Origin of the sequence: Metabacillus kandeliae, assembly GCF_021166585.1 — a bacterium.
Lineage (GTDB): Bacteria > Bacillota > Bacilli > Bacillales > Bacillaceae > Metabacillus_B > Metabacillus_B kandeliae.
Genome location: NZ_JAJOZE010000004.1, coordinates 1 through 114,069 on the forward strand (window position 1 = coordinate 1; position 114,069 = coordinate 114,069).

General features: G+C 45.1%; 109 protein-coding genes and 1 riboswitch. Of the genes, 64 read left to right on the top strand and 45 right to left on the bottom strand.

The features are described 5' to 3' along the window. Positions 1-20 precede the first annotated feature (20 nt). On the bottom strand, positions 21-1,397 hold the full coding sequence (gene pdxR / locus LRR81_RS11045; RefSeq protein WP_231789434.1) for a MocR-like pyridoxine biosynthesis transcription factor PdxR: 1,377 nt from the start codon (positions 1,395-1,397) through the stop codon (positions 21-23). Between the two features lie 90 nt (positions 1,398-1,487). Between pdxR and LRR81_RS11050 the strand changes: the two genes are divergently transcribed. Both LRR81_RS11050 and LRR81_RS11055 read left to right on the top strand, forming a co-directional pair. Further along, entirely contained in the window at positions 1,488-1,916 is a 429-nt protein-coding gene (locus LRR81_RS11050; protein WP_231789435.1) for a GNAT family N-acetyltransferase, read from the top strand. Between the two features lie 155 nt (positions 1,917-2,071). After that, on the top strand, positions 2,072-4,408 hold the full coding sequence (locus LRR81_RS11055; RefSeq protein WP_231789436.1) for a 5'-nucleotidase C-terminal domain-containing protein: 2,337 nt from the start codon (positions 2,072-2,074) through the stop codon (positions 4,406-4,408). Between the two features lie 37 nt (positions 4,409-4,445). Here LRR81_RS11055 and LRR81_RS11060 read toward each other — a convergent pair whose 3' ends face one another. Further along, complete coding sequence (locus tag LRR81_RS11060; protein WP_231789437.1) at positions 4,446-4,901, bottom strand: GNAT family N-acetyltransferase; 456 nt, start codon at positions 4,899-4,901, stop codon at positions 4,446-4,448. A 108-nt stretch (positions 4,902-5,009) separates the two neighbouring features. Further along, positions 5,010-6,647, bottom strand: coding sequence for an APC family permease (locus tag LRR81_RS11065; protein WP_231789438.1), 1,638 nt, complete (start codon positions 6,645-6,647; stop codon positions 5,010-5,012). Positions 6,648-6,951: 304 nt separating this feature from the next. On the opposite strand from LRR81_RS11065, the gene LRR81_RS11070 reads away from it, so the two are divergent. The 7 genes from LRR81_RS11070 (at position 6,952) to LRR81_RS11100 (ending at position 12,237) form a co-directional block, all read left to right on the top strand. After that, positions 6,952-7,803: an alpha/beta fold hydrolase gene (locus LRR81_RS11070; protein WP_231789439.1), complete on the top strand. Its 852-nt coding sequence runs from the start codon at positions 6,952-6,954 to the stop codon at positions 7,801-7,803. 144 nt (positions 7,804-7,947) lie between these two features. Beyond that, the gene (locus tag LRR81_RS11075; RefSeq protein ID WP_231789440.1) at positions 7,948-8,427 is read left to right on the top strand and encodes a hypothetical protein; all 480 of its coding nucleotides are present in this window, start codon (positions 7,948-7,950) and stop codon (positions 8,425-8,427) included. A 226-nt stretch (positions 8,428-8,653) separates the two neighbouring features. Further along, positions 8,654-8,749, top strand: coding sequence for a YhdX family protein (locus tag LRR81_RS11080; RefSeq protein WP_231789441.1), 96 nt, complete (start codon positions 8,654-8,656; stop codon positions 8,747-8,749). Positions 8,750-8,896: 147 nt separating this feature from the next. After that, positions 8,897-9,571, top strand: a complete 675-nt coding sequence (locus LRR81_RS11085; protein WP_231789442.1) for an O-methyltransferase — start codon at positions 8,897-8,899, stop codon at positions 9,569-9,571. 108 nt (positions 9,572-9,679) lie between these two features. After that, the gene (locus LRR81_RS11090) at positions 9,680-10,774 is read left to right on the top strand and encodes a mechanosensitive ion channel family protein (RefSeq protein ID WP_231789443.1); all 1,095 of its coding nucleotides are present in this window, start codon (positions 9,680-9,682) and stop codon (positions 10,772-10,774) included. A gap of 69 nt (positions 10,775-10,843) precedes the next feature. Beyond that, positions 10,844-11,566, top strand: a complete 723-nt coding sequence (locus tag LRR81_RS11095) for an NAD-dependent protein deacylase (protein WP_231789725.1) — start codon at positions 10,844-10,846, stop codon at positions 11,564-11,566. Between the two features lie 77 nt (positions 11,567-11,643). After that, a complete protein-coding gene (locus LRR81_RS11100) occupies positions 11,644-12,237 on the top strand; it encodes a YitT family protein (protein WP_231789444.1) in 594 nt (197 codons plus the stop codon). Here the strand turns inward: LRR81_RS11100 and LRR81_RS11105 are convergent, their stop codons facing one another. Then, positions 12,238-12,897, bottom strand: coding sequence for a DUF4396 domain-containing protein (locus tag LRR81_RS11105; RefSeq protein ID WP_231789445.1), 660 nt, complete (start codon positions 12,895-12,897; stop codon positions 12,238-12,240). A gap of 125 nt (positions 12,898-13,022) precedes the next feature. On the opposite strand from LRR81_RS11105, the gene LRR81_RS11110 reads away from it, so the two are divergent. After that, positions 13,023-13,682: a DUF421 domain-containing protein gene (locus LRR81_RS11110; RefSeq protein WP_231789446.1), complete on the top strand. Its 660-nt coding sequence runs from the start codon at positions 13,023-13,025 to the stop codon at positions 13,680-13,682. Positions 13,683-13,739: 57 nt separating this feature from the next. On the opposite strand, the gene LRR81_RS11115 is transcribed toward LRR81_RS11110, so the two are convergent. The 4 genes from LRR81_RS11115 to LRR81_RS11130 form a co-directional block, all read right to left on the bottom strand. After that, entirely contained in the window at positions 13,740-14,618 is an 879-nt protein-coding gene (locus LRR81_RS11115) for a polysaccharide deacetylase family protein (protein ID WP_231789447.1), read from the bottom strand. 199 nt (positions 14,619-14,817) lie between these two features. After that, on the bottom strand, positions 14,818-15,543 hold the full coding sequence (locus LRR81_RS11120; RefSeq protein WP_231789448.1) for an anti-sigma factor: 726 nt from the start codon (positions 15,541-15,543) through the stop codon (positions 14,818-14,820). Further along, a complete protein-coding gene (locus LRR81_RS11125; RefSeq protein WP_231789449.1) occupies positions 15,533-16,102 on the bottom strand; it encodes an RNA polymerase sigma factor in 570 nt (189 codons plus the stop codon). The genes LRR81_RS11120 and LRR81_RS11125 overlap by 11 nt, the downstream gene beginning before the upstream one ends. A 645-nt stretch (positions 16,103-16,747) precedes the next feature. After that, positions 16,748-17,032 carry a DUF5316 domain-containing protein gene (locus LRR81_RS11130; RefSeq protein ID WP_231789450.1) on the bottom strand — a complete coding sequence of 95 codons (285 nt, stop codon included), beginning with the start codon at positions 17,030-17,032 and terminating at the stop codon, positions 16,748-16,750. 295 nt (positions 17,033-17,327) lie between these two features. Between LRR81_RS11130 and murQ the strand changes: the two genes are divergently transcribed. From murQ to LRR81_RS21345, 8 genes are all read left to right on the top strand, one after another. Beyond that, the gene (murQ, locus tag LRR81_RS11135; protein WP_231789451.1) at positions 17,328-18,236 is read left to right on the top strand and encodes an N-acetylmuramic acid 6-phosphate etherase; all 909 of its coding nucleotides are present in this window, start codon (positions 17,328-17,330) and stop codon (positions 18,234-18,236) included. Positions 18,237-18,248: 12 nt separating this feature from the next. Further along, a complete protein-coding gene (locus tag LRR81_RS11140; RefSeq protein WP_231789452.1) occupies positions 18,249-19,103 on the top strand; it encodes a MurR/RpiR family transcriptional regulator in 855 nt (284 codons plus the stop codon). A gap of 21 nt (positions 19,104-19,124) precedes the next feature. After that, a complete protein-coding gene (locus LRR81_RS11145; RefSeq protein WP_231789453.1) occupies positions 19,125-20,489 on the top strand; it encodes a PTS transporter subunit EIIC in 1,365 nt (454 codons plus the stop codon). Further along, positions 20,486-21,511, top strand: coding sequence for a MupG family TIM beta-alpha barrel fold protein (locus tag LRR81_RS11150; RefSeq protein ID WP_231789454.1), 1,026 nt, complete (start codon positions 20,486-20,488; stop codon positions 21,509-21,511). The genes LRR81_RS11145 and LRR81_RS11150 overlap by 4 nt, the downstream gene beginning before the upstream one ends. 394 nt (positions 21,512-21,905) lie before the next feature. Beyond that, complete coding sequence (pbp4b, locus tag LRR81_RS11155) at positions 21,906-23,156, top strand: penicillin binding protein PBP4B (protein WP_408631601.1); 1,251 nt, start codon at positions 21,906-21,908, stop codon at positions 23,154-23,156. An 18-nt stretch (positions 23,157-23,174) separates the two neighbouring features. Further along, entirely contained in the window at positions 23,175-25,109 is a 1,935-nt protein-coding gene (locus tag LRR81_RS11160; RefSeq protein ID WP_231789455.1) for a glycoside hydrolase family 3 protein, read from the top strand. Positions 25,110-25,121: 12 nt separating this feature from the next. Next, a complete protein-coding gene (locus LRR81_RS11165) occupies positions 25,122-26,357 on the top strand; it encodes an exo-beta-N-acetylmuramidase NamZ family protein (protein WP_231789456.1) in 1,236 nt (411 codons plus the stop codon). Between the two features lie 177 nt (positions 26,358-26,534). Next, positions 26,535-28,076: a methyl-accepting chemotaxis protein gene (locus tag LRR81_RS21345; protein ID WP_231789457.1), complete on the top strand. Its 1,542-nt coding sequence runs from the start codon at positions 26,535-26,537 to the stop codon at positions 28,074-28,076. Positions 28,077-28,453: 377 nt separating this feature from the next. Here LRR81_RS21345 and LRR81_RS11175 read toward each other — a convergent pair whose 3' ends face one another. Then, on the bottom strand, positions 28,454-28,948 hold the full coding sequence (locus tag LRR81_RS11175; protein WP_231789458.1) for a GNAT family N-acetyltransferase: 495 nt from the start codon (positions 28,946-28,948) through the stop codon (positions 28,454-28,456). A 123-nt stretch (positions 28,949-29,071) separates the two neighbouring features. Between LRR81_RS11175 and LRR81_RS11180 the strand changes: the two genes are divergently transcribed. Together LRR81_RS11180 and LRR81_RS21255 are read left to right on the top strand one after the other, a co-directional pair. After that, positions 29,072-29,752, top strand: coding sequence for a TerC family protein (locus LRR81_RS11180; RefSeq protein ID WP_231789459.1), 681 nt, complete (start codon positions 29,072-29,074; stop codon positions 29,750-29,752). A gap of 71 nt (positions 29,753-29,823) precedes the next feature. After that, positions 29,824-29,955 carry a hypothetical protein gene (locus LRR81_RS21255; RefSeq protein WP_269448618.1) on the top strand — a complete coding sequence of 44 codons (132 nt, stop codon included), beginning with the start codon at positions 29,824-29,826 and terminating at the stop codon, positions 29,953-29,955. Between the two features lie 47 nt (positions 29,956-30,002). On the opposite strand, the gene LRR81_RS11185 is transcribed toward LRR81_RS21255, so the two are convergent. Beyond that, complete coding sequence (locus tag LRR81_RS11185; RefSeq protein WP_231789460.1) at positions 30,003-31,052, bottom strand: ribonucleotide-diphosphate reductase subunit beta; 1,050 nt, start codon at positions 31,050-31,052, stop codon at positions 30,003-30,005. A 16-nt stretch (positions 31,053-31,068) separates the two neighbouring features. Further along, entirely contained in the window at positions 31,069-33,321 is a 2,253-nt protein-coding gene (locus LRR81_RS11190) for a ribonucleoside-diphosphate reductase subunit alpha (protein ID WP_408631602.1), read from the bottom strand. A 355-nt stretch (positions 33,322-33,676) separates the two neighbouring features. After that, positions 33,677-33,853, bottom strand: a riboswitch (cobalamin riboswitch). Between the two features lie 136 nt (positions 33,854-33,989). Here LRR81_RS11190 and dat point away from each other — a divergent pair. Continuing rightward, positions 33,990-34,823 (top strand): D-amino-acid transaminase, encoded by an 834-nt coding sequence (gene dat, locus LRR81_RS11195; protein WP_231789462.1) that lies wholly within the window; start codon positions 33,990-33,992, stop codon positions 34,821-34,823. A 164-nt stretch (positions 34,824-34,987) separates the two neighbouring features. Here the strand turns inward: dat and LRR81_RS11200 are convergent, their stop codons facing one another. From LRR81_RS11200 to LRR81_RS11210, 3 genes are all read right to left on the bottom strand, one after another. Next, positions 34,988-35,785: a hypothetical protein gene (locus LRR81_RS11200; protein WP_231789463.1), complete on the bottom strand. Its 798-nt coding sequence runs from the start codon at positions 35,783-35,785 to the stop codon at positions 34,988-34,990. Positions 35,786-36,194: 409 nt separating this feature from the next. Further along, a complete protein-coding gene (locus tag LRR81_RS11205) occupies positions 36,195-37,496 on the bottom strand; it encodes a globin-coupled sensor protein (RefSeq protein ID WP_231789464.1) in 1,302 nt (433 codons plus the stop codon). A gap of 753 nt (positions 37,497-38,249) precedes the next feature. After that, positions 38,250-38,771 (bottom strand): universal stress protein, encoded by a 522-nt coding sequence (locus LRR81_RS11210; RefSeq protein ID WP_231789465.1) that lies wholly within the window; start codon positions 38,769-38,771, stop codon positions 38,250-38,252. Between the two features lie 207 nt (positions 38,772-38,978). On the opposite strand from LRR81_RS11210, the gene LRR81_RS11215 reads away from it, so the two are divergent. After that, positions 38,979-41,102: a transglycosylase domain-containing protein gene (locus LRR81_RS11215; protein ID WP_408631600.1), complete on the top strand. Its 2,124-nt coding sequence runs from the start codon at positions 38,979-38,981 to the stop codon at positions 41,100-41,102. Positions 41,103-41,139: 37 nt separating this feature from the next. Here LRR81_RS11215 and LRR81_RS11220 read toward each other — a convergent pair whose 3' ends face one another. Further along, positions 41,140-41,394: a CPCC family cysteine-rich protein gene (locus tag LRR81_RS11220; RefSeq protein ID WP_231789467.1), complete on the bottom strand. Its 255-nt coding sequence runs from the start codon at positions 41,392-41,394 to the stop codon at positions 41,140-41,142. A gap of 260 nt (positions 41,395-41,654) precedes the next feature. Continuing rightward, positions 41,655-41,942 carry a hypothetical protein gene (locus LRR81_RS11225; RefSeq protein WP_231789468.1) on the bottom strand — a complete coding sequence of 96 codons (288 nt, stop codon included), beginning with the start codon at positions 41,940-41,942 and terminating at the stop codon, positions 41,655-41,657. Between the two features lie 694 nt (positions 41,943-42,636). Here LRR81_RS11225 and LRR81_RS11230 point away from each other — a divergent pair. From LRR81_RS11230 to LRR81_RS11255, 6 genes are all read left to right on the top strand, one after another. Beyond that, a complete protein-coding gene (locus tag LRR81_RS11230; protein ID WP_231789469.1) occupies positions 42,637-44,388 on the top strand; it encodes an ABC transporter ATP-binding protein in 1,752 nt (583 codons plus the stop codon). Beyond that, positions 44,385-46,406 (top strand): ABC transporter ATP-binding protein, encoded by a 2,022-nt coding sequence (locus LRR81_RS11235; RefSeq protein ID WP_231789470.1) that lies wholly within the window; start codon positions 44,385-44,387, stop codon positions 46,404-46,406. The genes LRR81_RS11230 and LRR81_RS11235 overlap by 4 nt, the downstream gene beginning before the upstream one ends. 366 nt (positions 46,407-46,772) lie before the next feature. Continuing rightward, positions 46,773-47,366, top strand: a complete 594-nt coding sequence (locus LRR81_RS11240) for a TetR/AcrR family transcriptional regulator (protein WP_231789471.1) — start codon at positions 46,773-46,775, stop codon at positions 47,364-47,366. Between the two features lie 101 nt (positions 47,367-47,467). Further along, the gene (locus LRR81_RS11245) at positions 47,468-48,304 is read left to right on the top strand and encodes a DUF4097 family beta strand repeat-containing protein (protein WP_231789472.1); all 837 of its coding nucleotides are present in this window, start codon (positions 47,468-47,470) and stop codon (positions 48,302-48,304) included. Between the two features lie 77 nt (positions 48,305-48,381). Next, a complete protein-coding gene (locus tag LRR81_RS11250; RefSeq protein WP_231789473.1) occupies positions 48,382-49,041 on the top strand; it encodes a hypothetical protein in 660 nt (219 codons plus the stop codon). A gap of 152 nt (positions 49,042-49,193) precedes the next feature. Continuing rightward, complete coding sequence (locus tag LRR81_RS11255; protein WP_231789474.1) at positions 49,194-50,357, top strand: glycosyltransferase family 4 protein; 1,164 nt, start codon at positions 49,194-49,196, stop codon at positions 50,355-50,357. A gap of 3 nt (positions 50,358-50,360) precedes the next feature. On the opposite strand, the gene LRR81_RS11260 is transcribed toward LRR81_RS11255, so the two are convergent. The 4 genes from LRR81_RS11260 to LRR81_RS11275 all read right to left on the bottom strand — a co-directional run bounded on the left by LRR81_RS11260 (position 50,361) and on the right by LRR81_RS11275 (position 53,295). Then, positions 50,361-50,570 (bottom strand): hypothetical protein, encoded by a 210-nt coding sequence (locus LRR81_RS11260; protein WP_231789475.1) that lies wholly within the window; start codon positions 50,568-50,570, stop codon positions 50,361-50,363. 67 nt (positions 50,571-50,637) lie between these two features. Beyond that, a complete protein-coding gene (locus LRR81_RS11265) occupies positions 50,638-52,134 on the bottom strand; it encodes a M1 family metallopeptidase (RefSeq protein ID WP_231789476.1) in 1,497 nt (498 codons plus the stop codon). A gap of 214 nt (positions 52,135-52,348) precedes the next feature. After that, positions 52,349-52,972, bottom strand: coding sequence for an NAD(P)-dependent oxidoreductase (locus LRR81_RS11270; RefSeq protein ID WP_231789477.1), 624 nt, complete (start codon positions 52,970-52,972; stop codon positions 52,349-52,351). Between the two features lie 113 nt (positions 52,973-53,085). Continuing rightward, complete coding sequence (locus tag LRR81_RS11275) at positions 53,086-53,295, bottom strand: alpha/beta-type small acid-soluble spore protein (protein ID WP_231789478.1); 210 nt, start codon at positions 53,293-53,295, stop codon at positions 53,086-53,088. A 254-nt stretch (positions 53,296-53,549) separates the two neighbouring features. On the opposite strand from LRR81_RS11275, the gene LRR81_RS11280 reads away from it, so the two are divergent. Next, a complete protein-coding gene (locus LRR81_RS11280) occupies positions 53,550-53,792 on the top strand; it encodes a hypothetical protein (RefSeq protein ID WP_231789479.1) in 243 nt (80 codons plus the stop codon). A gap of 333 nt (positions 53,793-54,125) precedes the next feature. Here the strand turns inward: LRR81_RS11280 and LRR81_RS11285 are convergent, their stop codons facing one another. The 8 genes from LRR81_RS11285 to LRR81_RS11320 all read right to left on the bottom strand — a co-directional run bounded on the left by LRR81_RS11285 (position 54,126) and on the right by LRR81_RS11320 (position 61,700). Beyond that, positions 54,126-55,250, bottom strand: coding sequence for an ABC transporter ATP-binding protein (locus LRR81_RS11285; protein ID WP_231789480.1), 1,125 nt, complete (start codon positions 55,248-55,250; stop codon positions 54,126-54,128). Positions 55,251-55,388: 138 nt separating this feature from the next. Beyond that, positions 55,389-56,270: a helix-turn-helix domain-containing protein gene (locus LRR81_RS11290; RefSeq protein ID WP_231789481.1), complete on the bottom strand. Its 882-nt coding sequence runs from the start codon at positions 56,268-56,270 to the stop codon at positions 55,389-55,391. An 88-nt stretch (positions 56,271-56,358) separates the two neighbouring features. After that, positions 56,359-56,535, bottom strand: coding sequence for a hypothetical protein (locus tag LRR81_RS11295; protein ID WP_231789482.1), 177 nt, complete (start codon positions 56,533-56,535; stop codon positions 56,359-56,361). 46 nt (positions 56,536-56,581) lie between these two features. Then, positions 56,582-56,791 carry a YheE family protein gene (locus tag LRR81_RS11300; RefSeq protein ID WP_231789483.1) on the bottom strand — a complete coding sequence of 70 codons (210 nt, stop codon included), beginning with the start codon at positions 56,789-56,791 and terminating at the stop codon, positions 56,582-56,584. A gap of 31 nt (positions 56,792-56,822) precedes the next feature. After that, positions 56,823-57,899 (bottom strand): YheC/YheD family endospore coat-associated protein, encoded by a 1,077-nt coding sequence (locus LRR81_RS11305; protein WP_231789484.1) that lies wholly within the window; start codon positions 57,897-57,899, stop codon positions 56,823-56,825. Beyond that, positions 57,896-59,251 carry a YheC/YheD family endospore coat-associated protein gene (locus LRR81_RS11310; protein WP_231789485.1) on the bottom strand — a complete coding sequence of 452 codons (1,356 nt, stop codon included), beginning with the start codon at positions 59,249-59,251 and terminating at the stop codon, positions 57,896-57,898. Before LRR81_RS11310 ends, LRR81_RS11305 begins: the two co-directional genes overlap by 4 nt. Beyond that, a complete protein-coding gene (locus LRR81_RS11315; protein ID WP_231789486.1) occupies positions 59,248-60,342 on the bottom strand; it encodes a YheC/YheD family endospore coat-associated protein in 1,095 nt (364 codons plus the stop codon). The genes LRR81_RS11310 and LRR81_RS11315 overlap by 4 nt, the downstream gene beginning before the upstream one ends. Before the next feature lie 5 nt (positions 60,343-60,347). Then, on the bottom strand, positions 60,348-61,700 hold the full coding sequence (locus LRR81_RS11320) for a YheC/YheD family endospore coat-associated protein (RefSeq protein ID WP_231789487.1): 1,353 nt from the start codon (positions 61,698-61,700) through the stop codon (positions 60,348-60,350). Positions 61,701-61,877: 177 nt separating this feature from the next. On the opposite strand from LRR81_RS11320, the gene LRR81_RS11325 reads away from it, so the two are divergent. Beyond that, positions 61,878-62,231 carry a YlbF family regulator gene (locus LRR81_RS11325; protein ID WP_231789488.1) on the top strand — a complete coding sequence of 118 codons (354 nt, stop codon included), beginning with the start codon at positions 61,878-61,880 and terminating at the stop codon, positions 62,229-62,231. A 901-nt stretch (positions 62,232-63,132) separates the two neighbouring features. Beyond that, the gene (locus LRR81_RS11330) at positions 63,133-63,996 is read left to right on the top strand and encodes a Cof-type HAD-IIB family hydrolase (RefSeq protein WP_231789489.1); all 864 of its coding nucleotides are present in this window, start codon (positions 63,133-63,135) and stop codon (positions 63,994-63,996) included. A gap of 7 nt (positions 63,997-64,003) precedes the next feature. Here LRR81_RS11330 and LRR81_RS11335 read toward each other — a convergent pair whose 3' ends face one another. Continuing rightward, positions 64,004-64,717, bottom strand: a complete 714-nt coding sequence (locus LRR81_RS11335; RefSeq protein ID WP_231789490.1) for a YwaF family protein — start codon at positions 64,715-64,717, stop codon at positions 64,004-64,006. Between the two features lie 140 nt (positions 64,718-64,857). Here LRR81_RS11335 and LRR81_RS11340 point away from each other — a divergent pair, with 140 nt between their 5' ends. The 3 genes from LRR81_RS11340 to LRR81_RS11350 are packed head-to-tail and all read left to right on the top strand — an operon-like array spanning position 64,858 to position 67,658. Beyond that, positions 64,858-66,363 (top strand): coproporphyrinogen III oxidase, encoded by a 1,506-nt coding sequence (locus LRR81_RS11340; RefSeq protein ID WP_231789491.1) that lies wholly within the window; start codon positions 64,858-64,860, stop codon positions 66,361-66,363. Between the two features lie 31 nt (positions 66,364-66,394). Further along, a complete protein-coding gene (gene fosB, locus LRR81_RS11345) occupies positions 66,395-66,814 on the top strand; it encodes a metallothiol transferase FosB (RefSeq protein WP_231789492.1) in 420 nt (139 codons plus the stop codon). A 49-nt stretch (positions 66,815-66,863) separates the two neighbouring features. Then, complete coding sequence (locus LRR81_RS11350; protein ID WP_231789493.1) at positions 66,864-67,658, top strand: enoyl-CoA hydratase; 795 nt, start codon at positions 66,864-66,866, stop codon at positions 67,656-67,658. 584 nt (positions 67,659-68,242) lie between these two features. Here LRR81_RS11350 and LRR81_RS11355 read toward each other — a convergent pair. Next, positions 68,243-68,428, bottom strand: a complete 186-nt coding sequence (locus LRR81_RS11355) for a YhzD family protein (protein ID WP_231789494.1) — start codon at positions 68,426-68,428, stop codon at positions 68,243-68,245. 161 nt (positions 68,429-68,589) lie between these two features. On the opposite strand from LRR81_RS11355, the gene LRR81_RS11360 reads away from it, so the two are divergent. Next, complete coding sequence (locus tag LRR81_RS11360; RefSeq protein WP_231789495.1) at positions 68,590-69,489, top strand: ABC transporter ATP-binding protein; 900 nt, start codon at positions 68,590-68,592, stop codon at positions 69,487-69,489. Continuing rightward, a complete protein-coding gene (locus LRR81_RS11365) occupies positions 69,482-70,732 on the top strand; it encodes an ABC transporter permease (RefSeq protein WP_231789496.1) in 1,251 nt (416 codons plus the stop codon). Before LRR81_RS11360 ends, LRR81_RS11365 begins: the two co-directional genes overlap by 8 nt. Positions 70,733-70,766: 34 nt before the next feature. Here LRR81_RS11365 and LRR81_RS11370 read toward each other — a convergent pair whose 3' ends face one another. Beyond that, positions 70,767-71,066 carry a DUF3889 domain-containing protein gene (locus tag LRR81_RS11370; protein ID WP_231789497.1) on the bottom strand — a complete coding sequence of 100 codons (300 nt, stop codon included), beginning with the start codon at positions 71,064-71,066 and terminating at the stop codon, positions 70,767-70,769. Positions 71,067-71,157: 91 nt separating this feature from the next. Between LRR81_RS11370 and LRR81_RS11375 the strand changes: the two genes are divergently transcribed. The 4 genes from LRR81_RS11375 (at position 71,158) to LRR81_RS11390 (ending at position 76,782) form a co-directional block, all read left to right on the top strand. Further along, on the top strand, positions 71,158-72,429 hold the full coding sequence (locus tag LRR81_RS11375) for a DNA repair exonuclease (protein WP_231789498.1): 1,272 nt from the start codon (positions 71,158-71,160) through the stop codon (positions 72,427-72,429). Further along, complete coding sequence (locus LRR81_RS11380) at positions 72,426-75,455, top strand: AAA family ATPase (RefSeq protein ID WP_231789499.1); 3,030 nt, start codon at positions 72,426-72,428, stop codon at positions 75,453-75,455. Before LRR81_RS11375 ends, LRR81_RS11380 begins: the two co-directional genes overlap by 4 nt. 80 nt (positions 75,456-75,535) lie before the next feature. Continuing rightward, positions 75,536-76,483, top strand: a complete 948-nt coding sequence (gene yhaM / locus LRR81_RS11385; RefSeq protein ID WP_231789500.1) for a 3'-5' exoribonuclease YhaM — start codon at positions 75,536-75,538, stop codon at positions 76,481-76,483. A 101-nt stretch (positions 76,484-76,584) separates the two neighbouring features. After that, positions 76,585-76,782 (top strand): sporulation YhaL family protein, encoded by a 198-nt coding sequence (locus LRR81_RS11390; protein ID WP_231789501.1) that lies wholly within the window; start codon positions 76,585-76,587, stop codon positions 76,780-76,782. Between the two features lie 38 nt (positions 76,783-76,820). Here the strand turns inward: LRR81_RS11390 and LRR81_RS11395 are convergent, their stop codons facing one another. Next, the gene (locus tag LRR81_RS11395) at positions 76,821-77,711 is read right to left on the bottom strand and encodes a peptidylprolyl isomerase (protein WP_231789502.1); all 891 of its coding nucleotides are present in this window, start codon (positions 77,709-77,711) and stop codon (positions 76,821-76,823) included. 178 nt (positions 77,712-77,889) lie between these two features. Here LRR81_RS11395 and LRR81_RS11400 point away from each other — a divergent pair, with 178 nt between their 5' ends. Next, complete coding sequence (locus LRR81_RS11400; RefSeq protein WP_231789727.1) at positions 77,890-77,976, top strand: YjcZ family sporulation protein; 87 nt, start codon at positions 77,890-77,892, stop codon at positions 77,974-77,976. A 197-nt stretch (positions 77,977-78,173) separates the two neighbouring features. Continuing rightward, a complete protein-coding gene (locus LRR81_RS11405; RefSeq protein ID WP_231789728.1) occupies positions 78,174-78,260 on the top strand; it encodes a YjcZ family sporulation protein in 87 nt (28 codons plus the stop codon). Positions 78,261-78,314: 54 nt separating this feature from the next. On the opposite strand, the gene LRR81_RS11410 is transcribed toward LRR81_RS11405, so the two are convergent. The 3 genes from LRR81_RS11410 to LRR81_RS11420 all read right to left on the bottom strand — a co-directional run bounded on the left by LRR81_RS11410 (position 78,315) and on the right by LRR81_RS11420 (position 79,860). Continuing rightward, complete coding sequence (locus tag LRR81_RS11410) at positions 78,315-78,494, bottom strand: hypothetical protein (RefSeq protein ID WP_231789503.1); 180 nt, start codon at positions 78,492-78,494, stop codon at positions 78,315-78,317. A gap of 120 nt (positions 78,495-78,614) precedes the next feature. Further along, positions 78,615-79,205: an HTH-type transcriptional regulator Hpr gene (locus LRR81_RS11415; RefSeq protein WP_231789504.1), complete on the bottom strand. Its 591-nt coding sequence runs from the start codon at positions 79,203-79,205 to the stop codon at positions 78,615-78,617. Between the two features lie 298 nt (positions 79,206-79,503). Then, positions 79,504-79,860 carry a YtxH domain-containing protein gene (locus LRR81_RS11420; protein ID WP_231789505.1) on the bottom strand — a complete coding sequence of 119 codons (357 nt, stop codon included), beginning with the start codon at positions 79,858-79,860 and terminating at the stop codon, positions 79,504-79,506. Between the two features lie 156 nt (positions 79,861-80,016). Here LRR81_RS11420 and LRR81_RS11425 point away from each other — a divergent pair, with 156 nt between their 5' ends. Beyond that, positions 80,017-80,208 carry a hypothetical protein gene (locus tag LRR81_RS11425; RefSeq protein ID WP_231789506.1) on the top strand — a complete coding sequence of 64 codons (192 nt, stop codon included), beginning with the start codon at positions 80,017-80,019 and terminating at the stop codon, positions 80,206-80,208. Between the two features lie 117 nt (positions 80,209-80,325). On the opposite strand, the gene LRR81_RS11430 is transcribed toward LRR81_RS11425, so the two are convergent. The 4 genes from LRR81_RS11430 to yfcC all read right to left on the bottom strand — a co-directional run bounded on the left by LRR81_RS11430 (position 80,326) and on the right by yfcC (position 85,212). Continuing rightward, the gene (locus tag LRR81_RS11430; protein WP_231789507.1) at positions 80,326-80,847 is read right to left on the bottom strand and encodes a tryptophan transporter; all 522 of its coding nucleotides are present in this window, start codon (positions 80,845-80,847) and stop codon (positions 80,326-80,328) included. Positions 80,848-80,999: 152 nt separating this feature from the next. Next, positions 81,000-82,076, bottom strand: a complete 1,077-nt coding sequence (gene serC, locus LRR81_RS11435; protein WP_231789508.1) for a 3-phosphoserine/phosphohydroxythreonine transaminase — start codon at positions 82,074-82,076, stop codon at positions 81,000-81,002. A gap of 442 nt (positions 82,077-82,518) precedes the next feature. Beyond that, complete coding sequence (gene iadA, locus LRR81_RS11440; protein ID WP_231789509.1) at positions 82,519-83,691, bottom strand: beta-aspartyl-peptidase; 1,173 nt, start codon at positions 83,689-83,691, stop codon at positions 82,519-82,521. Positions 83,692-83,703: 12 nt separating this feature from the next. Continuing rightward, positions 83,704-85,212, bottom strand: a complete 1,509-nt coding sequence (yfcC, locus tag LRR81_RS11445; RefSeq protein ID WP_231789510.1) for a putative basic amino acid antiporter YfcC — start codon at positions 85,210-85,212, stop codon at positions 83,704-83,706. Positions 85,213-85,440: 228 nt separating this feature from the next. Between yfcC and LRR81_RS11450 the strand changes: the two genes are divergently transcribed. Further along, on the top strand, positions 85,441-85,887 hold the full coding sequence (locus tag LRR81_RS11450; RefSeq protein ID WP_231789511.1) for a VOC family protein: 447 nt from the start codon (positions 85,441-85,443) through the stop codon (positions 85,885-85,887). Between the two features lie 59 nt (positions 85,888-85,946). On the opposite strand, the gene LRR81_RS11455 is transcribed toward LRR81_RS11450, so the two are convergent. Beyond that, entirely contained in the window at positions 85,947-86,363 is a 417-nt protein-coding gene (locus LRR81_RS11455; RefSeq protein WP_231789512.1) for an HIT family protein, read from the bottom strand. 466 nt (positions 86,364-86,829) lie between these two features. On the opposite strand from LRR81_RS11455, the gene LRR81_RS11460 reads away from it, so the two are divergent. From LRR81_RS11460 to LRR81_RS11470, 3 genes are read left to right on the top strand one after another with little or no spacing between them, the layout of a single operon-like run. Then, complete coding sequence (locus LRR81_RS11460) at positions 86,830-87,570, top strand: ABC transporter ATP-binding protein (RefSeq protein ID WP_231789513.1); 741 nt, start codon at positions 86,830-86,832, stop codon at positions 87,568-87,570. Continuing rightward, positions 87,563-88,768 carry an ABC transporter permease gene (locus LRR81_RS11465; RefSeq protein ID WP_231789514.1) on the top strand — a complete coding sequence of 402 codons (1,206 nt, stop codon included), beginning with the start codon at positions 87,563-87,565 and terminating at the stop codon, positions 88,766-88,768. Before LRR81_RS11460 ends, LRR81_RS11465 begins: the two co-directional genes overlap by 8 nt. Positions 88,769-88,795: 27 nt before the next feature. After that, positions 88,796-89,497, top strand: coding sequence for an EcsC family protein (locus tag LRR81_RS11470; protein WP_231789515.1), 702 nt, complete (start codon positions 88,796-88,798; stop codon positions 89,495-89,497). Positions 89,498-89,575: 78 nt separating this feature from the next. Here the strand turns inward: LRR81_RS11470 and LRR81_RS11475 are convergent, their stop codons facing one another. Continuing rightward, positions 89,576-90,079, bottom strand: coding sequence for an antibiotic biosynthesis monooxygenase family protein (locus LRR81_RS11475; protein ID WP_231789516.1), 504 nt, complete (start codon positions 90,077-90,079; stop codon positions 89,576-89,578). A gap of 105 nt (positions 90,080-90,184) precedes the next feature. Here LRR81_RS11475 and LRR81_RS11480 point away from each other — a divergent pair, with 105 nt between their 5' ends. The 6 genes from LRR81_RS11480 to LRR81_RS11505 all read left to right on the top strand — a co-directional run bounded on the left by LRR81_RS11480 (position 90,185) and on the right by LRR81_RS11505 (position 99,109). Further along, on the top strand, positions 90,185-92,299 hold the full coding sequence (locus tag LRR81_RS11480) for a transglycosylase domain-containing protein (protein ID WP_231789517.1): 2,115 nt from the start codon (positions 90,185-90,187) through the stop codon (positions 92,297-92,299). A 581-nt stretch (positions 92,300-92,880) separates the two neighbouring features. Next, complete coding sequence (hemE, locus tag LRR81_RS11485) at positions 92,881-93,930, top strand: uroporphyrinogen decarboxylase (protein ID WP_231789518.1); 1,050 nt, start codon at positions 92,881-92,883, stop codon at positions 93,928-93,930. 110 nt (positions 93,931-94,040) lie between these two features. Next, on the top strand, positions 94,041-94,973 hold the full coding sequence (gene hemH, locus LRR81_RS11490) for a ferrochelatase (protein ID WP_231789519.1): 933 nt from the start codon (positions 94,041-94,043) through the stop codon (positions 94,971-94,973). Positions 94,974-94,996: 23 nt separating this feature from the next. Further along, positions 94,997-96,400, top strand: coding sequence for a protoporphyrinogen oxidase (gene hemY, locus LRR81_RS11495; RefSeq protein ID WP_231789520.1), 1,404 nt, complete (start codon positions 94,997-94,999; stop codon positions 96,398-96,400). Between the two features lie 212 nt (positions 96,401-96,612). After that, positions 96,613-97,626, top strand: a complete 1,014-nt coding sequence (locus tag LRR81_RS11500) for a LacI family DNA-binding transcriptional regulator (RefSeq protein ID WP_231789521.1) — start codon at positions 96,613-96,615, stop codon at positions 97,624-97,626. Positions 97,627-97,777: 151 nt separating this feature from the next. Then, positions 97,778-99,109 carry an LPXTG cell wall anchor domain-containing protein gene (locus LRR81_RS11505; RefSeq protein WP_231789522.1) on the top strand — a complete coding sequence of 444 codons (1,332 nt, stop codon included), beginning with the start codon at positions 97,778-97,780 and terminating at the stop codon, positions 99,107-99,109. An 88-nt stretch (positions 99,110-99,197) separates the two neighbouring features. Here the strand turns inward: LRR81_RS11505 and yhfH are convergent, their stop codons facing one another. Further along, a complete protein-coding gene (yhfH, locus tag LRR81_RS11510) occupies positions 99,198-99,332 on the bottom strand; it encodes a protein YhfH (RefSeq protein WP_231789523.1) in 135 nt (44 codons plus the stop codon). Positions 99,333-99,481: 149 nt separating this feature from the next. On the opposite strand from yhfH, the gene LRR81_RS11515 reads away from it, so the two are divergent. From LRR81_RS11515 to aceA, 10 genes are all read left to right on the top strand, one after another. Then, positions 99,482-100,219 carry an MBL fold metallo-hydrolase gene (locus LRR81_RS11515; protein ID WP_231789524.1) on the top strand — a complete coding sequence of 246 codons (738 nt, stop codon included), beginning with the start codon at positions 99,482-99,484 and terminating at the stop codon, positions 100,217-100,219. A gap of 12 nt (positions 100,220-100,231) precedes the next feature. Further along, positions 100,232-101,221, top strand: a complete 990-nt coding sequence (locus LRR81_RS11520) for a lipoate--protein ligase (RefSeq protein ID WP_231789525.1) — start codon at positions 100,232-100,234, stop codon at positions 101,219-101,221. Between the two features lie 550 nt (positions 101,222-101,771). Continuing rightward, the gene (locus tag LRR81_RS11525; protein ID WP_231789526.1) at positions 101,772-103,493 is read left to right on the top strand and encodes a pyruvate oxidase; all 1,722 of its coding nucleotides are present in this window, start codon (positions 101,772-101,774) and stop codon (positions 103,491-103,493) included. Positions 103,494-103,714: 221 nt separating this feature from the next. Further along, complete coding sequence (locus LRR81_RS11530; protein WP_231789527.1) at positions 103,715-105,271, top strand: fatty acid--CoA ligase family protein; 1,557 nt, start codon at positions 103,715-103,717, stop codon at positions 105,269-105,271. A gap of 13 nt (positions 105,272-105,284) precedes the next feature. Beyond that, positions 105,285-106,061 carry an enoyl-CoA hydratase-related protein gene (locus LRR81_RS11535; RefSeq protein ID WP_231789528.1) on the top strand — a complete coding sequence of 259 codons (777 nt, stop codon included), beginning with the start codon at positions 105,285-105,287 and terminating at the stop codon, positions 106,059-106,061. A 179-nt stretch (positions 106,062-106,240) separates the two neighbouring features. Next, complete coding sequence (locus tag LRR81_RS11540; RefSeq protein ID WP_231789729.1) at positions 106,241-106,939, top strand: AzlC family ABC transporter permease; 699 nt, start codon at positions 106,241-106,243, stop codon at positions 106,937-106,939. After that, positions 106,936-107,241 (top strand): AzlD domain-containing protein, encoded by a 306-nt coding sequence (locus tag LRR81_RS11545; protein WP_231789529.1) that lies wholly within the window; start codon positions 106,936-106,938, stop codon positions 107,239-107,241. The genes LRR81_RS11540 and LRR81_RS11545 overlap by 4 nt, the downstream gene beginning before the upstream one ends. Before the next feature lie 64 nt (positions 107,242-107,305). After that, entirely contained in the window at positions 107,306-108,559 is a 1,254-nt protein-coding gene (locus LRR81_RS11550) for a M48 family metallopeptidase (protein ID WP_231789530.1), read from the top strand. 129 nt (positions 108,560-108,688) lie between these two features. Further along, positions 108,689-110,281 (top strand): malate synthase A, encoded by a 1,593-nt coding sequence (aceB, locus tag LRR81_RS11555; RefSeq protein WP_331716337.1) that lies wholly within the window; start codon positions 108,689-108,691, stop codon positions 110,279-110,281. A gap of 28 nt (positions 110,282-110,309) precedes the next feature. Beyond that, positions 110,310-111,584 carry an isocitrate lyase gene (gene aceA, locus LRR81_RS11560; protein ID WP_231789531.1) on the top strand — a complete coding sequence of 425 codons (1,275 nt, stop codon included), beginning with the start codon at positions 110,310-110,312 and terminating at the stop codon, positions 111,582-111,584. 54 nt (positions 111,585-111,638) lie between these two features. Here the strand turns inward: aceA and LRR81_RS11565 are convergent, their stop codons facing one another. The 3 genes from LRR81_RS11565 to LRR81_RS11575 all read right to left on the bottom strand — a co-directional run bounded on the left by LRR81_RS11565 (position 111,639) and on the right by LRR81_RS11575 (position 113,032). Further along, positions 111,639-111,920, bottom strand: a complete 282-nt coding sequence (locus LRR81_RS11565; RefSeq protein WP_231789532.1) for a hypothetical protein — start codon at positions 111,918-111,920, stop codon at positions 111,639-111,641. A gap of 57 nt (positions 111,921-111,977) precedes the next feature. Next, on the bottom strand, positions 111,978-112,661 hold the full coding sequence (locus tag LRR81_RS11570; RefSeq protein ID WP_231789533.1) for a hypothetical protein: 684 nt from the start codon (positions 112,659-112,661) through the stop codon (positions 111,978-111,980). A 137-nt stretch (positions 112,662-112,798) separates the two neighbouring features. Beyond that, positions 112,799-113,032 (bottom strand): IDEAL domain-containing protein, encoded by a 234-nt coding sequence (locus LRR81_RS11575; RefSeq protein ID WP_231789534.1) that lies wholly within the window; start codon positions 113,030-113,032, stop codon positions 112,799-112,801. A 350-nt stretch (positions 113,033-113,382) separates the two neighbouring features. Between LRR81_RS11575 and LRR81_RS11580 the strand changes: the two genes are divergently transcribed. After that, positions 113,383-113,943, top strand: coding sequence for a GNAT family N-acetyltransferase (locus LRR81_RS11580; RefSeq protein WP_231789535.1), 561 nt, complete (start codon positions 113,383-113,385; stop codon positions 113,941-113,943). Positions 113,944-114,069: the final 126 nt, after the last annotated feature.

Sequence of the window (114,069 nt, forward strand, 5' to 3'; positions counted from 1 at the left end):
GTTTTAGCAAATGGTCCTTTTTAATACCAGGCGTCCTTCAGCAAAAGGATGCCCTCTTCAATTTCTTCTGCAGAAAGCCTGCCGAAGCCAAGCAGAAGCAGCGGGGCCCCTTCATACGGGGTGTGATGATAAAGGGAAACAGGAAAAACGGCCACACCTTTTTGTTTTGCCCTCATAATGCATTCCTGCTCGCTAAGGCCGTTCCCGACAGCTGCAATGATATGAAGCCCTGATTTCTCTCCGATAACCGCTGTTTCCGGAAGGTGCCTTGCCATTGCGGAAAGCAGGACACTTCTTTTTTTACGGTAATGGGTCCTCATCCGGTTCAAATGCCGCTCCCATGCACCGCTTGCCATAAATCCGGCAAGGGCGATTTGATCCAGCCGCGACACGGTTTGCTTATAGGCGATTGCCAGCTGATCGAGAGCAGGCAGCAGATTTTCCGGAAGGATCATGAAGCTGATTCGCAGAGAGGGGAGAAGGGATTTTGAAAAAGTGCCCATGTAAATTACTTTTCCGCCTTCATCGAGCCCCTGCAGAGCCGGAATGGGCTTTCCTTCATAGCGGTATTCCCCGTCATAATCGTCTTCAATGATATAGCGATCTTCTCCTTCGTAGGCCCAGTTCAGCAGCTCAATTCTTCTCGCAGCAGGCATGATCATGCCGAGCGGAAACTGGTGGGAAGGCGTGATGTAAACCGCAGAGGCATCGGTTTTGGCAAGTATGTCTGTCCGTAATCCTGCTTCATCGAGCGGGATATAGCAGAGGTCGTTTTTTAAAATTTCATTCATTCTGTGGTAGCCTGGATTTTCCATCGCATAGGTGCGTTTTCCGAGAAGAATGGTGAGCCTTTCCATTAATACCTGGGTTCCGGCACCAACGAAAATTTGCTCCGGCCTGCATTTGACCCCTCTGGCATGATATAAATGCTTCACAATTTCCTGTGCGAGTTCAGGCTCCGCTTTTCCATTGCCAGAATGATAAAGATCTTCTCTAGAAAGAGCATGCAAATAGTTCTTCCGCCAGTCTTTCACAGGAAAAAGACTGGCGTCAATCGTTTGATCAAAGGTGATCAGTTTTTTCTCCTGGACAGGCTCACTTTTTAAAGGAGATGCTTCAGCGGTTTCTTCAAACAAAAAGGTTTTTTCTGCGGCAAGAGTATACCAGCCTTTTCTCGGCACTGCTTCAATATATCCCTCTGCTGCAAGCTGCTGATAACCGGCATCAACGGTATTAATGCTGACGCCAAGCGATGCAGCAAGCTTTCTTTTGGACGGAAGCCTTGTGCCTGGAGAAAGCTTTCCGTTTAATGAATCATTTTTCAGCTTTTCATAAATTTGCAGATATAGAGGCTTTTCCTTCTGAAATTCAATGGTCAAATCAAGCAGCCTGATCATCCTTTCTAATTTCTGGTACCTTTCATTTTATCAAAACTGGTTCTTTTAGAAATACCAATAACATTGTATTTTCAAATGGGAGGCGATTTTATGAAGAAAATAGAACATTTAGCAACCGAAAAAGAATGGCTGGAGGCGTTTGGGGTACTTCAGCAGCTGCGCCCGCATTTAACAGAGGAAACGTTTCTTGAATTGGTCCGGCTAGCAGAGGAAAAAGAGGGGTACAGGATTTCTGTGCTGAGAGCTGACGGGAAAATCGTCAGCGTGATTGGCTATATGCCGATGATTACCCTCTATTACGGGCGGTTTATCTGGGTCTGTGATTTGGTAACAGATGCTGATGAAAGATCGAAGGGATACGGGGAAGAACTGCTTGCTGCGATAGAAGAAGGAGCTAAAGCCGAGGGCTATGATGGAATCGCTTTAAGCTCCGGGCTGCAGCGCAAGGATGCCCACCGTTTTTATGAAGAAAAGATGAACTTTGAAAAAGCGAGCTATGCTTTTAAAAAGAATTTTTAGTGATAGACAAATTTAACTCAAATTTTTACAATCTTTACAAAAAAGATAATATTTTTACAAGCTTTTTATAGTGCTTCCGTCCATTTTCCGATAGACTTTTAGTAGGCACTGGCTAAATTGCCAGTTTACTAGGTTAAATGGAGGAGAAAAATAGAATGAACAATAAGATCAAAACCGTTTTATCTCTAACACTTGCGGCTTCTGTCATTCCTGCAGCAGCTCCTGCGCATGCAGCAGAAAAGAATACTCCGGAAGAGCTCGTACATATTGCTGAAGCACAAGTAAGATCTCTTGCTCCTTATAACAACTCCATGACATTGTCAAAAAATTTTCTGCAGGAATATCATTTAACACAGTCTGCTATTGCAAACGCTAAAAAAGCGCTGCCGAATGTAAAAAATGCCAGGCAAAAGCGTCTCCTCGGCGACCGGATTGAAAAGGCCGAAATGGCCGTTCTCCGTACAGCAAGAGTAATTGACGCATTGAAATACGGAGAAGCACTATTAAAAGATACAAGCAGCTTTATCGCTCTGATCAGCAAAAAAGAAAAAGCTGACGAAGAGCTTCACAACTGGTATGACAAAATCCGCACTGAGCGCCGTGCCTATGAAAAAATTGTCGGCAAGGTTTCCGGCTCTGATTCCCGCAAAGCATTCGGTTTAAAATATATTGTGCCTGCAAAGCTTGCAGAAGAGATGATGGCCTATCCGCTCACACGCTATGATTTAAATGTGAAAGCTCTGGCTGCCATTGCAGCTGATAAGCCTGAAGTGGCTAGAAAACTAGTAGATACCATTACGAAGATGGAAGAAAAAGGGGATATCGTCAAAGCTGCCCTTCTGAAATTATATCCAAACAATAAGGCAGTTCAGCAGCAGATCAGCATTATTGAAGGCAAAATCGAAGCTGAACTGGCTCTTGTCAAACAATCTATTATGGAGGCACTTAAGCCGAAGAGCAATTTCAATCTTGAGGTGCTGCATACAAATGATACACACGCCCACATTGATAACATTGCAAGAAGAATTACGGCTATTAAAGAAATGAGAGCGAAAGCGGAAAATTCCCTCTTGCTTGATGCGGGGGACGTTTTTTCAGGCACGCTTTACTTTAACGAGTTTAAAGGACAGGCTGATCTTGAATTTATGAATATGATCGGCTATGATGCCATGACATTCGGCAATCATGAGTTTGATCTTGGCACAGCGCCTCTTTCAAGCTTTGTTAAAAACGCAAAATTCCCGTTTGTCAGTGCGAACGTTGATTTTACAAAAGACGCCAATATGAAGGGTCTGGTCGGCGGCACTGCAGCAACTGCAGCACCTAAAGACGGCAATGTGTATCCTTCCATCATTAAAGAAATGAACGGCGAAAAAGTGGGTATTTTCGGTCTGACAACAGCAGAAACTGAAACGATTTCAAGCCCTGGAAAAGATGTAGCCTTTAATGATTATATTGAAAGAGCGAAAAAATCCGTTGAACAGCTGAAGGCACAGGGCGTTAACAAAATTATCGCGCTGACGCATATTGGCTATCAGGACGGCGGCGGTGACAACGATGTAACCCTTGCCAAAGAAGTAGATGGCATCGATATTATTGTCGGCGGCCACTCCCACACAGTGCTTAGCACTCCAACAGTTGATACAACTGGTGCTGAACCTACTGTTATTGTGCAGACTGGGCAATACAGCGACAACCTCGGAACACTGAACGTTGAATTTGATCCAAGCGGAAAAGTGATTAAGAATGAAGGCAAGCTGATCAACCTCAATGAAAAGTCCGGCGACAGCTATGCAATCAAAGCAGATGATGAAGCGCAAAAAATTCTTGATACCAAATACAAGCCAGTAATCGATGCAAAACAAAAAGAGGTTGTGGCATCAACAGACGTTGCCCTCAACGGAGCAAGAGCTGACGTACGCACAAAAGAAACAAACCTCGGCAACCTGATCACGGACGGCATGCTGTCAAAAGCCAAAACGATTAATCCGAACACAGTGATCGCCCTGCAAAACGGCGGCGGCATCCGCGAGTCCATTAACAGCGGCGATGTCACAATGGGTGAAATTCTGACGGTTATGCCTTTCGGAAACGCCCTTGCGATTATGAAACTTTCAGGAGAAGAAATCAAAGCAGCTCTTGAGCACAGTGTAGAAGCTGTTCCGACAGAAGCTGGAGCGTTCCTGCAAGTATCCGGCATGCGTTTCAGCTATGACAGCACAAAGCCGGCAGGACAGAGAGTTGTGAAAGTGGAAGTGAAAGAAGACGGCAAAACGTTCACAACGCTAGATCCAGCCAAACAGTATTTTGTTGCAACAAACACCTTTACAGCTGCGGGCGGAGACAATTACCCAATGTTTAAAAAGGCGTACGATGAAGGACGCGTCAGCGAGCCTGGTTTCGTAGACTGGGAGAATTTCAGAGACTACCTGAAAGCAAACCCTGGCCTCAAGCCTGAAGTAGAAGGCCGCATTACAGACGTTTCAAAATAATGAACGAAGGGATAGGCCGACATGGCCTATCCCTTTTTTAAAGCTCCAATGTCATATAAACACTGTTAGGATCCTCTCGATAATCTGCAAAGGGCCCGCAAAGCTGAAATCCGGCTGAAGCGTACAAGCGTCTTGCAGGTTCAAAGGCTGCCATGGAACCTGTTTCAAGGCTCAAACGGCGATACCCCCGATTCCTTGCTTCAGCTATTATATGAAACAAAAGAGCTCTTGCGGTTCCTTTTCTAACATGACGGGCAGCCGTTCTCATCGATTTGACTTCCCCATGATGAGAATCCAGTTCCTTTAAAGCACCGCATCCAAGGAGCTCATTTTCCTCCCAGGCACTCCATACGGTGATATTCGGCTTTTTCAGTGCTTCTAATCCAAGCGCATGGATGCTTTCCACAGGGGAATGGAGCGTCATGCTGTGGAGGTGCTCTTTGATTAAGGAGAGTATTTCAGGACCTGTCAGGGGATCTATTTTTATTTTCATAATTCACCTCAGGAAATAGTGTAGTGAGTAAGGGGATTTTTAACAATGAAACAGTCAGGTTATCTTACAAAAAAAGACCCGAGTGGGAAACCCGGATCTAATACTCATTTATAAACTTTGCGCTTTTCCATTCTCTTTCTTCAACTCTTCATCATGCTCCTTGAGCCTGCGGTTGACTTCCTCTCCGTCCTTCAGATAAGAAGTGGCGTGGCCGCTTTTTAGCGCCCAGGCGTAAAAACCGAGAGAGACGAGCGTGATGAGAAGCATGTCCCAGCCGAAGTGAATGAGATTATGGCCGCCGAATTTTTCGCTGCCTCCCCATGAGATCAGCATCATGACGAGGAGATAGCAGACCATCCAAACTCCCGCTTTGAAGTTCCGTTTAAATCCGGCAAATTTGTCTCTTGCCTGATAGTAGAAATAAACCGGTAGTCCAACCAAAATAATGATCAGCACCTGTCCTGTCAGCGGCCAGCGCGCCCAGTAAAGAGTGAGCGATGCAAAAATGAATCCCAGCGGCGCAATAATGCTGAGCCCTTTTACTTTGGTCGGCCTGTATAAGTGGCCGGCTGTTTTTCTAAGAGTCATAACAGTCACGGGCCCTGTGATATAAGAGATAAGTGTGGCTACAGAGATAACTTCTGCAAGAGAACCCCAGCCTCTGAAGACAAACAGGAAGATGAAACAGACAGCAAGGTTTAAGAACATAGCTCCGCGCGGCACTTTAAAGATCGGGTGAAGCTTTCCGAAGGCCTTTGGCATATACCCGTTCTTTTCCATGCCGTAAATCATTCGTGCCGTTGTCGCTGTATAGGTTGTGCCAGTGCCTGATGGTGAGACAAAGGCATCAAGATACAAAAGGATCATCAGCCAGTTAATGCCGAGCGCCATGGCAAGGTCGGCAAATGGGGAACTGAAGCTTAAAGACTCCCAGCCCTTTGCGACGTCTTTCGGATCGACTGCTCCGATAAAAGCCACCTGCAGCAGCACATAAATGATCGTGGCAGCGAGCACAGAGCCGATTACGGCAATCGGAATGCTTTTTGCCGGATTTTTCGCTTCTCCCGCCATATTGATCGGACTTTGGAAGCCGTTATAGGCAAAAATAATACCCGAAGTCGCTACAGCGGTCAAAACGCCGGACCAGCCGTACGGAGCAAAACCGCCGTCAGCATGCGAGAAGTTCCCGCCGTGCCAGCCGACAGCAATCAAAGCAATAATCGTGGAACCAGGTATGATAATTTTAAAAACTGTGATTAGTGTATTGGCTTTTGAAAAAATGCTGACAGCCCAGAAATTAAGCAAAAAGTAAATAATAACAAGAACGGCTGCCGCAAAAAGTCCAGGCAATGTCAGCGATTCGCCGCTCACAAGGTTTTTGGCCCATTTTGCCCATTCCCATGGCCAGGAGCTCATGTACTGAATGGAAGCGATGGCTTCCACCGGTATCACGGATACAATGGCAATCCAGTTGGCCCATGCAGCAAGAAAGCCGACAAACGAACCGTGCGAATATTGTGTGTACTTGACCATGCCGCCTGCTTCAGGAAACATGGAGCCAAGCTCTGTATAGGTTAAAGCAATCGTTAAAATAACTACCATCCCGATGACCCAGGCGAAAATAGCAGCCGGGCCGGCGATCTTAGCCGCTTTCCAGGCACCAAAAAGCCATCCCGAACCAATAATGGATCCGAGACCCGTCATCGTCAGGGCAATGTAGCCCATATTGCGATGCATTTTCTCCACAATCCCGCACTCCCCTTAGACAAAAGATTAAGAATATTTACAACCTACTTGAAAAACAGAAGAATTACAAGGCGTTATTGCTTTTCTTAAATAATAAGTTAGAACTGTAACCGTTTTGTAATGCCTGCTGTTTTCCTATTTCCTACTTATTCCCCGTTCCTAAAAACATAAACTAGGTATTGTGGAATATTTTTCCGGATGAATTATTTTGTTTATGAAGCGTTCCTATGTTTTGCAATTTGTTTTTTTCTCAAGCTACTATTAGAAGAGACTCATAAAGTCAAAGAAGGGAAAAGGGGATTGGATGAATCAGCTGAAAAGCGAAAATATTCATGTGAACGGTATTGATCTTCATTATGTTCATGGAGGGGAAGGCGAACTGCTGCTCTTTCTCCACGGGTTTCCGGATTTTTGGTATATATGGCGCCATCAGCTTCCTGTGTTCTCGAAATCCTGGCATGCTGTCGCACCTGATTTAAGAGGCTACAATCTTTCGGATAAGCCGGAAAAGCAGGAAGACTATAAAATGAAGGTTCTTGTAGAAGACATCAGGCAGCTGATTGTAGGACTTGGCTATGAAAAATGCACGCTTGTCGGGCATGACTGGGGCGGCGCCGTTGCCTGGGCGTTTGCTTATAAGCACCCTGAATATTTGGACAAGCTGATTATTTTCAATGCGCCGCACCCCGTTACGTTTGCAAGAGAGCTTGCAGAAAACAGTGAACAAAGAAAAGCGAGCGAGTATATAAAAGAATTTCAAAAAGAAGGCGCTGCTGCGAGGCTTATGGAAGACGATTACAACGTGCTGGATCAAATGATTCTCAAGCATGGCAAAGAAAAAGGCTATTTCACAGAAGATGATGCGGCCAAGTACAAGGAATCCTGGAGAAACGGATCAATGGAAGGAATGCTTTCCTATTATAAAAACATCAAACAGGCCGGCACGGTTATTCACACCCTTCTTCATTCCCTAGAAGTGCCAGTACTTGTGATATGGGGGATGAAGGATCCTGCCCTTCTTTCTGGAAATTTGAAAGGACTTGAAAACCATGTCAAGGACCTCCAGATTAGGAAAGTGGAGGATGCTTACCATTCACCTCAGCAGGAGAAGCCAAATGAAGTGAATGCTGCAATAGAGGCTTTTTTAAGAAAGTAAACATGCCGTCTGGCCGATTTGGCCAGACGGCTTTTAGTAAAAAAGGAAATCGCTTGCAATTAACTTTCCATAAAAAGAAGATTAACCGGCAGATATACGTGGAAAAAACCAAAGAAATACAGAATTAAAGGAGTATTATCACCGATGTTTACACTTAAAGATATTCCAACCTTTTTCTGGTCATTTTTTTTGGTGCTGCCGCTTGTTTCCATTATTCATCAGCTCGGCCACACATTTTTTGTGCTGATTTTCGGCGGCAAGGGCAGTCTTGACCTTGGCAGAGGAAGGGTTCTTTTCAGCATAGGCTTTTTTAAGCTTAGAAAGCTTTATTTTCTAGATTCTTTTTGTGATTACAGAGACTTGAAGGTTGATAACAAGCTTACGCACGCTCTGGTTTATTTAGGCGGCACGTTTTTTAATCTTCTCACGGTCTTTATATTGAATACCTTAATTGCCGAAGGGATTCTTCCGCCGAATCTTTTTTTCTATCAGTTTGCTTATTTTTCCGTTTACTTTGTCTTTTTCGCCCTTTTGCCTGTGCATTATGGGAAAGGACATCCATCAGACGGAAAGGCATTGATTGAATTAATCAAATATGGCACGAAAAATGATTTGATTGACTAACAGTCTGGACATTTAAAATGTGCAGGCTTTTTTAAGGTTTCATTCGCTGCATTTTTATGGCCAGCATTCAACATTCATCAAGAAAACCTCAATTCTATAGGGTTTCGACAATAAGACCAAAGGTTGGCGGCATGCTTGTCCACATCATTCGTCAAAAAATTGGGTCTTAGGATTTATTTACTTAATATTCAGAAATCTTTATGATGTTAAAAAAGGAGGGAAGAAGATGGGAAAAGGAAGAATCAGAGTGGAAGAGCGTATTAAGAATGAAAGCGATCAGGAAATGTACACAGCCACCCTTGTCGATTCCAAGAAAAAATAGGACCAATTTGTCCCCCACCTACTCCCGGAACATACGAATTTGAGAGCGATGATACTTAGAATTTTGGAAAAAGCTGCCCTGATTGTTTATCAGGCAGCTTTTTAAAATGGTAAAATAGCTAAAAAAAGTAAAAGGGGAATACATACAATGGATCAATCAGTTATTTGGGAAAAAGCAGAAAGCTATTTTCAATCAAAGCTTCATAAGGAAGATGAGATAATGGAGGCCGTTCTCCTTGCAAACCATGAAGCTGGCTTGCCTGCTATTGATGTATCTCCCTCACAGGGAAAGATGCTGTATTTATTCGCCAAGCTCAAATGTGCGAAAAACATACTTGAAATAGGGACGCTTGGAGGGTACAGCAGCATTTGGATGGGAAGAGCGCTTCCTGAAGATGGAAAGCTTACGACACTTGAATTTAGCGGCCGCCATGCGGATGTGGCAGATAAAAATATAGAAACAGCGGGGCTAAGCAATAAAATTACCGTAATAAGAGGGGCTGCTCTTGATTCCTTAGAAGAATTGAAGAAAAACGGAGAAGGACCTTTTGATTTTATTTTCATTGATGCTGATAAAATAAATAATGCGGCTTATATGAAATGGGCGCTCGAACTGTCAGAGCCTGGGACACTCATCATTGCTGACAATGTAATCCGAAACGGCAGAGTAATAGAAGAAAACAACAGTGATCCAAGTGTCATCGGCGTTCGGCAGTTTGCTGATCTGCTCGCAGAGGAGCCGAGAATTGAAGCGGCCGCTTTGCAGACAGTCGGCTCTAAAGGCTATGACGGGTTTGTCATGGGGATTGTGAAGAATCAGTGAAACCCGGTGAGGAAAGTCTTAGAATCGGGACCATTCGTTCATGACGTTCGCGGAGTATTTAGTATAATAGTAGCCTGAATACGAAATAGAAAGAAGTGTTTTTCTTTAATGATCTCATCAGGCGAACTGATTCAAACGGCCATCAGCATTGGAATTTTCGTGCTTTTTTTGATCCTGCGAAAGCTGTTCACCAAGTACGTGTTTCAGCTGGTTATGAAGCTAAGCCATAAAACGCCAACGGATGTGTTTACCCATATACTGCTGTCGCTGGAAAAGCCGCTGCGCTGGTCTTTTGTGCTGCTCGGCATCTATACGGCGATTCATTATCTGCCTTTTTTGGACAACAAAATGGGAGTGGTCAATCAATTTTACCGCTCGTCCATCGTTATTCTCATTGCCTGGGCGCTCTACAATTTAACAGGGGTTTCTTCTATCTTCTTCAATAAAATCAATAAGCGGTTTGAGCTTGATATGGATGATATTCTGGCGCCGTTTCTCTCTAAGGTGCTGCGCTTTTTGATTTTTGCATTAACCTTCAGCATAGTGGCGCAGGAATTTCACTATGATGTGAATGGCTTTGTCGCAGGGCTCGGCCTTGGCGGACTGGCTTTTGCCCTTGCTGCAAAGGATACGATCGGGAATTTCTTCGGCGGCGTGATCCTGATTACGGAAAAGCCATTTACGCTCGGTGACTGGATCAAGACGCCGAATGCAGAAGGGGTCGTTGAAGAGATTTCATTCCGCAGCACAAAAATCAGAACGTTTCAGCAGTCGCTTGTCACCGTTCCGAATTCTACAATAGCGAATGAGCCCATCACAAACTGGACGAAAATGGGGAAAAGGCAAATTACATTCAATTTAGGCGTTACTTATCATGCCGAAGAAGAACAATTGCACGCAGCGGTAAAGCGTATTGAAAAGATGCTGCAGGAGCACGACGGCATCCATGATGATGTCATCATCGTTGCATTTGAAAAGTTCTCAGCCCATAGTCTTGATGTGTACGTGAACTGTTTTACCAAAACGACCGATTTCAAGTCGCATCTCCACATCAGACAGGATATTAATTTTAAAATTATGAAGATCTTTGAAGAGGAAAGCATCAGCTTTGCCTTTCCGACCCAAACGCTCATTGTAGAGCAAAACGGAAAGCGGAGTATGGAGACAGAAGAAGAAAGAAAATATGAGATGGCTCAGGGATAAGAAAACCGCTGCTGCACAGCGGTTTTTTATCTCACTCTAAAGGGATGGTGCTGGCTAATGGAGCAGGAAATAAGAAAGCTAAAAGCGATGATCAGCGAAGCTAAAACGATCTCTGTCCTAACAGGGGCCGGTATCAGTACGGAGTCCGGCATTCCGGATTTCCGCTCAACGAAGGGGCTTTGGAGAGAAGATGTATCCCGAATGGATGTGATCAGCAGGGACTATTTTGAGAGGGAGCCCGAGCTTTTTTGGAAATATTTCAAGGACATTTTTCAGATCAAGCTCAGTCATTCCTATGAGCCGAACAGCGGGCATCTGCTGCTGAAGGAGCTGGAGAGGAGCGGCAAGGATGTTCGGATATTTACGCAGAATGTGGATGGCCTTCATCATAAAGCAGGAAGCGGAAAAGTGTATGAACTCCATGGCTCGATCCTTTTTGCTGCCTGTCCTGAATGCGGTAAAGAGCACCATCTTGACTACATTAATGAACAAATTGTCCCGCTGTGTTCAGATGAAGCCTGCCAACAGATCTTAAAGCCTGATGTGGTGCTGTTCGGTGATATGGTCCGATGCTTTGAGGAAATGTATGAAAGCATCAGTGAGTCCGATTTATTTTTGGTGATCGGCACATCGCTCGAAGTATTTCCAGTCAGACAGGTTCCTCTCGACTTCAGGCACAAAGCAACCCTCGGCATGGTATTGATTAATGCTGAACCGACAAGGCTTGACCCTGTGTTTGATCTTGTTATACATGGAAAATCCGGTGCAATTGCAAAAGCGCTGGCTGAATAAGAAGGCTTGGAGCATGCTCCAGGTCTTTTTTTCATAGAGTAGAAGAGGACAAGACTGCCGAGAGAAGGGACAAGTGGATGAAAAGAAAACTTATCTGCATTATCGCAGGAGGCATCCTGCTTGGCATTGGTGTAAATGCCTTTATTCTGCCGCTTGGAATCATGAATGGCGGTGTTTTTGGCATCGGCCTCTTGCTGCACTATTTGTTCGGCTGGAAAACCGGGCTTCTGATCCTTTGCGTGAACACCCCAATTTACCTGGCAGCCCTGAAATATCATCGGGACTATTTTTTTAATGCGCTTATCGGTATGGCTTCAGCTGTGTTTTTTATTGAACTGCTCTTTCCCATTCATATGTTCTTCCATCTCCCATACATTGCAGGGGCAGCGGCAGGAGGGCTTTTTTCCGGAACAGGGACCGGGCTGATGCTCAGGCAAAAAACAAGCCCTGGAGGAATTGATCTGCTGGCGCTGATGATCTCGAAAAGAACTGCTGTTAATCCTGGGCTGATCATGGCCGCAATGGATGCGCTCATCATCAGTGCAGGGCTGTTTCTTTTAAAGGATATCAGGCTGCTGTATTCGCTCCTCCTGATAGGCATTGCAGGAACTATTGCCGGATTGTTTACTTCTGTAGTCTCCATTCAGTTTTTCCCTGGAAAAAAGAGCTAGCTACATGCCGTGTTTAACACCTCTTTTTACAAGAAGCCAGTTTGCGGGGTAGCTCGTTGCCAGGCCAAGAATCATCGCAATCTGCATCATAAACCAGTAAACAAACGTGTCAGGGGAAGGCGGATTGGTGAATAGCAGAAAATGGACAATCGCCATCCAGCCGAACATGCCGACTTCAAAAGCAATCAGCGAGAGGGTATCCGCCTTGGCTGCTTCGCCGAATCCCCTGAGCCAGCTTATGTTTTCCCCCATTTTCTTTTTCATCGGCACGATGGAAAATACCTGAAAAAAAAGCCCGAAAATGTAGGCAAGAATAAATTCTACCGTATAATGGGCAAAAAGTGCAGACCCCCCCACTGTTAATCCTGTGAAAAAGACGATCGGCACCCCAATCGCGTCGCCTGCCGTACACCCGCCTGAACAATGGCTTGCGGAGACAAAAACGCTTTGCCAAAACGGCTTTTTATCATGCATGCCCTTTTTCCCCAATTTCCAATAAAACCATATGGCAAACGGACCAAGATATAGCCCGTTAATCGGCCAAACAATGTTCATGATTGGCATTTCCTGCGGGTGGCGGATCACATCGATCAAGATGATCAGTGCAGAAAGCAGGCCGGCTGCCACCGCAATAATGGAAATAGTTTGAATGAGTTCCATGTGCATCGCTCCATTACTAAGGTTATTTATTATTTAATTGCCTCTATCATATTATTTAAACCTGTATGGCCAATGCGCTGGTTTGTTAAACTAAGCAAATCACGAAAAGGAAGGGGCACCAGGAAATGACGGTATTGGAAGTGACAGCAAAAATACTTCTCACCTATGTTTTGCTTTTGCTGCTTACCAGACTGATGGGAAAAAAAGAAATCAGTCAAATGACGTTCTTTAATTTTGTTTCTGCCATTACCATCGGTACCTTAGGAGGGTCTTTAATTACTGATCAGTCATTAGGCATCCGTAACGGGGTTTTAATTTTAGTGGAATGGACTGTGATTACCATCATCGCAGGATACATAGGATTGCAATCGAAAGGAACCAGAAGGGCGTTAGAAGGAGAGCCTTCTATTGTGATAAAGAATGGCAAAGTAATGGAGGAAACCCTGAAAAAACTGAGGCTTGATATGGAGGGGTTAAAGGCGCAGCTGCGGGAAAAGGACATTTTTTCAATTGGTGAAGCAGACACCGCAATCATTGAAACAAACGGAAAACTATCAGTACGTAAAAAGAATGCTGCAAACACTTTTATTTTTCCGGAAACAACAGAAATTGCTTCTGAAGGCAAAGCAAACTTGGGAAATTTAGCAAAGCTGCATTTATCGGAAGAGTGGCTGCACAATCAGCTGATAAGAGCAGGGGCTCCTTCTCTTGAAAACGTGTTTTATGCTGAAATTCAAAAGAACGGCTTGTTGTATGTTGATTTGTATCAGGATAGAGAAAGCTGATCTAGCGGACATACCCTTCCTTCACAGAAAAAACAGCCCGTAAAAAGGGCTGTTTCACTACCTGAACTGAACAGGTTTTAAATGTTCATTTACTGTTTTGAACTGATATCCTTTGTTTTTTAATTTAGTCAGCAGTGTATCGACAGAGGACAAACTTCCTGCACGGTCATGCATAAGGACAACGATTGGCTGGCGGGGGAAATTCTTTTTTTGCCTTTCAATTTGCTTGTAGACTTCATTTGCAACATTTTTATCTTTGTATTTCCAGTCATCGCTGTCAACATTCCAATCCCAATAAATAAACCCGGAAGCAGTAAGTGCTTTCTTTTCGGCCGCTGTTAAAAGCGGCTTGCTGCCGTACGGCGTGCGAACCAGGGAAGACCGAACGCCAGTAACAGATCTTAGAGCTGCCTGAGCCGTTTTCATTTCTCCGGTAACCGTTTCAGGAGAACGGTAGAAAAGCTTCGGGCTGTGTGAAACACCATGAAGACCAAGGCTGTGTCCATCCTTATCAATCCGTTTCACTTCATCCTGATATTTCTTTATGCCGGGCTCCAGCATAAAAAAAGAAGCTTTTACATGATGCTTTTCGAGAAGATCAAGCAGCTTGCCAGTGGTCCGCGTCGGGCCATCATCAAACGTTAAGTAAATGGTATCGGCATCACCCGGGGATACCATTTTTGCCGGCTGCTTGATTACCGTATTTTTTGTTTCCGAATGTTTCTTCACAGGTATCTTCTTTGCGGCAGTCTGCACAGCTGCTGTTTCTTTCTTTGCAGCCTTCTGCTCATTTGCCGTTTCTTTCTTCATCTGCTCCTTCGCTTTACTCTTTTCGGCAGATGCATCCCATAAGAAAAGCAATAAGGTGCACATCAGCACCAGTGTTAAAGACTTTGCCAGCAGTAGCGGCAGAGTGATTTCTCTCTTTTTATTCATCATCATCTCTCCAGCGCTGCATGAAATCAGAAGCTGTTTTCCCCACTAAAAGTGTAACGAATTCCAAAATGCTAAACAATAACAAACATGTTACATTTTGATCTAATTTCCTTAACTGCCCACTTTTTTCTCGTAAAAAAGAAAAAAAGAAAGCCGTTTGAAACAGGCTTTCTTCGGGTATAAAGTACTGGATGTTAGACTAAATTTTTCCTGCTAGAAGAACTTGGCCTTTCGGTGATGGCTGGTTCTTTTGGTTTTCAATGGTTATGGCAACGGTATCCCATTTATGCTTGCTGCCCTCAGGGATCGTGTAGAGCACCGTGCCTTTACCTGACTTATCAGGGACAAAGTATCCTGCTGGGTAAGGTTTGTTATTTTCGAGCAGCCAAACCTGATAAATCTCTCCTTTGGATAAGCCTTTTAAATTTTCAGCCTGTAAAACGAGCTGATTATCATTTTCATTTTTCAATAAGGAAGCCGTTGCTGTCATAGAAGAACCTGATTGCGTCGCTGCAAGGCCAACCTGATTTTCCAAGGCTAGATTTTGAGTGTCATTTTTCTGATTAATCAGCCAGGCGTTGCCGATTAATGAAAGGAAAAGGGCTGCAGCCATAGCAGGCAAGATCCATGAACGTTTCCTGGGAGGGTTTGTCGGACCAGGTTTTTTTGGCGTTTCTGCTCTTATATCTTCCTTTTGTGTGTTTTCCTCTAAAACATTAGCCAGTATTCTCTCTTTCATACCGGAGGGAGGGGAAGCCGGCTCTGAAAAATAAGGAAGATCTTCTGTCAGCATAGCAAGCTCTTTCAATTCTTCTCTGCATTCATCGCACTCAAGCAAATGCTGTTCAAATTCTCTTTTCTCTTTTTCAGGCAATAAATCATTGAAATAATCGAGCGTTAATTCGCAATAGTTGTTATCCTCCATGACCAGACCCCCCTTCCGCAGCCATTGCATTTCTTAAATGTTTTAAAGCCAATCGTATTCTTCCTTTCACCGTGCCAAGCGGCAGCTTAAACGTTTCCGAAATTTTTTGCTGGCTTTGCCCCTTAAAATAAAATTGCTCAATCATGAGACGCTGTTCACTGCTTAATGTTGAAACAGCCTTATGAATTTCCTGCCGTTTTTCATTCCATTCCGCTGTTTCTTCAACACTTTTCCCGCCATCAGCCTGCAGGGCATCACTCTCAAGCAATTCTACCGTTACCTGCTTCTTCTCTTTGCGAAGCCGGTCAATCGCTTTATTCCGTGTAACCGTCAAAATCCACGAAGAAAACTTTCCCTTTGACTTGTCGTAGGTTCCGCTGTCATTCCAGACTTTCATAAAGACATCCTGCAGCACTTCCTCTGCAAGCTTCTCATCCTTTGTAATCCGCATGGCAAAAGAGAAAAGGATCTTTTCATACCGATTATACAGCTTTTCAAGCGCACTGCGGTCTTTCTTGAGGATTTCTTCGTAAAGTATTGCGTCATCCCTTTCTGTCATTGCAAATCTCCTCTATTTATATAAGAATTTACTAAATTAAGAATACCATGCTTGTTACAGAGAGGAAAACGTTAAGGAAATTACAATGCTTACTAATAAATACGATAGAATTTTTAATTTGTATCAGTCAGATGGAAAAAAATTTGCGGAGCGGAGAGGGGAAAGATAGCGGCAACTAGATTTAAATCAGCGGTTTCAGCTTTGGACAGTAGTAGCAATGTATTGGACAGTAGAAGCTTCAAATTGGACAGTAAGCGTACTGTTTTGGACAGTTAGGCACTAAGAACGGACTGTTGAACTTGTGAAACCGACAGTGAATGGAAAAGCCGGCTTTTCATTCGATTTACTGACGGGGAGCGAGCGGCAAAACTTGATTATTAACCGCCAAAACTAATTTTAACCAGCCGTTTCAGCTTGGACAGTAGGAGGCCTGCTTTGGACAGTAAGAGCTCCAGCTTGGACAGTAAACTCACTGTTTTGTACAGTAAGGCACTGAAATCGGACAGTAAAACTTGTAAAACCGGCAGTTAATGGAAAATCCGTCCTTTGGTTACCTTCCCTGAACAGGGAGGGAGCGGTAAAATTAAATTATTAGACTGCAAACTTGACTTTTGCGCCCCCCTGTTCTCAAGCACATGCTAATCCTCATCCAAAATAGTGAAGAAGCACGGCACCAGCAAGGCTCGGAACTCCTGCAAGCAAAAGCTTTACCGACCAGCTGAAGCGCTGGCGCCGGTCCGCGGTTGTTTCTGAGTAGTGATTGGCCCTCATTCTGTCGCCGCTGACAGCTGCTCCTGAAATAATAACAGACAGTCCGATCAGTACAGCTCCTGTGATAAATAAGTAACTTTGCAGCTGCCCTGGGCCGAATAGCAGGGATGCCAGCACAGCCAATATGGCGAGCCCGACCCCGATTAAAAATGCTTTCATGTCAAAACTCCCTTTGGTTAATTATGTTAATTTTACCAGCTGGGTATACTGCTAACAATCTCTTTTTAGTGAAAGGGCGGGAACAGCGGGATGCTTGGATCAATCCTGATGGCTTTGTGCGGCGGGGCGGCGCTTGTCCTTGTACAGGGGCTGGCAAGGTATACGGAAGGCTGGGAAAGTGAGAAAGAATCAGATTGAAATAAAATTTTAAATATAATAGTATAATATTGAAATAAATATTCATCTCACATATAATAGTGAGGAAACAGAAAAATATATTGGAGGTTCGCGAAGCATGGATAAGCAGCTTGGATCCTTGATTACTGAATCCAGAAATGAACACACCATGCAGATTGATACAGGAAGCACCAGTGAAATTCTGCAGCAGATACATGAAGAGGATCGAAAGGTTGCTGACGCCGTTCAGAAGGTCTTGCCGGAAATCGAGCAGGCCGTTGATTTTGCTGTAGATTCTTTCCGGAAGGGAGGAAGGCTGATTTATCTTGGAGCCGGAACAAGCGGCAGGCTCGGCGTTTTGGATGCTGTTGAATGCCCGCCGACGTTCAGTACTTCTCCTGACATGGTCATCGCTTTGATGGCAGGTGGAGAGAATGCCTTCATCAAAGCAGTGGAAGGGGCAGAGGACAGAGCGGATTTAGGTGAAGAAGATCTGAAGAAGAAAGGCCTGACAGAGAACGATACCGTCATTGGCATAGCAGCAAGCGGCCGTACGCCTTATGTAATCGGTGCGCTGGATTATGCCCGTTCAGCAGGTGCTAAAACGGTAGCGCTTTCATGCAACCCTGGCGCTAGAATCAGCCAGTCTGCAGAGCTTGCGATCGAGGTTATCACAGGCCCTGAGAGCCTGACAGGTTCAACGCGGATGAAAGCAGCTACGGCCCACAAGATGATCCTGAACATGATTTCCACCGCTTCCATGATCAAAATGGGCAAGGTTTACGAAAACCTGATGGTGGACGTAAATGTGAGCAATTACAAGCTGAAGGAGCGCGCAGCAGGCATTATTATGGCTGTGACCGGCTGTACAAGAGAGGAAGCCGGCCAGGCACTTGATGAAGCAGGAAATGAAGTAAAGCCGGCAATTGTTATGGTGCACACAGGACTTCCTTTTAAAGAGGCAAAAGCACTCCTTGATGGCGCAAACGGCTTTGTGAGGCAGGCAATTGAACAAGGGAAAAAATAAGGAGATTGTGAAATGGCTGCAGGCGGATTAAAAATACTGGAAAATTCATTCGAAAGGTTGCCCCAGTCAGAGAAAAAGATTGCTGAATTTATTCTCGGCAATCCGCAGGAGTTTGTGAACAGCACGGTCAGCCAGCTGAGCTCTGCTGCTGAAACAAGCGATGCAGCGGTCATCAGACTGTGCAAATCCCTCGGTTTGAAGGGATATCAGGATTTAAAGATCAGGGTTGCAGGCGACCTGGCGAAAACAGAGCAGCAAGGCTACAGGGATATAGAGCCGAATGAAACGATCTATTCCATTGTGGAAAAGATGACAAGCAACAGCCTGCAGATTATCCGTGATACGAGCGAAATGGTCAACTACGAGGTGCTCGAAGAAGCCATCAGCCTTTTATCAAAGGCAAAGAGCATCCATTTTTGCGGAGTAGGCGCTTCAGCAATTGTAGCAGCCGATGCTCAGCAAAAATTTCTCCGGGTGAAAAAAACTGCCACCGCTTTTACGGATATGCACCTTGTCGCTACACTGATTGCCAACGCAGACCCTGAGGATGTCGTATTCGGCGTTTCCTTTTCAGGAGAAACGAATGAAATTCTGAATATCATCTCTCTTGCAAAAGAAAGAGGCGTTAAAACAATCGGACTGACGCATTACGGGCAATCTTCCTTATCTAATTTATGCGATGTGAGCCTGTTCACCTCATATTCAAATGAGGCTCCATTCCGAAGCGCTGCTACCTCTTCAAGGCTTGCGCAGCTGCATATTGTGGATATTCTTTTCCTTGCTATGGCTGCCAGAAACTATGAAGAAACCGTAGAGTACATCGATAAGAGCCGGAATGCCATTAAAAAAATGAAAAAGAAAAAGTAAGAATGATAAGGGGGCTGCAAAATGGGTGAGGGAAATAAATTTCAGGTGCTCGCCGCTGAGATACTAAAACAGCTTGGCGGAGCAGATAACGTTGAACATTACACAAACTGCATGACAAGGCTTAGGGTAAGCCCGGTCAATTCAGAGCTCGTAAACAAGCAAGCTATTAAAAAGCTTGATGGTGTCATCGGCCTTGTGGAAGAAGAAACACTGCAGATTATTTTGGGGCCTGGAGCCGTTAACAAGGTAACGGAAGAATTCGCGAAGCTGACAGACCGGAAAGAGCTGGATCTAAAAAAAGCGGCTTCTGAAAGAAAATCGGAAATTTCCAAGAAGAATGCGACACCATTCAAGCTTTTCCTAAGAAGAATCGCAAGCATTTTCATCCCGCTGATTCCGGCGCTTGTGGCTTCAGGGCTTATTACAGGGATTACAAAGGCGCTTGTGCAGGGAGGAGCGCTTCCGGCTGATTCACAGATTGTCCTGCTGCTAAGCGCAATCGGCTCTGGTTTATTCACTTTCCTTGGCATCCTTGTAGGTGTGAATGCAGCAAGGGAATTTGGCGGGTCGCCTGCACTCGGAGGCCTTGCGGGGATACTGATTATCAACCCGGCCATTGCTGACATTGCTTTGTTTGGTGAAAAGCTTGTTCCTGGACGCGGCGGTTTGATCGGTGTTTTGTTTGCTGCCATTTTTATCGCGATTGTTGAAAGATGGGTCAGAAAATATGTACCGCAGTCACTGGATATTATTATCACGCCAACTGTTGCCTTGCTGATTACCGGTATTGTCACTTATTTTATTTTCATGCCTGTTGGCGGATTCATTTCAGATGGCATTACACAGGGTCTTCTCGCAGTCTTGAATGTCGGCGGCGTTGTGGCCGGATTTGTTCTTGGCGCTACCTTCCTGCCGCTTGTTGTAACTGGGCTGCATCAGGGGCTGACGCCAGTGCATCTTGAGCTGTTAAAATCGATCGGCTCGGATCCGCTGCTGCCGATTTTGGCAATGGGCGGAGCAGGCCAGGTTGGAGCCGCTTTTGCCATTTTTGCTAAAACAAAAAGAAAGCGCTTAAAAAGAGCGATCGGAGGCGCACTGCCTTCTGGAATTCTAGGTATTGGAGAGCCGCTTATCTTTGGTGTCACGCTTCCGCTTGGACGCCCATTCCTGACTGCGTGCCTCGGGGCAGGTGTCGGAGGAGCTTTTCAGGCAGCGTTCCATGTCGGCACAAGCGCCATCGGAGTATCCGGCATCACGCTAATCTTCCTCGTGCCGTTTGCACAGATGCTGCTGTATGTGATTGGATTGCTGATCGCTTATGCCGCAGGGTTTGCTTTCACGTATTGGTTCGGTTTTAAAGATGAAATGGCAAGTGAGTTTGAATGATTGGAATTTCCTTTTATCTCTCTGATCCGCTAGCGGATCAGAGATTAATAGAAGCAGGGAGCATTGGGGTGAAGCGTGCCTTCACCTCCCTGCATATTCCCGAAGAAGCCCATGGAGGAATGGCTCAAAAGGCCCAAAAATTACTGAATATTTCGAAAAATTTAGGCATTCAGGTCTGTGCGGATGTTTCGCTCAGCACGCTGAAGCATTTGAACATCAAAAATATGAAGGACCTTCAGGAGCTTGGTGTATCTGCCATCAGGCTTGATGATGAACTGGAAGGCTATGATATCCCGTCATTAGCAAGCTCTTTCCTGCTGACGGTTAACGCCAGCACGCTTTCGAAAAGAGAGATTGAAGATCTTTTAGCAAAAGGGATTCAGCCTGACCGGATCATCGGCTGGCACAATTACTACCCGCGGAGGGAAACAGGGCTTTCCAGAAGCTTTTTCCGGAGGCAGAACCAATTGTTTTCCAGGTACGGCATCGAAACAGCAGCGTTCGTGCCGGGCTCTGGTGAAAAAAGAGGGCCGATTTTTGAAGGGCTGCCGACACTGGAGGATCATCGGGGTCTTTCCCCTTATTATTGCGCAGCTGATTTAAGAAACGAAGGGATTCAGCACATCTATACAGGCGACCCTGAAGCAGATATTTCCCTGCTTCAGAACTTGATGAAGTTGGATGAAAAAAACATAGTCAGACTAAGAGCAGAATCAGATTTGCTCGCATCAGGTGTGTACAAGCTTCGTCAGGACTTTTCCAGGGATGTACTCCGCTTTTATGGCACAAGGAGCAGCGAAGCCATCCCGGCATCCAATACGGCGGCAAGACCAGCCGGTTCGATTACAATGGATAACGATGGCTACGGAAGGTATAAAGGCGAAATTCAAATCACCCTTTCAGACCTTCCAAGGGATGAAAGAGTCAATGTCATCGGCCGCATTGTGTCTGAAGACCTGGCATTGCTTCCGCTCATCCAGCCAGGACAAGCTTTGAAGATTGCTATTTTACAAGAGCTTTGAAAAATATGTATCAAAGGAGAGGAACACAGTGAACCGCATTTGTCAGTATGCAGCAGGGACGCTTCTTGTTTTTGGCTTAATAGGGGGAACAGCACAGGCTTCAGCAAACGAACCTGTCCATCAGACGGAATCCAATTTGCCGGCAGGACAGCTTTACAGCAAGCTTAAGGAAAACGAGACATTCACTTTCCATTCTTTTCAGCATCAAGGAGTGCTTTATGTGAAAAGCCATGATAAAACAAATGCCGTTTTTCGGATAAACGGAAAGATCATGAAGGTTAAGCTCAATAAAAATAAAAACCACTGGAAAAAAATCGATCTTTCTTCTTACACGGTAAACGGCGTAAACAGCCTCAGCTTCACAGACCATGACAAGAGGAATCACAAGCTTGAAATCTCTATTCCTTATCCAACGCTTGAGCATGCTTCTCCAAAGAAAGCAGGCTTTTCACAGGAAAAACTGAAAAAGATCGACAGCATGATCAATGAAGAAGTGCAAAAAGGGTTTCCGGGAGCTGCTCTGATCGTTGTGAAAGACGGCCAGATCGTAAAAAATACCGCTTATGGCTACAAAAAGAAGTATGACGGCCTCTCCCTCATGGAAAATCCGGAGAAAATGACAAAGGATACCATGTTCGACCTTGCGTCAAATACGAAAATGTATGCCGCCAACTTTGCGATTCAGCACTTGGTCAGCAGAGGGAAACTGGACTTAAACGCCAAGGTGCAGGATTATATACCGGATTTCAAGGATCAGCCGGGTGATGTTATTAAAGGAAAGGATACACTGAGAATCACGGATATCCTTCACCACACAGCAGGCTTTCCGGCTGATCCGCAGTATCACAATCCATCTGTTTCTAAGGATCTATTTTCACAGGACAGATCCAAAACGCTTGGCATGATCATTAAAACACCTTTGACCTATACACCCGGCACGAAAAACATTTACAGTGATGTGGATTACATGCTGCTTGGCTTCATCGTTGAAAAAATAACAGGGGAAAAGCTTGATGCATATGTTGAAAACCGTTTTTATAAGCCGCTTGGTCTGTATGATACGATGTTCAATCCTTTGAGAAAGGGGAAGGATCCTTCTGACATGGCGGCAACTGAACTTGTGGGAAATACAAGAGACGGTGTGATCGACTTCCCGAATGTCCGCAAATACACCCTTCAGGGAGAAGTGCACGATGAAAAAGCTTTTTATTCCATGGACGGTGTGTCAGGGCATGCAGGATTATTCTCTACGACTAATGATCTTGCTGTGCTGCTTCAGGTGATGCTGAACGGCGGAGGATACGGCAGCCATTACTTGTTCAGCAGCAGCACAATTCAGGAGTTTACAAAAGCTTCAGAACTGAATGCCACATACGGACTTGGCTGGAGAAGAAACGGCGATAAAAGCATGGAGTGGATGTTTGGTCCTTATGCTAGCTCTGAAGCATACGGCCATACCGGCTGGACCGGAACAGTTACGATCATCGATCCGAAGTACAACCTTGGCATTGTGCTTCTTACGAATAAAAAACACTCGCCTTTAGTTGATCCAAAAAAGGATCCGAATACGTTTGCAGGCGATTTGTTTAATACAGGCAAATATGGAAGCGTTGTCACTGCTGTTTATGAAGCCATGGAAAAATAATCAGAGGAGGAACAGAAGATGAAACGAATACTTGTAATCCTTGCCGCCATTGTCCTTTTGGCAGCAGGCAGCCTCGTTCCGCGGAAAGCGTCAGCAGATGTCTCAGGGGATCAAATTGATGGAATCGTCAAGCAGATGACACTTGAAGAAAAGGTCGGACAGATGCTTATGCCCGACTTTAGAAACTGGCAGAAAAAAGGGGAAACAAAAGCAACTGGCTTAACGGTTATGAATGATGAGGTAGGCAGCATCATTAAAAAATACCATCTCGGCGGAGTTATTCTTTTTGCCGAAAATGTCACAGGCACAGAACAGACGGTCCGCCTGACAGACGGCCTGCAAAAAGCAAGTCCGAAAATTCCGCTCTTGATCACAATTGATCAGGAGGGCGGCATTGTGACAAGGCTTCAATCAGGAACCAATCTGCCCGGCAACATGGCGCTTGGGGCGGCGCGCAGTGAAAAATTCGCCCGCCAGACAGGGAACATAGTCGGCAGCGAGCTGCATTCGCTCGGCATCAATGTGAACTTCGGACCAGATATGGACGTGAACCTGAATCCAGGCAATCCCGTCATTGGTGTCCGCTCATTCGGCTCCAATCCTGACCTTGTTTCAAGGCTTGGCATTCAAACGATCAAAGGTCTGCAAAATCAGAATGTAGCTTCAGCAGCCAAGCATTTCCCGGGACATGGAGACACGGATACGGACAGCCATTACGGACTTCCGCTCGTTAATCACGATTTGGACCGCCTGAAGAAAGTGGAGCTTTACCCGTTCCAGCAGGCAGTGGATGCAGGGATTGATATGATCATGACCGCGCACGTTCAGTTCCCGGCGATCGATGATACGGAATACACCAGTCAAAAAGACGGCCAAAAAATTATGGTGCCTGCATCTCTTTCTAAAAAGGTCATTACCGGACTGCTTCGAAAAGACATGGGCTTTGACGGCGTTGTTGTAACAGACGCGCTGAATATGAAAGCCATCGCAGACAACTTCGGCCAGGAACAGGCAGTCGTTATGGCGCTGGAAGCAGGCGTTGACATTGCTCTTATGCCTGCACCTGTCACATCGCTTGAAACAGAAAGGAATCTCGCCAGTGTCTATAAAGCAGTCCTCACAGCCGTTCATAAAGGCGAGCTGCCTGAAAGCCAGGTGAATGAGTCTGTTAAACGAATTTTGAAACTGAAGATGAAGCGCGGCATTTATACACCAGGACAGGAAAACACATCTCTGCCTCTTGATCAAAAAATCAAAGCAGCCGAAAAAACAGTCGGAAATAAAAAGCATACAAAGCAAGAGCAAAAAATGGCTGACAAATCGGTTACCGTGTTAAAAAATGATGCAAAAACCCTGCCGTTTAAGCCGAAAAAAGGGGAAAAAGTCCTTCTGCTCGCACCGTTTGACGACCAAATTGAATCCATGAAGCGCAGCATTCAAAGCCTTGTGGATCAGAGGAAAATAAAGCCCGTTGCAATTGACGGCTATGCTTTTTCCGGCAAAGTGCTCGACAGCAGGGTGAAAATGAAAATCGCTGAAGCGAAATACATTATCACAGGATCCTATGTGGTGAAAAACGATCCGGCAGTGAACGACGGCCAAATCGATGATCACATACAGGATTCCTCGAAATGGGCGACCGTTTATCCGAGAGCTGTCATGAAAGAAGCGATGAAACGAAACAAAAGGTTCGTCCTTGTCAGCCTCAGAAACCCATATGACGCCGCCAACTTTGAAGAAGCAAAAGCAGTGCTTGCCGTATACGGCTTTAAAGGCTACACAGACGGCCGCTTCCGCCAGCCGAACATTCCGGCAGGCATAAGAGCCATCTTCGGAGCCTCAAAGCCTGATGGCAAACTGCCAGTTGATATTCCATCTGTCACTGAACCCGGAAAAATCCTTTATCACTATGGCTATGGATTGAATCTAAAAAATGGAAAACCTTTAAAATAAGGAGGAATCCAGGTGAAAAAAAGCCTACTGTTTTTCATAGCTGCTCTTCTCGTGATTGGCAGCTCTGCCGCATCTGCCACCGGCCGGAAGGATGAACACAGCAAGCGCACCGTTCCAGGAATTGAAGTTCTTTTGAAAGAAGAAAAAGCTCTTTTAAAAGGCAAGCGGGTTGGATTGATTACCAATCCTACTGGCACAGACTCAAAGCTGAACAGCTCCGTCGATCTTTTAAACAATGATCCGGATATCAATCTGACAGCACTCTATGGTCCTGAACACGGTGTAAGAGGGGACGCTGATGCCGGCGCCAATGTAGAATCCTATATAGATGAAGAGACAGGGCTTCCGGTCTACAGCTTATATGGGAAAACGAACAAGCCGACACCAGAAATGCTGAAGGATGTGGATGTGCTCGTCTTTGATATACAGGATATCGGCACAAGATTCTACACTTATATTTCCACCTTGTCCTACTGCCTTGAAGCAGCAAAGGAAAACAATAAGCAGATCATTGTGCTCGACAGGCCAAACAGCATCGGCGGAGAAAAAGTGGAAGGACCTGTTCTGGATCCCGCTTACTCATCGTTTGTCGGCAGGTATCCGATTCCGCTCCGCCACGGGATGACAATGGGCGAGCTTGCGCTGTTGTTTAACAAAGAATTCAATATCCATGCGGATCTCAAAGTTGTAAAAATGAAAGGCTGGAAAAGAAGCCAGTATTTTAACGAAACAGGGCTGCCATTTATCATGCCTTCACCGAATATGCCAACCCTTGAAACAGCGATCGTCTATCCAGGAGCAGGACTGATCGAAGGCATCAATGTCTCAGAAGGAAGAGGCACAACGAAGCCGTTCCAGCTGTTTGGCGCTCCGTACATCAACAGCACAAAGCTTGCTGCTGAACTGAATAAAAAACACTTAAAGGGCGTGCAGTTTAGAGCCGCATCCTTTATCCCTTCCACCTCCAAGTATGCAGGCGAGCTTTGCCATGGAGCGGAAATCTATGTAACAGATCCAAAAGCATACAATTCAGTGGAAACAGGCCTTGAAATCATCTCTGAAATTCATCGCCTGTATCCTGACAAATTTGAGTTTTTAGCGCGCGATAACTTCAGCCTGTTAATCGGCAACGGCTGGGTGAAGCAAATGATTCTGGATAATGTCCCAGTCAAACAAATCATGAAAAAATATGAAGCAGAAACTCAAAAATTTAAGCAGATTCGCAAACAATATCTGCTTTACAAGTAATGGGAAGACCCTCTTAGGAGGGTCTTTTTATATGTTTAAAGGTTTGAACGTAAGGGTATAAAGACCTATATGTCATGAAGGATTATTAATAAAAAATTCCTAGAGAGTTAGAAATGGAAATGCTGTCAGTGAGCATTTATATTAAATCAAAAGATCATTTTTTCAGGAGGAACACCAGTGATACAAAGTAAAAATAAAGTGATGCTGATCCTATCCCTGCTGGCGATTGCCGTATCAGCGCTCATCTTTGCCGTCAATTCTTTTTTGCCGTCTGTTCATATGCATCAAAGCATGGGAGCAGGATATGAAAGCAACGTCATTAAAACGGCAGCATTTGTCGCCCCGATCCTGTTTTTTCTTGCCGCAGCCTTTCTTTATTTTCAAAAGAAAGACCACACTGCCATACCCTATTTGATTTCATTTTGCCTGACCTTTTCCAGTCTTTCCATGATCATTGGCGGAAACGGAATGGTCGTGTACCATTTTTCCATCTTTCTTGTCATCGCTCTGATTGCCTTTTACGAAAAAACGAAATACATCTATGTAATGACGGCTGTTTTTGCTGCAGCTCACCTTGCTGCCATGTTTGTCTATACAGAGTATTTGTTTGGCGACCATGACTACACGTGGTTTATGTTCTTTATCCATGCGTTTTATCTGGTGCTGACTTCAGGGGGGATCAGCTGGCAGATTCTGACGAAAAACCGTCTCACAAATGAGCTCCTCGCTAGAAACAGTCTGCAGGCTGCTTCCATTCAAAAGCTTTCAAATGAACTGAAGCTCACCTCAGAAAGCATCAAACAAATGACAGGAGATCTCTCAGGGCATGCCGCTCATTCCGTTGAAACAAGCCATGTAATCAGAAAGGCTGTCTCTGAATGGGCAAAAGGAGCTGAAATGCAGCACAAACAAGCCATGTCCAGTGAAGAGAAAATGGCAAGCATGCATAAAGGAGCAATAGATATTGTGCATTCTACTGAGGCTGTTATGGAAAGTTCTTTAGCAGCGCAAGGCTCTGTGCGTGATGGGAAGGAATTTCTTTTCGAAACAAAAGAACAGATGCAAAGCCTTTCGAAAACCTTTACCAACCTGTCACAGCTTGTAGGAAATTTGCATTCCCACTCTCTCCAAATCGGCGGCATTGTCTCAGATATCTCCTCTATTGCCGATCAGACAAATCTGCTCGCGCTGAATGCTGCGATTGAAGCGGCAAGAGCGGGTGAGTCCGGAAAAGGCTTTGCTGTCGTAGCGGGCGAGGTCAGAAAACTGGCAGGCAAATCAACAGAGTCAACAGACAGGATTAAGGGATTGATTGATCACATACAATCAGACATTCACAAAGTGGCAGATGCGATGGAGGAAAGCAGCAGAGAACTGGCTGAAGGGATTTCCATTATTCAAAAAACCGATACCCTTTTTGAAAACATCAACGCCTCCACCAATAAAGTAGGAGACAGCATCCAGCACGTTACAAAGGAAGCGAAAGACTTTATTGGAAATATTGAAAGTGTCAAAGCAGCTATCCAAACGATGACAAAGCTTTCTGAAACCACCAGCTCACGAAACGGGGAGATGGTGGCAAGTTCCGAACAGCAGCTTTTCGCAGCAGAAGAACTGAAAAACATTATTCATTCTCTTGAAGGGCTCGCGATCAGACTGTATGAGCTTGTTTCAGCCATCCAGAAGGAAGAGCCGGAAGGAGTACGTTCTGCTTCGTAACGTGAAAATGCCAAACCAGTGTGGTTTGGCATTTTTTTGAGCGTTTTTTTAGGAAAAACGATAATGAAAGCGCTATCTTTATCATTCAGAATAAAAAATGCAAGCCTGAAGTCCCTTAAAACAGTGTTTATATGCGGCTTTCAGCTTTTTATATGCGGGTTTTGAATTTTTATATGCGGGTTTTGAATTTTTATATGCGGCTTTTGGAATTTTATTTGCAGGTTTTGGAAATTTTTATGCGAGTCGAGGCGTTTGAGTGCGGCTAACCGCGTTTTCATTCGGCTTTAGCAGCTTTCATGCGGCTTCCCGCGTTTTCATGCAGCTTTAGCCGTTTGTGTGCAGCTTTTAGTGTTTATATGCGGGAGCCCAACATTCCATCATATGAGCTTGTACATATAATACTCATTCACAGGCTCACCATCAATATAAAGAGAGTGCACTTTTTCTCCTTCTATGGAAAACCCCATTTTTTCATATAAAGAAAACGCCTTTTCGTTATACTTGATCACAGTAAGCTCCAGCCTTTTTATGCCGCGCTGCAAAGCCCATTGGAACAATTTTTCAAAAAGTTTTGAGGCGATGCCTTGCCGGTAATAATCAGGATGGACGCCAAGAACTAAATAGGCAGAATGGGAGGTGCGCTTCACCTTTCCGCCGAATGCTGCAATGTAGCCGGCTAAATCCCCTCCTTTTTCTGCAACAAACAGGGCGGAGTTCGGCACAGCCAGAATTCTTTCAATAGAAGCCTTTTGCTCATCGACGGAAAGCTGTTTTTCTCCCGGCTCAAACAGCATCATCCCTGATTCCTCGATTACTTGGCTGAGGAATAAAAAATTTTCTGCATCTTGTACTTCAATAAGCCTGATGTTCATGGTTCTTTCCCCGATCTTTTTTGGTATATATTAGCATATAGGTATCATTTTGGATACAACTTCCTGCTTCTCTCCTGTATAGCCCGCAATCGTTAAACTGAGACTACTGAAGAGGTGAAAAGCATGGATTTTTTATCAGCCGGATTTTGGTCAGCTCTGCTGTCAATTATCATTATCGACCTGGTGCTGGCAGGAGACAATGCCATTGTTATCGGCCTTGCGGCAAAAGATCTCCCTGGTGATCAGCGGAAAAAAGTAATCCTCTGGGGTACCGCGGGAGCCATCATTATCAGAGCCATCACAACCTTTGCCTTTGTCTATCTGCTCAAGATACCAGGCCTCCTGCTTGTCGGAGGACTCGTTCTTATTTGGATTTCCTATAAGCTTTTAACGGATGAAAAGAAGCATGATGTAAAAGGCGGTCAAAGTGTTGGGGCGGCAATCAGGACGATTATTATCGCGGATGCGGTGATGGGGATCGATAACGTGCTTGCTGTAGCAGGTGCTGCACATGGGAGCTATTTGCTTGTGACACTTGGACTGATCATATCCATCCCTATTGTCGTATGGGGAAGTACGATTATCCTGAAATACATTGACCGGTTTCCGATCATCATTTGGATTGGATCTGCGATTCTTGCCTGGACAGCAGCAAAAATGATTGTGAAAGAGCCATTTTTAAAACCTTATTTTAAAGACCAGTGGGTAGTGTATGCCTTTGAGATTGCTGTTGTGGTCATCATTCTCGCCATCGCTTATTTCAAAGGAAAGATGAGCGGAGGGCGGAAAACGGAGCCTGCGTAATCTTTTCTCCAGGAAAATAAAGGATTTTAAAAGACTGCATTGAATAGAAAGGGCAAAGGGAGTGACCAATTTTGAGCAATGATAAAACATTATCTGATCAGCCCAAACCCAGTGACCAGAAGTTTTTGTCAGGCCCAGCCATTGGAGGTCTCATTATTGCTGCAAGCTTTGCCGGATATATACTAGTTGGCCTTTATTTTTAAGGCTTTAGCCAAAAAGGACTTGTCCCAAAAGACAAGTCCTTTTCCATTCACAAATCATCAAACCCGTTATCCACCTGATTCACCTTCGTATACTGCCTCGACTTCTGCTCAAAAAAGTCAGATTTGCCAAGGTCAACCTCCTCATAGGCTTTGATCCATTTAAGGGGATTTGTCCGAAAACCTTCGAACGGGCGTTCAAACCCAAGCTGATTGCAGCGGACATTCGCATAAAATTTAATATAGGCCTCAATATCATTCATGTTGATGCCCTGTATTTTATTCCCGAGAATCGACTCTCCCCAGTGTATCTCAAGCATGGCCGCTTCCTTAAATGTTTCTTCCACAAACCTGGCAAGCTCCTCTGTGTTGTATTCTGGATTTTCCCTCAGTATTTCCTGGAAAATTTTCACGAAAAGATCCACATGAATCTGCTCATCCCGGTTAATGTAGTTAATCATCGTGCTTGTGGCCACCATCTTTTGGTTTCGGGCGAGGTTGTAAAAGAAGGCAAAGCCAGAGTAAAAAAACAAGCCTTCCAAAATCACATCATACACGATGGATTTGAGGAGATTTTCTATTGTTGCTTCTTCGGCAAACATTTTGTAGCCGTTTGTTACAAATTCGTTCCGCTTCCTTAAAATCGGCTCGCTGCGCCAGTATTCAAATACTTCATCCTGCTGTTTTTTCGATACAATGCTTGAAAGAACATAAGAGTATGAGTGGTTATGAATGACCTCCTGCTGGGCAAGGATGATCATCAGGGCATTCAGGCTGGAATCCGTCAAATAATCCGCAACTTTCCCGGCATAATCGGTCTGGATGCTGTCTAAGAGAGCGAGCAGGCCGATAATTTTCAGGAAGGCTTCTTTTTCTTCTTCGCGAAGCTCTGCAAATTGCTTCACATCCTGCGACATATTGATTTCAAAGGGCGTCCAGAAGTTGGCGAGCATTTTTTTGTATTTGGGATAAGCCCAGGAATAAGCGGTATCATCCCAGTTCAGGATATTCGAGCTCTTGCCGTTCACAATCCCTGTGGAGCGGTTCGGTGCTTCAGCATCCATAATGGAACGCTTTGAAAGCAGGTTAGAATGTATCATACTTTTTCACTCCTTTTCAGCTTGCGCATGAATCGCAGTCTTCAATCAGGCTTGAGGTTGAGCGGACATAGTAGGTTGTTTTCAGGCCTGCCTTCCAAGCGGTTAAATGAAGATCCAGCAATTCCTTTGCTTTGATCGTATTCAGCACGTAAAAGTTGAAGGAAATGGATTGATCAATATGGCGCTGCCTTGCAGCATTCTGCTCAATGCTCCATTTTTGATCAAGAAAATAAGCCGATTTGTAGTACCAGGTTGTTTCTGCATTAAGATCAGGCGCTGTGACCGGTATTTTATAATCCTTTTTTTCCTCTGAATACACCTTCTGAAAAATCGGGTCAATGCTCGCTGTGCTTCCCGCAATGATGGAAGTGGAGGCATTCGGCGCCACGGCCATCACATAGGCATTGCGGATGCCGTGCTTCGCTGTTTTTTCCTTCAGTTCGTCCCACATTTCTCCTGTATAGCCCCGCTTTTCAAAATAGGCGCCAGTTTGGAAATCGGAGCCTTCACATACCGGATATGCTCCTTTTTCTTCAGCCAATGCCACACTCGCTGAAAGGGAAAGCAAGGCAATTTTTTCATAGAGGCTGTCAGCATACCCAACGGCTTCATCGCTTTCCCATTTGATCCCTTTCAAAGCTAGCAGGTGGTGCCAGCCGAATGTTCCAAGGCCGATGGCGCGGTATTTGGTGTTTGTCAGCTTTGCCTGCAGCACTGGAATGTTATTAGAATCAATCACATTATCGAGCATCCGCACCTGTATCGGAATCAGCCGTTCCAGCACATCCTCTGTCACAGCTCTTGCAAGGTTAATGGAAGAAAGGTTGCACACGACAAAATCGCCGGGTGTTTTCACGGTAATGATTTTTCCGTCTTCTGTGTACTGCTCGTCCATTGTTGTCGCGCTCTGGTTTTGGGTGATTTCTGTGCAAAGATTGCTGCAGTAAACCATGCCTTCATGCGAATTGGCATTCATCCGGTTCACTTGATCTCTGTAAAACATGAACGGAGTCCCGGACTCGAGCTGGCCGATCATGATCCGTTTCATGATTTCAATTGCAGGAACCTTTTCTTTGGAAAGAGCAGGGTGGCCGACGCACTCTGTGTAGCGGATCCGGAAGCTGCCTTCACCTGACTTTTCATCAAAATAATCCTCAAGGCTGAAGCCCATTACCGTGCGGACCTCGTGCGGATCAAACAAATACCAGTCGCCTCTTGCTTCAACCTGCTCCATAAACAGATCCGGAAGGCAGACGCCTGTGAACAAATCATGCGTCCGCAGCCGCTCATCGCCGTTGTTCAGCTTAGAGTCGAGAAAGGAAAAAATGTCCTTGTGCCACACATCAAGGTAAACCGCGATCGCCCCTTTGCGCTGGCCGAGCTGATCCACGCTGACTGCAGTGTTATTGAGCTGCTTCATCCATGGAATGACACCGGAGCTGACGCCTTTATAGCCCCTGATATCACTGCCGCGGCTTCTGATTTTTCCTAAATAGACCCCGATGCCGCCGCCGCTTTTTGAAAGGTTGGCGATATCTGTATTGCTGTCAAAAATCCCCTGCAGACTGTCATCAATGCTGTCAATAAAACAGCTGGACAGCTGGCCGACAGATTTGCCTGCATTAGAGAGGGTAGGGGTGGCAGCGGTCATGTGAAGATTGCTGAGTGCCCAGTAGGCTTCCTTCACAAGCGAGAGGCGATGATTTGTATTCTCTTTAGCCATCAATGTCATCGCGATCACCATAAAGCGCTCCTGCGGAAGCTCCATCACATTTTTGCTGTAATCTCTCGCCAAGTACCGGTCGGCAAGGGTTCTGAGGCCGATGTATGTAAACAGTCCATCACGGGCAGGCACGATGCTTTCTGAAAGTTCCTCAATCTCAGTTTTTGTATAGCTGTCAATAAGAAGGGAGCTGTAAATGCCTTCTTCTGTCAGCTCCCGGATCAGCTCATAAAGCGGTCCATATTTTTCTGCAGGCATGTACCTTCTATTGCAGGCAGCCTTTTGATAGAGGCTGTCCAAATAAAGCCTTGCACAAAAATACGTCCAATCCGGCTCTTTTTCATCAATATTGGAGAGGCCCTCAAGAATCAACAGGTTTGCCGCTTCCTCGGCTTCGAAATAGCCGCGTCCGTTAATGCTTTGTATGACTCTTTCCGTATAAGGACCGATGGACAGACTGGGGAAATCCGCCGCTTTTTCGGCAATATAGGCAGAAAGCTCATCAGGATCAAAAGCTTTTTCACTGTTCTCATCGTCAATGATCATCGTAACTCGGTTTGCTACTGTCTTCATCTTCATACAGCCTCCTGTTATCTCTTTTAAAAATGGGCTATGTTAAAGGAGAATGTTGATTTTCACACACCTGTTGATTGGAGTGGAAGGCGGGCGACTCCTGCGGGAGCAGCGGGACAGGTGAGACCCCGCATGCGCTAAAGCGCAGAGGAGGCTCACCGCCCGCTCCGCGGAAAGCGGACGCCTGAAACGGAAATCAACAGCCAAATTTAACAGAGCTAAAAAAATAAAAAATCCGCTCTTGGAATTGAGCGGATCAAACGATAGTATAGAGAAATAAGCTCTCAATCACCATCGTTTCATCTTCTCAACACCCCGGAGAATCGAAACAAAATATGAGCTAAAGGCAGGTCTCCTGACTTGCGGTCTTCCTACTAATGGTCCTTCCCGTACAGAATCGTACAGTGGCACACCATGTTCGTCGCACATACAGTTGCGGGGGCAGTTCCGGAATCTAACCGGATTCCCTTTTAATCCTTGCGGCACCTTCTGCTGATGGTTAAAGTCTATATATAGTATTATTATATAAAATATTTTTCTATATGTTGTGTTTGTTAGTTCTATCATAAAGGACAGCCTATTGTTTTTCAACTTTTTTTTCAGCTATTATTAAATAAAAAATACGAAGAGGTGCCGGGAAAATGATTGTATTGATGAATGACAAGCTCATCCGCCGCGAAGAAGCGAAAGTGGATATAGAAGACAGAGGACATCAATTCGGCGATGGTTTTTATGAAGTGATGAAAATTTACGGCGGCAAAATTTTCACCTTAAAAGAGCACATGGACCGGCTTGAACGAAGTGCCAGAGAACTGAAAATTTCTCTTCCTTTTTCAAGGGAGGAAATCGAGCAAAAAGTAAAAGAGCTTGTTACGGAGAACGGGGCAGAGGAAGGAGCCATATACCTTCAAATTACACGGGGCGGCTCCATCAGACAGCACCATTTTCCAGGAGCAGAAACAGTCCCGCAGCTGACCGCCTATCCATTTTCCTGCCATCTGCCCGAAAAAGAGCAGCAGGAAGGCGTTGAAACAGTGCTGACGGAAGACATCCGCTGGAAGCGCTGTGATATTAAGAGCCTGAACCTTCTAGGCAATGTCCTCGCGAAACAGGAAGCCAAGGAAGCGGGGAAATTTGAAGCCATTCTGCATCGGGACGGTATCATTACAGAGGGCAGCTCCACCAATTTTTACGGTGTAAAAAATGGAGCCGTGATTACCCATCCGGTCAGCCCGCTGATCTTAAACGGCATCACAAGAATCAAAATAGCTGAGCTCTGTGCTGCTAATGATATTGTTTTCAAAGAAAAGGCCCTGACAGTTGAAGAACTGAAGGACCTGGATGAAGCCTTTATATCCTCCACAACCTCAGAAATCATCCCAGTCATTAAAACAGGAGAGCAGGTCATCGGAAACGGCTCACCTGGACCTGTAACGAAAACATTGCTGCAGCTTTTCAAGCAGATTACGCCATAAAGAAGGCCTAGATTCAGTTTTGGAAATGCAAAATTTGAAACTGCAGTTTTTTTCGCACGGCAATTCGCAGTTAGCAGTAAAATAAGCATACAAAAAAGCTCGGAGCCATTTTGCTCCGAGCCTATTTTAAAGTTGAAATTTGATCATTATGAGGGCTTGTTAGCTTAATAAGAATCCGATTCAACATAATCAATAATTGGCTCAAATAATTTATATTGCTCATTAAAGCTATTCCAATCTTCACTTGACAAAATTGCTTGAGCTGATAATCGGAATATGACAGCCCTGATAAACATTTCTCTCATCTCAGGAAGCAAATCAATTTCACTTATTGGACAATCTTGCCAAGCAATACAATCACATACTAATATGGCTTCGGCATATTCAACAGGAGCTATTGTTGGAGAAAAATCAATAATAAGCGGTGGCAATACAACATCAAAAAGAATATTTCCCGCTAAATCACTATGGACAATCTGACGATGATATTGTTCTTTTAAATGAACTTTTTTAAGTAAATTGTTTATTATTTCTCTTGCTTCGGGATGAACTTCCTCTGGTAATTCATTTATTTGCCATGCAATTCGATGAGCCATCGACCAGGGATTATCGGATTCAAGAATGCCTTTAAATTTGATTGCAGCTAAATCATGGTGAAATAGCCTTGATACATAAAGCTTCTCTTTAATATAACCGTTGACCTCTTGACCCTGTTCAAAGGCTGTACAACTCCAGCCTTCACTAACAAATGTCCCTTTATTACTTTTAATAGGCCGATACAGCCTATAACCTACTGGATTAATACTGTGAATAATAGTAAATAATAGCTCTGAATGTAATGCGTTTTCTACTGGCTTTAATACAGCATTATTCACTCTTACGGATGTATTTTGGCCGCCTTTCAATGGAATAATTTCACCACTTAGATTAAATGAATGAAGAACCCCTTTAGAAAGAATCATTTTATCACCTTATTCAAATTGATCTATCGAATAAAGAATTTCTAAACTTGTACCGGCTAGTTAGAGGAATAAGCCTCTCAATCACTTTAACATAACTATCCAGAAGCCATTTTGTTTTTTTTTACACACCTAACCACAAAACAATGCAATCCGCTTCCAACAACATCGAACTCAACAGCAATTCGAGTTCTCTAACACCCTTACAGTAACAGAGAATCCTGAAATTCCAGCAAAAGGATGCAGTCCAATTCACTTGCTAATCGGACTGCATCCTTTTTGTGCGCATGTAGTTATTGAACCCGTTACGAACCAAACTGCAGGTTTTTAACAAAACTTTCTTTTGTAAAACGGGATCTGATAGCTGTTTATCAGAAGCTGATTTGTCCAGCTGCAGCCGCTTCCGATTTTCTTACATAGTATCCGACAGCTCTTTCAAGTTTTCCGCAGCAAGTGCCAGCTCTTCCATTGTACGGGAAATGCCATCCATAACATCGGCAAATTTCGCCATCTCCACATCAGATCTCTGGCTCTGCTCAGTATTGATGGTCATTAGACTGAGTACGCTTTGGTAAAAGCTCTCCATCTGTCCCATGTTCTTTGCACCGTCAGCTGTCAAGTTAGACATCGCATCGATGGAATGGCCGATGCTTTCCACCTTATGATGAATATCTTCAATTAAGCTGGAAATACCCTGCACAGACTTTTTCGTCTCTTCCGCCAGCTTTCGCACCTCTGACGCGACAACCGCAAAGCCTTTTCCATATTCACCGGCACGTGCAGACTCAATCGCCGCATTTAATGCAAGCAGGTTCGTCTGCTCCGCAATGCTCGTCACAAGTGAAATGACATTATTAATCTTTTCAGATGTCTGCTCAAGCTGCCTCATCTCGACCGAAATATTTTTCGTCCGATCTTCAATAAACTTCATCAGTTCAGACTGCTTATCAAGTGTAATTTTGCCTTGATCGGCTTCCTGGACCGCCTGATCGGCCTGCTTCGCATGGCCGCTTGCTGATTCTGCAATCTCACGGGACTGCTGATTGACACTTTGAACCCACTCATTCGCTTGGGCAGTAATAGATGCCAGCTTTGCAGCAGTCTCATTTACCTCATGCCTCAAAAGCTCTTTCTCTCTTTCGAGAACAGCCCTAGCTTCGCTTCTTTCCGCTTCATACGCTTCAATGACAATCCGCTGCTCAAGACCGATCATTTTACCGGCAGCCTGTACAGAAGCAAACAAATCCTCCCTATATTCTATAGAATCATACAAAGCAAGAAAAATAGCACTTTGAAGCTTTTGGAAAGCGCTTAAATACCACTTCTCCTTCAAGCCAATCTTGACATGAATTGAAGCAATTCTCTTTAAACGGACAATTTCCTCATCATCCATCTTGCCCTTGAACATATTTAAAATATGAGTCCTGAGCGTCTCTTTCAGCCGCTCAACAGAGCTATGCTCCTCAATCAGCTCAAGCAGCCTCTTTTCGCTCACAATCGCTCCATAAAAAGCATCCATCATCGGCTGAATCTGCTCTTCAATAATCGGCCGGACAGCCTGCAAAATAGCCAAATCCCTGCCTGTCAAACCCGTCATCTCAATCTGTTTTCTCAAATCGCCTGAAGACACAGAAATCTCCGGCCATGCAGCCGCATTTTCCCATTCAGGCAAAAGCCGATCTTTATTCGTTTTCTTTCTCTTTAGTAAGTTCACAAGGCTCCCCCTAAAATTCTTGATTCATAGAGTATATCGGCAGGGGAGGGGGATTTTTTTACGGGGGAGGGAACAGTACATTTTCCAATCCTTTTTAGGAGCCTGACCCCCGGTACTCTAATAAACTAAAGATCTGTCCCCTTTCCCAGGATCCTTGGTACCGCAGGGACGAAATATGCACTCACCTGTCCTTTTATCAATCAGCGCAGTTGGGGACAGGTGCTAAAATTAGGTCCCTGTCCCTCAATCTGTTAATGAATGAAAGCCCTGTCCCCAACTTGGAAAAAGCCAGAAAAGAATAAGCTTAAAAAGCCGGCTGCCAGTCCTCTTATCCTTTAACGCAGTGAGGGTCAGGTTACTAGGTAGAGAGGGGGACAGAGGCTTTATGGTATATTTTGGTAAAGAAGCCGGAGTCTCTGTCCCCAATAGTAGGGGGTGCCCTGTCCCCCTGTTCGCTGACAGGCTAAAGCCCTGTCCCTTAACGTATTTATCATTGGGGGAGAAGAGGGTGAATGGTGAGCACCCTGTCCTTTAATCAATCACAGCATTGAGGGACAGGTACACACTAAGCGGCACCTGTCCCTCGTCTTGCTAATATAGGAAAGCCCTGTCCCCGACACTGTAAAAGGAAGAAAAGACAAGGTTTATAAGGGCCGGTTACCTGTCCTCTCTTCCTTTAGTGTGCTGGAGGCCAGGTCTCTATCATCATACTAAAAAAGCACCCTTAACCATAAGGATGCTCTCTCCACACTATCAAATAATCATAACCGGGACCTTAGCATTCTTCGTAACCTTCTCACTCACACTCTCAGAAAAAAGCTTTTTAAGACCGCTGATATGGCGGCTGCCCATGATGATCATGTCTGCTTTGATTTCGTCTGCATATAAGGCGATGGCTTCAGCAGGCTCCCCGTCAAGGACCTTAACTTCTCCTGAGCACATGTTTTCTTCGAGAATATTTTGAGCCTGGACAGTGACTTCTGTTGAGTGGCCGCCTGTGTATTCAGGGTCATCCTCGCTCCGGGCATTTCTGGCTGGGTCTTCGTCAACAGCCGGTGTGATGGGATAATTGTTCATTCCATCAGCAAGGTAGGCGGTGTTGGCCGGGTAAGGTCTTACGGCATCAGGGCTGATAGCTGATGCTGTTTCATTGTATACGTGCGCAACGGTAATGGATGCATCAAGCTGCTTGCTTAAAGATGCCGCTGTTTGGAGAGCGTTTACACTGTCATCACTGCCGTCAAACGCTACTAATAATCTTTTGAAATTGTTCATATCATTCCACATCCTTTAGGAGTATTGAAATGCCTTTAAGTGAATATACCCGGTTTAACGGCAAATCTAACCAATCCCGAAATGCCCCCATAGAATAGAGGTGTTTCCCGAATGTTGTTAGCATGCGTGGTTTTTAGGGAATACTTACGGGTCTGCCTTTTGCAGATACTTTCCTAACTTTTATACATAAATCTAATACTGCAGGTGATGAAGTTGCTGAAAGGGTATTTAGTTCGAATTGTGGTTATTGCAGCACTTGCTGTGCTTTTGCTGTCGCTTTTGAATATGTACATGGTGAATGCAAAAGATGTGTCAAAGCTTGAGAAAATTATCGCACAGCCGACCGTGATATATGGCCATGACGGCAAGCTTGCGAGCAAGCTGAGCAATGCGAAGGTTGACTGGGTGGATTATGAAAATATTCCTCCATCCTTTATCCATGCGCTCGTGGCAACAGAGGATCGGGACTTTTTCAAGCATGGCGGGGTTGATTATTACGGCATCGCGAGGGCGGCTGTAAAAAACGTGACGTCAGGCGGAGTTGTTGAAGGAGGCAGCACGCTGACTCAGCAGCTGGCAAAGAACGTATTTTTGACGCATCAAAAGACGTTTACCCGAAAATTTGATGAATATTTTTATGCTAAAAAGATAGAAAAGGAATATTCAAAAGAAAACATTTTGGAGCTTTATGCAAACCATGTGTATTTCGGAGAAGGGGCATGGGGGCTCGGCAGGGCTTCTCAAATTTATTTCGGGAAGCAGCCGAAGGAATTATCACAGAGCGAAGCGGCTGTATTGGCCGGTTTGATTAAAGCGCCATCTGCTTATTCTCCTGTGAAAAATATGGAGAAAGCGAAAGAGCGCCGCAACCTTGTTCTGAGTCTAATGGCAGAACAGGGATATATAACAAAAGAAGAAGCTGAAAAGGATAAAAAGGAAAGCATTCAGCTGAAGCAAAAAAAGACGGATCCATTTAAAGGGAAATATCCTTCTTATGTGGATCAGATTGTGGCCGAGGCAGAACAAAAATACAATATCCCGCAAGGCGACTTGCTTTCAGGCGGGTACAAGATTTATACAGAGATGGATCAGGACATGCAGGCTGGGCTTGAGGATGTCTATAAGGATGATAAGTTATTTCCGAAAAGCTCTTCAGATCAGATGGTGCAGAGCGGATCTGTGCTGATTGATCCAAAAACAGGCGGAATCAGGGCATTGGTCGGGGGCAGAGGGGTTCATTCCTTCCGCCAGTTTAACCATGCCACACAGCTGAAGCGGCAGCCAGGGTCTTCTCTTAAGCCGATTGTGGACTATGCACCTGCTTTGGAAAAAGGTTTTGATGTATACAGCAGTCTGAAGGATGAGCCGCTCAATCTAAAAGGCTACTCTCCTGAAAATTATGATCATCAGTACAGAGGAACTGTGACAATGTACGATGCCCTCGTGCATTCTTATAACGTTCCGGCTGTCTATACCTTAAATGAGATTGGCATACAGGCTGGCCTTGATTCAGCTGCTAAATTCGGTATTCCGGTTACAAAGGAAGACAGGCAGCTCGGACTTGCACTTGGCGGGCTTTCAAGAGGCGTGTCACCCCTTAACATGGCAGAAGCGTTTTCCGCTTTTCCGAATGGCGGAGTGCGCGAAGCCTCTCATACGATTGTGAAAATCATTGGTCCGAGCGGCAAAGTTGAGGCGATGCATAAGAAAGAAGAAACACGTGCTGTTTCAAAAGAAAATGCTGACAAAATCACTTATATGCTAAAAGGCGTTATTAACGAAGGAACCGGGAAGAAGGCGAAGCTTGAAGGCGGACGGGAATTGGCCGGTAAAACAGGCACAACCCAGCTTGCCGAAGAGGGGACAGATGGCTCTAAGGATCAATGGTTTGCAGGGTATACGCCAAACCTCGCCGGAGCAGTATGGGTCGGTTATGATCATACGAGCAGCGAGAATTATTTGACTGATTCTGCAACAGATACAGCGGCTCCGATTTTCAAAGCGATCATGGATCGTGCAGTGAAAAATCTGCCTGCTGAAAAGTTCCAGCTTCCGGTATATGAAAAACCTTATACACCGCCGCCGGAAACGGAAAAAAAGAAGAAACCGGAAGAAGACAAAGCTAAAGAAAAACCCAAGGATGCTAAAAAAGAACAAAACAGCAAAAAGGACAATAAAGATAAAGAGAAGAAAAAGGAAAACGGAGACAGGAAAGAGAAAGACAAAAAAGAGCGCAAGAAGAAAGAGGACAGCAAGGACAATAAAGATCAAAAAGATCCCAAGAGCAAAGAGAAAGAACAGAAAGACATCAGTAATGAAAACAGCAATTAAGCCAATAGAAAAAGCAGCCTGCATAAGGCTGCTTTTTCTATGCTTCGATTTTTTCCTGAAAGGGAATCCAATGAGGGTCCTTTTCATCAAAAAAGCTAGGTTCGCGGTGCGGGTAAACACCATTCATGAAATCTTTTTGATAATCGCGCAGAGATTTTTCATTTGTGCCGCTGGCAATGTCAGGGTTGTAGGATTGCAATGGATCATCTTCCCAAAAGCAGAGGTCGCAGAGTTCCCAATTTCGCGGTCTAACCAATGTTCTGTAGCCGCAGCATGGACAAGTCGCCTTCATATTCCTTCCTCCTGTTACCAAAGTGCAAAAACTAAAAGAAAACCTGCAGAAAGCAGGCTGTGTTGCGGCAGTAAGTATAAAGTATATTTCTTAAGTATTAGGAAAGCAGGCTGATAATCCAGCCGATAACAACAATTGCACCAATAACCATAAGGATTGTCCGCAGCATGTTCGTTCTCCTTTGCTTCAGCTATGTGTTTTATCAAACACAGCCTGATATTTTCTATATTTTTTTCTTAAGCAGCTTTTTTTATTCTTGCTTAATGAAGCTGCATGGTTAAAGAAGAAGATGGCTGCTCTGTGTTTTCAGTGCAGATCGATTGAATTTCGCTTAGTGTTTCTTCATCTTGAATGTTCTCTAGGATAAGGCTTATCTTATGCTGGCTTGATTGCGTCAGAAGGAAAGAAACCATTGAAGGAAGTTTGCTGGCGCTCACTTTTGTATGGTTTTCAGTCTGCAAAGAGATTGAACCTTCACATTTGCTGGCAAGCTTGTACAGGCTTAAGGCCTGATGCATATTCAGCGGTTTTTCAAGTGATTTAATCATTCGGTATTCCTCCGTATCAAGTATGTTATAGAGTAAATACCTCTTATAAGAAAGTTTAAAACATCTCTTTAGTGAAATAGTTCTTTAGACCTTTTCGGTTTGAAAAGGGAGGATTATGGCTTGAAATGAAGAACACCGCTTTTCAGTGGCGGTTTAATTATTTAGCGGCTAAAAACCGCTGACTTTCCTGCGCTTTTTTGTTCCCTTTCTGTTCGCCAGGCCCTTTAATGTACCTGTAAAGGGTCTATTTAAAAGAGAATTAACGGCTTATGGCACATTTTTAAATTGGCAATTGACAGAAATATGAAATAAATGGTATCGTTACAAATGGAAATGTACCAAAATATACATCGAAAGGAGGGCTGGGCCATGAGAAGAATCACTTTTAGAATCGCAATGGTTAAAAGAGTATCTGTTTTCGGCGCAGCCCTGCCTTTTTAACGAGCAGCTTTTAAGCAGCAGCTCATTAAAAACATTTAGGCACGGGCAGCATCCTTTTATCCTGCTGTCCGTGCCTTTTTCATTCTTTCATGAAAAAAGGCATATGCTTTAAGCATTGTGCCTTTTTTTATTGATAAATTTTTAGAAAATTAGGAGGAATCAGATGTGAAAAGAAGCAGACTCATTAAAAGGCTAGTGGAAAAAGGAGATCCAGACAGCGGTTAGCAAAAAAGCATAAAGGAGATGAATATCCATGTTTTCGGTTTTAGTGAAGTTAAAGTGGTTTTTTAAACAATATTGGCTGCAGTACGCGATTGCAATCGTTTTGTTATTGATCGTTAATATTCTGGAGGTCATTCCTCCGAAGCTGCTCGGGACAGTGATTGACCAGATTGACCAGGGGATTTTCTCTGCCGGGCTGCTCACTAAGTATATCCTGATATTTATAGGGCTTGGCATCCTGACATACACATGCACTTATTTTTGGATGTATAACCTTTTTGGCGGCTCCAACACGATCGAGAAGATTTTGCGCACCAAGTTTATGGGCCACCTTTTGAAGATGACGCCGACGTTTTACGAGAAGAACCGTACTGGCGACTTGATGGCAAGAGCGACGAACGATTTGAAGGCGATTTCACTGACAACAGGCTTTGGCATCCTGACCCTAGTTGATTCCAGCATGTACATGCTGACCATTCTTCTGACAATGGGCTTTATTATCAGCTGGAAGCTGACGCTTGCTGCCATTATTCCGCTTCCGATTATGGCTTTTATAATCAGCCGCTTCGGCAAGCATATTCATGAACGCTTTATCGCCGCACAGGATGCATTTGGCGACTTGAATGACAAGGTGCTTGAATCTGTTTCAGGCGTCAGGGTCATCAGGGCATTTGTCCAGGAAAAAGAAGATGAAAAGCGGTTCAGCCATATGGCGGCTGATGTGTACCGGAAAAATGTGGCCGTCGCAAAAATTGATGCCCTGTTTGATCCGACAGTCAAGCTCCTGGTCGGCATCAGCTATATGATCGGTCTTGGATATGGCGCTTATATGGTTTTCAACAGAGAATTGACGCTTGGGGAGCTTGTTTCCTTTAACGTTTACCTCGGCATGATGATCTGGCCGATGTTCGCGATCGGAGAGCTGATCAATATTATGCAGCGCGGCAATGCATCACTTGACCGAATCAATGAAACACTTGCTTACGAGCCTGATGTAAAAGATGCTGCAGCACCTGCATCGGCTGATATTCCAAGCAGCATTGAATTTAACTCTGTTACTTTTCAATATCCTTCTTCCGAAGTGAAAAATCTAAAGGATTTGTCCTTTTCTGTAAAACGCGGCGAAACAGTCGGGATTGTCGGCAAAACAGGCAGCGGCAAAACGACGATCATCAGACAGCTGCTTCGCCAATACCCAGCTGGAAAAGGAGAGGTCAGAATATCCGGGGTGCCGATTGAAAAGCTTCCGATGGAAACGCTCAGGCAATGGATCGGCTATGTCCCGCAGGATCATGTGCTTTTTTCCAGAACGGTAAGAGAAAACATCCTGTTCGGAAAGATTCACGGAACAGAAAAGGAGCTTCAGCATTCTATCGATTCAGCTTTCTTCCGGAAAGATCTTGAAATGCTTCCGAAAGGGCTTGAAACGCTCGTTGGCGAAAAAGGGGTCGCTTTATCCGGCGGCCAGAAGCAGCGGATTTCCATTGCACGGGCGCTTCTGATTGACCCGGAAATCCTGATTTTGGATGACTCGCTTTCAGCCGTTGATGCGAAAACAGAAACGGCAATTATTGAAAATATTCGCCGGGAGCGGGCTGATAAAACGACGTTTATTACCACTCACAGGCTTTCAGCTGTTGAGCATGCCGATCAGATACTTGTCCTTGACGGCGGGGTCATTGCGGACAGAGGAACACACGCCGAGCTGATGAAACGGGACGGGTGGTACAAAGAGCAATATGAAAGACAGCAGATTGAAGAAGAAGGCGGGGTGAGCGCATGAACACAGGAAGAAAATTATTCCGCTACGCGCTCCTTTACAAAAAAACGCTGATTCTGGCGTTAGCCATGCTTTCCATTGCGGTGTTTGCCGAGCTGACAGGTCCCTTCATTGCCAAAAACATGATTGACCAGCACATTCTCGGCATTGAAAAGCCGTGGTTTGAAACAAGCAAAGCTGGAAATGATAGTGTTTCTTACAAAGGAAAGCTGTATAAGCGCAGTGACCGCTTTTCAGATGGAGAAGCAAAAGGCAGGCAAATCAGAATTGTGCAGGTGAAAAGGGACTATTATTTTATCCCTTCAGGTATCCGGTTTGACGGAGCCCGGACTGCCGAAGGCTCCAACCTGGTGATTTCGAAAGGGAAGCAAAAAGCGGTTTATCCTGCTGAAAAGCTATCAAGACAGGAGCTGTTAAGCTTCTATAAACCTGAAGTGAACGGTGTGATCCGCTTGATGGGGCTGTACCTGGGTCTTCTTGTTCTGGCATCATTCTTCAACTATGGCCAGCGCTACTTCCTTCAGGTCACGTCCAACCGGATTATCCAGCGGATGAGAGAAGACATTTTCGAACACATCCAGCGCCTGCCGATTACGTACTTTGACAGCCTTCCGGCAGGGAAAATTGTAGCAAGGGTCACGAATGATACTGAAGCCATCCGCGAGCTGTATGTAGCGGTCCTTGCCACCTTTTTTACAAGCGCCATTTATATTACAGGCATTTTCATCGCGCTCTTTTTGCTTGAACCGAAGCTCGCCTTGATCTGCCTTTTGATTTTGCCGCTGCTTGCTGTATGGTCTGTGATTTACAGAAGATATGCCGCTAAATATAACCATAAAATCCGCTCGATTGTGAGCGATATTAATGCAATGGTGAACGAATCAATTCAAGGGATGACGATCATCCAGGCATTCCGCCGCCAAAAGGAAACAAGCAGGGAATTTGAAGAGCTGAATGAGTCTCACTATCAGTATCAGCGAAAGCTTCTCAGCCTGAATTCTCTTTTATCCCATAATATGGTCGGATTTATGAGAAACATTGCCTTTGTTGCGCTGATCTGGTTTTTTGGAGGAGCTTCTCTCAAGGCTGATGCCGCGATTTCCCTTGGTGTTTTATATGCATTTGTCGATTACCTGAACAGACTGTTTCAGCCGATCACAGGAATCGTTAACCAATTTGCCCAGCTTGAGCAGGCAAGGGTGGCATCAGAGCGGGTGTTCCAGCTCCTGAATCAAAAGGGTATCCCTGTTGAAGAAGCAGCAGGCAGCCGCTATAAGGGTAATGTTGTTTTCGATGATGTTTCCTTTGCTTACAGCCTTGATAACTATGTCTTGAAGAATATCAGCTTTGAGGCAAAGCAAGGCGAAACAGTGGCCCTTGTCGGCCATACAGGCTCTGGCAAAAGCTCGATCATGAATTTGCTCTTCCGCTTTTATGAGATTCAAAAAGGAAAAATCACGATTGACGGTAGTGACATTTCAAAAATGTCGCGCCAGGAAGTCCGCAAGCACATGGGCATTGTGCTGCAGGATCCGTTTCTTTTTACCGGAACGATCGCCTCTAATGTCAGTCTTGAAAATGAACAGATCCCAAGGGATAAAATTGAAAAAGCCCTTCGTGATGTAGGGGCTGAGGAGCTATTGAAGCACCTTCCGGAAGGCTTTGATGAGCCTGTTGTGGAAAAGGGAAGCACCCTTTCCTCAGGCCAGCGCCAGCTCGTTTCCTTTGCAAGGGCTCTTGCCTACGACCCGGCCATCTTAATTCTCGATGAGGCGACAGCAAGCATTGATACGGAAACAGAAGCCATCATCCAGGATGCCCTGGAAGTGCTGAAAAAAGGAAGAACAACCTTTATCATCGCCCACAGGCTGTCCACGATCAAAAATGCGGATCAAATCCTTGTGCTGGAAAAAGGAGAGATCGCAGAACGCGGCAGCCATGATGAGTTGATGAAGCAAAAAGGAAAGTACTATCAAATGTATAAGCTGCAGCAGGGAAAGCAAAAAATCCTTGCAGGTTAATGAGAAAGGATGCTGTCATGATGACGGCATCCTTTTAATTTTCGGCTGTGTTAAGATCTTTTGCTGGTATCTTTAAAAGATAAAAAGCTGGTGAAGAACCAAAGAAAATTAAGAGACAGAAACTACGGCAAATGTTGAACAAGTTAGTGTCATAGTCACAGAAGACCACAAAAAGATGACTATTTCGAAGACGTCGGAAAAGGTGTCGAGAAATTAGATATCCCAGGCATATCAGATTAATGTTTCAAATAAAGCAACAAAGCCTTCTTCAAAGCATTGACCGGAAATAAAAAGGAGTATAGAATAAAATTGATTGACCGATCAAAATAAAAAATGACTAATCAACATTTGCTAAGGGTGGAAAAAATGGAAAATAAACAATACTTGATAGCTGATGCACGAAAAGAGCAAATAATGAAAGCTGCGATTGAAGTTTTGGCAGAAATCGGTTACCAAAGCACGAGCCTTTCAACAATAGCAAAAAAAGCAAATATTAGTACTGGACTAATATCCTACCATTTCTCTGGTAAAGCAGATTTAATGAGGAATACATTGATTTATTTGGTCCAGAAGGAACGGGAATTTATTAAGGGAAAAGTAGAACAGAAACAAACTTATACGGAAAAATTAACGGCGTTTATAGAAGCAAGTTTGGCATATCAAATAACATATCGTGAAAATAATATCGCTTTACTTGAAATTATTTTCAATGCCCGCACGCCAGACAACGTCCCATATTATCGAGCAGAAGTTAATCAGGAAGATGAATTAATTGTTTGGTTGAAAGACATTCTTTACAAAGGACAAGAATCTAAAGAATTTATAAATTTTGATACACGGGCGATTGCAATTGTGATTCGAGGTGCAATATCAGGTTCGATGTCATTATCTCAAAATGAATTAAGTCTTGAAGATTATAGTGAGCAAATTGTAAAAAGCGTCTTAAGAATAGTCAAATGAGAAAAAATGTTGTATTTCTACTCCCGCAATAACGTGGTTTTGGACAATGTTCCAAGGAAGTATAGAACAATTTGGTCATTAGTTGAAAGGGGGAAAGAAAAGTGAACAGTAAAAAAATGTATTTCCTGGGCATCAGTCTGCTCATCATGAGCTTCATTGCAACGGCATGTCAGCCGCTCGATTTTGTGGATAAATTGCCCTATCACAAGCAAAAATGGGCGTTTGCGCACAACAGGCTGAGTGCGCTCATCATCGAGAGCGAATATGACGCTGATATGGAGTTCATCCCCAGTCCTGATGGCACCAACTATGTGGAAGTCAGCGGCAATATGCAGCAAAACAGCGCTGATCAGTTGAAAGAGACGGAGATCAAAGGGGATGCCCTAGAACTCCAGCTGGATAAAGATGTGAAATTAGTCGCGCCTAACTATAAGTCCATCAAACAAAAGATTATTGTAGCGCTGGCCGATGAAACAGAGCTGCAGCAAATTATTTATAAATCAAACAACAGTAAAAGCAGCTTTACTGGATTAAAGGCGAAAAATATCAATATGTCTGTATCTTCCGGCAATCTGCGAGCGGAGAATATCAACGCCGGACGATTAAGTTTAGTTACAAAATCCGGGGATATTGCGGCGGAGCGAATACGGGGGAATGCAGAAATACAAACCCACTCAGGCAACATTAAGGTTCAAGGGCTCAAAGGTGCTCTTACGGCGCAATCGGCTTCTGGCAGCGTTAATGTGACGGGGCAGCGTTCAGATAGCATGGATATCTCCGTTCGCAGCGGTGACGTGGCTTTGTCACCTGATCCGGAGTTCAAAGGATTCTTCGACTTAAAGACCGCTACTGGACACATTAAAGCACCAGAAGCACCCAAAGAAACGAAAGATGTTATCAAGATAAGGACAGATTCAGGTGATATACAAATCCGATAAAGTGTGCCGGCAGCGGAAGCTCGGGCTGAAGAGTTTAGGGCGGGTGCTAACTAAATAGACAAAATTGAGGTGAGGAAGTGTCCAAAAAGAAAAGAAGACTCAAAGCCGCGAAAAGGGTGAAAGCCGGAAATGGGCGTTCGCTAAAAGCCTTTCACTGGTGGCAGATGCTCTCCCGTTCTTTATTTTATCTCCCAGTGATAAAAGAAGATGGCCGACAAGCGGTCTTCGCAGTTGATGTTCCGTATTGGGAACAGTTTTTCTCCTCGAATGCCGATAAAGGAAAGGCCCACCTATACTTTGACGGAAAACATTGCGCCGAGTCCAAACTGCCTGCGGTCTTCCCCGTGGATGGAGGATGGATTGAAGTACAGTCCACGGTTTTTGGGCTTAAACGCTGCCACTTTGTTACAGACGAAGGAGCAGAGTATCAGCTTACCCCTGACGAAAGGTCTACCGAGGGGCGGCGCGCTCGTCTTGATCGCGGCCACCCGGCGCTTGGCCGCTGGATCAGAATCATTTCTCTCATTATGGTTATCATTCCTATTGTTCTCGCAGCCCCTCAAATCATCGATATTGTCACTCATATCCCTCCGGTAGCTGAGCGCTTCGGTACCTTCAACTCGCCTATTGCTCTGTCAAAGTGGTTCAACATGGCGCTCGGTCTCTGCGCAGCAGCGGGGAGTATAGAGCGGGCAACGCGACTGAAATGGAGCGCATTCCTGGACGGTAACTTATAGCAGTTGGCTGTTCGGGGTTTAACAAGCAAATAGTATAAAAAAGGAGCTTCCTCAAATTAGGAAGTTCCTTTTTTAAAAAACTGGAACAAGCTCCTGCAGACGTACATATAAAAATAAGTACGAAAGAAAATTTTTTGCGGAGTGAGTAGGAAATGAATATCTTGTTTCTGCTGGATAGTTATCCTGATGAAGCACAGCCTGATCACCCATATGCCCTTTTGGCTGATGAATTTTCGAAAAATGGGCACAAGGTGTATATGGCTGCCTTTCGGGAAACCTCATATGAGAATGAAACGATCCTTTCTGAAGAAGGCAGTCTGTCTATTCTGCGAATGAAAAAAAGCCGCATTTATACATCACCGGTATTCGGGCCTTTTTTCCAGCCGGGCTATATCAGCCGAGAGCTCCGGCAGTATTTCAAAGGCATTCATTTTGATCTTATTTTATCAGCCTCACCGTCAAGCATCCTGCCAGGCACCATTTCACGGGTGAAAAAAGAGCATCAATGCCCTTTTTATCTGCTGCTGAGAGGGCTGGCCTATGAAACCCTGAAGGATTTGGATCAGCTGAACAATCCGCTTTTTGCCCATCTGCTGAAGAAAAAGGAGTCTCTTCTTTACGAGGAAGCTGATTGGATCGGATGCATTTCCCCTGAATTAGTCAAATTTTTAGGCGCCAAATATTCCTTCCGGAAAAAACTCGATTACGTGCCAAATTGGCAAAAACCAAAAATATTAAAGTCTTATGGCATGAGAGACAAGCTGAAAATCAGCCACAGTGCAAAGCTTTTTGTTTTCGAATACAGCCAAGAGGAAGAAATGCAGTTTTTAATCGAAATAGCCGAAGAGTTCCGCCAGGATGAGGATGCAATGTTTATCATTACCGGTGAGCTGAAGCGCTCAGAAAAGCATTGGATACAATCGAAAAATCTGGATAATATCCGCTTTCTTTCCTCCCGCAGAAAGGAAGAGAGGGACGGGCTGCTGGCTGAAGCTGATATCGGCCTGATCCTGCTTCATCGAAGGCTCGGAACCCCAGTCGTGCCGGCCCATGCCGGAGATTATCTGAATGCCGGGCTGCCGATTCTCGCCAGTGAAAACCCATTTACTCATTTTTCCTATTTGCTGAAAGAAGCGGCATGCGGATTAGTATGCTATACAGGAAACCTGAAGCATTTCCGAAAAAACGCGGAACGCCTCCTGGAAGATGAAGGGATGCGCCACCGCCTGGGCGTTAACGCCAAGATGTATGTTCAAAAGGAGCTATCAGCAGAGAAGGCGTACGAGACGATTATGGGGCATTTTGAAGAGAAATAACGCTTATCTCTTCAAGCGCAGATAGGCCCATTTAATAACCCCAAAAAACACAGCCGCCAGAGGGATCGAGATAAGCAGGGCTGCCGGTGAAGCGGATAGGAAATAAGTGTCCTGATAACTATAGTTCTCTTCTTTCGGCAGAAGGTAAACGGCCGCGAGCAGCACATGCGCGATAAGGGAAAAAAGAATGGATTGCCAAATAGTTTTTTTCATCGTATGATCCTAGTATTTTTCTTGATTTTACCATAAAAAAGCCAGCCGCAGCCGGCTGGCTTTCCCATTAATTCTGATCAGAAGGGAAGATGCGATGCGCCCTGAAGAATGGGGACAAGTCCTGCTTGGAGGACCTTTCCATCGCGGAAATAAAGTCTTTTGTTGTAGAAATGCCGAATTTCTTTTCTTTAAAGTAGGCTTTCATGGCTTTGTAGAAAGCAGCATCGCCAAGCTCGAGCCTAAGGTCATTCAGTGCAGTGGAGCCGTAATCATAAATAGTGTAATAATAAGCACTGATTCCTGCATTCCCTCTTGCCGTGAAGTCAGAGACTTTGCTTGAAATATGGTAGTAAGGATCTGAAAGCGGAGGCACGTTCAGTTCATCAAGGCTGTTGTCGTAGAGTGCTGCCGCGAAGCTTGCAAAGGATTCATCGAGCCATGGTTCATCATATTCGTTGTCCCCGATAATGCCGTAAAACCATTGGTGCCCGATTTCATGGGCATTGACTGATTTAACCCATTCCTGTTTTCTGTTTTCATTCAAGCTGATCATGACCAGCTGAGGATATTCCATGCCGCCGAACCAGCCTTCCATTGTAACAACATCCAGCTCAGGCCAAGGGTATTTGCCGAATTTTTTACTGAAAAGCTTGATGCTGTCTTTACCTGACTCAAGCAGGGAAGCAGCATATTTGGCATATTTGTCATCGTAGTACACATGTACTTTGACCCCGTTCACTTTAGAGGACAAAATTTTATAAGTTGGATTCATTTCCATAGCAAAGTCCCGGACATTTTCTGCTATGTAATGGTGGGTTGCCAGTTCGCCGTCCATTTTCGGCTTGCCCTGCTCAGTTCCTGTTGCGGCAATGACCTGCTTTCGGTTAGTCGTTACGTTGACATCAAAGTTACCTGTCAGAGAGTAGAAGGATTCACCGGCATTAAAATAAGGATCCACATTCCAGCCTTCTTCATCATAAACAGACAGGATCGGGAACCAATTTCCCATGGAAACAGTGTCGCCGTACCAGCCGAAGCGGTCCTGCTGCTCAGGAAAGCTGACGGTAAAATCCATTGTGACAGTTGCCTTTTTATTTTTTGGAAGGGAAAGGTTTGTAATATGAAGCGCAGTTTCCTTCACATCAAAGGCAGCTTTTTTGCCGTTGACTCTAATATTGGAAACGTCCATGCCGCCGCCTTTTTCCTTAAAGTCTGCAGCGCGTCCCCAAAGGTTAAAATAAAGTTCACTTAAGTTTTGTTTCACATTATTTTTGAAGCTAACATTCAGTTTTCCAGTCAGTTTGTGAGTTTTAGCGTCGTATTTTACATCCATTTTGTAGGAAGGATCGGCAGGGCCTCTGAGACTGCTGTCTGCTGTTCCTTCCGATTTCCTGGCAGATTTCAGTGAGACAAGCTTTTTCTGAGCTTTTTGATTAACGGCTTTGTAGGCTGCCTTGCTTGAGGAATAGCTTTCCTGCTTCGCTTGAGCCGGCATTGCGATCCCTGCTGTGAGCATAACAGCCGCAATCCCTGATACAAGTGCTTTCAAATGACGCTCTTTCATCCCATCATCCTCCTTTAATTGCTTACGACCTAAAAATTCAATATTCGGAAAATTATTCCTTGATTATATTGTATGATTTTGTAAAATTGTTTTACTGGGTAAAGAATCATGCAAGAAAGCAGGAGGTTTTGTCGAAAGGTGCCCTTTTTCACATTAGAGGAAGAAAGAGAATAAGAATTTGGACATAAAAAAAGCAGGCATCAAAGCCTGCTCTTCAGTAAGAAAGTCCAACTCTTTTTTGGGAATAAGTATGGCTGAGCATTTCATTATAAAGAAAGTCCGCTGTATCCTGCACAGAAATGCTTTTGCCATCTATCGGAAGAAAATCAACTTCCCGGCGGTAGCTGCCAGTCAGCTCTCCGTCAGGCAAATAGGTCGGACAGGCGATCATCCAGTCCAAATCCGCTTCCTGAAGCAGCCTGTAGACGGATAAATGCTCTTCAGACGCCCTTGTTAAACGGCGTTTTGATTCAGAGGATTGAAAGCGGAAGAGCTCAGGAGAGATGCGCGACTGCAGGATTCCCGCTGTTCCTACTGTCAGGAGGCGCGTCAGCCCCAGCTGCTTCATCGATCCAGCGATATTTCTCATGCTGACAGAAAGGGTGTCATCGCCGTCTGTAGCCAAACAGCTGACAGCGAGCTCAGAGCCTTGCAGGGCCAGCAGCACATCCTCTTCATTTCTTGTGTTTCCTTCCAGCACAATAGAAGGTTTCAGGTTTAATAAATCCAGCTTTTGTTTGTCCCTGACGAGGACTGTTACATGATGCCCGCTGTCCAGGCAGCGCTTTAAAAACTCCCGGCCGGTCCTGCCGGTGCTGCCGAATAAAGTAATTTTCAAGGTATCACCGCCTAGTGTAATAAAGACAGTTTACTGGTTATGAAAGATTACGGAAAGCAAAAAGAAAGAGAGACATGAGGATTCATGTCTCTCTTAGCCATGTTATTTAATTCTTATCGTTGGTAAGAACCGCCGATTTGTTGTTGAGCCATTTGAACCAAACGCTTAGTGATTTCGCCACCAACAGATCCGTTAGCGCGAGCTGTTGTTTCAGCGCCAAGGTTTACACCGAACTCAGAAGCGATTTCATACTTCATTTGGTCGATTGCTTGAGAAGCGCCTGGAACTACTAATTGGTTAGAGCTGCTTTGTCTTTGAGCCATGTCATTTTCAACTCCTTTAATGGATTTTTTGGCTGGGTTTGCTGGGATTGCACCAGCGGATGAATTCTAGGATGAGTTCATTTGCCTCTTGGCTAACCCACTAACAAGACTTTTGCTTGCTTGTATATTGGTAGTATGGAAAGATATCAAGCTTCTATGCATGAATTGAAATTGGTAATTATTGTTTAGTACATATCCCATATAGCCAAGTTGCATTCTAACGGAAGAAGAAAATGAAAAAGGAGACTAAGAACATGGAGATGTGTCCTTTATGCAACGGCTTTTCAAATAAGTGGATAGAGTGCCCTGACTGCGGCTCATTGATGGAGGATACCGGCAGGCTGACAGACTATCTGGATGAATACAGTGCTTATATGGAAATTGACAGCATGAAGCTTCACGATGGGGTGCTTGATTCCCTGCAGCAGCACAAATGCGTTCACCTGTGGCATTGTCCGAAATGCCAGCGCGAGAAGTTGTCTGAGGAGCGGGAATAGGGTATAGTTTGCCCGGTTGAGCTGGAGAGTATTGCGATTAGCTGCGTATGAATAGGGTTAAGGGAGAAACGCTCTGCATAATTGGGAAGGCGCGCATAAAGAGCAGAAAGCGCGCATAAACGGAAAAAGCTGAGCATAAAGAGAAAAAGCCGTGCATAAGAGCTTTTGCCCGCGCAAAAAATGCTAAAAGCCGCGCATAAACAGCCAAAAGCTGCGCATAAACGCTAATTTGCTTCTCACTGAAGCTTCAAAAAGCCGGCAAACATACGAAAAACCACCCATCCACCAATAAAAACAAAAAAAAGCCTGACGCAATGTCAGGCTTTTTCTGTATTATACTGCTGCAACTGCTTCGCTGGCTGGGCGAATGCGGTTTTCGTTTTCTTTGTCAAAGAAGTGAGCTTTGTTCATATCAAAAGCAAGCGGCAGCGTTTGACCAGGGTCAACGTCTGTTCTGGAATCTACGCGTGCGATGAATTCGTGGCCGCTTACAGAGGAGTAAAGCATTGTTTCAGCTCCCATAAGCTCAGCTACTTCAATAACAGCGTCGATTCTTGTGCCTGCAGATGAGTCGATGAATACCGGCTCATCATGGATGTCTTCCGGACGGATGCCCATGATCAGCTCTTTGTTCAAGTAGCCTTGGTCGCGAAGGTATTTCATTTTTCCTTCCGGCACAGCCACTTTTACATCACCCATGTTGAAGAATCCTTCTTCAAGTGTGCCTGTCATGAAGTTCATCGCAGGTGAGCCGATGAAGCCGCCGACAAATACATTTTCAGGCTTTTCGTAAACTTCTTTAGGTGCGCCAACTTGCTGGATAATGCCGTCTTTCATAACGACAAGGCGGGTAGCCATTGTCATCGCTTCAGTCTGGTCATGCGTTACATAAATAGTAGTCGTCTGCAGACGCTGGTGAAGCTTGGAGATTTCAGCACGCATCTGTACGCGGAGCTTGGCATCAAGGTTGGAAAGCGGCTCATCCATTAAGAAAACTTTTGCATCGCGCACGATTGCACGGCCAAGTGCCACACGCTGGCGCTGACCGCCTGAAAGAGCTTTCGGCTTGCGGTCAAGGTATTGCTCAAGACCGAGGATCCTTGCTGCATCTTTAACGCGGCGGTCGATGTCATCCTTCGGAAATTTGCGGAGCTTAAGTCCGAATGCCATGTTGTCATATACGTTCATGTGAGGATAAAGGGCATAGTTCTGGAACACCATTGCGATGTCGCGGTCTTTCGGAGCAACATCGTTCATTTTCTTCCCGTCAATCGTGAAGGCGCCTTTAGAAATTTCTTCAAGTCCTGCAATCATGCGGAGAGTCGTAGATTTACCGCACCCTGATGGGCCGACAAAAACGATGAATTCTTTATCTTTAATATGAAGATTGAAATCTTGAACTGCTGTTACTTTGTTATCGTAAATTTTATAAATGGAATCAAGCTTTAATTCTGCCATTTTGTTTCCTCCTCAGTAATAAAGCGTTTTCTTTATCTAAGCTTAAGTTTATCGAATATCGTAAAAAGAGGGTATAGACAAGGTGCACAAAAAAATGAAAGGGTTTTCGTGCATCCGCACAAAAAAAGGCTGGCGCGTTCAAGGCGCCAGCAGATCAATCCCCGCAAGAATCATATAAACAGCAGAAGCTTCCGTAAATTGTTTAATATCAATTCCCGTCTTTTCAATAAAACGGTCAATTCTGTACTGAAAGCTGTTGCGGTGCATGTACAGCTTTTTTGCAGCAGAAGAGGCATTCAGGTTGCAGGCCATATAGACATTCAATGTGTCCACAATCTCCTGATCCTCTATGGACTCCAGAAAATAATCAGAGAGAAGCCCCGCATCGACAAGTCCCGGTCTTGCCAGAAGCACCTTTGGCAGAGCTTCATAAAAGGTCATGAGCTTTTTTCGTCCGATTTCGTGAATGGCGGCAGAAAAAGCAAATTCCCTCTCGAATTTTCCGCTTAATCCTTCACCTGGCTTATGAAGCTGGCCGATCAAAAAGGAAGGCTCCGCATAAAAGTCGCTTGTCAGCGTGTCGGAAAATTGCCGGATGGCATCAATATCTGCTGCTCCGCCTGCTTTAGAGTCAGCAAGTATCACTCTATGGGCGCCGCTCCAGATCGCGGCTGCTTCTTCAAACGTACCATGGAGCGCTTCAGCAAATGCCTCCCTGTCGACTAAATCCTTTATGTATAAGTAATAAAACCGGACGCCGCTGCCTTTTTCACTGCCTGGATAAGGCCCGTTTTGAAAAAGAAACTGGTGCCAGGCTTTTTCCGTCTGGCTGAGAAACTGTTCCTGCCCTTTAGAAGCGAACAAGGCCTGAAGCAGCTTTGTTTCAGAAGGGGAAAGGGCGGATTTCAGGAGGCCGAAGCTTTCGCCTTCATCTGTTGAAAGCCACAGAACGCCGTCTCTTTCAGGATGATAGCCTTTGATAAAGGCATGCTTGTATTTGTTTAATAGCTTTTCCAGCATAAAATAAACTCCTTTAAAGCAAATCAGTGACCTTTTCCTCTATTATAGCGAAAAAGAGGCCGTCTTGGAAAAGACCTGCCCCTTATCATTATTCTTTCACGGTATGCGGAGGCTCTTCATCCGCCAGATCCCGCGCTTCCTCAATATTGGCGCTGTCCAGCCCTTTGTGAACAGATCCGCCGGAGAGCCCTTCATTGATCATTCGGTCAATATCAAGATACGCTTTGTCCCTGCCCTCATAGAGGGTATCTTTTTTCTGATCCATGCCAGCCTCCAGATGTAAGAAGTGGACTTAGTTTATGCCTTTTCCCTCATTCATACACGTGGTAAAGCATCAGATCCTGGATCTGGGAGAGAATGAGATCCTCGTTATCCTTCGGAGGCGCCTGGGTTCCCCATTCAATTCGGCCGTTATTATGATAAATGCCGTCATAATGCGTGCCTTTGAAATAAAAAGAAATCCGCCAGCCGGGAAGAGCCGCTTTTTTGTACAGCGGGCTCCATTGGAAATGTGTAATCATTGCCGTTTTAGCTCCTTCTTCGTTTTCCTTATTAAATACGAGAAGGAGAGGGAGAATCCTTTAGGAATTTATTGGGATTTGCCGCCGTTTTGGCAAAAAGGGAGGTTAGCTGGCTGATTCTGTTTGATTGAATATCTTTTTCGTCAAATGTCATCGGTCTTGCATTCACTTCGTAAATCCAGTACCTGCCGTCAGAGCTTCTGCCGATATCTGCCGAAAATTCCCCGATCTCTCCGTACTGCTTCGAAAGGGCAGCCCCGATATTCTGCACAAGTTTCTCAAGCACAACACTGTCGATTCGGTCCTCTAAAAGCGCTGCCGAAACAAGCCTGCCGCCTGCCGGCACATGGGTCGTGACGCTTTGGCTGCTTGACTGCCTGATGCCGACGCCTGTCAGGTTGTAAGACTCCCCGTTAAAAACGGATAGTACGCGAAGATCGTATTTTTTGCCTTCATACAGGTCTGTTTGTATTTCCTGCTGCAGCAGCGTCTGTTCCTTGAACAGCGGGCGGCATTCGTTCAGCAGTTCATTGAAAAGAAACGGCCCTTTTTTTTCCTTAATGCTTTCCATATAGTAATGGCTGCCTGTTTGCGTGATCCGCATGATCCCTTTGCCTTTGCTCTTGGAGGCCGGCTTTAAATAAACCGAGCGGTAAATTTGGATCCACTGCAGCAATTGCCCGCTGCTTGTTAACAGAGCTGTCTGAGGCAGAAAAGGCATAAGTGCAGGAACATCAAAAAGGGTTTTCCACGTTTCCCATTTATGAAAAAAAGAAGCATTAAAACAAAGAATTCCTTCTTCATTAAGGGATATGAGGCATTCCCTGCACGCTTCTCCATCTTCCTCTTTCCGTGCGGGGATGCGGACATAGACGGCATCTGGCTTCGGAACCTTGGCATAGGCCCATTTTTTCAAGACAGGAAAGTAGAGGAAGCCTGACTCGTCTTTCCGGGTTTTAGGCGTCATCACATAGCAAAGTCCGCCCATTTTATGAATGCTTTCCTGAAGCTGTTTAAAATACGCTCCGTCGCCGCAAAAATGCATAGAGTCTTTGTTTCTTGCTTCACCGGCCAGAATGGCGATAACTGGATGCCGCTGTTTTTTCATTGGATGATCTCCTCTGGCGACAGGATCGCTTTTTTCGTTAAAAAATAGGCGTATTCCATGTAATGCTTTCTGGAAAGCAGATCTTCATCCTTCAGCGCCGGATGAGAAAAAATCGACCGGCCTGGCTTTGAATTTGCTTCAAACAGCCACACCTTTCCAGCGGCGTCAACGCCAAAATCAAAGCCGATTTCACCGATAAAGCCCGGAAGGTTTTCATCAATCAGCCCGCTGAGAAGATTGGCCGCCGCTGAAAGCGATGTTTCTGCTGCTTCCCGTTTTTCCTTTTCAGAATAAAGCTCTGCAAGGGTTTTAACTGCGCCGCCGTTATTTATATGCGTTGTGGCACTTCCTTTGCCGGCGACCTTTGCTGCCATCGCCGTTACCTTCCAGCTGCCATATTCATCCTTATTCGTATGCACCCTGAAGTCTACAGGATGGTCATTCAGCTTGATCAGATTGATGCCCTGCTGGATGAGATAGTCATTCAGCTTCCGGTGCAAAAAGGAATGCTTGAAAAAATGGGCAAGCGTCGGATACTTTCTCAGCTTGTTTTGATGATTTTGATCTCTGTAGCGGGAGTAGCAGAAGCCTTCCTTGTCTTTGAAAATTTGAAATACGCCAAGCCCAAGGCTGCCATTGGCCGGTTTTAAGTAAATACTTTCGTATTGATCCAGCATGTCTTCAATCACATCAATTGAAGGGGCAAGATATGTTTCAGGCAAATAACCGGCAGATTCAGGGATCTTATGAAGCATTGTATGAATTTCCCACTTGTTGAAAAAGCCCGGGTTAAACCATGGAATACCGTAGTCCTTCGTCAGCCTGTTTTTTACTTTCTTTAAAGCCTGGTGGTTTTCTGCCTTCCGGTTTGGAAGCCTGTCATACACGACATTCGGCAATGGCACTTCTTTTTCGCACCATCCGTTCTCATCGTAAAACAGTCCTTTCACCGTTCCTTTTTCCCAAAGAATCTGATGGGCGCCGAACACAAAGCTGTACATGCCCTCCGTCTGGTTGAAATCCAGCATTTTTGCAAAAAACAGCGAACGCTCGCCAACAGGCCTGAGAAGGGATTCGGTAAAACCCGCTGTAAAAATGCCGACGAGCGGGCCGAGGTAAAGGATATTTTCATGACAGAAAAATTTCGTTCTGCCAAGGGACGGCAGCTTCATCCGCTTGATGAGATCCTGGCTGATGCCGATTTTGCCGTCCTCAACGCCTGAATTTACTGCTTTGCAGGGCAGCATAAAGGTGCCAAATGCAATAAATGTGACAGCTGCCGCAAGAGAAGGGGGAAGAATGATCACTCCCTGCTTCTGTTCAGCAGCGTAAATTTCCAGTCTTCCGCTCACTCCGGCACACCATCCTTTGCCGCATTTTTTGCCTGCATCAAGTGCTTGCAGTAGGCGAGAGGCGCACAGTGCAGCGTTTCTGCCTGCTCAGGAGCCCCTTTTAGAATCAGCTTATGCCCCGGCTTGGAATTAACATCAAGAATCCAGAGCGAACCGTTTTTGGAAAAGCCGATATCAAGGCCGAGCTCAAAAAGCGAAGAAAAGCGCTCTTCCATCGCTTCCGGCAATGTGCGCAGGATGGTGTCGAGTTCATCGTTAATCAAATATTGCATTTTCCTTGGATAGGTCTCAATCCATTCCTGGAAGGAAGAGCTTTCGCCGCCGCTGCCGAGGTTTGAGACAAAGGAGCCCTGATAGCCGCTTCTGATTCCTTTTCCTCTGACCTGCCATTCTCCGTTTTCATCCTTCTGAAGGAGTGTCCTGATATCAAACGGATAGCCGTTTTTATTTTGAAGAGAAAGAAGAGGCTGCAGCAAATATGTGAGCCTTGACTGCTTTAAGTAAGCATTAAACCATTTTTCGAAATCTTTCATTCCTGCAAAAGATTTCGTTTTTCGGTCTTTGCCGGCATGATAAGTGATCTCAATGCTTCTGCCTTTCATTCTGACAGCGATAATTCCTCTCGCCTGTGACCCTTGAGCAGGCTTCAGCAAGCAGGCTCTTTCTTTTAATAGAAAAATGGAAATTTGTTCAAAGTGAGTGATTTTAATCGTTTCCGGCATATAAAACGAAAGGGAGGGATGGCTGCTTAAAAATTCATGCACCTCCCATTTGGACGGCAGTCCTTTGCCTAAAAACACACGCTCAGGATGCTTTTTCAGCCATTCCGTGATCGGCCTTGATTTTGCCGAGCGGCTTCCTTTTCCATAAAAGCAGCGGTCATAAATATAGAAAGGAATGGGCTCTTCTGTATTTTCCCAGCCGCCGTTTTTGTATCTTTTTCCTTTTGCCTGCAGGCTGACAGGATCAATATCAAGCGGACAAAAGCGGAAAAGCGACAAACCGTAGGCGCTGCACCGCTTTCCAAGCTCTTCAGACAGTGATAATTCATGCTCAGGGTGCACGGTCATATACCCAAACGTTTCATTCATGCTGATCACTCCTCATTTAAACGGCTTAATGCAAGACAATAGTGTACAATCGCCTTGGCAGAAGGCCTGACAGCCGTTATGCCCGGCAGGTATTCCCCGTTTTTGGACGGCTTCACATTCGCCTCGATCATAAAGAGCCTCTCACTGTCATCAATGGCAAGATCAATGCCGAATTCACCGTAAAAGCCTTCTGCTGCCAAATCCAAATGTTCGCAAATCTCAATGCTGATCTCCTTTAAGAGCTTTTTAAATTGAGCGCCCTTTTTGGTGCCGTACAGCTGTTCCAGCACTTCTCCGGGAGGATAGAGCCTTCCGCCTTGTGCGAGATTTGCCACAAACTGATTTTCACCGCTGACGCGGGCAATAACGGAAGTCGCTTTCCAGCCATGATCTTCTCCCTTATGGCAGAGCACCCTGAAATCAAGCGGACGCGACTGAAAAGAAGCAATGCTGATCGTTTTTTGCAGAATAAACGGTTCTTTTCGCAGCCGCGGATAAAGAGCCTGGAGCAGCTCGCTGAATCCATGATAGGACTGCTTGAATTCATCTGAATAAGTGGTGTATTTAAGATGATAGAGCTGTTCTTTTTCTGAAACCCTGAATATCCGTTTTCCCTGGCTTCCAAAAACAGGCTTAATAAACACATCTTTATGCTCTCTAAGAAAGGCTTCAAGACCGGTTCTTGTGGTAAGCTGTTCTGTGGCAGGAAGGTACGGCCGCAAATGCGGGATTTCCCACAGCCTTTCATGCACCTCCCATTTATTTAAAAATCGGCGGTTAAAAAAGGGAATGCTGCTGGCAGTCAGACTGCTGAGTTTTTTCAGCTCTTTCTGTCTGGAATGCATTCTGTTGTAGATCACATCAGGCAGAGGAACGGCGCTTTTGATCCATTGGTTTTCCTTTAGCACATAGCCGGATAAAGGGCCGCTGCCAAAAGTCAGACCAGCGGAAGAAAGAACATAAAAGAAACAGCCTTTTTTCCGGCAATACGCCTCAAGCTCATGGCAAAAATCATGAATGCTGCCAAATGCTGCCTGATCATCTGTTATTCTCACTTCAGTCAAAACAGCAAGCACGGGTCCGAGAACTACCTGATTTTCCGATATGGATAAGATGGAAAGAGCAAGCTCCTCCTCAGGCAAAACCAGCTCCATTGCTTTCTCCGGCGGCAGTTTAAGCTGTAAACCTTCCCCGTCTATAATTACGAATCCAGAAGCAGTACTATTCCTGCCAAGCCTTACGCCAATTAAGTTTTTTGCCTGCTGCAGCCTGAGTCTTTTATGAAGACTGCTGCTTATTTCAATCGCATTCTGCTCTTGTTGCTCTGTTCTTGAGACATACACCTTTTCTTCCTTCATATAGTCAGACCCCATTTTGCCTTAAAAAAACTGGGCGATCGCTGATATAGCATGGTATGCCGCTGTCTGGGCTTTGGTGAGAGAATGCGAAAAAGGGAGTGAGCATGATAAATGAAGAATAGTCTGTTATAGTGGAGGGTGTGTGAAAATACTAAGCAAGAAAAAGGAGGCTATAAAATGGCTGAAAATTTAAATGATGCGGCTATGGAACTGGAGCGCGGCATCCGTAATAGCAGCGAGTACACTGAGCTGAAAAAGCTTTATGATGAGGTGAATGCGGACGAATCTGCCAAAGGAATGTTTGACAATTTCCGAAACATTCAGATGAACCTGCAGCAAAAACAAATGCAAGGGGAAGAAATTTCCCAGCAGGAAGTGGACCAGGCTCAGCAATCCGTTGCTCTAGTGCAGCAGCATCCAACCATTTCCCGCCTCATGGAAGCGGAACAGCGCATGAGCATGATGATCTCAGAACTTAACCGCGTGATCATGAAGCCTCTTGAAGAGCTTTATGGAAGTATGGAAGGTTAACAAAAGAAAATATAGCCCTCGCTCTTTAGAGCGGGGGTTTTTCTTTTGTTGAATTTGCTGATCTTGGTGTGGGATAGGGAGCGAGCGGTAAAATTCAGTTTTGTGGCTGTGAAATTGAATTTTGCGAACTGGTTTTCTTCTTGGACAGTAAACCCCTTAGTTTGGACAGAAACTCAGTAAATCCGCCAGTTAAACACGCATTTTGGACAGTAAACTCCTCATTTCCGCCAGTAAACTGATGAAAGCGGACAGTGAATGAAAAGCCGGCTGTTGGTTCACTTAGCTGATCTTAGCGTGTGGCGGTAAAATTCAGTTTTGTGGCTGTGAAATTGAATTTTGCGAACTGGTTTTCTTCTTGGACAGTAAACCCCTTAGTTTGGACAGTAAACTCAGTAAATCCGCCAGTTAAACACGCATTTTGGACAGTAAACTCCTCATTTCCGCCAGTAAACTGATGAAAGCGGACAGTGAATGAAAATCCGGCTGCTGGTTCACTTTGCTGATTACAGCGTGGGGAATCAAAATTCGGGTATGCAGCAGCAAAACTGAGTTTTCCCAGACGGTTTCTCCTGAAATATACCTTTTTCTAACTGGCCTTGGAAATTTCTCTAAAGCCTATATGAAAAACCCTTACCAGTAATCTCCTGAAAAATAGATGATGACAGCAAACGAAAAAGGGATTATACTGATGTAAGTGCTTTCATTAAGAGCAGGTGGGGATCTGTTTGATGAAAGCGATGCATGGATTTGGGAGAATTCGATTGACAAGGGGTATTCAAACAGAGGGCTGGGCGCACGGATGCGCACCAGCCCTTATATCGTTTCTGCGGACAGTTCTATCTTCTTTTAGAGGGACATATCTTCTTATGGAGAAAGTCATCAGGAGAAGGGGGAGCCTAACGTGGTTTATCAAATGCTCGCGCTGAATATAGATGGAACGCTGCTGCGTTCAAACGGCCGCCTTCATCAGGCAACAAAAGAAGCGATTGATTTTGTCCAAAAGAAAGGCATTTACGTGACGCTTGTAACCAACCGTCATTTTCAATCTGCCAGAAAGCTTGGAAGAGCTTTAAAATTAAACAGCATATATGTGACACACGGAGGGGCGTTCGTTTCCTCTGCTATTGATAATCCCCTCTATGAAAAAAGGCTGCCGGAAGAAACAGCCTTCAACCTTGTGCAGGTGCTTGAAAACTATGACTGTCATATCAGGGTCGTCCATGAGCGCTATTCGCTTGGTAACAGAAAAAAAGTGTCCGGCAATCTGGCGGGAAGCACTTCCATGAATACGAGCGAACCGCTTTTTTACCCTGTGCAATATGTGGAATCGCTTGGGGATGCGTTAATGGACGAACCGGTTTCCGCCCCAAAGATGGAGGTTGTTTTTTCAGACATCAGCGAAAAGGACAATGCATACAGCACAATTGCAAAAGCTTTTCCGCAGGTTGTCTTAACAGAACTGTCCCCATATAAGCTGCAGCTTACGGCAAGAGGCGTATCAAAAGAAAACGGGCTGATGATTCTCGCTTCCCACCTTGGGGTGAAGCCGGAGGAAATCGTTGCGATCGGCGATGCACCTGATGATATCAATATGCTCCTTGAAGCAGGGGTTGGCGTAGCGATGGGAAATGCCCCGTTTGAAGTGAAAAAAGCAGCAGACTGGGTCACAAGATCAAATGATGAGTCAGGTATTGCCTATGTGATAAAAGAACACTTCAGACGGCAGCACCGCATTGGCTTTTTCGATAAAATCAAAACAGACTGAAACTGCCTTAGGGCAGTTTTTCTGTTTTTTGAAACAATGCTGAAAAACCGTACAGGACAAAGTAGCTTGCGATCATGACCGCCTCCGCTGATATCCAGTACCATGGCCAAGGGCCAAGAACATCAAGCAGCGAGGCGCCTTCTGGCTTTTTCATCAAGTAAAGGAAGTTGGTCTGCAGCCATTTATTCAGGAAAAAGAGACAGAAGGCATACAGGCTGACAGCGAGAATGCTGTACCAGAGGTACTGAAGGGAAGGCAGCAGTTTTTCCGAAAACATCATATATAAACAAGCCAGCAAGACGCCACCATGCGAAAGGAAAAATTCGAAATATCGGTAATGCGGAAAATGATAAGAGCCGAGATCTGGTGTAAGAAGCGCCTGAGCAGAGCTTGCGATGCCCGCAAAGAAGAGAAATTGAAACAATATCCGGTTCTTTGAAAGAAGCATGGCAGCGGCGAGCAGTACGGTTAAATCACTCAGCTGCAGGGGCAGTCCGTTCTCAAGCGTCCATTTATGAAAAGCCAATAGCCATACTTGGTAGCTCAGCTCCGAAAAAAGCAGGAGGTCAGCAAGCACATAACGGAACAGCCGGCTGCGAAGAAAATTCCGAAAAAAATAGAGCAGCATGCACAGTAAAAGAATGAACACCAGCGTGATGATGTGGACGGCAGAAAATGCTTCAAAGTTTCCCTCCGCGAAGCCCGGCTGTATGTAGCGCATAGCTCTTCTCTCCTTTCAAGAATGCCAGCTTATTTTTCCGAAAGGATAAAAGTTCTATTCAGAGAGAGCCTCTATTGACCATAAGCAGTCACTTCAGTACACTTAAGGAAGTTTTGAAATACTAACAAAAGGTGATCCTATTGCGCATTACAATTAAGGGAATCAATGATGACCGTTTCCATCGCCCCTTGCAGAATATATCGAATTTATTTTTTGAAGAAACAGAGCTTTTGCTTGGAGAAGGTGGGGCTGATTTAGAAGCCGAATTTTTCATGCAGGAAAATAAAGATTCCATAACAGTCAGCGGGTTCATCCGGACAGCGGAGATTTCTGCCGGGCACGAAAACGCCCTTCCAGCCTCCATGACGGAAAAAGAACGCTTCAAAAAAATAAAGCAGACAGTCTCTTACGTTTACCTGCTTCTTTTGCAGGAATATACCGGCATCACACAGCAGTGGGGAATCCTGACAGGCGTCCGCCCGACAAAGCTGCTTCATAAAATGCTGCAGCAGGGGATGGCGAAGGAAGAGGCCCATGAAAAGCTGCGTGAAGAATATTTGATAAAGGACGAAAAAATTGAACTCATGCAGGCGATTGTCGACCGCCAGCTGAAAGCTGTTCCTGACTTGTACAGCGTGCAGAATGAAGTCAGCCTATATATCGGCATTCCTTTTTGCCCGACAAAATGCGCCTACTGCACCTTCCCGGCTTATGCCATTAACGGCCGCCAGGGGTCAGTTGATTCATTCCTCGGCGGGCTGCATTATGAAATGAAGGAAATGGGCAAATTTCTGAATGAAAGCGGCATTAAAATTACCACGATCTATTACGGAGGCGGCACTCCGACAAGCATAACAGCAGAGGAAATGGATATGCTCTACGAAGAAATGATGAGTTCTTTCCCTGATGTGAAAAGGATTAGAGAGGTAACCGTCGAAGCGGGAAGGCCTGATACCATCTCTCCTGAAAAGCTGCAGGTTCTGAAAAAATATCAGATTGACCGGATCAGCATTAACCCGCAATCGTATACACAGGAAACACTGAAAGCGATCGGCCGCCATCATACGGTTGAGGAAACGATTGAAAAATACAAGCTTGCCAGAGAGCACGGCATGAAAAACATCAACATGGACCTCATCATAGGGCTTCCAGGCGAAGGAACAGAAGAGTTCCATCACAGCCTCTCTGAAACAAAAAAGCTGATGCCGGAATCGCTGACCGTTCATACGCTTTCCTTTAAACGGGCCTCTGAAATGACGAAAAACAAGAAAAAATACCAGGTAGCAGGCCGCGAAGAAATTACTGAAATGATGAAAGAAGCCGTCAAATGGACAAGTGAGAACGGCTACGCGCCGTATTACCTGTACAGACAGAAAAACATTCTCGGCAACCTGGAAAACGTCGGCTATGCGCTTGAAGGCCAGGACAGCATTTACAACATCATGATCATGGAAGAGCTTCAAACCATTATCGGCCTCGGCTGCGGCGCGGCAAGCAAATTCATCGACCCTGCCACAGGGAAAATCGAACACTTTGCCAATCCAAAGGATCCTAAATCCTATAATGATAACTACAAGCATTACACCCATGCAAAAATAGACAAGCTGAAGGACTTGTTCCGAATCGCAGAATCCCGCTCTTCTTGAGCGGGGTTTTTCATATAGGAGGCTGGCTGTTATGAAAATAAAAGGACTCAATCATCTGCTTTTCTCTGTTTCTGATTTGGAAAAAAGCATGGCATTCTATCAAAAGGTGTTCCATGCAAAATTGCTTGTGCAAGGGCGGAAAACGGCTTATTTTGATGTGAACGGAATCTGGCTTGCATTAAATGAAGAAAAGGATATTCCGCGGAGCGAAATTTGGGAATCCTATACACATCTTGCATTTTCTATAGAAGAAAAAGATTTCGATCGGGCGGCAGAAAAATTAAAGAGCTTAAACGTTCATATCTTGCCGGGCAGAAAACGGGATGAAAGAGACCGGAAATCCATCTATTTTACGGATCCAGACGGGCACAAGTTTGAATTTCACACCGGAACGCTGGAAGACCGTCTTGATTACTACCGCAAAAGTAAGGAGCACATGAAGTTTTTCTAGCATAAGGGAGGAGAACCTGCTCCCCCTATCGAAATCTGTAACGGTAAACGTGCAAAAGAGGAGGCAGTCCAGAGTGAACACCATTAATCTTACATATGAAGACAGAGTCGCAAGAATTGAACTGAACAGGCCTGAATCCATCAACTCCATGAATGTCGAGATGCTGCAGGAATTATCTGAGGCACTTGAGGAAGTGAAGAACAGCACAGCAGATGTGCTCGTTTTATCCGGAAGCGGCAAAGGATTTTCCTCAGGCGGCGATATTAAAACGATGCTGAGCAATATGGATCCTAAAGCTTTCTCACCCGTGATGAAGCTCATCAGCGGCATCGCTGTAACCCTCTATACCTTTCCAAAGCTCACAATTAGCGCAATCCACGGCCCTGCGGCAGGACTCGGCTTCAGTCTTGCATTAGCCTGCGACTATGTGATTGCGCACCAGACAGCCACATTGTCTATGAACTTTATCGGCATCGGGCTTATCCCGGATGGAGGCGGGCACTTCTTCCTGGCAAGAAGACTCGGCGAAATTAAAGCGAGACGGCTTATCTGGAACGGTGAAAGGCTGACTGCAGAATCCGCCTACGACATGGGGCTTGTGGACAGGCTTGTCAGAAACGACCTGAAAGCGGAAGTAAAAGGGAAAATCGAGGAGTGGCTGGAAAAACCGGTCAAAGCCTTGATTCAAACAAAGCTTATTTATGCCAATCAATATAAATCTGTTTTGGAAAGCATGCTGGCCAAAGAGCATGACGGCCAGTTCAGCATGAGGCAGACCGCCGATCACCAGGAAGGCATCAAAGCCTTCATGGAAAAGCGCCAGCCGAGATTTACAGGAAAATGATGCGAAAGAGCCCTCATGCGGGGCTCTTTTTGCGTAAAAGGAGGCATTTGAACGCATTTTTTTAGCAAATGTGTTCAAATACACCCTAAATACGTGCGGGTTAACGGGTTTATTTGCAGGTTTGAAGATTTTAAGTGCAGGTTTAGGATTTTTATATGCAAGTTTTTGAAATTTATTTGCAGCTTTAAGAAATTTAAATGCGGGATAGTGGCCCTTATTTTCTGGTTTAGATGAATACGTGCGGCTTCCCTTTTAAATTTGCAGCTTTAGGAATTAATGTGCGGACTCCCATAAAACTATGTTAAAGAAGAATACTGTTTTTTCCGCACCTTTTGATCTACGTTCCAGGCGGGAGACTCCTGCGGGAGCAGCGGGACAGGTGAGACCCCGCAGGCGCGAAGCGCAGAGGAGGCTCACCGCCCGCCCCGCGGAAAGCGGACGCCTGCAACGGAAATCAGCAGCCAAATTAAAGAGAAACATTTTAATATATGCAACTATAAAAGCACACGCCTCATAATGTCTCACCCATAAACTAAAAAACCCGCCCAATCCCAAAAGGAACAGGCCGGGCTCTAAATCTCCCATCATCTCTCAAACAAAATCAGCTTCCCTGCGTCATTGACGCAGCGATTCGTTTTTTTGGCATAGTCTTTTTCTTCAAGCTTTTGCGCTCCGATTTCTTTTGCTTCCTGCTCAGAGGCTGCTTCAAAGCTTTCGTCGAGGAGCTTTTCCCCTGATTTTTCAAATACCGTTAAAAAATATCGTCCCATTCTGGTTCCTCCTTCTGATGTCCCTGCTACTCCAGCTATATTTCGATAAGTTTTGCCAAAATTCCTGCTGAAATTTATTTTTGGGCATTTTTGTAAAAGGTATTGCGCTCTGACGCCCTGCATTATAATTTAAAGAGAGGAACAAAAGAGGAGGAACAGATGTGGCTTTGCAATTAGAAGGCGTAACAAAGCGGTTTGGCCAGTTTACAGCGGTCGATCAGCTCTCGCTGGATATACCTGAAAAAGAAATTTTCGGTTTTCTCGGCGCGAATGGAGCAGGGAAGACAACGACGTTCCGAATGATACTCGGCCTTTTGAATCCAAGCGGAGGCAATATTAAGTGGAAGGGCCATGAAATTAATTATGGTTTGAGCGATCAAATCGGCTACCTCCCTGAGGAGAGGGGGCTGTATCCGAAGCTGAAGGTAAAGGATCAGCTGATCTATCTCGGCCGGCTGAAAGGGATGGACAAACAAAGCATCATCAGAGAGATGGAATATTGGCTGGAAAGATTCAAGGTTCCTGAATACGCGAACAAAAAGGTAGAGGAACTGTCTAAAGGAAACCAGCAGAAGATTCAATTTATCACAGCTGTTCTGCACAAGCCGAAGCTTCTGATATTGGATGAAGCCTTCAGCGGCCTTGATCCGGTTAACGTGGAAATGCTGAAGGAAGCAGTTGTGGAGCTGAAGGAGCAGGGAACGTCGATTGTGTTCTCAAGCCACCGGATGGAGCAGGTGGAAGAGCTTTGCAATTATCTCTGCATTTTACATAAAGGAAAGCCTGTTGTGCATGGGTCTCTCAGAGAAATTAAGAGATCTTTTGGGAAAAAGAACCTTGTGATTCATGCTGACGGGAGCCTGGATTTCCTATTTAACCACCCGGGTGTTGTGAAATCGAGGAAAACGTCAGAAGGAGTTGCTTTGCAGATCACTGGGGAGGATGCGGCGAAGGACATTTTTTCAAAGCTCTCTACCGCCGGCTTTGTGCGGAAGTTTGAGCTGGAAGAACCTTCATTGAATGATATTTTCATAGAAAAAGCGGGTGCGGCTTATGAATAAATTTTGGATTGTGCTATTCCACACGTATCTCACAAAGCTGAAAACAAGAACGTTTATTGTGTCAACGGTGATCAGCATGCTTTTGATTTTTGCCGTGAGCAATCTTTCCAATATTATTAGCTTTTTCAATAAAGAAAGTACGACAACCATTTCCGTCATTGATCAGAACAGCGGCGCTTTTTCTTCCCTTGCAAAAAACGCGGCATTGATGGATAAAAATCTGAAGCTTACGGCCTCTGATTCTTCTGAGGAAGATTTAAAGAAAAAAGTGCTGAAAGAAGAAATTGACGGCTATCTCGTTTTGACAAGTGATCAGGACGGCCTGCCGAAAGCCTCCTTCAAAGCAGCTTCTCTTGCTGATTCCACGGTTTCTGGCAATCTTGAGAAGGCGCTGCAGCAGACGAAAATGGAGATGGGAACAAGGCAGCTTGGGCTGGATCAGGCGCAGCTCCAGAAATTGCTGCAGCCTGCCGCAATGGAAAAGACCGCCCTTCAGAAGGATGCGAAATCTGAAGAAGAATTGAACCAGGCAAGAGGGCTGGTGTATGTGATGCTGTTTGTCATTTATCTCTCTGTGATCATGTATGCAAATATGATTGCGATGGAGGTGGCAACAGAGAAAGCATCTCGCGTAATGGAGATCTTGATTTCCAGCGTATCGCCAGTAAAGCAGATGTTTGCGAAAATTCTAGGGATCGGACTGCTGAGTGTAACACAGCTTGCCTTGATTCTGATTGTCGGATATTCCTCTGTCCAGGCCAATGCTGAAAAGCTTCAATCGCTTGGAGGAGATTTTTTCAGCTTTTCAAACATTCCTCTATCAACGGTTATATACTGTGTTGTGTTCTTTTTGCTCGGCTACTTTTTATATGCGACACTTGCCGCTTTTCTTGGCTCGCTTGTTTCAAGGATCGAGGATGTGCAGCAAATGGTTTCTCCAATGACGTTTATTATCGTCGCTGCGTTTATGATCGCCATGTTCGGTCTTGGCGCTCCTGAAGCCCCTTTTATTACAGCTACTTCTTTTATCCCGTTTTTCGCGCCGATGATTATGTTTTTGCGGGTAGGGATGCTGAATGTGCCGTTCTGGGAAGTGGGGCTTTCCATTATTCTCATGCTTGTCCTTATCTTTCTGCTCGCCTATTTTGGAGCGAAAATATACAAGGGCGGTGTGCTGATGTACGGCAAATCCTCTTCGTATAAAGATTTTAAAAAGGCAATGGAACTGTCTAAAGACCAATAAACATAACAAATCCCGGGAAGCGTGCTCCCGGGATTTATCGTTCTTCCAGCACAGCAGCCGAAAGAATTTTGCCGTTCTCTTTCTGATAACGAATGGTCACAATGACGGCAAATGGCTTTTTTCCATCTGTTAAAGTAATGCGGTATTGCCTGACAGCGGGGTCTTTTTTAAGGTTGTGCCAATAGTTCTGCACGTAAAGAACCTGTGTATGAGGATACCTCATTTTCGCATTTTTAACGGCAGTCTGCTCCCAGTTTGGATGAGCTCCTTCTGTAACGGACGGAATGGAAAGCAAGGACAGCAGCAAAAGTACCACAATGCCTGCTTTTTTCACGGGGAGTCACCTCCTTTACCCGCTAGCCTTGCTCAAGTTCTTCTATTTTATTCAGCAAGGGAACGTGCATTCGCATAACAGAGATGGTAAAATGGAGGAAAGTGATGAGAAAGTAGGAATGTTCATGCAGCACATCAAATTTCTGCATGCAGCGGATTTGCATTTGGACAGCCCCTTTAAAGGACTCAGCCAACTGCCGGCAAGCGTTTTTCAAAGACTGAAGAACAGTACCTTTGAGGCTTTTTCCAACCTGGCAGAGCTTGCGATAAAAGAACAGGTCGATTTTGTTCTTCTTGCCGGCGACTTATACGACGGGGAAGACAGAAGCCTGAAGGCGCAGCTGAAAATAAGAAATGAATGTTTAAAGATGAAAGAGCACGGAATACAGGTCTACATGATCCATGGCAACCATGATCATTTAAGCGGGGCATGGATTGAAATGGAGTGGCCTGATAATGTATACATTTTTCCGGGTGAAGAAACGGTCTCCGTTTCATTTGTGAAAAATGGCGTTCATGCTGCACAAATCTATGGCCGCAGCTACCCGGAAAGAGCAGTGCTTGCCAATATCGCACAGGATTACAGCAAAACAGCGGATGCAGGCTATCACATTGCCATGCTCCACGGCTCTGCGGAAGGCGCACCTGACCACGATCCTTACGCCCCTTTTCAGCTGAAAGAGCTGCTTGATAAGGATTTTGATTATTGGGCGCTCGGACATATTCATAAGCGGCAGGTGCTGAACCATGAGCCGCCTGTCATTTACCCGGGAAATATTCAAGGCAGAAGCCGGAAGGAAACAGGGGAAAAAGGATGCTATCTAGTGGAGCTAAGTGAAAATGGGCCGGAATATGCTTTTTACCCGCTCAATGATGTTATTTGGAAAAAGCAGAGCATTCAAATGGAAGGCATCTCTTCCTTTGATGCCCTGCTTGAAGAGTGTCTGGCGCTTGTGGAAGCGGCAAGAAGAGAAAAAGAGGCCGTCTGCCTTTTTATCGGCTTAGCAGGGATTAGCCACCTCGCAGATGAACTGGAAGAACGGCAGGCCTTGCAGGAACTGAGGGACAATCTGAACGAGTTTGAAGCAGAAGAGCAGTCCTTTGTCTGGATCGGCGGAATTGAGAATGAGACTTTGCCTGCAGCAGGGAAAGACGAATTGAAACGCGACTCGGTATTTTTCAGAGATCTATTGCAGGTAATGGAGAGCTATGAGGATGAGGCGGCAGCGGTAAACGGACTTTTTCAAAATCCGTTAATCCGGAAGCATCTTGATCCTTTTACGGAAAGTGAGCTTCTTGAAATAAAAGAGGAGGCGGAAAAACGGGTGCTGAAAAGTCTGCTGAAGGAGGGAGTGAGAAAATGAAGCTGATACAGCTGCACATATATGGCTACGGCAGGTTTCAGCAAAAAAGCATCAAGCTTGAAGGAGAATCCCTCCATGTGATTTACGGAAAAAATGAAGCAGGAAAATCGACGATCAGGTCTTTTATTCACAGTATCCTATTTGGATTTCCGCAAAAGCAGCAGCCAGAAAGCAAATATGAGCCGGTAAGCGGCGCACCGTTTGGAGGCGCCATTGATGCCGTTTCAAATACATACGGTTCTGTCCGGATTGAACGGCTTCCGGGAAAAGGCGGCGGGGAAGCGGCAGTCTATTACGGCAAAGGCGAAAAAGCGGGACAGGAAATGCTGGATGAACTGACAGGCGGCATGGATAAAAATTTCTATAAAGCGGTTTTTTCTTTTGATATTCATGGCCTTCAGCAAGTGCATCAGCTTGGGGAGGATGAAATCGGTAAATACCTGTACCTCACAAGCATGGTTGGCACAGATGCTGTGTACCGGCTGGAAGACCAGCTGGCAAAGGAAAGAGAGAAGATTTATAAACCAAGCGGGCGGAAGCCGCTGCTGAACGAAATGCTCGCAAAGGCTAAAAAAACGTCAGAAGAACTGAAGCTTGCGAAACAAAACAACCTGCAGTACGAAGAGCTTCAGGCAAGGAAGCTTGCTGCCAGGCAGACGCTGGAAGCACTGGACAGCGAAAAAACCGGTCTCAAGGCCAGACTGCGCAAGGAAGAAAAGCTAAAAAGCCTGCTGCCTCTTCTGAAAGAAAAAGAGCACGCTGAAAAAGAGCTGAAAAAGCTGCCTGACACAGCAGGCTATCCGGCTGACGGACTGCAGCGGCTAGAACAGCTGCAAGCTTCTTTAAGGCCTGAAAAAGGCCGCATACAGGCGCTTCTCGCTCAGCAAAAAAGACTGATGGAACAGGCTAAAGGATTGCAGCCGGATCTCATGGTGCTTTCAAAAAAGGAAGCCGCAGAGGAACTGAAGCATTCCCTTCAGGCTTTTGAAGATCACCTGCAGAGGATTGAGGCCATTGAAAAAGAGCTTCAACAGCTGCAGGCGGGCATAAAGGATAAAAAACGCGAGCTTTTTTCAGACAGCCTTCAGGATGAGGAGGTTCTTGCCCTGCCGGCAGGCATTGGGCTGAACAGCAGAATCAGGGAGCTTGAAGAAAAAAAACGGCTGCTGAGCGAGCGCAAAAGGCTGCTTGACGAGCAATTTGAACGGGTGAAAGAAGCGCTGGAAGAAAGTGAAGCACAGGTAAGCCGCTTGAAAGAAAGCCTGCTGAAGCCTGAGGAAAGAAACGTTCTTTTGACTAAAGCCTCTGAGCTGACGGCAAAAATTGCTGCAGGAAGCCGCAAATCGGAAAGAGCGGAATTAAAAGAAACAAGTGAACAGCTCAAGCTTCACGAACAGGCAAAAAAAGCTGCGCGATCCAGGCTGCTTGCCTTTTTGTCCATTGCATTTCTGGCTCTTTTAGCAGGTGCGGTTTACAGCTTTTCAGCAGGCCAGACATTTGCAGGCTTTCTTTTAGTTTTTCTCCTTTTGCTGCTTGCTGTTTTCTTTTTCATGCAAAAGGGCAAGGATCCGGTTTATGAGCACCTGGCAAAAAAGAAGCAGCAGCTTGAGGAAGAACTACTGCGGTCGGGTGAGGCAGGGAGCCGGGAAACGGCAGCAGAACTCGAAGAAACAAACGGGAAGCTGCAGCGTGACGCCCAGCTCAGGCAGATGCAGGAAGCCGAGGCCATTCAGCTTTCCGAGAAGGAGAGGGCCTACGACCGGATTGTCGGACAGTTTGAAAGCTGGGAAAAGGAGTGGTTCTTCTATCAGGAAGAATGCAGTGAGATGACAGGAGAGCTCATGCTGAAAGAGCAGCTCCAAGGGGATCTTTCAGCAGGAAATGAGCTGCTTGCTGAGCTTAGAGAAGCTATTTCCAAAAAACAGAAACTGCTGCAGGAAAGAAGCTTTTATCAGGATAAGATAGACAGTTTCATGAATTTGTTCAGGGAGCTTGGAAGCATCCATGCTGATCAGGAGCTTTCTATAAAAGAGAGAATTTTTGAAGCGAATGCATACGTAAAAAAGGAGCTTGAAAAAGAGCAGCAGCATGAACAGCTGTCAGTTAGGCTAGCTGAAATAAATGAGGAGCTTGCGATCTCTTCAGAAAAAGCTGATTATGAGGAAGCACTCATCATAAACTTGTTGAATAAGGCCTCCGTTCAGGATGAGGAAGCATTCCGTCTGCTCGCCGCCGCTGCTAAAAAGCGCGGGGCACTGGAGGAAAAGCTTGGATGGATTAAGGTGCAGCTTGAGGAGCAGGGAGAGGAAGATCTTTCGCTTGAGCTTCTGTACCCGGAAGAACAGGAGCATTTTCTGGAGGAGCTGAAACAGAAGCTTTCTCAGGCTGATGAAAAAGAAAAAGCGGCACAGCAGGAGCTGTCCCAAACAGATTATAGAATCCAGGAGCTTGAAAAAAACGGCACTTACTCAGATTTGCTTCATGAGTATGAGCTGCAAAAAAGCGAAATCAGGAAGCTTTCGAAAGAATGGATCACAGCAGAGCTTGCGCTGGATTTTTTAAAAAAGACGAATGATTACCACAGATCGGTCAGGCTGCCGAAGCTTTTGAAAAAGGCAGAGGAGCTGTTTATCTTTTTAACTGGCGGCGCCTATACGGCCATTTATCTGCCTGGCGGAGAGGAGACCTTTATCGCGGAGCGGAAGGATGGCACCCGCTTTCAGGCAAAGCTGCTCAGCCAGGCGACGGCAGAACAGCTTTATATTTCACTTAGGCTTGCGCTCGTATCTGTGCTGAATGAAAAGCATGGACTGCCGATCATCATTGATGACGGGTTTGTTCATTTTGATGAGGAGCGGACAGCCTTGATGCTGGAGCTGCTTCAGAAAATGGCGGGAGAGCAGCAGATCCTTTTCTTTACATGCCACAGCCATTTGCTTTCTTCTTTTGAAGAGGAAAGTGTGACAAAGCTAACCGGAAAAAGCAGCCATAGACACTCTGAAGAGGCATTTCCAAAACAGGCGTAAGGCAGGCAGTGCTTTTGCAGGCTTTTTGAATGATTGATTATGCTATACTGTTGATACTTGTACAAACGGGAGGAGAGCCCATGACAACAAAAGGAATCCTGCATCACGAGGTCGGCGACCAGGTTGACCTGTATTTGCTCATTAAAGCATCCAACAGAGGGATTGCAAGCAATGGCAAGCCCTTCTTAACCTTAATCCTTCAGGACCAGTCAGGAGAAATTGAGGCAAAGCTCTGGGACGTGAGCCAGGGTGATGAAAATACTTATGCCGCGCAGGGCATCGTTAAAATACTGGGGGATATTCATCATTACCGCGGACGCAACCAGCTGAAAATACGGACCATCAGGCCCCTGCAATCGCATGAATCGATGGATGTGTCTGAATTTCTTGAAACGGCTCCTGTGACCAAAGAGCAAATGATGGAAAAGATCACCCAATATATTTTTGAAATGCAAAATCCAAACCTGCAGCGAATCACAAGACAGCTTGTGAAAAAGCATCAAACAGAATTTCTGGAATATCCTGCTGCCACTAAAAATCACCATGAGTTTGTTTCAGGACTCGCTTATCACGTTGTTTCGATGCTGGATTTGGCTAAGTCCATTGCAGGTCTTTACCCGTCGCTTGATACAGATTTGCTGTATTCTGGGGTGATTCTGCATGATCTTGGAAAGGTGATTGAGCTGTCAGGCCCTGTCAGCACATCCTATACAGTTGAAGGAAACCTGCTTGGCCACATTTCCATTATGGTGAATGAAATTGCCAAAGCAGCAGAGGAACTGAGGATTGAAGGGGAAGAAGTAGTGCTCCTGCAGCATATGATTCTAAGCCATCACGGCAAGCCGGAATGGGGAAGCCCAAAGCCGCCAATGATCAAGGAAGCGGAAATTCTTCATTATATTGATAACCTTGATGCCAAAATGAACATGCTGGACAGAGCCCTTGAACGGGTAAAGCCAGGCGAATTTTCCGAGCGGATTTTTGCGCTTGAAAACCGTTCATTTTATAAACCGAGCTTTCATAAGTAGCATATAAAAGAAGCCTGCATCATATAAATCTAGCAAGTTGACCTAAAGGCAAGCTTTATTTTAAGGTCGCTAAACGGATGGAAAATGAGGGGGAGTCAATCATGGTCCTTCTGCCATGGTGGGTTTATTTGTGCATTGCAGGCATCCTGTACAGCGGATATATGTTCTTTAAAACAACAAGGGAAGAGCAGGAAGTAGACGAGGCCTTTATTGAAAAAGAAGGCCAGGTTTATATGGAACGCATACAGGAAGAAAGGGAACGGAGAACGGCTGATAAAGTATCTGCTGATTTAAACTGAGGAAAATAAGAAAAGCCCGCGGAATCCGCGGGCTTTTTTTATTGTGCCGGCTGCTCAGCCGGAGCTTCAGGTGTTTGCTGGGAAGGGTCAGGCTTTTTGAATGTATCCTTCAAGTCCTCGTCCTTCACTTTTACTTTAGCATCCTTCAGCGCTTTGTCTACAACGGTTTGGATGGCTGCTGCATCCTGTTCTTTTTGCTTCTTCACGTCTGCTTTCAGAGAATCCTTCATTTGATCATAAGGCTTCACTGTTTGAAGGACTTTAATAATGTGGTAGCCGTACTCTGATTTAACAGGCTGGCTGACTTGTCCTTCTTTCAGCTTGAACGCAGCATCTTCAAATTCTTTCACCATTTGGCCTTTGCCGAACCAGCCAAGATCTCCGCCGGCCTGTGCTGTAGAATCCTTGGAATAGGATTTAGCCAGGTCTTCGAATTTGGAACCGCTCTTCAGCTTTGCTTCTACTTCTTTAGCTGTCTTCTCATCCTGTACAAGGATATGGGCAGCATGGACTTTGCCTTTTAATGTATCGTAATATTTCTTCACGTCTGCATCTGTTACAGGCTGGCTGGAAACTGCTTTTTGACGAAGAAGCTGTGTTTTAACAAGGTCTTTGACTGCTGCTTCGCCGCCCTGCTGCTGAACGATCATATCATATTGGGCGCCGGCCTGTGATTTGATTTTATCAAGCTCAGCGTTGATTTCTTTATCTGTTACTTTGTATTTTTCGCCGAGAACTTTACGGTCTACCAGTTCTCTCAGCATAATTTCGCCGTCTCTTGTTTTCATTGCTTTATAGAGCTCGTCCTTCGTGATATTGCCGTATTTTGTCTCTGCGACAACATCGCTGGAATTTCCACCGCTGTTGCTGCATGCGCCTAATGTCAGCAAGCTCGTTGCAGTAATGGCTGCAATGGCAAACTTTTTCATGCGTAATACAACTCCTGCCTTCTTTATAATTGGTTGAATTTTCTTATTAGCCTATAACACATTGTGCCATGAAGCGAAAAGATTTGCAATAAGGCAAATATGGGATACTGTGTGATTCGTCCAGTCAAAGGGAGATTTGCCTGCATATATTGCCAGTGAAGGAAAGGAGGTTGTTAACGTGGGCGGAGGATACAATTCAGGTTTTGCGTTAATCGTTGTCTTGTTCATTTTGCTTGTTATTGTCGGTGCAGCTTATGTGTATTAATCAGTAAGCCTTTCAGTCACCAGGCATACAGCAGCTGAACTAAAACTGCCAATCTCCACGGCTCCTTATTCCGGACGGGGAAGAGGAGCCGATTGTAAATTTCTATGACGGAATAATTGCTGTCCGTGACAAAAGCCTATTCGTTTCTAAAGATGCCTGCATAGGATAATGCAACGAAAGAAAAGGGGGGTGTTACTATGGGCGGTGCATACGCTGGCGGTTTCGCGTTGATCGTAGTGTTGTTCATTTTGTTAATCATCGTTGGTGCAGCTTGGGTGTACTAATATAGAAATAGCTGACAGAATTGTTCTGTCAGCTATGTTTATAATTGATTCCGTCTATGTATAAAAAATTTCAATATAAGAGGAAAAAAGCAAAATCGTCAGCAAAATATTAATGGTACGAAAAACCTTTGGCTGATTGTCTTCAGGAATCTCTCTGACTAGGCAAAGCTGATTCGTGAGATTGTTTATATAAAAAAGAATAAAAACAGCAAACACAAGGTAAATCAAAAACAATGGAGATCCCCCTTCCTTGGCTGATACATATCTTAGATTACCAAAATTCCAGCAAAAAAGATAGGCAGAGACACTTTCCCGCAAAGGAAAAAGAGGCCGAACCCGGCCTCTTTTTGCAGTTTACGTTGCAGCAGCCTGCGGAGGTTCTAATTCCTCCACTTTTTTCAGACGGCTTTCTTTTTCTTCAAATTCCTCTTCGATGTTATGGAAGGAGTGCTCGAAAATTTCCATAAAATCATCTCCATAAATATTGCGGATGATCGCCATCATTTCAATAATCTCAGGGAACTTGCCATAGAGCTGCTGAAGGGGCAGAGCCCCTTTCAAAATGGCATTTCTGGATGGATCATAATCTTCCAGCAGCTTCAGGAAAATTTCTTCGCCTTTATCCGTCAGCTGAATGTAGGTGTTGCGCTTGTCATTTAATTTTTTTGAAAACTCCAGGTAGCCTCTTTCTTCCAGCTTTTTAGAAAAGTTAAAAGCGGTTGAGACGTGCATAACTCCAAACTTAGCAATCTCTGATATGGAGGCACCCTTTAAATGATAAGCAATCCACAGAATATGATGCTCGTTAATGTTCAGATCATAAGGCTTGATCCACTGCTGCCAGTCCTTTTCAATCGACTTCCATAAGGCCTTGCTGAGCTGGGCAATTCTTTGGCTGAAGAGCAGCGCTTCTTTCACTGTGTAATCCTTTTCATTATGTTTCAAGAAATCACCTTCTTTTTCTCTATACTAATATTTTCTATTATCCCAAAAAAGTAAAGATTAATAAAGATATAAATTTACGAAATTTTTAATAAATTTATGGAAAATAGTGTTGAATATGTACTTGACAATTAATAAACCGCCTTTAAGCCCGTGCCAAGCCTATATTTGTGCATATGAGAAAAGCAGTGTTCTTTTATAAAGTTTTGTCGAATAATTTTTGAGAAAAAGAAGTTTGGGAATTAGAAAAAAATAGAAAAAGCAGATTGCTTTTTACAAAAGCAATCTGCTCTGCTGCTGGCTACTTTTTTAATGTTTCTTCCAGCTGTTTAATTTTTTGTTCAATTGCACTGATTTCATCCTGCAGATTTTGGCGGTGAGGCTCAATTTCCTCCTGCCACTCTTTCAGTGAGGTCTGAAGATCAGATGAAACATCCTTGATTACTTCAGCGCTTTCCTTTGCTGTCTTCATGACCTGTTCCTTGAGGGCCATACTGTCATTTTTCAGCTGCTGGAGAGTTTCCTTCAGCCTGTCGCGGTTTGTCTTCAGCTGGCCTCTTAAATCCTTGCCGGAAGAAGGAGCTGAGAACAAAATCGCCACGCCGCCTGCAGCTGCCCCAAGTAGGGTTCCAATTAAGAAAGATTTGCTTTTTCCCATCATCATCACTCCATTACGTCCATTCTATATTTCTTTTCAACACAGTTTACAAAAATCCTTCCCTTTTACACTACCCTTTCTCTATAAGCATAAACAATCCCTTAAAGCATAGCATGCCAAGCTCGGGCATATATTGCAATAAAGGAGGGGGACATCTTGTCAGTCGTCATCTTTTTCATCTTTGCCGTCTGTTTTTTCCTGCTTGCAGGGGCGCTTCATTATTTTAGGCTGATCCAGCAGACCGCATCCTATCCGCCTAAAAAGATTTTAAAGCAGAGAGCTGCCGTTTTTGGGGCAGGAAGCGGGATTTTTCTTGCCATTGGCATTGTACTGCTCTATTTGCATTAGCTGGGGAACGCCTTATGAGGCCTTCTCTTTTTTTATATATTCAGCTGCCGGAGTCCCAATTCTGACTAATGCAAAAAAATCCCGGCCTCAGCAGGCCGGGATTGACTCTTAATTAGGTTAATGTTTAACACTGACAATTTTGCTTCGTTTAACAATCGCTGTCACGACAGGGTGGATAATCGCCATCGCAATCGTGTTCACCGCTGCTGCAGGCAGTACGACCGCCAAAAACAGGCTTGAAAAGCTTCCTGGCAGGCTGACGATGATGCTAGCAGCTGTTAAGAAAACAGTACCTGATACAATTGTGCCGGCTGCAGTTAAAACAGCTGCCGTAACCGTATTGGCGGAAAGCTTTCTAATAGCAAGAAACAGAGCGAAAAAGACGAATGCCGTAATTGTCTTATCAATCAGGTTCGGTACAAATCCTCCAGGGAAGGTTGTCGTCATGCCGGAAAGCAGACCTGTCACAACTCCCATAACAAACACATTTTTAACTTTTGGAAACAGAATAATAGCCAGAAACATCATTGTAAGCATCATATCCGGCTTCATACCTAAAAAAATAGGCGGGATAATGCCATGCAAAGCAACCCCAATCGCCGCAAACATTGCCATGATGATTAATTCTCTAATATTCATTTTCTCAACTCTCCTCTTCTAAACTAACTGATTTTTCCTATCCAATGATGAGCTCTTCTCTCATTGCGACAGGTTACTAAACATTATAACAAGGCGTGAAGAAAAAGTAAAAAGGAAAAGAAATTCATCTTCAATTAATCTTCCATTCTATTTTAGCGATTTTTATAAAAGTCATCCATAAACTGAACAAGAGCTTCACAGGCAGCCTTTGGGACGGCATTATAGGCAGAAGCTCTGCAGCCTCCGATGGAACGGTGGCCGTTTAAGCCGATGAACCCTTTTTCAGAAGCCTTTTGCAAAAATTCTTTTGTCAGCTCATCATCCTTTAACGTAAAGGTGATGTTCATATTGGAGCGGCAGTCCTTTTCAGCATACGGCGCATAAAAATCAGCATGATCGTCTAGATACTGATAAATCAGGCCTGCTTTTTCGGCATTTTTCCGCTCCAGCCCTTCGATGCCGCCCTGTTCCTTTGACCATTCCAGGACAAGAGACAGCATATAAACTGAAAATGTCGGTGGTGTGTTGTATAGAGAGTTGCTTTTCAAGTGCGTTTGATAGGAAAGAATTTTCGGAATATCCTCCCGTCCGCTTTCAATAAATTTCCGGTCTGCTGCAACAACAGTCACACCTGACGGACCTAAGTTTTTCTGTGCTCCTGCATAGAGAAGGGCAAATTTGCTGACATCTGTTTTTCTCGACAGAATGTCGCTGGACATATCAGCAATCAGCGGGAGACTTGTTTCAGGGTACTGCTGCCACTGTGTACCGTAAATCGTATTGTTGGATGTCAGGTGAAGATAGGCGAAATCCTCTTCTAATTGAAGCTCTTCAGGAGAAGGAATTCTCTTGTAGACTCCATCTTTTCCAGAGCCGGCTGACACTGCCCGTCCGATTGCTTCAGCTTCCTTTAAAGCTTTTTCAGACCAGGAGCCAGTCAATACATAGCCTGCCTGTTTCTCAGGCGGCAGAAAATTCATCGGAATCATAGCGAACTGCAGGCTTGCTCCGCCTTGAAGGAACAGCACCTCATGAGTATCCGGAATTTCCATCACTTCTTTCAGCAGCTGTATGGCATGATTGTGTACTTCATCATACGTTTTGCTTCTATGGCTCATTTCCATCAGTGACAAGCCATTGCCCCTGAAATCCTTCAGCTCCTCCTGGGCTTTTTCCAGAACAGGAAGAGGGAGGGCAGCGGGTCCGGCATTAAAATTATAAACAGACATTTTAGTCCTCCTTCGCGTTAATTCAATAAATTTTCTCTATCTTAACATACAGGTTTAACATATAGGCAGAGTTTTTGGAATTATTCGATCAGTTTGTTTTTTTTGTGCGAGGTTAATAAAAGAGCCGGTTTTAAGGTGATCGCCGATATAATTCGGAAAGTGGCCGATATATTTCAAAATCCGCCGATATAATGCAGAGAGTGCTCGATATATTCAAAATTTCGCCGATACCAGCTTGATATCCGCCGATATCCGGTGCTTGCGCTTGATACTCTGTCTTTCGTACAGCTTCAAATTAAGAAATATTCCTCTATTGGAAAGAAACAAGCCCTGAAAACCGGCCCTTTGTTAATAAAAGAGCCGGTTTTAGGGTATCCGCTGCTTTCGCTTCCCCGTATACCCAAAGCCCAAATCAAAAAAAAACAGGCTATTTCAGCCTGTTTCATTCAAACGTTCCCTTAACCGCTACTTCTTTGTTCTGCATCATAACCTGACCTTTTGCAATCACATCTGTAATACTGAGATCTGTTTTATCACAGAGAACAAGGTCAGCATCAAAGCCTTTGCCGATTTTTCCTTTGCTGTGCAGTTTCAAAACAGCAGCTGGATTTTCTGTGATCACTTTGAGTGCTTTTTCAAGCGGAATATCTTCTGATAAAACCGCATCCCGAACTTCCTGGAAGAGGGAGGAGACTTTGCCGATCTGCAGGCCAGTCAGCTCTCCGGCAGCGTTAAATTCCGGCAGGCTTCCTTGTGCATCTGATGTAAAGGTGATGCGGGAGAGAGGTACGCCTGCTTCCAGCATCCGCTTCAGGCCTTTGCTGCATTTCACTTCACCCTGCTCAAGGAAGCGGGGCACAGTGCTTGTTGTCAGATCAACCCAGCCGCCTTTTTTGGCAAAAAGGATGCCTGCTTCAAATAAGTCTGGGTTGCGGTTTATATGGGTCGGATAAAAGGTGGTAAGCGGAAGATCAGTTACTTCAGCCGCTTCCTCCAAAAGGGAAAGCATGCCTTTGCCGTCCCCTATGTGAACGTTAACGATGCCTGCTTTGCCTGAAAGCATTCCGCCGATTCTTGCCTGAGAAGCAATTTTAGAAAGCTCCTCAACTGTCGGCTGGGAAGAGCGGTGGTCGCTGATGGCAATTTCGCCGCAGCCGATAATCCGGTCAATTAAGATCAAGTCATCTTCAATTTTGCCTGTCAGCGTCTTAACTGGAACCTGATAGCTGCCAGTGTGCACAAAGCAGGTAATGCCTTCTTCTTCAAGGGCCCGGGCTTTGGCAATTAGAGACGGCATTGTTCGGGTTGTCCCATCTGTACCGATAACTCCGACAATGGTCGTGACGCCGGCTGAAACTGCGTCGCTTAAAAAGAGTTCAGGCGTCCGCGTTTTGTAGCCGCCTTCTCCTCCTCCGCCCATGATATGCACATGGCCGTCGATAAAACCTGGGAGCACATATTTTCCTTCAGCATCAATGATTTCGTCAATATATTCATCTGGAAAAGAACTGCCTTTATCTAACATAAAGGCAATTTTATCTCCAGCCAGAAGCAAATCTTTTTGTCCTAAAAAGTCAGGAGAATAAATTTCTCCATTTATAATTTTTTTCAGCATGGGTTTCTCTCCTTAATGCAATTTAATAATAGCCGCGGCGAGTACGAATACAGAGGCGAGAACAAAAAGCAGAACTTGAAATTTATAAATAAATTTCAGCCATGTTCCAAAGCCCAGTCTGGCGGCGCCAAGCGTGCCCATGAGCGCGGCAGAGGTCGGGACAATAATGTTGGTGAGGCCGTCACCGAGCTGGAAAGCGACAACGGCAACCTGCCTTGTGACACCGGCAATGTCAGCAAGCGGGGCCATGAGCGGCATTGTTAGAGCAGCCTGACCTGAGCCTGAAACGATAAAAAAGTTAAATACGGACTGAAACGTAAGCATAAACCAGGCTGAGAGCTCAGCAGGCATCTTGTCTGTCAGACTTCCGGCAGATTCAAGAATGGTGTTCAAAATGGACGGATCTGATGGCGAATCGCCGCCCATAACAAGGACAATGCCTTTGGCCATGCCAACGACAAGTGCAGCAGGGAGGAGATCCTTTGCCCCTGATACAAAGCTTTCAGCCAAATCATTCAGCTTCATGCCGTTCAGTTTGAAAAGAATGCCGGCAACCCCTGATACAAGGCCGATCACGAAAAACTGCGTCGCTATTTCAGGTATGAAGTAAGCATGTTCGACAACGCCCCATATAATCCAGGCAATACCCGCAATCAGGGTGAGCACAACAATAATGTGGCCAAGGCCGAATTTTGCCTGAAGGGTTTCTTCCTTCTGGCTGTCCCGGAAAAAGGCGTCGGTTTTATAAGAAAGAGAAGTCTCAGGGTTAGCCTTTACTTTTTTTGCATACCTCAAAATGTAGAGTACACCGAACAGCGTGAATACAGCCCACATCAAGATTCTGAATGGTGCGGCAGATAAGACCGGCACACCGGAAATTCCCTGTGCAATCGCAACGCCAAACGGGTTCATCCAGGAAGAAGCAAAGCCGATTTGTGTGGCAACATATGTAATCATAACAGCTGTAATAGAATCATAGCCGAGCCTGATGATCACAGGCACAAGAATCAGCGCAAAGGCAATGGCTTCCTCTCCCATGCCGAATACGGCGCCGCCAAGAGAAAACAGTACAAACATGACCGGGATGAGCAGGGATTCCCTGCCTTTTGTTTTTTCAATTACTTTCATAAGCCCCTGATCAATGGCGTTTGTCCTCATAATGATGCCGAAGGAACCGCCAATGATGAGAATAAAAGCAATAACCCCAACTGCAGACCCCATTTTGTCGCCTGAGACCAAGCCTTCAAAAACATAATTTAAAAATCCCATTCCGTCCCCTGACTGAAAAAGGGGAATGCCTTCCCTGACAGCGTGGCCTTCCTTGTCTGTCACATAGTGAAACGAATCAGGCACAAGCACTGTCTTTTTTTCTTCGGAGCCCTGATTCATATAGGTCATTTCTTTTGTGTCAAACTGCCCCATTGGAATGATGTACGTTAAAAGAGCTGCCAGAAGCACGACGAAGAACACGATAATCAGTGTATCCGGCATATTCCAGGTTTTTTGTTTCTTTGGCTTCATTCTTTAGATCCCCTCCATAAAATTGTTTAATTTATCTAGTATGCAAAAAGCGTGCCAGCGAAAATGAGCCTTGTTGCACCATACAGGGGAATAATTGGGTGTTTTAGGCTGCAATTAGTTGTAACCCAATGTATTATTCGGAACCATTACTTTGCGGCAAGGAAATGAAAAGCTGGCGGCGAATAGCATTTAACAATAATAGAATTTTAAAAAAAGGAGGAATACCTTATGAAAGTGCACCATCAGCCTGAAGGAATGAGAACGGTTAGTCCTTATATCCTGGTGCCGCAGGCTTCTCAATTCATTCAGTTTGTTGAAACCGTATTTCACGGCAAGCTCAAATATAAATTAGACAGACCTGATGGATCAGTTATGCACGCTGAAATGATTGTGGGGGACTCCATTATTATGACGGGGGAGCCAATGGAAGAGGGCGGAGCATTTCCGGCTTCCATCTACATTTATGTCCCCGATTGCGACCATGTTTTTGAAAGGGCTGTTGCCTGTGGAGGAACTGCTGTTATGGAACCGGCAAATATGCGGCATGCAGGGGAAAGGTACGGCGGAGTAAAGGATCCTTTCGGCAATATCTGGTGGATTGCCACGCATATAGAAGACCTTTCGCCTCGGGAACAGGCTGAGCGAATTCAGGAGATGAAGGAAAACTGGGATTGATTTGGCCAATCAAAAAAAGAGCCCTGCTGATTAATGGGCTCTTTCATACTGGCCTATTATTAAAATGCTTCTTTAATCTCAGCCGCCATTTCCTGCAGCTTTTCAGGCGTATAATCACTGGTGTGGGTTTTCCAGACAGCTCCAAAGCCGTCCCCTTCCTCATAGCGGGGAAGAAGATGAACGTGGTAATGGAAAACAGATTGGCCTGCAAGCTCGCCGTTATTGTTCAGGATGTTCATTCCATCAGGATTAAACTTTTTCTTTAAAGCGTTCGCAATTTCAGGCACTGCTTCAAATACGTGACGGGCAATTTCCGGCGTAAGCTCATAAATGTTTTCTTTATGTACCTTTGGAATAACAAGCGTATGTCCTTTTGTTACCTGGCTGATGTCCAGAAACGCCAGTACATGCTCATTTTCATACACTTTCGCTCCAGGGATGTCACCATTCACAATACTGCAGAAAATACAGTTCATCTTCGCCACTCCTTTAACCGATGTATACTCCGTATTTTATCATACAAACCGGAAAATCTTGCATAAAAAGAAAAGCAGGACGGGACTGCTTAAGAGTCCATCCTGCCTTCTGCAGAGGGCAAAGATTGCGCATTTACTGGAATATGCCTGCGACAAACACCTCATTTGGCTATGAGTTGTATTCCTGTACCGTCAAAAACAATACTTTTTGTGTCTTTTACAAACACCTCATTTGCATGTTGTGCTGCAAGATTAGACATCATGGGTACTTGCTTCAGGTATCATACGGAATGTCTTTGACAAACACCTCATTTAAATGTTTTCTCAATCTGCTGCTCCCGTCTGCTCTATTATGATGGCCCTTCTCCTGTTTCGCTATGCTGGAACAATTTGCAATTAGGGAGAAGGACAAAGCACTTTGGATTTGTTAAGATGTAAGAAAAATGATCAGAAAGGAATTCCTGCTATGACGCTTTTAAAAGTGGAACACTTAACAGGAGGCTATACAAGAAATCCTGTTTTAAAAGATATATCCTTTGAAATGCCCGGCGGCAGCATCGTTGGCCTGATCGGTTTGAATGGTGCCGGGAAAAGTACGACGATCCGCCATATCATAGGTCTGATGGACCCTCATAAAGGCAGTGTGTCAATTGACGGCTTCACCTTTAAAGAAAAACCGATTGATTACAGGCAGCAGTATACATACATACCGGAAACGCCGATTTTATATGAAGAGCTGACTCTCTATGAACACTTGGAATTAACGGCAATGGCTTACGGCCTTGAAAAAAGCGAATTTGAAAAAAGGCTTCCGCCGCTTTTAAAAGAGTTTCGCATGGAAAACAGGCTGAAATGGTTTCCGGCGCATTTTTCAAAAGGAATGAAGCAGAAGGTCATGATCATGTGCGCCTTTCTTGTTGAGCCGAAGCTTTACATCATTGATGAGCCGTTTGTCGGCCTTGATCCGCTTGCGATCAACTCGCTGCTTGAAATTATGGAAAAAGCAAAGGAAAGAGGCTCGGGCATCTTAATGTCCACTCATATTCTGGCAACAGCGGAAAGGTACTGCGATTCCTTTATAATTCTTCATCAGGGAAAAATCAAAGCAAAAGGAAACCTGGCGGAGCTGCAGGAGCAATTCGGCATGCGGGGCGCCAATCTTGATGATCTTTATGTGCAGCTCACAAAGGAAGACAGCTATGAATAGTGTAGAAGAGATTTGGAAAAAAAGGCTTGAAGAGCATACAAAGGAAGTTCAGTCCTATCTAAAGTACATGCTGAACGACCATTTGCTGATCGTTGTTGTGTTTATGCTTGGCGGCGGGGCTGTCTGGTACAGCCAATGGCTGAAAGCAATCCCTGAAGGCTTTCCCGCTATATGGATTATGGCCGCTGTATTTGGTTTGGCCATAACAGCATCAAGCGTCAGAACGCTTTTAAAAGAAGCGGACATCGTTTTTCTGCTGCCCCTTGAGAAAAAAATGGAAGCGTATTTTAAGCAGGCCTTTCCCTACAGTTTTTTCAGCCAGCTGTACATGCTCATACTCCCGGCCGTGGTGTTTGCACCGCTTTATTTTGCCGTGCAGCATGCAGGCGGCCTCGACTATTTATGGGTTTTTCTGCAGCTGCTGATTATAAAAGGGTTCAATATGCAGGTGAGCTGGCTTTCTTCTTTTACTGAATCATCAAAAGGATTAGAGGCTGTCATCCGCTACGTGTTAAACGCGCTGCTGGCCTACTTTATTCTAAGCGGTCATTGGCTCTTTGCTTTGCCGCTTTATGCGGTGCTGCTGCTGTTGGTTTTTTATTTTAACAGAGCATCAAAGGGTAAAGGCCTGAAATGGGAAAGGCTGATCTCGCAGGAAAATGCGAAAAAGCAGTCTTTTTACAGGCTGGCAAACTTATTTACCGATGTCCCGAAGCTGAAAAAGCAGGCAAGAAGAAGAAAATACCTGGACTGGGTTTTATCAGCGGTAAAATACAGCCAGGCCCATTCCTATCACTACATGTTCGCGCGGGCTTTTGTCAGAGGAACGGACTATTTCGGCATTTTTGCCAGACTCACCGTTATTACGGCTTTAATCCTGCTGTTTTTCAGCCCGAATATGACAGGCGCCGTTCTCGTGGTTCTGTGCGCTCTTTTCTTAACTGGCATACAGATCATCGCCCTTTACAAGCACTTTGATCTCTTGATGCTTCCGGAGCTTTATCCTGTCTCGCTGCAGGATAAAAAGAAAGGCTTTTATCACGTGCTGCAAAATGTTCTTCTCATTCAGGCTGCCGTTCTTGGCATTGTTCTCCTTGCCGCAGGAAAATGGGCAGAAGGCGGGCTTGGCCTTGCTGCAGGCATCGTTTTCACCTTCATATTTGTTCAGGGTTATGTAAGGGCGCGGGTGGCTAAATGATCTTCTTAAAAGGAGAGGCCGAAAAAAATGGAATATGAAGAGCGGATCTTGTATGAAGTCCTTCAATGGAAGTTAAAGCTTCATAAACGGGCATCACTTGTGAGGCGCACCTCAAAAAGCGTGCAGGCCAAACTGCAGAGCTTTTTGCCGAAAAAAGCGGATAGGATGCTTGCCGCAGCTTTTAAACAGCTGGCCACAGGCATACTTGCTGCACCAGTCTACAAAAAGGGCAATTCTTCCTTGCAGCTGGAAGAAATGGACCGCAAAGCAAGGAATGCCATTTCCCTTTATCAAAAAACGGCTGCAGCAGAGGGCGCGGGAACAGGGGCCGGCGGTTTGCTGCTCGGAACGCTTGATTTGCCTTTCTTTTTCGGGCTTCAGGCTAAGCTTTTGTCAGAGGTCGCTGCCGCTTATGGTTTGCCTGCAGCAGACAAGCATTTTCTTGCTCATCTTTTCTGGCTGTCCTATGCGTCTGAAAAAGACGCTGATCTCTTGATTCGCCGCATTGAAAACTGGCAGGAAGACAAGCGCCCGCTATCAAAAGATGAATGGAAATCCTTTCAGCAGGATTATCTCGACAGCATAGAACTCGCCAAACTGCTGCAAGTGATTCCGGGACTTGGCGCTTTGACAGGGGGTACGGCTAATTACCAACTGGCAGGCCGGCTTGGCACAGATGCCATGAATGCATGCAGAGCCCGAATATTTAAAGAAAAAGGAAAGCTCTGACATCTGTCAGAGCTTTTTAACATGAATGAAACTTCCCGTCATCAATTTCGACAAATACAAAGAAAAATCTCCCAGTCCTTATGGACGAACAGCTTGATATGTTGTAACGTAAGATGGTCGCGCGAAGATGTCCTTTTGATCAACGCCTTCCTCTGTGCCGCGTTTTTTGTGGGCATGCTCATAAGCTTTGGAGTTTTGCCAGTCTTTAAAGGATTTTTCACTGTCCCATAAGGTGAGAATGACATACGTATCGCCTGAAACAGGCCGGAGAACACGGATGGCCGTAAAACCCGGCTCATTCTCAATCATTCTGGCTCTTTCTTTGAAACGCTGCTCAAACAGCGGCTTGCCTTCATAGGTTACGGGAATATTATTCAGAACAGCAAAGCTGCCATTTTCAAAAACGCCGGACTCATCCAGCACTTCATATTTTTTTGGCTCCTTGAAAATAGAAGGGCCGTCAGATTCATGCATCAGCAAAGCGTTATCGTCTTTGGATAACAGCAGAATGTTCTGATCTGGCTGATCTTCCTTCAGCTTTGTTAAATAGTCAATTGTTCCGTAAGTCATATAAAAATTCATGATCGTCACCATCCCGGCAGATTGATTTTTAAAAACGAAAAGAAGAGCACACATATATTTACCTTTATTTAACAATACTAAACCTGAATGCGGGGTGAAAGTTTTATGAAACAATGGCGGATAATCGTCTTTTCCATATTTGGGCTGATCTTAATCTCATTTCTAACTTATTTTTTCATTCTTGTAGCAGGGAATGCAATGATTGATGAAAAAAAATTAGTGCTGGATTCCTCTTCCAAGCTGGTTGATCCGTCAGGGAAGGAAATTACGGAGCTCTATCAGAAAAACAGGGAGCTTGTCAGCATTAATAAAATTCCGAAAAATGTTCAAAACGCCTTTATCGCTGTAGAAGATCAACGCTTTTACGAGCATCATGGCATCGATGTGAGATCGATTGCAAGGGCGCTTTTTAAAGACCTGATCGCAGGCAGCAAGGTGGAGGGCGGCAGCACCATCACCCAGCAGATTGCTAAAAACGTGTTTTTGTCCGGTGAAAAGTCTGTGATGAGAAAAACAAAAGAAGCAGTAATCGCTGTTTCGCTTGAAAACAATTACAGCAAAAAGAGGCTTCTTGAAATTTACTTAAACCAGCTGTACTTCGGGCATGGGGCTTACGGGATTCAGGCGGCTTCCCATTATTTCTTTTCAAAGGACGTGACGGAGCTTACGCCATCTGAAGCTGCAACACTTGCTTCTTTGCCAAAGGCGCCGTCAGGGTACTCTCCGATCCTTCATCCTGAAAAAAGCAAAAAAAGAAGAGATCTTGTTTTAAGCTTAATGCAGGAGCAAGGGTTTATTTCCAGTGAAGAAGCAGTGAGGGCACAGGGGAAAACACTTGGCTTAAAAATAAATAAAAAAGCAGAAAGCCCTTGGTTTGCTTCCTATATTGACCTCGTTCTGAATGAAGCAGAGGAGAAGTACAATATTTCAAACGACGAACTTCTGAGAGGCGGCTATACAATCACAGTTCCTCTAAATGCTGATCTTCAGAAAAAAGCATACCAGCTTTTTAAAGAAGACTCTTATTTCAAAGGAACAGTCAGCGGCTCACAAGCTTCCTTTATTATGCTCGATAATAAAACAGGCGGTGCTGTCGCAGCTATCGGCGGCCGGGATTACGTATCAAAAGGGTACAACAGGGTCACAAAAAGCCGCCAGCCAGGCTCAACCTTTAAGCCGCTTGCTGTATACGGGCCTGCTCTTCAGGAAAACAAGTTTCAGCCATTTTCCATGCTGAAGGACGAGCCAATCAAATATGGAAACTATGCACCGAAAAACCCTGAGGGCTATTCAGGAGAGACAACCATGTACAATGCCCTGATTCATTCACTGAACGCTCCGGCAGTCTGGACGCTGAATGAAATCGGCATCAGCAAAGCGAAGAAGTATCTGGAAGAAACCGGCGTTCCAGTTGATGACAATGGACTTGCCATCGCGCTTGGCGGCCTTGAAAAAGGCGTATCACCGCTTAACCTGGCAAACGCCTACAGAACATTTGCAGATAACGGGCAGTACAGTGATGCCTATTTTATAGAAAAAATCACTGACAGGCACAACAACATCACAGCAGAAAGAAAAGAAGAGAAAAAGCCTGTATATTCACCGCAGAATGCCCTTTATATGACAAGGATGCTTGAACATGTTGTCACAGAAGGAACGGCCCATTACGGAACCTATGGAGGCGATCTGGCCGGTAAAACAGGCACAACTTCTTATCCAGGCAAAAAAGGAGCCGTCATGGACGCCTGGTTCGCCGGCTACACACCTGAGGTAACAGGGGCTCTTTGGATGGGCTATGACCGGACAGACCAAAGTCATTACCTGACACAAGGCAGTTCAGCACCGGTCAGGCTGTTTAAAGCCATATTGCGCGGCTCTAAATATGATAACAGCAAAAAATTCGAAGTGCCGTCAGGAATCGAAGACCTTGAAGATCCAATCAAGCTTCAGCCTGTGCAAAACCTGACAGCAGATTACAAATTCAAAGGCTTCCAGCTCTTTACCCTGCACCTTGAATGGACAGCACAGCAGGACAGCCGGATTGAATACCGCATCTATGAACAGCGGGGCAATGAAGAAAAAGTAATCGGAACAGTAAAAGGCGAAAACACCTTTGAAATGCCGTACTCCAACATTTTCTCCAGACGCGCCTATAAAGTTGTTCCTTTTAACACGCAAACAGGCCAGGAAGGTCCTGGCACAGATTATGTATCACCGTAAAAGAGGCGCCGAATAGCATTCGGCGCTTTTTTAACGGGCGTAAACGGAGTTCGCCGATATAATCGGGGAAGTGTCCGATATATGAGGGTGATCCGCCGATAAATAACGGAAAGTGCTCGATATAGATGGACAATCCGCCGATATAGCAGAAAAAGTGCTCGATAAAGATGGACAATCCGCTGATAAGGCTGAGGGCTGAGCACTTATTGATGCAGGCACAGCTCCATATTCACCGATCAAGCCAGCATATTCACCAATCGGCAGCAGATTTTCGTGCAACCGGCAGTGATATTCACCAAACCATCCATTATTTTCACAGAAGGCCGGTTCCAAAGACCAGAGCGGTATATTGAGCACACTCAAAGTTCACTTTTCCAAGATGATGGCTCTATTATCGAATCTAATACAGCCCTTATTCACCAGCCAGCCCGTTATTTTTCACAGAAGGCCGGTTCCAAACACCCCTCTCTCCTTTTAGGCGATTTATTGACATTTGCACCCCTTTCCTATACAAGTCCCAGTCAAAAAGGTATATTGTAAGAAATAGTGATTTTGACAGAGATTAAGGTGGGAATACAACCATGGTTGAAGGAAAAATGTTTAATGACACACTGATTAAAGCTTGCAGAGGCGAGCGCACTTCCCATGTGCCGGTTTGGTTCATGAGGCAGGCAGGCCGTTCGCAGCCGGAATACAGAAAGTTGAAAGAGAAGTACAGTTTATTTGAGATTACGCACCAGCCTGAGCTTTGCGCGTATGTGACAAGGCTTCCGGTCGAGCAGTACGACGTAGATGCCGCTATTTTATATAAAGACATTATGACCCCGCTGCCGGCGCTTGGGGTTGATGTGGAAATCAAAACAGGGATCGGTCCTGTTATTGATAATCCGATCCGGTCACTCAGCGATGTGGAGAAGCTTGGCGAGCTTTCGCCTGAGGATGATATTCCTTATGTGCTTGAAACGATCCGCCTCCTGACACAGGAGCAGCTATCTGTTCCATTGATCGGATTTGCGGGCGCGCCTTTTACAATGGCGAGCTACATGATCGAAGGCGGTCCATCGAAAAATTACAATAAAACAAAAGCTTTTATGTATGCTGAGCCGAAAGCCTGGTTTGCGCTAATGGATAAGCTTGCGGATATGACGGTGACGTATGCGAAAGCGCAAATTAAAGCCGGAGCAAAGGCGTTCCAGATTTTTGATTCCTGGGTCGGTGCGCTGAATGTGGCTGACTACCGCGTGTTCATTAAGCCTGTTATGCATAGGATCTTTTCCGAACTTCAATCACAGGGAGTGCCTCTGATCATGTTCGGAGTCGGGGCAAGCCACCTGGCAAAGGAATGGCACGATCTTCCGCTTGATGTTGTAGGTCTTGACTGGCGTCTTCAAATTTCTGAAGCAAGAACAATGGGTCTCACGAAAACCCTTCAGGGCAACCTTGATCCGGCCATTCTCCTTGCTCCATGGAATGTCATTGAAGAAAGACTGAAGGACATCCTTGATCAGGGCATGGAGCAGGACGGCTACGTCTTTAACCTTGGCCACGGTGTGTTCCCTTCTGTTAACCCGGAAACGCTGAAGCGAGTGACAGCCCTTGTTCACGAGTATTCTTCACAGCGCTTAACATAAAATTTGCCAGAGCATCTCCTTTGGCCTAAAAAGCCGAAAAGTGGCAAAATAGGGAAGGCAGAACAATTTATATTACCTACAAACTTCATTAAATGGCAGGTGCAGCACTAATGGCAAAAAAAACAATGGGCCTTTTGGTCATGGCATATGGAACACCTTACAAAGAAGAAGATATTGAACGCTATTACACTCATATACGCAGAGGCAGAAAGCCTGCACCCGAAATGCTGCAGGACTTAAAGGACCGGTATGAAGCAATCGGAGGCATTTCCCCGCTTGCCAAAATTACCATTGAGCAGGCGGAAAAGCTTGAGGAACGGCTGAACGACATTCAGGATGACATTCAGTTTAAGATGTATATCGGCTTAAAGCATATCGAGCCTTTTGTAGAGGATGCGGTCCAGCAGATGCATCAAGACGGCATAACAGAAGCGGTCAGCATTGTGCTTGCCCCTCATTATTCCACCTTCAGCATCAAATCCTACAATGCGCGGGCAAAGGAAGAAGCTGAAAAGCTTGGTGGACTTTCCATCACATCTGTTGAAAGCTGGTACGAAGAGCCGAAATTCATCAAGTACTGGACAGACCGCTTGAAAGAGACGTATGCCGATATGACAGCGGAAGAGCGGGAAAAAGCGATCTTAATCGTTTCCGCCCACAGCCTTCCTGAGAAAATTATCGCAGCAGGCGATCCTTATCCTGATCAGATAAAAGAAACGGCAAGGCTGATTGCAGAAGGAGCCGGCATCACGGAATACACAACAGGCTGGCAAAGTGCCGGCAACACGCCTGATCCGTGGCTTGGACCTGACGTGCAGGACTTGACCAGAGACCTCTACAAGGAAAAAGGCTATCAGGCATTTGTCTATGTTCCTGTCGGGTTTGTTGCGGATCATCTTGAAGTGCTCTTTGACAATGACACAGAGTGCAAAGTGATTACAGAAGAACTTGGCGTCAGCTACTACAGGCCGGAAATGCCGAACGCAAAGCCTGAATTTATCGACGCGATGGCATCAGCTGTTTTAAAAAGGCTGAAGGCTTAAGACAGAAAAAAGAAGGCGAAACCATGAAGAAAACGATCATTATCGGAGGCGGACTGACCGGTTTGTCAGCCGCTTTTTATCTTGAAAAAGAAGCGAAGGAAAAAGGGCTGCCGCTTTCCATTGACCTGATTGAATCAAGCCCGCGGCTCGGCGGCAAAATTCAAACCGTCTCAAAAGACGGCTATGTGATTGAACGGGGACCGGATTCCTTTTTAGAAAGAAAAGCAAGTGCTCCTGAGCTCATGAAGGATCTCGGCATTGAAGACCAGCTTGTCAACAATGCTGTCGGAAGATCCTATGTGCTTGTAAAAGACGAGCTGCACTCCATTCCAGCTGGTGCGGTTATGGGAATTCCGACACAGGTTGCTCCATTTATCACGTCAGGCCTTTTTTCCCTGCCTGGAAAGCTTCGTGCAGCAGGGGACTTTGTTCTGCCTGCCGGTAAAGCAAAAGGCGATCAGTCGCTCGGCATGTTTTTCAGACGCCGGCTTGGAAATGAAGTGGTGGAAAACTTGATCGAACCGCTTCTGTCAGGCATATATGCTGGCGACATTGACAAGCTGAGTCTGATGACAACCTTTCCACAATTTTATCAAGTGGAGCAGGAGCACCGCAGCCTGATTCTTGGGATGAAAAAAACCACTCCGAAAAATACGCAAAAACATTTGCCGAAAAGGAAGAAGGGCATTTTTCAAACCTTAACATCAGGTCTTGAAAGCATTGTTCCAGCTTTTGAAGAAAAGCTTTCACTGACAAGCATTCATAAAGGAAACAAAGTGCAGAAGCTTGAGAAGCTGGAAGACGGGCGCTACAGCGTGCTGCTGAGCGACGGCGCATCCATTCAGGCTGACACTGTGATCCTCGCCGTTCCGCATGCTGCAGCAGCATCGCTCATGAAGGATGAGCAGGCTTTTGCCTATTTCAAAAAAATGCCTTCCACATCTGTAGCAACAGCGGCGCTCGCGTTTCCTAAGGACGCTGTTAAAATGGACAAAGAAGGAACAGGCTTTGTCATTTCAAGAAACAGTGATTATACGATCACAGCCTGCACCTGGACACATAAGAAATGGCCGCACACGGCACCGCCTGACAAGGCTGTCCTAAGAGCCTATGTCGGAAAGCCGGGGCATGAAGCCATTGTGGATCAGTCAGATGACGAGATTGTCAAAGTCGTCATGGAAGACCTGCGCAAGGTCATGGATATTTCCGCTGAGCCTGAAATGGCTGTGGTCACCCGCTGGAAAGAGGCTATGCCGCAGTACAACGTCGGCCATAAGCAAAAAATCGCAGAGATTAAAGAAGAAGTGAAAAAGAAATATCCCGGCCTTTATCTCGCCGGAGCTTCTTATGAAGGCATCGGGCTTCCTGACTGCATTGATCAGGGCATGCAGGCTGTGCAGGATGTGCTTGAGTTTCTAGGAAAATAAAGATCAGCAGCCCTTCCGAAATAACCGGAGGGCTTTTTATTTTGACTCTATTAAAAAAGGGCATATGGCATCAATGTAAGAAACTTGCAAAAACAGTATTGAAAGCCCTTACATAGTCTATTATAATTTTATCGAGTGGAGAGCTTTATCGAAAGAAGACTGCTATGTGCGGATAGGAAAATGCATGCGACTGTTCTGTGAGGGGGAAATGCATGACAACGATAGAAGATGTTGCAAGGCTGGCCGGATTATCGAGAACAACCGTGTCAAGAGTCATCAATAACCATCCATATGTAAGCAAGGGGAAGAAAAAGCAGGTCCTTGATGCGATGGACAAGCTTGGGTATGTCCCGAATTCTGCAGCAAGGAGCCTACGCAACCAGAGGACAGGCGTGATTGCCGTTTTAATCCCGCGTGTGATGAATCCTTTTTTCAGCCAGCTGATTGAGATTTTAGAAACAGCTGCTTCTGAAAAGGATTACCAGCTGATCATTTGCCAGACGCAGTATTCTAAAAAGAAAGAGCTGGCCTATTTAAATTTGCTGAAAACGAGGCAGGTGGACGGAGTCATTCTGACGTCCATGGCGAATGAATGGAAAACCATTGCGCCGTTTCTTGAATACGGACCGATTATTCTATGCAATGAATATGATGAACAGGCCTCAGTGCCGATGGTATTTATTGATCAATTTGAAGCAGGCTATTCAGCGACAAAGCATTTAATAGAACAGGGGCATGAAAGAATTGCCTATTGCTGCGGAAAGTATACGAGCAATGTAGCAGACGCGAGAGAAGAGGGCTTTAAGAAGGCACTGGCTGAAGCGAATCTGCCATTTCTGGAAGAATACGCGTTCCGGTCTGCATTTCAATCGGCAGACGGCAAGCAGGTATTCTATGATATACAGGAAATGATCGAAAAGCCGACGGCTATTTTCACAGGTTCAGATGAACTTGCTGCTGGCATTATCTCGGAAGCGAAGAAAAAGGGATGGCGCATTCCAGAGGATCTGGCTGTAGTCGGCTTTGACAATCAGATGATTACAGAGCTGATGGACCCTATGATCACCACCATTCACCAGCCGCTTGAAGAAATGGGGAGCAAGGCAATTGCTGTCATCCTTGAAAAAATCCATACTAAAAACTATTCCCATAAGGAAATCCATCAATTTTATATGAATTTGATTGTAAGAGAATCAACTGTTGCAAGAAAGCTGGTCTCTTTATGAATGAGTGCCTGATCAGGCGCTCATTTTTCTTTGTGCAAAATAAAAAATTTCAAAAACTGTGATCCATCTTTATCAATCATTCCGTTATCTATATGAAAAACAAACAAGGCGGAATGCCTAATCCAAAAGATGGAGTGATAAGAGCATGAAGATGAGAAAATTGTTAGCACCTGCATTGGGATTGTCCCTGCTTTTCCCAGCAGCAGCAAATGCAGAAATGGCCCCGACAGTCAAAACACCTGCGGCAGAGCTGCGATCAGGACTTGATTATTTGCTCTCTGAACACTTTGTCCTTGCTGTGGATGCGATGACAAAAGAATACGATGGTGCGAAAGACGCTGAGCATGCACAAAAAGCTTTAGAAAAAAATGCAGAGGATATGAAGCCAGCCATTGCCTCCCTCTACGGTGACAAAGCTGCAGAACAGTTTAACAGCATTTTTGCCCCTCATAATGATTATACAGAAGAATACGTGGAGGCCGTAAAAGCAAAAGATCCAAATGCCAAAAAAGAAGCGATGGAAAAAGTAGAAAAGTTTACTGAGGAATTCGGAAGCTTCCTGAGCACGGCAACAAGCGGAAAGCTCCCGGCAGACGCAGCGAAAGAAGCGCTGAAAGCCCATGAAATGGACGTTCAAAAAACATTTGACGACTATGTAAAAGGAGACTATCAGGCAGAATTCACTTCTTTCAGAGAAGGATACAGCAGAATGTTCACAATCAGCAAAGTTCTATCCGGCGCAATTGTTTCTCAAATGCCTGAAAAGTTTAAGAATACGAGAGCGGATTCCAAAGCAGCTGATTTGAGGTCCACTTTATCAAGCCTTGCAGCAGAACACTTTGCGCTTGCTTCCATGAGCATGGAAAGGGGATATAACGGAGCAAAAGATTTTGATGCCGCTAAATGGGCGGAAAATGAACACACAGCAGATTTTAAAGCAGCGATTGTTTCTCTCTACGGCAAGCAGGGCGGCGATGCTTTTGAAAAAATTTGGACAACAGATCATATTAACGCTCAGAATGATCTCGTCATGGCAGCGATGAACAAGGATGACAAAGGTGTTCAAGATGCGAAAGACCGCATGATCAGCTTTTCAAGTGAGTTCGGGGATTTCCTCAGCACAGCCACAGGCGGCAAGCTCCCGGCACAGGCTGCGAAGGACGCCGTAAAGATGCATGAACAGCAGGTCATTAAAAACTTTGAAGATTACATGACTGGTGACTATGCTTCTGAATACGCTTCATTTGATGAAGGATACAAATTCATGTTTGGTGTAGGGGAAACATTGGGCGGCGCTATTGTACAGCAAATGCCGGACAAGTTCATGGGAAGTGCAATGCCATCTGATATGCCGAAAACAGGATTTGGCGGTGCTTCACAAACAGACAGCAGTGCAAACAACTGGCTCCTGCTTTCCGGAGGATCTCTTGCAGCCCTTGCCGCAGTATTTGGTATCAGAAAAAGACTGAATGTTCAGAAATAATTTTAATAAAAGAGGGCATATGCTCTCTTTTTTTTTGCGGATGAAAGAAAAAAGCACCCTTAGTAAAAGGATGCAAATCGCCATTGGATTAAAGCTGTGTCACCTTCATACACTTATCGCACGTATTTCCATAGCAGTCATGCTGCTCTTCCATCACATTGCCGCACTCCAAACACTTTTTACGAGGTAAGTTTCTGAAAAATTCAGTCAATTTAACGATCATGAGAATCCCCTCCGTGTTCTTATTTGTTAATAGTGTATTATAACAGAAGAAAAATTGTCAACAACTGTTTTGTAACAAATCAAAAAACATGCAATAAATTAAAAAAATGGGTATATTGAAGGGAGATGAATGGAAAGCGGGGGAACGAAATGAAGCTGACTGTAGCAGGCTATTGGGGAGGATTTCCGGCTGCCAATGAGGCGACGTCGGGCTATCTCCTTGAAGCTGAAGGATATAAGCTGCTGATTGACTGTGGAAGCGCTGTTGTATCACAGATTCAAAATTACGTTTCGATTCAGGACTTAGATGCTGTTGTGCTGTCGCATTATCATTTTGATCATGCCGCAGATATCGGGCCGCTGCAATATGCAAGGCTTGTGACAGGGATGATTCATAAAACAAGCGAGGTTTTGCCGATTTATGGGCATGCTTACGATAAAGAAGCGTTTGCAAAGCTGACCTATAAAAGTGTTACAAAGGGCATCGCTTATAACCCTGAGAAGGAGCTCCGCACAGGTCCTTTTACGATCCGTTTTTTGAAAACCGTCCACCCAGTACCTTGTTTCGCGATGTCGATTGAAGCCGAAGGCAGGAAGGTAGTGTACACAGCTGACTCGAGCTTTCAGGATTCCTTTATTCCTTTTGCAGAAGGTGCAGATCTTCTCATTTCAGAGTGCAGTCTTTATAAGAACCAGGACGGCTCAGGTCCGGGGCATTTAAACAGCATCGAAGCTGGAGTCATTGCCCAGCAGGCACGGGCACGAACCCTGCTGCTGTCGCATTTGCCTCACTTCGGCAGCCATTCAGATCTAATCATACAAGCTGAGTCTGTATACGGAGGCAGGGTGCTGCTTGCCAAAAGCGGTTTAACATGGACAGGAGCTTAAGGAGGAAACATCATGCTATTTATTGATAATAAAGGAATTACAGATCCAAGGATCAATCTGGCAATAGAAGAATATTGCCTGCGGTATTTGAACCCGGAACAGCCTTATTTGCTGTTTTACATAAATGAACCTTCGATTATCATCGGCAAAAACCAGAACACGATTGAGGAAATCAATACGAAATATGTAGAGGAAAACAGTCTGCACGTCGTCAGACGCCTTTCAGGGGGAGGCGCTGTTTACCACGACCTCGGCAACCTGAACTTCAGCTTTATTGCGAAGGACGACGGTGACAGCTTTCACAACTTCCTCAAATTTACTGAGCCTGTAACGCGGGCCCTAAAGCGGCTCGGCGTTGATGCTGAGCTGAGCGGCCGGAACGATATCCTGGCGGAAGGGAAAAAGATTTCCGGAAACGCCCAGTTTTCCACTAAGGGAAGAATGTTCAGCCACGGAACCCTTCTTTTTGATTCTGAAATGGAAAACGTCGTAAAAGCCTTGAATGTGAAAAAAGAAAAAATTGAATCGAAAGGCATCAAATCCATCCGGAGCAGGGTGGCCAACATCAGAGATTTCCTGCAAGAAAAAATAACCATTGAGCAGTTCCGCGAGCTGATCTTAAAATATATTTTTGACACAGACGGCGAAATTCCTCAATATGAACTAACAGAAGAAGACTGGGTGAAGATCCATGAAATCTCCCGGGAACGATACCAAAACTGGGACTGGAATTATGGGAAATCGCCGAAATTCAATCTTCAGCATTCACACCGTTTCCCTGTCGGTTCCATTGACATCAGGCTTGAAGTAAACAAAGGCGTGATCAACAACTGCAAAATTTATGGCGACTTTTTCGGTGTCGGCGATGTATCAGACATTGAGAACCGCTTAATCGGTGCCCGCTATGAAAGGGCAGAGCTTGAAAAACTGCTGAGAGACATTGAGATTAAACACTACTTCGGCAACATTACAAAAGATCAATTTCTTGATTTGCTTTACTAAAAAAACCCGCTGGCATGCTGTTTGCCGGCGGTTTTTTGTTATATGGGAGCGGCTTGCGATGGAACTGGTAATACAGAGCAGCAAAATTGATTTTTATAAGGAGAAAAATTCTTTTCCGAAGAGTACTCAAGCCCCATATTCACCGAACCAGCCAGCATATTATCCAATCTGCATCAGATATTCGCCAAACCGGCTGTTATATTCACCAAACCAGCCCTTAATTTCCCGAACAGCCGGTTTCAAAGAGCCATTGCTTAGTTTTCAGCCATAACTTAAAGTACAGAGCCGCATACTGGCTCTTTATAAGGCGAAAACACCTTTTCCAAAGAATGCCCATCATCATATTCGCCGAACCAGCCAGCATATTATCCAATCTGCATCAAATATTCGCCAAACCAGCCAATATATTCACCAAACCACTGCTCATATTCACCAGTCTCAGTTCAAGAAACTCCTCCTGTAACACGCTTTCCAGCCGTCCTGGTTTTTCTTTCTCCCATAAAGGTTATGTAAGAGTAAAACCCTTTTTAATTGATGAGGAGATGAATGTATGTTTGAAAAACGTGCAGGAGCAGCTGCGGCTGAGGTTTTGACAAATTGGGGCATTGACCATATTTATGGCATCCCTGGAGATTCAATCAATGAATTGGTGGAGGATTTGCGGAAGCATAAAGAAGAAATTCGGTTTATCCAGGTGCGCCACGAGGAGGTAGCGGCACTTTCGGCTGCGGCTTATGCGAAGCTGACGGGAAAGATTGGGGTTTGCCTCTCGATCGCAGGCCCTGGAGCCGTTCACTTGTTAAATGGCCTTTATGACGCTAAGGCTGATGGGGTGCCGGTTCTCGTTTTCGCCGGGCAGGTTGAAAGCAGCAAGGTGGGAACAGATGCTTTTCAAGAGATCAATCTGGAAAACATGTTCAGCGATGTAGCTGTTTTTAACAAGCAGGCCACCTCGCATGAACAGCTGCCGGATCTTTTAAACCAGGCGATCCGTACAGCCTATGCGGAAAAGGGAGTGGCTGTTCTGACTGTTCCGGATGATTTTTTTGCAGAAAAAGGGAAATGGGATGCGCCGCTCACATCTGATGTGTATGCCAAATCAGAGCCGGCCCTCGATCCAGAAGAGCTGGAGGCAGTACTTCCGCTGATCAAAGAAGCGGAAAAACCCCTCATTCTGGCAGGGAAAGGAGCGCTTCATGCAAGAAAAGAGCTGAAGCTGTTTGCGGAAAAAATCGGCGCTCCTGTTATCGCAACACTGCCGGCAAAAGGCGTGCTGCCTGATGAAGATCCTTATTGCCTCGGCCATGTGGGGCAGATTGGAACAAAGCCTGCTTATGAAGCAATGAAAAACACCGATTTGCTGATCATGGCAGGCACCTCCTTCCCATACAGAGAGTTCCTTCCTGAAAAAGCAAAGGCGTTTCAGATTGATACCGTGCCTGTGCAAATCGGCAAGAGATACCCTGTAACAGCCGGCATTAACGGGGATGTGAAGGAAGTTCTTGAGCAGCTGCTGACGGTTATTCCTGTAAAGGAAGAGCGCAAATTTCTTAAACAGTGCCAGGCATCTATGGACAAGTGGAGAACGGAAATTCAAAAAGACCGCGATGCGGAATCTGACAGGGTAATGCCGCCGCAGATCATGGCGGAAATTGAAAAAGTGATGGAGAAGGATGCCATCCTTTCAGTTGATGTCGGCAATGTGACTGTCTGGACAGCCCGCTATCTGCCCTTTACGAATCAGCGCATGGTTATTTCGAGCTGGATGGCAACGATGGGCTGCGGCCTGCCTGGGGCAATTGCGGCCAAAGTTGCGTATCCGGACAAGCAGGTTCTTTCCATCTGCGGCGATGGCGGCTTCTCCATGGTTATGCATGATTTCGTTACAGCGGTCCGAAATGGACTTTCCATGACAATCATCGTCCTAAACAATGAAGCTCTTGGCCTGATTAAATACGAGCAGGGAGAAAAGGGGCACATTGATTACGCCACGGAACTGGCTCCGATGGACTTTGCCAAATTTGCAGAGGCTTGCGGAGGAGTTGGATACAGGGTAAATACTAGAGAAGAATTCCGGGATGCTCTGGAAAAAGCCGTGCATGAAAAGAAACCGGTCATTATTGATGCATTGGTGGAAGAAGAGCCGCCGCTTCCAGGGAAAATCACATATCAGCAGGCAGTAAAATACAGCGAATATTTGATTAAAAAAGCTTTTGAGGAAAAAACACTGGATCTGCCGCCGATTCAAAAAAGCATTAAGCGCATTTTTTAATAGAGGAAGCGCCTGGATACCGGGCGCTTTTTACATTATTTTTAATAATTCTTCAAAACCCTTGCCCTGTCAGCTATCCAATGGGCTAATTTTGTTATAACTCCTCTTTTTTCCATAGCTGGACCTTGTCGTTTCCTTTTTCTTTCAATATAATATATTTAGAATTTTTTTAATATAAAGTGAATGGCTATTCATTCATTTTTTACAAAGGGGATGGAAAAATGAATTTAAGTTCACGGTTAAAGGAAGCAGGGAGTTTGTTCAGGGATAAGCCTGCTTATATCTTTGAAGGGGAAAAAACGAGTTATGGCGAATTAAACAGAATGGTTGATTTATTTGCAGCAAGCCTGAAGGAAATGGGCGTGGAAAAAGGGGACCATGTGGCATTGCTGCTTGGCAATTCGCCGTACTTTGTCATTTCCTATTTTGGAGCCATTCGGGCTGGTGCTTCTGTTATACCGGTAAACCCGATTTATACACCAAGCGAAATCGCCTATATTTTAAACAATGGGGATGTAAAAGCAGTAGCAGCGCTTGATTTGTTCATTCCGCTTCTTGAAGGGCTCAATGATTCGCTGCCTGCGCTTCAGCACGTCATTGTGTGCGAAACACCGCCAAGCGAGCAAAAAGCAGGGTTCTCACTGGAAAGTTTAAAGATCAGCTCAAAATTGAAATCGTTTACAAGTTTAGCGCAAACAAATATGGAAGGCTTTCAGGCACCTGAGCTGGAAGAGGATGAAGTCGCTGTGATCCTCTATACGTCAGGCACAACGGGTACGCCAAAGGGCGCAATGCTGACACATAAAAATCTGTACAGCAATGCAAGCGATGTGGCGTCCTATCTGAAGATCGGCGAGAATGACAATGTCATTACAGCCCTCCCGATGTTTCATGTGTTCTGCATGACCGTATCACTGAACGCACCGCTTATGGCAGGTGCCACGCTGCTGATCCTGCCGAAATTCAGTCCAGCGAAGGTGTTCAGAGTGGCCAAAAACTATCAGGCGACCGTTTTTGCCGGTGTGCCGACCATGTATAATTTCCTGCTCCAGTATCCAGAAGGGAATCCTGAAGACTTCCAAAGCTTCCGTTTGTGCATTTCTGGAGGCGCTTCCATGCCGGTTGCCCTGCTGAAGGGATTTGAGCAAAAGTTCAAAGTGGTCATCTCTGAAGGCTACGGGCTCTCAGAAGCATCTCCAGTTACCTGCTTTAATCCGCTGGACAGGCCTAGAAAACCAGGCTCCATCGGAACGAGCATTCTGAATGTGGAAAACAAAGTGGTAGATGAACTCGGGAGTGAGCTTCCTGCAGGACAAGTAGGAGAATTGATTGTAAGAGGGCCGAATGTCATGAAAGGGTATTACAAAATGCCTGAGGAAACAGCGCATACAATCAGGAATGGCTGGCTCTATACAGGCGATCTTGCCCGAAAAGACGAGGACGGCTACTTTTACATCGTGGACCGGAAAAAGGACATGATCATTGTAGGAGGCTACAATGTGTATCCGCGCGAAATTGAAGAGGCGCTGTATGACCACCCGGATATTGTGGAAGCCGCTGTTTTCGGCGTTCCTGATGAAAATTACGGAGAAGCCGTAAAATGCTTCGCTGTATCAAAAAACAAAGACCTTACAGAAGAAATGCTCTTAGACTACTGCCATAGCATTCTTGCAAAATATAAAGTGCCTGAATCGATCGAGTTCCTTGATGAACTGCCGAAAAATACAACAGGCAAAATTTTGAGAAGAGCACTGAAAAATCAGGTAACGCAAAAATAAGGGGGAACTGTTTTTGGCCGGCATACTATACACTTTAGAAGACCATACAGCACTGATCACACTGAACCGACCTGAAGCTTTGAACTGCTTTAATTATGATACGCTGGAGGAATTGGAAGAAATCACAGAAGAGATCCGTTCCAGCAGGGAAGTCCGCACCGTCATCATTACGGGCGCAGGAGAAAAGGCCTTTTGCGCAGGGGCTGACTTGAAAGAGAGAAAGACCCTGACAGAACAGCAGGTAAAGCGGAATTTATATAAAATCAGCGAGGTTTTTACGAAAATAGAGCAGCTTCCACAGCCTGTTATTGCGGGCATTAACGGCTACGCATTCGGCGGCGGAATGGAGCTTGCGCTTGCCTGTGATTTCCGCATCATCGCAGACTCAGCTCAAATCGGACTAACCGAAACGAGCCTGGCCATTATACCTGGTGCGGGCGGAACACAAAGGCTGCCGCGCCTGATCGGCGAGCAAAGAGCGCTTGAGCTGATCCTGACAGCGAAAAGATTAACTGCTGAAGAAGCGCTGCAGTATGGGATTGTGCTGAATACAGCGGCAAAAGAAGACGTTGTCTCTGCCTGCAGGGAACTAGCAGACGCTATCTCGAAAAATGGTCCGGTCGCTGTGCAGCAGGCAAAGTTCGCCATCAAAAACGGCATGAATGCTGATTTGCACACAGGGATGCAGATTGAACGAAAAGCCTATGAAATGACCATTCCAACGGAAGACCGCGTGGAAGCGCTGCAGGCATTCAGCGAGAAACGAAAACCACATTTTCAAGGCAAGTAATAGAAAGCCTCTCCGGGCGGCCGGGGAGGCTTCTATTTTGCGGCCGGCTTCCTATATTGAAAAGTCAGAAAACAAGCTTGTTCATTATATTAAACAAATGTATAATTTACCAAAAAGGCGTGAACGTACCAATCTATTATTCTTAAAAAGGAGAGAGAATTTTGGCAGAGTCGACATCTATGAGGACACCTGCTTTTGTACATGGCCTTCAGAGCGGTATCAGCATTGCGATCGGCTATATGCCTGTAGCGCTGACATTCGGCCTTCTGGCAAAGGCATCAGGCCTCTCTCTCAGTGAGACAATGATGATGAGTCTCTTTGTTTTTGCAGGGGCTTCTCAATACATCGCCATCAATTTGATTGCATCCGGCACAGGGGCAGTTGAAATTATCCTCACAACCTTTATCGTAAACATCCGGCATTTTCTCATGTCTGCTTCATTAGGGGAAAAGACTGAGGAGGATCCTGCCTGGAAAAAAGCGATTTATGCATTTGGCATCACAGATGAGACGTTTTCTGTCGCTTCGCTTGCGCCTGGAAAGGTAACGGGGAGCTATTTGTTCGGCTTGATGCTTATTTCGTATTCCAGCTGGGTGATTAATTCAGGCATCGGCCACTTTGCCGGAAATCTGCTGCCGCAAAAGCTGCAGGACGGGATGTCGATTGCGCTTTATGCGATGTTTATCGGCCTGCTCGTGCCTTCGCTGAAGAAAAAGAAAAAAGTGGCGCTTCTGGCAGGGATGGCCGCTTTGTGCAATATGCTGCTCACCTTTTCCAATATCCTGGCAGGAGGCTGGGCAATCATTGTCTCGACTCTCATCGCAGCAATAGGAGCAGAGCTTATCATGCCTGAAAGTAAAGAGGAGGGTGAGCAATGAAGAGCGAGGTCATCCTGATTATTGTCGGCATGGCTGCTGTCACCTATCTGCCAAGAATGATTCCGCTCGTTGTGCTCAGCCGCCTTGCGCTTCCGCCGTTTGTCCAGAATGTGCTGAAAAATGTGCCGTTTGCGATACTCGGAGCGCTTATTCTTCCAGGTGTGCTGCAGACAAAAGGAGGCATTTGGTTCGGGATCATTGGATCTCTTGTGGCATTTTTTGCAGCATACTTAGGGGCAAATGTGGTGATTGTTGTGTTTTCTGCGATTGTCTCACTGGTCATCTACGGAATGATCGTCTAGAGTTCTAGAAGCAGAGAGGTTGAATTAAACTATAGATAGAGAGCTTGTTCAAGGGGGCAATGCGATGCGCAGATGGCTGACAGGCGCCGTGCTCATTTATTTTTTGTACGGCCTTTTTATGTATTGGTACATTTTTATGGGAGCTGACAGCGGTTTGCCGAAGGGACTGCAGGGGACGGCAGCTGATCCGGCGCAGTTTATGAACGGCCGGGAGCAGATGCTGACAGATGAATACTCCAAAATGAAGGATTTTATATTTTTAGTGACCGTGCCGTTTGAGTGGTTTCTGTATTTTGTGGTCCTGATCACAGGGCTATCAAGAAAAATGCAAAAGTGGGCAGAGGGTACGGTTAAATTTTCAGTGTTGCAGACACTCATCTTTTTGTTCTGGCTGTCACTGCTGGTTTCCGTTCTTTCGCTTCCTGTGAATTATCTCAGCCATATGGTGTCAGAGACCTACCATATTTCAACACAGTCTCTTTCAGGCTGGCTGAAGGATCAGCTCATCGATTTTTGGGTCAATTTCCTGACGATGGCGGTTCTTGCCATTGTGCTGCTCTGGCTGATCCGGAAATTTGAAAAGCGCTGGTGGCTGTATGCCTGGCTGCTTTCCATTCCTTTCACTTTGTTTCTCATGTTTATTCAGCCGGTCGTGATTGATCCTTTGTACAACAAATTTTATCCGCTTCAAAACAAACAGCTGGAAACCAAGATACTAGCGATGGCCCATCAAGCTAATATTCCTGCTGACCATGTATATGAAGTCAATATGTCGGCAAAAACAAGCACGATGAATGCCTATGTCACGGGAATCGGATCCAATTCCAGAATCGTGCTTTGGGACACGACGCTGAAAAAGCTGAAGGAAAACGAAATTCTGTTCATAATGGCACATGAAATGGGCCATTATGTGATGAAGCATATTTACATCGGCATCGCCGTGTATCTTGCCCTGTCGTTTGTAGGATTGTTTCTCGTACAAAAACTCATGGGATGGCTGATCAGAAGAAGAGGCAAGCTTCTCAAGCTATCCTCTGTTAGAGAAATCAGCGCCCTGCCCCTGTTTTTGCTGCTCATCAGCTTTTTAACTTTTGCCGTGAGCCCTGTGACAAACTGGATTTCGAGAGCGCAGGAAAAATCAGCTGATCTTTACGCAATGGAAATGACCGGTGACCACAAGGCAGCGGTGAAAACCTTTCAGGAGCTGTCCAGAAACAGTCTGAGCCAGGTCAACCCGCCGGAGCTTGTGAAAATTCTCCGCTACAACCATCCGACAATGTCGGAAAGAATACTCTACCTTGAAGAAGAGGGCAAATAGCCCCTTTCTTTTTTTTTGTATTTTTTCAGAAAATTCCCTCAAAACCTCTTCACAAAAGATAGATACTGTTATATATTAATATCGTAAATTAATAATCTGTATTATAACAAAACAGAAAGAGGTGCCTGAATGAACACGGAAACAAGGAGGCTCGCAGTAACAGGGAAGATGGGAGAAGGTTATGAAGAGATCCTGTCAGAAGGAGCCCTGGCATTCCTTGAGGAGCTGCAGCACCGTTTTGGGGAGAAGAGACTGGAGCTTCTGGCGAAAAGGGATCTTAGGCAAAAGGAGATTGACAGCGGGAGGCTGCCGGATTTTCTGGAAGAAACAAGGGAAGTCAGGGAGAGCAGCTGGACTGTAGCAGAACTGCCGAAGGATCTCCTGGACAGAAGGGTTGAAATTACAGGCCCTGTAGACAGAAAAATGATCATCAATGCGATGAATTCAGGAGCAAATGTCTTTATGGCAGACTTTGAGGATGCTACAGCACCCTTTTGGTCCAACATGATGGAAGGACAGATGAATCTGAAGAATGCAGCAGCAGGCGTGATTTCACTTAAGACTGAAACCGGAAAAGAGTACAGGCTGAACGAAAAAACAGCTGTTCTGAAGGTCAGGCCTAGGGGCTGGCATTTGGAAGAAAAGCACGTGCAGCTTGCCGGAAAGCCTATGTCAGGGAGTCTGTTCGATTTTGGCCTGTATTTTTACCACAATGCAAAGCAGCTCTTGTCAAAAGGAAGCGGCCCTTATTTCTATCTTCCGAAGCTTGAAAGTCATGAAGAAGCGCGCCTTTGGAAAGAAGTATTCTGCTTTGCGGAAGATGCTTTAGGAATCAGGCGGGGAACCATCAAAGCAACGGTTCTGATTGAAACGATTACAGCGGCTTTTGAAATGGATGAAATTCTTTATGAGCTGAAGGAGCACTCGGCAGGCCTGAACTGCGGAAGATGGGACTACATTTTCAGCTATTTAAAAAAGCTCAGAAACCAGGAAAATGTGATTCTGCCTGACAGGGCGCATGTCACAATGACCGTTCCCTTTATGCGGGCTTATTCCCAGCTTGTGATTAAAACGTGCCACAAGCGCGGCGTTCATGCCATCGGCGGCATGGCTGCCCAAATTCCGGTAAAAGGAGATGAGCTGGCAAACGAAGCAGCGTTTGAAAAGGTGAGAGCTGACAAGCACAGGGAAGCTTCAGATGGACATGACGGCACATGGGTTGCCCATCCCGCTCTTGTTCCTTGCGCCAAAGAGGTTTTTGATGAAATTCTCGGAGAACAGCTGCATCAGATTCATAAAAATAGAGAAGATGTGAATCCCTCTGCTGCTGACCTGCTGGAAGTGCCGCAAGGAAGCATCACTGAAAAGGGGCTGAGAATGAACATCGAAGTCGGCATCACTTATCTCGCTTTTTGGCTCAGCGGAAAAGGGGCCGCCCCCATCCATCATTTAATGGAGGATGCTGCCACAGCTGAAATATCCCGTGCTCAAGTATGGCAATGGATCAGAAGCGATAAGGGAATTCTTGAAGACGGCCGGAACATCACGCTCGAACTGTACGAGCAGTTCAAAGAAGAAGAGACAGCCAGGCTGAAGGAAAAGCTCGGCCATCACTATCAGGCGATGTCTTTTCCTCGGGCTATTGAAGTATTTGACAGACTCGTAAAAGATGATGAATTTGCAGCCTTTTTAACACTGCCTTGCAGCCAATTGATTGACTGAAAATACAATTTTGAAAGGGGAATGGATCATGGATCGATTGCAGGCATTAAAAAATGAATGGCTTGATGAGAATAGATGGAAGGGAATACAGCGTCCGTATGAAGCAGAAGAAGTATTGAGGCTGAGAGGTTCTGTTGATATTGAGCACACCCTTGCCAGAAAGGGAGCTCTGAAGCTGTGGGAGCTCTTGCATAAGGAAGAATATATTCATGCACTAGGCGCCCTCACAGGCAATCAGGCCGTACAGCAGGTGAAAGCAGGCTTAAAAGCCATTTACTTAAGCGGCTGGCAGGTCGCAGCAGATGCCAATCTTGCCGGACAGATGTACCCTGACCAAAGCCTTTACCCGGCAAACAGTGTGCCGAGCGTTGTGAAACGGATTAATCAGGCTCTTCAAAGAGCGGACCAAATTCAGCATATGGAAGGCAAAGGGGATATCGATTGGTTTGTGCCGATTGTAGCGGATGCGGAGGCAGGATTCGGCGGACAGCTGAACGTTTTTGAATTGATGAAAGGCATGATTGAAGCCGGAGCAGCTGCCGTTCACTTTGAAGATCAGCTGTCTTCTGAAAAAAAATGCGGCCACCTGGGCGGAAAAGTGCTGCTCCCGACCCAGACAGCTGTCCGGAATCTCGTGGCAGCAAGACTTGCCGCAGATGTCATGGGAACCCCGACGCTGATTGTCGCCAGAACAGATGCTGATGCCGCTGATTTGATTACGAGCGATATCGACCCGCTTGACCGCGAGTTTATCACAGGGGAGAGGACCCCTGAAGGCTTCTACAGGACAAAAGCAGGCATTTCCCAGGCAATTGCGAGAGGCATCGCCTATGCGCCTTATGCTGACCTTGTCTGGTGCGAAACAAGCGAGCCGAATCTGGAGCAGGCAAGAGCCTTTGCCGAAGCGATCCATGAAAAATACCCCGGCAAGCTGCTTGCCTATAACTGCTCGCCTTCCTTTAACTGGAAGAAGAAGCTTGATGAAAAAGTCATCGCGTCCTTTCAGCAGGAAATTGCGAAAATGGGCTACAAATTTCAATTTGTCACATTGGCCGGTTTCCACGCCCTCAACCACAGCATGTTCGAACTGGCAAGAAAATACAGAGATTATGGCATGGCAGCCTATTCAGAGCTGCAGCAGGCCGAATTCTCAAGCGAACAGTACGGCTACACAGCAACAAAGCATCAGCGGGAAGTTGGAACAGGCTACTTTGATGAAGTATCACAGGCGATTACGAGCGGAACCTCTTCCACTACAGCTCTGAAAAATTCGACGGAGAGCGAACAGTTTACGAGTGTTTGAGAATGATCTACAAACAAAAAGGCCGACTTAACAAAAGTCGGTCTTTTTATTGTTTTATTCAACTTCTAAACTATCGGCTTTATTCTTAGCAAATAATCCAATTTTCACTAATCCAATGGCAATAAGAGAAAGAGTTCCATTGAATATAAGGGCAAACCAAAGCAGATAATCAACAACTCCAAATGCTAGCGTGTATAGATAACCAGCCAGCATACTAAGCAATACAGTAAAAACGAAATACATACGAGGCATTAGGAAGCTGATGATTCCACTGCCAATCAAGACTAAGATACCCATAATGAAAAAATGGATGCTAAAAACCATTAAAAATTCCATACCCTTCCTCCTGCTTTTTTAGAATAATTATGCGCTGCTGAAAAGTTATAAAAGAAATCATTGCCCAGCATTAACTGAGCCTCTTTTTTTCTTCTTCTTAAGAGCTGTTTTCTTTTTAGAATGCTTTTTCTTTCTAAGAACGATCTCCTTTTTGATTTCCGGCACAATTTCCTTCTCCGGCTTCTTAAAATAATCCAGGATTAGGAAAATAGCGTTGAGGAAAGATTGAGAGAAAAGAAAACTGAGGAATGACGAGCTCACAAGCTCTCTTTTTTCCTCCGGCAGAAAGTAAACAATCAGGGGATCGCCATCTTCGTTCGTGAATAGTAAATCAAAAATAGCAAAGCCGGCATAGATAATAATGAAGTAGATGTAGATGATCCTGCTCTTCCAGCGTTTCGCAGCTGCTGACTTCAATCGGGCAGACCCTATCAGAAGAGAAAAGACCAGCAGCCAGCTGCCCGATAAGAAACCGATAAATGGCGTATTTCCTTCATTCACCTGTATTCCCGGCAGCAGGCACCAGATAGAAATGGCAAGATAGGGAGCAAGATACGTGCATGTATAAAGCAATGAGTCCCGCGCAAGCTTTCGGAAAGTGCAAATGAGGTATAGAGGGACCAAAAGAAGATAAACGAATAGAGCGATTCCAGTATAGGGCTGAGCCGCCTTTAAGATGAAAATAATGAACATTGCAGCCAAAGCCGGCAGCGCAAAAAAAGGAATAGGTTTTATATTCATAGGATACTGGCCTCTCTCACGGTGTGATATAGAAAATTATACCATTAACAGAAGGCATTGCTGAACAGCAAAAAGAGCCCGGCTTAAATGCCAAGGCTCTTTATTCCTATCATGATGCTGTATCATTAAAAAATGAATTAGACCAGCTGCTTAAGTTCTCTATATCTCTTTGAACATTCCATAAACAAAGGCTCGTTCCGCTTGGCAAGTGCATCATCAATTTTTCCTTCCAAAAGGGCAAGTTCCTTTCGAAAGGCTGCTTCATCCAAGATCATCTGAATATAAATATCCAGAACAGACGACTCAGTGCAATCCTTGTTGGCTGTGTGTCGGGATTTCATGATCTCTGCATATGATTTTTTATTTTTCATAAGATCACTCCTGATGCCTTTTTTTCATTATATGGATAGGGAGACGGAAAATCAACCAAATATTTATAATTTTTAGATAATTCATGTGACTTTTTAGGACATATTCTCCCAAGCCCTAGCATAATACAGGGGAAATTTCCTAACTGGATCACTGGGCTTTTTTCTTAGAAGATCATTTAAAGAACAGTTGTAGGAAAAGGCTAAAGATTCGTATAATGGTTATATCTTACATAAAAGGAGCAGGAAGCCTATGAGTGCCGGGAAAATTGATAGAAAAGCGGTGTTTCAAAAAACAGCGGGGGAAAATCACAGCTGATTCTTTCCCTGCAAATTAAGGGAGGATACTTCATATGGCGATCAGCCTTGATAACTTTTATACCGGGAAACTCGTTAAGCTGACAGCACCTAAAGAAGGCGATGCAAAGGCAATGGCCAAATGGCAGGAGGATACTGCCTATTTGCGCAATGTGGACACAGATATCGCTTTTCCGCGTTCAGAAGCTTCTCTTATAAGCCGCGAGCAGGGAGGCTCAAGCTCATCTGTTTTTGAATTCCGCATCAGGCCAGCAGACGGGGAAGCATTGCTCGGCTTTGCCGCGATTTTCGGCATTGAATGGAATAACAGAACAGGAACCATGGCAATCGGGATTGGAGAGAAAAGCAACAGAGGAAAAGGCTATGCAAAAGAATCACTTCAGCTTCTGCTCCGCTTTGCTTTTCATGAATGCAGCCTGAATCGAATCGGTTTGGATGTGATTTCCTATAACGAAGCGGCTATTAATCTTTACAAAAAGGCAGGCTTTCATGAAGAAGGCCGCATGCGGCAGGCTGTTCTTCGAAACGGCGGGGCCTATGACCGAATCATGATGGGAATGTTAAGAGAAGAATGGGAAGCCATGCTTCCGGACTAAGCTTTGCTGCCTCTCCTTGATATTTGGGAGAGGCTTTTTTGCATTTTAGAGGTTTTTGTAAATAAATGTTTATTTTTATGTAAATTTGTAGAATTATCAGGGAGGAAAATGCTAGTCTGTTAATGG

What these genes read in the sequence shown, in the direction of transcription:
- pdxR (WP_231789434.1), bottom strand. Translation starts at nt 1,397, where the DNA reads ATGATCAGGCTGCTTGATTTGACCATTGAATTTCAGAAGGAAAAGCCT.
- LRR81_RS11050 (WP_231789435.1), top strand. Translation starts at nt 1,488, where the DNA reads ATGAAGAAAATAGAACATTTAGCAACCGAAAAAGAATGGCTGGAGGCG.
- LRR81_RS11055 (WP_231789436.1), top strand. Translation starts at nt 2,072, where the DNA reads ATGAACAATAAGATCAAAACCGTTTTATCTCTAACACTTGCGGCTTCT.
- LRR81_RS11060 (WP_231789437.1), bottom strand. Translation starts at nt 4,901, where the DNA reads ATGAAAATAAAAATAGATCCCCTGACAGGTCCTGAAATACTCTCCTTA.
- LRR81_RS11070 (WP_231789439.1), top strand. Translation starts at nt 6,952, where the DNA reads ATGAATCAGCTGAAAAGCGAAAATATTCATGTGAACGGTATTGATCTT.
- LRR81_RS11075 (WP_231789440.1), top strand. Translation starts at nt 7,948, where the DNA reads ATGTTTACACTTAAAGATATTCCAACCTTTTTCTGGTCATTTTTTTTG.
- LRR81_RS11080 (WP_231789441.1), top strand. Translation starts at nt 8,654, where the DNA reads ATGGGAAAAGGAAGAATCAGAGTGGAAGAGCGTATTAAGAATGAAAGC.
- LRR81_RS11085 (WP_231789442.1), top strand. Translation starts at nt 8,897, where the DNA reads ATGGATCAATCAGTTATTTGGGAAAAAGCAGAAAGCTATTTTCAATCA.
- LRR81_RS11090 (WP_231789443.1), top strand. Translation starts at nt 9,680, where the DNA reads ATGATCTCATCAGGCGAACTGATTCAAACGGCCATCAGCATTGGAATT.
- LRR81_RS11100 (WP_231789444.1), top strand. Translation starts at nt 11,644, where the DNA reads ATGAAAAGAAAACTTATCTGCATTATCGCAGGAGGCATCCTGCTTGGC.
- LRR81_RS11105 (WP_231789445.1), bottom strand. Translation starts at nt 12,897, where the DNA reads ATGGAACTCATTCAAACTATTTCCATTATTGCGGTGGCAGCCGGCCTG.
- LRR81_RS11110 (WP_231789446.1), top strand. Translation starts at nt 13,023, where the DNA reads ATGACGGTATTGGAAGTGACAGCAAAAATACTTCTCACCTATGTTTTG.
- LRR81_RS11115 (WP_231789447.1), bottom strand. Translation starts at nt 14,618, where the DNA reads ATGAATAAAAAGAGAGAAATCACTCTGCCGCTACTGCTGGCAAAGTCT.
- LRR81_RS11120 (WP_231789448.1), bottom strand. Translation starts at nt 15,543, where the DNA reads ATGGAGGATAACAACTATTGCGAATTAACGCTCGATTATTTCAATGAT.
- LRR81_RS11125 (WP_231789449.1), bottom strand. Translation starts at nt 16,102, where the DNA reads ATGACAGAAAGGGATGACGCAATACTTTACGAAGAAATCCTCAAGAAA.
- LRR81_RS11130 (WP_231789450.1), bottom strand. Translation starts at nt 17,032, where the DNA reads ATGAAAGCATTTTTAATCGGGGTCGGGCTCGCCATATTGGCTGTGCTG.
- murQ (WP_231789451.1), top strand. Translation starts at nt 17,328, where the DNA reads ATGGATAAGCAGCTTGGATCCTTGATTACTGAATCCAGAAATGAACAC.
- LRR81_RS11140 (WP_231789452.1), top strand. Translation starts at nt 18,249, where the DNA reads ATGGCTGCAGGCGGATTAAAAATACTGGAAAATTCATTCGAAAGGTTG.
- LRR81_RS11145 (WP_231789453.1), top strand. Translation starts at nt 19,125, where the DNA reads ATGGGTGAGGGAAATAAATTTCAGGTGCTCGCCGCTGAGATACTAAAA.
- LRR81_RS11150 (WP_231789454.1), top strand. Translation starts at nt 20,486, where the DNA reads ATGATTGGAATTTCCTTTTATCTCTCTGATCCGCTAGCGGATCAGAGA.
- LRR81_RS11160 (WP_231789455.1), top strand. Translation starts at nt 23,175, where the DNA reads ATGAAACGAATACTTGTAATCCTTGCCGCCATTGTCCTTTTGGCAGCA.
- LRR81_RS11175 (WP_231789458.1), bottom strand. Translation starts at nt 28,948, where the DNA reads ATGAACATCAGGCTTATTGAAGTACAAGATGCAGAAAATTTTTTATTC.
- LRR81_RS11180 (WP_231789459.1), top strand. Translation starts at nt 29,072, where the DNA reads ATGGATTTTTTATCAGCCGGATTTTGGTCAGCTCTGCTGTCAATTATC.
- LRR81_RS11185 (WP_231789460.1), bottom strand. Translation starts at nt 31,052, where the DNA reads ATGATACATTCTAACCTGCTTTCAAAGCGTTCCATTATGGATGCTGAA.
- LRR81_RS11190 (WP_408631602.1), bottom strand. Translation starts at nt 33,321, where the DNA reads ATGATCATTGACGATGAGAACAGTGAAAAAGCTTTTGATCCTGATGAG.
- dat (WP_231789462.1), top strand. Translation starts at nt 33,990, where the DNA reads ATGATTGTATTGATGAATGACAAGCTCATCCGCCGCGAAGAAGCGAAA.
- LRR81_RS11200 (WP_231789463.1), bottom strand. Translation starts at nt 35,785, where the DNA reads ATGATTCTTTCTAAAGGGGTTCTTCATTCATTTAATCTAAGTGGTGAA.
- LRR81_RS11210 (WP_231789465.1), bottom strand. Translation starts at nt 38,771, where the DNA reads ATGAACAATTTCAAAAGATTATTAGTAGCGTTTGACGGCAGTGATGAC.
- LRR81_RS11215 (WP_408631600.1), top strand. Translation starts at nt 38,979, where the DNA reads ATGAAGTTGCTGAAAGGGTATTTAGTTCGAATTGTGGTTATTGCAGCA.
- LRR81_RS11220 (WP_231789467.1), bottom strand. Translation starts at nt 41,394, where the DNA reads ATGAAGGCGACTTGTCCATGCTGCGGCTACAGAACATTGGTTAGACCG.
- LRR81_RS11225 (WP_231789468.1), bottom strand. Translation starts at nt 41,942, where the DNA reads ATGATTAAATCACTTGAAAAACCGCTGAATATGCATCAGGCCTTAAGC.
- LRR81_RS11230 (WP_231789469.1), top strand. Translation starts at nt 42,637, where the DNA reads ATGTTTTCGGTTTTAGTGAAGTTAAAGTGGTTTTTTAAACAATATTGG.
- LRR81_RS11235 (WP_231789470.1), top strand. Translation starts at nt 44,385, where the DNA reads ATGAACACAGGAAGAAAATTATTCCGCTACGCGCTCCTTTACAAAAAA.
- LRR81_RS11240 (WP_231789471.1), top strand. Translation starts at nt 46,773, where the DNA reads ATGGAAAATAAACAATACTTGATAGCTGATGCACGAAAAGAGCAAATA.
- LRR81_RS11255 (WP_231789474.1), top strand. Translation starts at nt 49,194, where the DNA reads ATGAATATCTTGTTTCTGCTGGATAGTTATCCTGATGAAGCACAGCCT.
- LRR81_RS11260 (WP_231789475.1), bottom strand. Translation starts at nt 50,570, where the DNA reads ATGAAAAAAACTATTTGGCAATCCATTCTTTTTTCCCTTATCGCGCAT.
- LRR81_RS11265 (WP_231789476.1), bottom strand. Translation starts at nt 52,134, where the DNA reads ATGAAAGAGCGTCATTTGAAAGCACTTGTATCAGGGATTGCGGCTGTT.
- LRR81_RS11275 (WP_231789478.1), bottom strand. Translation starts at nt 53,295, where the DNA reads ATGGCTCAAAGACAAAGCAGCTCTAACCAATTAGTAGTTCCAGGCGCT.
- LRR81_RS11280 (WP_231789479.1), top strand. Translation starts at nt 53,550, where the DNA reads ATGGAGATGTGTCCTTTATGCAACGGCTTTTCAAATAAGTGGATAGAG.
- LRR81_RS11285 (WP_231789480.1), bottom strand. Translation starts at nt 55,250, where the DNA reads ATGGCAGAATTAAAGCTTGATTCCATTTATAAAATTTACGATAACAAA.
- LRR81_RS11290 (WP_231789481.1), bottom strand. Translation starts at nt 56,270, where the DNA reads ATGCTGGAAAAGCTATTAAACAAATACAAGCATGCCTTTATCAAAGGC.
- LRR81_RS11295 (WP_231789482.1), bottom strand. Translation starts at nt 56,535, where the DNA reads ATGGATCAGAAAAAAGATACCCTCTATGAGGGCAGGGACAAAGCGTAT.
- LRR81_RS11300 (WP_231789483.1), bottom strand. Translation starts at nt 56,791, where the DNA reads ATGATTACACATTTCCAATGGAGCCCGCTGTACAAAAAAGCGGCTCTT.
- LRR81_RS11305 (WP_231789484.1), bottom strand. Translation starts at nt 57,899, where the DNA reads ATGAAAAAACAGCGGCATCCAGTTATCGCCATTCTGGCCGGTGAAGCA.
- LRR81_RS11315 (WP_231789486.1), bottom strand. Translation starts at nt 60,342, where the DNA reads ATGAATGAAACGTTTGGGTATATGACCGTGCACCCTGAGCATGAATTA.
- LRR81_RS11320 (WP_231789487.1), bottom strand. Translation starts at nt 61,700, where the DNA reads ATGAAGGAAGAAAAGGTGTATGTCTCAAGAACAGAGCAACAAGAGCAG.
- LRR81_RS11325 (WP_231789488.1), top strand. Translation starts at nt 61,878, where the DNA reads ATGGCTGAAAATTTAAATGATGCGGCTATGGAACTGGAGCGCGGCATC.
- LRR81_RS11335 (WP_231789490.1), bottom strand. Translation starts at nt 64,717, where the DNA reads ATGCGCTACATACAGCCGGGCTTCGCGGAGGGAAACTTTGAAGCATTT.
- fosB (WP_231789492.1), top strand. Translation starts at nt 66,395, where the DNA reads ATGAAAATAAAAGGACTCAATCATCTGCTTTTCTCTGTTTCTGATTTG.
- LRR81_RS11355 (WP_231789494.1), bottom strand. Translation starts at nt 68,428, where the DNA reads ATGGGACGATATTTTTTAACGGTATTTGAAAAATCAGGGGAAAAGCTC.
- LRR81_RS11365 (WP_231789496.1), top strand. Translation starts at nt 69,482, where the DNA reads ATGAATAAATTTTGGATTGTGCTATTCCACACGTATCTCACAAAGCTG.
- LRR81_RS11375 (WP_231789498.1), top strand. Translation starts at nt 71,158, where the DNA reads ATGGAGGAAAGTGATGAGAAAGTAGGAATGTTCATGCAGCACATCAAA.
- LRR81_RS11380 (WP_231789499.1), top strand. Translation starts at nt 72,426, where the DNA reads ATGAAGCTGATACAGCTGCACATATATGGCTACGGCAGGTTTCAGCAA.
- yhaM (WP_231789500.1), top strand. Translation starts at nt 75,536, where the DNA reads ATGACAACAAAAGGAATCCTGCATCACGAGGTCGGCGACCAGGTTGAC.
- LRR81_RS11390 (WP_231789501.1), top strand. Translation starts at nt 76,585, where the DNA reads ATGGTCCTTCTGCCATGGTGGGTTTATTTGTGCATTGCAGGCATCCTG.
- LRR81_RS11395 (WP_231789502.1), bottom strand. Translation starts at nt 77,711, where the DNA reads ATGAAAAAGTTTGCCATTGCAGCCATTACTGCAACGAGCTTGCTGACA.
- LRR81_RS11405 (WP_231789728.1), top strand. Translation starts at nt 78,174, where the DNA reads ATGGGCGGTGCATACGCTGGCGGTTTCGCGTTGATCGTAGTGTTGTTC.
- LRR81_RS11420 (WP_231789505.1), bottom strand. Translation starts at nt 79,860, where the DNA reads ATGGGAAAAAGCAAATCTTTCTTAATTGGAACCCTACTTGGGGCAGCT.
- LRR81_RS11430 (WP_231789507.1), bottom strand. Translation starts at nt 80,847, where the DNA reads ATGAATATTAGAGAATTAATCATCATGGCAATGTTTGCGGCGATTGGG.
- serC (WP_231789508.1), bottom strand. Translation starts at nt 82,076, where the DNA reads ATGTCTGTTTATAATTTTAATGCCGGACCCGCTGCCCTCCCTCTTCCT.
- iadA (WP_231789509.1), bottom strand. Translation starts at nt 83,691, where the DNA reads ATGCTGAAAAAAATTATAAATGGAGAAATTTATTCTCCTGACTTTTTA.
- yfcC (WP_231789510.1), bottom strand. Translation starts at nt 85,212, where the DNA reads ATGAAGCCAAAGAAACAAAAAACCTGGAATATGCCGGATACACTGATT.
- LRR81_RS11450 (WP_231789511.1), top strand. Translation starts at nt 85,441, where the DNA reads ATGAAAGTGCACCATCAGCCTGAAGGAATGAGAACGGTTAGTCCTTAT.
- LRR81_RS11455 (WP_231789512.1), bottom strand. Translation starts at nt 86,363, where the DNA reads ATGAACTGTATTTTCTGCAGTATTGTGAATGGTGACATCCCTGGAGCG.
- LRR81_RS11460 (WP_231789513.1), top strand. Translation starts at nt 86,830, where the DNA reads ATGACGCTTTTAAAAGTGGAACACTTAACAGGAGGCTATACAAGAAAT.
- LRR81_RS11465 (WP_231789514.1), top strand. Translation starts at nt 87,563, where the DNA reads ATGAATAGTGTAGAAGAGATTTGGAAAAAAAGGCTTGAAGAGCATACA.
- LRR81_RS11470 (WP_231789515.1), top strand. Translation starts at nt 88,796, where the DNA reads ATGGAATATGAAGAGCGGATCTTGTATGAAGTCCTTCAATGGAAGTTA.
- LRR81_RS11475 (WP_231789516.1), bottom strand. Translation starts at nt 90,079, where the DNA reads ATGAATTTTTATATGACTTACGGAACAATTGACTATTTAACAAAGCTG.
- LRR81_RS11480 (WP_231789517.1), top strand. Translation starts at nt 90,185, where the DNA reads ATGAAACAATGGCGGATAATCGTCTTTTCCATATTTGGGCTGATCTTA.
- hemE (WP_231789518.1), top strand. Translation starts at nt 92,881, where the DNA reads ATGGTTGAAGGAAAAATGTTTAATGACACACTGATTAAAGCTTGCAGA.
- hemH (WP_231789519.1), top strand. Translation starts at nt 94,041, where the DNA reads ATGGCAAAAAAAACAATGGGCCTTTTGGTCATGGCATATGGAACACCT.
- hemY (WP_231789520.1), top strand. Translation starts at nt 94,997, where the DNA reads ATGAAGAAAACGATCATTATCGGAGGCGGACTGACCGGTTTGTCAGCC.
- LRR81_RS11500 (WP_231789521.1), top strand. Translation starts at nt 96,613, where the DNA reads ATGACAACGATAGAAGATGTTGCAAGGCTGGCCGGATTATCGAGAACA.
- LRR81_RS11505 (WP_231789522.1), top strand. Translation starts at nt 97,778, where the DNA reads ATGAGAAAATTGTTAGCACCTGCATTGGGATTGTCCCTGCTTTTCCCA.
- yhfH (WP_231789523.1), bottom strand. Translation starts at nt 99,332, where the DNA reads ATGATCGTTAAATTGACTGAATTTTTCAGAAACTTACCTCGTAAAAAG.
- LRR81_RS11515 (WP_231789524.1), top strand. Translation starts at nt 99,482, where the DNA reads ATGAAGCTGACTGTAGCAGGCTATTGGGGAGGATTTCCGGCTGCCAAT.
- LRR81_RS11520 (WP_231789525.1), top strand. Translation starts at nt 100,232, where the DNA reads ATGCTATTTATTGATAATAAAGGAATTACAGATCCAAGGATCAATCTG.
- LRR81_RS11525 (WP_231789526.1), top strand. Translation starts at nt 101,772, where the DNA reads ATGTTTGAAAAACGTGCAGGAGCAGCTGCGGCTGAGGTTTTGACAAAT.
- LRR81_RS11530 (WP_231789527.1), top strand. Translation starts at nt 103,715, where the DNA reads ATGAATTTAAGTTCACGGTTAAAGGAAGCAGGGAGTTTGTTCAGGGAT.
- LRR81_RS11540 (WP_231789729.1), top strand. Translation starts at nt 106,241, where the DNA reads ATGAGGACACCTGCTTTTGTACATGGCCTTCAGAGCGGTATCAGCATT.
- LRR81_RS11545 (WP_231789529.1), top strand. Translation starts at nt 106,936, where the DNA reads ATGAAGAGCGAGGTCATCCTGATTATTGTCGGCATGGCTGCTGTCACC.
- LRR81_RS11550 (WP_231789530.1), top strand. Translation starts at nt 107,306, where the DNA reads ATGCGCAGATGGCTGACAGGCGCCGTGCTCATTTATTTTTTGTACGGC.
- aceB (WP_331716337.1), top strand. Translation starts at nt 108,689, where the DNA reads ATGAACACGGAAACAAGGAGGCTCGCAGTAACAGGGAAGATGGGAGAA.
- aceA (WP_231789531.1), top strand. Translation starts at nt 110,310, where the DNA reads ATGGATCGATTGCAGGCATTAAAAAATGAATGGCTTGATGAGAATAGA.
- LRR81_RS11565 (WP_231789532.1), bottom strand. Translation starts at nt 111,920, where the DNA reads ATGGAATTTTTAATGGTTTTTAGCATCCATTTTTTCATTATGGGTATC.
- LRR81_RS11570 (WP_231789533.1), bottom strand. Translation starts at nt 112,661, where the DNA reads ATGAATATAAAACCTATTCCTTTTTTTGCGCTGCCGGCTTTGGCTGCA.
- LRR81_RS11575 (WP_231789534.1), bottom strand. Translation starts at nt 113,032, where the DNA reads ATGAAAAATAAAAAATCATATGCAGAGATCATGAAATCCCGACACACA.
- LRR81_RS11580 (WP_231789535.1), top strand. Translation starts at nt 113,383, where the DNA reads ATGGCGATCAGCCTTGATAACTTTTATACCGGGAAACTCGTTAAGCTG.